Annotated in this window: 108 protein-coding genes and 1 tRNA gene (2 of these 109 running past the window's edge); 81 read left to right on the forward strand and 28 right to left on the reverse strand. The window is 59.5% G+C overall.

All coding sequences use genetic code 11. The annotated features are described in order from the left end of the window. Positions 1-1,020, forward strand: partial view of a cystathionine beta-lyase gene (locus tag PY649_RS06645; RefSeq protein ID WP_285867408.1) — the 3' portion only. The gene continues 171 nt to the left of window position 1, outside the view; the window shows 1,020 of its 1,191 coding nt (coding positions 172-1,191); its start codon lies beyond the left edge, outside the window; its stop codon occupies positions 1,018-1,020. On the opposite strand, the gene PY649_RS06650 is transcribed toward PY649_RS06645, so the two are convergent. Together PY649_RS06650 and PY649_RS06655 are read right to left on the reverse strand one after the other, a co-directional pair. Then, positions 1,021-2,184 carry an FAD-dependent monooxygenase gene (locus tag PY649_RS06650; protein WP_285867409.1) on the reverse strand — a complete coding sequence of 388 codons (1,164 nt, stop codon included), beginning with the start codon at positions 2,182-2,184 and terminating at the stop codon, positions 1,021-1,023. Positions 2,185-2,212: 28 nt separating this feature from the next. Then, positions 2,213-2,458 (reverse strand): zinc-finger domain-containing protein, encoded by a 246-nt coding sequence (locus tag PY649_RS06655; RefSeq protein WP_285867410.1) that lies wholly within the window; start codon positions 2,456-2,458, stop codon positions 2,213-2,215. Positions 2,459-2,658: 200 nt separating this feature from the next. Between PY649_RS06655 and PY649_RS06660 the strand changes: the two genes are divergently transcribed. Beyond that, complete coding sequence (locus PY649_RS06660; protein ID WP_285867411.1) at positions 2,659-3,444, forward strand: alpha/beta fold hydrolase; 786 nt, start codon at positions 2,659-2,661, stop codon at positions 3,442-3,444. Positions 3,445-3,450: 6 nt separating this feature from the next. On the opposite strand, the gene PY649_RS06665 is transcribed toward PY649_RS06660, so the two are convergent. Beyond that, a complete protein-coding gene (locus PY649_RS06665) occupies positions 3,451-4,251 on the reverse strand; it encodes an enoyl-CoA hydratase-related protein (RefSeq protein ID WP_285867412.1) in 801 nt (266 codons plus the stop codon). Between the two features lie 76 nt (positions 4,252-4,327). Here PY649_RS06665 and cysE point away from each other — a divergent pair, with 76 nt between their 5' ends. From cysE to clpA, 5 genes are all read left to right on the forward strand, one after another. Then, entirely contained in the window at positions 4,328-5,191 is an 864-nt protein-coding gene (gene cysE, locus PY649_RS06670; RefSeq protein ID WP_285867413.1) for a serine O-acetyltransferase, read from the forward strand. A 128-nt stretch (positions 5,192-5,319) separates the two neighbouring features. Continuing rightward, positions 5,320-5,523, forward strand: coding sequence for a DUF3126 family protein (locus PY649_RS06675; RefSeq protein ID WP_104822967.1), 204 nt, complete (start codon positions 5,320-5,322; stop codon positions 5,521-5,523). Positions 5,524-5,941: 418 nt separating this feature from the next. Further along, the gene (locus PY649_RS06680) at positions 5,942-6,310 is read left to right on the forward strand and encodes a phasin family protein (RefSeq protein ID WP_285867415.1); all 369 of its coding nucleotides are present in this window, start codon (positions 5,942-5,944) and stop codon (positions 6,308-6,310) included. Positions 6,311-6,597: 287 nt separating this feature from the next. Next, positions 6,598-6,951: an ATP-dependent Clp protease adapter ClpS gene (gene clpS, locus PY649_RS06685; protein ID WP_028755011.1), complete on the forward strand. Its 354-nt coding sequence runs from the start codon at positions 6,598-6,600 to the stop codon at positions 6,949-6,951. 10 nt (positions 6,952-6,961) lie between these two features. Further along, positions 6,962-9,487, forward strand: a complete 2,526-nt coding sequence (gene clpA, locus PY649_RS06690) for an ATP-dependent Clp protease ATP-binding subunit ClpA (RefSeq protein WP_285867416.1) — start codon at positions 6,962-6,964, stop codon at positions 9,485-9,487. A 122-nt stretch (positions 9,488-9,609) separates the two neighbouring features. Here clpA and PY649_RS06695 read toward each other — a convergent pair whose 3' ends face one another. The 4 genes from PY649_RS06695 to PY649_RS06710 all read right to left on the reverse strand — a co-directional run bounded on the left by PY649_RS06695 (position 9,610) and on the right by PY649_RS06710 (position 12,668). After that, a complete protein-coding gene (locus PY649_RS06695) occupies positions 9,610-10,038 on the reverse strand; it encodes an HIT family protein (protein WP_285867417.1) in 429 nt (142 codons plus the stop codon). 146 nt (positions 10,039-10,184) lie between these two features. After that, positions 10,185-11,372, reverse strand: coding sequence for a GNAT family N-acetyltransferase (locus PY649_RS06700; RefSeq protein ID WP_285867419.1), 1,188 nt, complete (start codon positions 11,370-11,372; stop codon positions 10,185-10,187). A 109-nt stretch (positions 11,373-11,481) separates the two neighbouring features. Continuing rightward, on the reverse strand, positions 11,482-12,201 hold the full coding sequence (locus tag PY649_RS06705) for a glycerophosphodiester phosphodiesterase (RefSeq protein ID WP_285867420.1): 720 nt from the start codon (positions 12,199-12,201) through the stop codon (positions 11,482-11,484). Further along, a complete protein-coding gene (locus PY649_RS06710) occupies positions 12,201-12,668 on the reverse strand; it encodes a RidA family protein (protein WP_285867421.1) in 468 nt (155 codons plus the stop codon). The genes PY649_RS06705 and PY649_RS06710 overlap by 1 nt, the downstream gene beginning before the upstream one ends. A gap of 138 nt (positions 12,669-12,806) precedes the next feature. Between PY649_RS06710 and PY649_RS06715 the strand changes: the two genes are divergently transcribed. From PY649_RS06715 to lpxB, 18 genes are all read left to right on the forward strand, one after another. Continuing rightward, the gene (locus PY649_RS06715; RefSeq protein ID WP_285867422.1) at positions 12,807-13,634 is read left to right on the forward strand and encodes a cell envelope integrity EipB family protein; all 828 of its coding nucleotides are present in this window, start codon (positions 12,807-12,809) and stop codon (positions 13,632-13,634) included. Positions 13,635-13,856: 222 nt separating this feature from the next. Continuing rightward, positions 13,857-14,936 carry a toxic anion resistance protein gene (locus tag PY649_RS06720; protein ID WP_285867423.1) on the forward strand — a complete coding sequence of 360 codons (1,080 nt, stop codon included), beginning with the start codon at positions 13,857-13,859 and terminating at the stop codon, positions 14,934-14,936. Between the two features lie 5 nt (positions 14,937-14,941). After that, the gene (locus PY649_RS06725) at positions 14,942-16,513 is read left to right on the forward strand and encodes a substrate-binding domain-containing protein (RefSeq protein WP_285867552.1); all 1,572 of its coding nucleotides are present in this window, start codon (positions 14,942-14,944) and stop codon (positions 16,511-16,513) included. Positions 16,514-16,520: 7 nt separating this feature from the next. After that, positions 16,521-17,138: a 5-bromo-4-chloroindolyl phosphate hydrolysis family protein gene (locus tag PY649_RS06730; RefSeq protein ID WP_285867424.1), complete on the forward strand. Its 618-nt coding sequence runs from the start codon at positions 16,521-16,523 to the stop codon at positions 17,136-17,138. Continuing rightward, the gene (locus tag PY649_RS06735) at positions 17,138-18,244 is read left to right on the forward strand and encodes a substrate-binding domain-containing protein (RefSeq protein ID WP_285867425.1); all 1,107 of its coding nucleotides are present in this window, start codon (positions 17,138-17,140) and stop codon (positions 18,242-18,244) included. Before PY649_RS06730 ends, PY649_RS06735 begins: the two co-directional genes overlap by 1 nt. Before the next feature lie 189 nt (positions 18,245-18,433). Then, the gene (gene rpsB, locus PY649_RS06740; RefSeq protein ID WP_285867427.1) at positions 18,434-19,201 is read left to right on the forward strand and encodes a 30S ribosomal protein S2; all 768 of its coding nucleotides are present in this window, start codon (positions 18,434-18,436) and stop codon (positions 19,199-19,201) included. Between the two features lie 273 nt (positions 19,202-19,474). Then, a complete protein-coding gene (gene tsf, locus PY649_RS06745) occupies positions 19,475-20,401 on the forward strand; it encodes a translation elongation factor Ts (protein ID WP_285867429.1) in 927 nt (308 codons plus the stop codon). A gap of 156 nt (positions 20,402-20,557) precedes the next feature. Further along, positions 20,558-21,277, forward strand: a complete 720-nt coding sequence (pyrH, locus tag PY649_RS06750) for a UMP kinase (protein WP_285867430.1) — start codon at positions 20,558-20,560, stop codon at positions 21,275-21,277. Between the two features lie 56 nt (positions 21,278-21,333). Continuing rightward, positions 21,334-21,894 (forward strand): ribosome recycling factor, encoded by a 561-nt coding sequence (gene frr / locus PY649_RS06755; protein WP_120704081.1) that lies wholly within the window; start codon positions 21,334-21,336, stop codon positions 21,892-21,894. A gap of 106 nt (positions 21,895-22,000) precedes the next feature. Next, positions 22,001-22,747, forward strand: coding sequence for an isoprenyl transferase (locus PY649_RS06760; protein WP_285867433.1), 747 nt, complete (start codon positions 22,001-22,003; stop codon positions 22,745-22,747). Further along, on the forward strand, positions 22,747-23,580 hold the full coding sequence (locus PY649_RS06765) for a phosphatidate cytidylyltransferase (protein WP_285867435.1): 834 nt from the start codon (positions 22,747-22,749) through the stop codon (positions 23,578-23,580). Before PY649_RS06760 ends, PY649_RS06765 begins: the two co-directional genes overlap by 1 nt. Before the next feature lie 24 nt (positions 23,581-23,604). Next, complete coding sequence (rseP, locus tag PY649_RS06770) at positions 23,605-25,278, forward strand: RIP metalloprotease RseP (RefSeq protein ID WP_285867437.1); 1,674 nt, start codon at positions 23,605-23,607, stop codon at positions 25,276-25,278. A 199-nt stretch (positions 25,279-25,477) separates the two neighbouring features. Next, positions 25,478-27,811, forward strand: coding sequence for an outer membrane protein assembly factor BamA (gene bamA / locus PY649_RS06775; RefSeq protein WP_285867439.1), 2,334 nt, complete (start codon positions 25,478-25,480; stop codon positions 27,809-27,811). Between the two features lie 50 nt (positions 27,812-27,861). Then, positions 27,862-28,929 carry a UDP-3-O-(3-hydroxymyristoyl)glucosamine N-acyltransferase gene (lpxD, locus tag PY649_RS06780; RefSeq protein WP_285867441.1) on the forward strand — a complete coding sequence of 356 codons (1,068 nt, stop codon included), beginning with the start codon at positions 27,862-27,864 and terminating at the stop codon, positions 28,927-28,929. Then, positions 28,922-29,395 (forward strand): 3-hydroxyacyl-ACP dehydratase FabZ, encoded by a 474-nt coding sequence (fabZ, locus tag PY649_RS06785; protein ID WP_285867442.1) that lies wholly within the window; start codon positions 28,922-28,924, stop codon positions 29,393-29,395. The genes lpxD and fabZ overlap by 8 nt, the downstream gene beginning before the upstream one ends. Beyond that, a complete protein-coding gene (gene lpxA, locus PY649_RS06790; protein ID WP_285867444.1) occupies positions 29,392-30,207 on the forward strand; it encodes an acyl-ACP--UDP-N-acetylglucosamine O-acyltransferase in 816 nt (271 codons plus the stop codon). Before fabZ ends, lpxA begins: the two co-directional genes overlap by 4 nt. A gap of 1 nt (position 30,208) precedes the next feature. Then, the gene (locus PY649_RS06795) at positions 30,209-31,090 is read left to right on the forward strand and encodes an LpxI family protein (protein WP_285867446.1); all 882 of its coding nucleotides are present in this window, start codon (positions 30,209-30,211) and stop codon (positions 31,088-31,090) included. Continuing rightward, complete coding sequence (lpxB, locus tag PY649_RS06800; RefSeq protein ID WP_285867448.1) at positions 31,087-32,268, forward strand: lipid-A-disaccharide synthase; 1,182 nt, start codon at positions 31,087-31,089, stop codon at positions 32,266-32,268. Before PY649_RS06795 ends, lpxB begins: the two co-directional genes overlap by 4 nt. Positions 32,269-32,297: 29 nt before the next feature. Here lpxB and gltA read toward each other — a convergent pair whose 3' ends face one another. Next, positions 32,298-33,587, reverse strand: a complete 1,290-nt coding sequence (gene gltA / locus PY649_RS06805; RefSeq protein ID WP_285867450.1) for a citrate synthase — start codon at positions 33,585-33,587, stop codon at positions 32,298-32,300. A 278-nt stretch (positions 33,588-33,865) separates the two neighbouring features. Here gltA and PY649_RS06810 point away from each other — a divergent pair, with 278 nt between their 5' ends. Next, the gene (locus PY649_RS06810; RefSeq protein ID WP_285867452.1) at positions 33,866-36,325 is read left to right on the forward strand and encodes a ComEC/Rec2 family competence protein; all 2,460 of its coding nucleotides are present in this window, start codon (positions 33,866-33,868) and stop codon (positions 36,323-36,325) included. On the opposite strand, the gene lexA is transcribed toward PY649_RS06810, so the two are convergent. The 3 genes from lexA to PY649_RS06825 form a co-directional block, all read right to left on the reverse strand. Continuing rightward, positions 36,306-37,028: a transcriptional repressor LexA gene (lexA, locus tag PY649_RS06815; RefSeq protein ID WP_285867454.1), complete on the reverse strand. Its 723-nt coding sequence runs from the start codon at positions 37,026-37,028 to the stop codon at positions 36,306-36,308. The two genes, PY649_RS06810 and lexA, sit on opposite strands and share 20 nt — an antisense overlap. Before the next feature lie 419 nt (positions 37,029-37,447). Then, positions 37,448-37,921, reverse strand: a complete 474-nt coding sequence (locus tag PY649_RS06820) for a DUF2721 domain-containing protein (RefSeq protein ID WP_285867455.1) — start codon at positions 37,919-37,921, stop codon at positions 37,448-37,450. Positions 37,922-37,971: 50 nt separating this feature from the next. Further along, positions 37,972-40,056: a mechanosensitive ion channel family protein gene (locus tag PY649_RS06825; RefSeq protein WP_285867553.1), complete on the reverse strand. Its 2,085-nt coding sequence runs from the start codon at positions 40,054-40,056 to the stop codon at positions 37,972-37,974. A gap of 397 nt (positions 40,057-40,453) precedes the next feature. Here PY649_RS06825 and PY649_RS06830 point away from each other — a divergent pair, with 397 nt between their 5' ends. The 15 genes from PY649_RS06830 to PY649_RS06900 all read left to right on the forward strand — a co-directional run bounded on the left by PY649_RS06830 (position 40,454) and on the right by PY649_RS06900 (position 53,806). Then, the gene (locus PY649_RS06830) at positions 40,454-41,341 is read left to right on the forward strand and encodes a VOC family protein (protein ID WP_285867456.1); all 888 of its coding nucleotides are present in this window, start codon (positions 40,454-40,456) and stop codon (positions 41,339-41,341) included. Further along, positions 41,338-42,177 carry a 3-deoxy-8-phosphooctulonate synthase gene (gene kdsA / locus PY649_RS06835; RefSeq protein ID WP_285867457.1) on the forward strand — a complete coding sequence of 280 codons (840 nt, stop codon included), beginning with the start codon at positions 41,338-41,340 and terminating at the stop codon, positions 42,175-42,177. Before PY649_RS06830 ends, kdsA begins: the two co-directional genes overlap by 4 nt. A gap of 148 nt (positions 42,178-42,325) precedes the next feature. Next, positions 42,326-43,600 (forward strand): phosphopyruvate hydratase, encoded by a 1,275-nt coding sequence (eno, locus tag PY649_RS06840; protein WP_285867458.1) that lies wholly within the window; start codon positions 42,326-42,328, stop codon positions 43,598-43,600. A gap of 285 nt (positions 43,601-43,885) precedes the next feature. Next, the gene (locus tag PY649_RS06845) at positions 43,886-44,197 is read left to right on the forward strand and encodes an FtsB family cell division protein (protein WP_285867459.1); all 312 of its coding nucleotides are present in this window, start codon (positions 43,886-43,888) and stop codon (positions 44,195-44,197) included. 157 nt (positions 44,198-44,354) lie between these two features. Further along, positions 44,355-45,398 (forward strand): pyruvate dehydrogenase (acetyl-transferring) E1 component subunit alpha, encoded by a 1,044-nt coding sequence (gene pdhA, locus PY649_RS06850; protein ID WP_285867460.1) that lies wholly within the window; start codon positions 44,355-44,357, stop codon positions 45,396-45,398. Between the two features lie 18 nt (positions 45,399-45,416). Next, positions 45,417-46,790, forward strand: a complete 1,374-nt coding sequence (locus PY649_RS06855; RefSeq protein ID WP_285867461.1) for a pyruvate dehydrogenase complex E1 component subunit beta — start codon at positions 45,417-45,419, stop codon at positions 46,788-46,790. Positions 46,791-46,805: 15 nt separating this feature from the next. Further along, entirely contained in the window at positions 46,806-48,173 is a 1,368-nt protein-coding gene (locus tag PY649_RS06860; protein ID WP_285867462.1) for a pyruvate dehydrogenase complex dihydrolipoamide acetyltransferase, read from the forward strand. Positions 48,174-48,198: 25 nt separating this feature from the next. Beyond that, entirely contained in the window at positions 48,199-48,840 is a 642-nt protein-coding gene (locus tag PY649_RS06865; RefSeq protein WP_285867463.1) for an SGNH/GDSL hydrolase family protein, read from the forward strand. Positions 48,841-48,970: 130 nt separating this feature from the next. Beyond that, positions 48,971-50,416 (forward strand): dihydrolipoyl dehydrogenase, encoded by a 1,446-nt coding sequence (gene lpdA / locus PY649_RS06870; RefSeq protein WP_285867464.1) that lies wholly within the window; start codon positions 48,971-48,973, stop codon positions 50,414-50,416. A 55-nt stretch (positions 50,417-50,471) separates the two neighbouring features. Next, positions 50,472-50,732: a GlsB/YeaQ/YmgE family stress response membrane protein gene (locus tag PY649_RS06875; RefSeq protein WP_285867465.1), complete on the forward strand. Its 261-nt coding sequence runs from the start codon at positions 50,472-50,474 to the stop codon at positions 50,730-50,732. 7 nt (positions 50,733-50,739) lie between these two features. Then, a complete protein-coding gene (locus PY649_RS06880) occupies positions 50,740-50,988 on the forward strand; it encodes a GlsB/YeaQ/YmgE family stress response membrane protein (protein WP_285867466.1) in 249 nt (82 codons plus the stop codon). Positions 50,989-51,024: 36 nt separating this feature from the next. Continuing rightward, the gene (gene lipA, locus PY649_RS06885; RefSeq protein WP_285867467.1) at positions 51,025-51,996 is read left to right on the forward strand and encodes a lipoyl synthase; all 972 of its coding nucleotides are present in this window, start codon (positions 51,025-51,027) and stop codon (positions 51,994-51,996) included. Positions 51,997-52,153: 157 nt separating this feature from the next. Then, the gene (locus PY649_RS06890) at positions 52,154-52,747 is read left to right on the forward strand and encodes a P-loop NTPase family protein (protein ID WP_285867468.1); all 594 of its coding nucleotides are present in this window, start codon (positions 52,154-52,156) and stop codon (positions 52,745-52,747) included. A 24-nt stretch (positions 52,748-52,771) separates the two neighbouring features. Then, entirely contained in the window at positions 52,772-53,350 is a 579-nt protein-coding gene (locus PY649_RS06895; protein WP_432761333.1) for a P-loop NTPase family protein, read from the forward strand. A gap of 9 nt (positions 53,351-53,359) precedes the next feature. Beyond that, complete coding sequence (locus PY649_RS06900) at positions 53,360-53,806, forward strand: type II toxin-antitoxin system RatA family toxin (RefSeq protein WP_285867470.1); 447 nt, start codon at positions 53,360-53,362, stop codon at positions 53,804-53,806. Between the two features lie 14 nt (positions 53,807-53,820). Here the strand turns inward: PY649_RS06900 and PY649_RS06905 are convergent, their stop codons facing one another. Beyond that, positions 53,821-54,318, reverse strand: coding sequence for a CinA family protein (locus tag PY649_RS06905; RefSeq protein ID WP_285867471.1), 498 nt, complete (start codon positions 54,316-54,318; stop codon positions 53,821-53,823). Continuing rightward, positions 54,315-55,535 (reverse strand): bifunctional 2-C-methyl-D-erythritol 4-phosphate cytidylyltransferase/2-C-methyl-D-erythritol 2,4-cyclodiphosphate synthase, encoded by a 1,221-nt coding sequence (locus tag PY649_RS06910; protein WP_285867472.1) that lies wholly within the window; start codon positions 55,533-55,535, stop codon positions 54,315-54,317. The genes PY649_RS06905 and PY649_RS06910 overlap by 4 nt, the downstream gene beginning before the upstream one ends. Before the next feature lie 219 nt (positions 55,536-55,754). Here PY649_RS06910 and dusB point away from each other — a divergent pair, with 219 nt between their 5' ends. The 8 genes from dusB to hflX all read left to right on the forward strand — a co-directional run bounded on the left by dusB (position 55,755) and on the right by hflX (position 65,997). Then, entirely contained in the window at positions 55,755-56,783 is a 1,029-nt protein-coding gene (dusB, locus tag PY649_RS06915; RefSeq protein ID WP_285867473.1) for a tRNA dihydrouridine synthase DusB, read from the forward strand. Continuing rightward, positions 56,780-57,934, forward strand: a complete 1,155-nt coding sequence (locus PY649_RS06920) for a two-component system sensor histidine kinase NtrB (RefSeq protein WP_285867475.1) — start codon at positions 56,780-56,782, stop codon at positions 57,932-57,934. The genes dusB and PY649_RS06920 overlap by 4 nt, the downstream gene beginning before the upstream one ends. Next, on the forward strand, positions 57,931-59,382 hold the full coding sequence (gene ntrC / locus PY649_RS06925) for a nitrogen regulation protein NR(I) (protein WP_285867476.1): 1,452 nt from the start codon (positions 57,931-57,933) through the stop codon (positions 59,380-59,382). The genes PY649_RS06920 and ntrC overlap by 4 nt, the downstream gene beginning before the upstream one ends. Positions 59,383-59,667: 285 nt before the next feature. Next, positions 59,668-61,941 carry a sensor histidine kinase NtrY-like gene (locus tag PY649_RS06930; protein ID WP_285867478.1) on the forward strand — a complete coding sequence of 758 codons (2,274 nt, stop codon included), beginning with the start codon at positions 59,668-59,670 and terminating at the stop codon, positions 61,939-61,941. Next, positions 61,931-63,295 (forward strand): nitrogen assimilation response regulator NtrX, encoded by a 1,365-nt coding sequence (gene ntrX / locus PY649_RS06935; RefSeq protein WP_285867479.1) that lies wholly within the window; start codon positions 61,931-61,933, stop codon positions 63,293-63,295. Before PY649_RS06930 ends, ntrX begins: the two co-directional genes overlap by 11 nt. Before the next feature lie 74 nt (positions 63,296-63,369). After that, positions 63,370-64,233, forward strand: a complete 864-nt coding sequence (locus PY649_RS06940) for a D-amino-acid transaminase (protein WP_285867480.1) — start codon at positions 63,370-63,372, stop codon at positions 64,231-64,233. Between the two features lie 108 nt (positions 64,234-64,341). Beyond that, on the forward strand, positions 64,342-64,584 hold the full coding sequence (gene hfq / locus PY649_RS06945; protein ID WP_007693481.1) for an RNA chaperone Hfq: 243 nt from the start codon (positions 64,342-64,344) through the stop codon (positions 64,582-64,584). Between the two features lie 60 nt (positions 64,585-64,644). Further along, positions 64,645-65,997: a GTPase HflX gene (gene hflX, locus PY649_RS06950; protein WP_285867554.1), complete on the forward strand. Its 1,353-nt coding sequence runs from the start codon at positions 64,645-64,647 to the stop codon at positions 65,995-65,997. A 5-nt stretch (positions 65,998-66,002) separates the two neighbouring features. On the opposite strand, the gene mazG is transcribed toward hflX, so the two are convergent. Together mazG and PY649_RS06960 are read right to left on the reverse strand one after the other, a co-directional pair. Further along, on the reverse strand, positions 66,003-66,839 hold the full coding sequence (gene mazG / locus PY649_RS06955) for a nucleoside triphosphate pyrophosphohydrolase (protein ID WP_285867482.1): 837 nt from the start codon (positions 66,837-66,839) through the stop codon (positions 66,003-66,005). 26 nt (positions 66,840-66,865) lie between these two features. Then, entirely contained in the window at positions 66,866-67,453 is a 588-nt protein-coding gene (locus tag PY649_RS06960) for a nucleoside deaminase (protein WP_285867483.1), read from the reverse strand. Between the two features lie 289 nt (positions 67,454-67,742). Here PY649_RS06960 and cysG point away from each other — a divergent pair, with 289 nt between their 5' ends. The 5 genes from cysG to PY649_RS06985 all read left to right on the forward strand — a co-directional run bounded on the left by cysG (position 67,743) and on the right by PY649_RS06985 (position 72,751). Then, entirely contained in the window at positions 67,743-69,185 is a 1,443-nt protein-coding gene (gene cysG, locus PY649_RS06965) for a siroheme synthase CysG (protein ID WP_285867484.1), read from the forward strand. Between the two features lie 3 nt (positions 69,186-69,188). Then, positions 69,189-69,503 (forward strand): DUF2849 domain-containing protein, encoded by a 315-nt coding sequence (locus tag PY649_RS06970; protein ID WP_285867485.1) that lies wholly within the window; start codon positions 69,189-69,191, stop codon positions 69,501-69,503. A 7-nt stretch (positions 69,504-69,510) separates the two neighbouring features. Next, positions 69,511-71,184, forward strand: a complete 1,674-nt coding sequence (locus PY649_RS06975; RefSeq protein WP_285867486.1) for a nitrite/sulfite reductase — start codon at positions 69,511-69,513, stop codon at positions 71,182-71,184. Between the two features lie 10 nt (positions 71,185-71,194). Further along, positions 71,195-71,707: a DUF934 domain-containing protein gene (locus PY649_RS06980; protein ID WP_285867487.1), complete on the forward strand. Its 513-nt coding sequence runs from the start codon at positions 71,195-71,197 to the stop codon at positions 71,705-71,707. Between the two features lie 231 nt (positions 71,708-71,938). Further along, entirely contained in the window at positions 71,939-72,751 is an 813-nt protein-coding gene (locus tag PY649_RS06985; protein WP_285867488.1) for a ferredoxin--NADP reductase, read from the forward strand. Between the two features lie 154 nt (positions 72,752-72,905). Here PY649_RS06985 and PY649_RS06990 read toward each other — a convergent pair whose 3' ends face one another. Then, entirely contained in the window at positions 72,906-73,520 is a 615-nt protein-coding gene (locus PY649_RS06990) for a GntR family transcriptional regulator (RefSeq protein ID WP_285867489.1), read from the reverse strand. A gap of 228 nt (positions 73,521-73,748) precedes the next feature. Here PY649_RS06990 and PY649_RS06995 point away from each other — a divergent pair, with 228 nt between their 5' ends. Continuing rightward, positions 73,749-74,060 carry a hypothetical protein gene (locus PY649_RS06995; protein ID WP_285867490.1) on the forward strand — a complete coding sequence of 104 codons (312 nt, stop codon included), beginning with the start codon at positions 73,749-73,751 and terminating at the stop codon, positions 74,058-74,060. A 132-nt stretch (positions 74,061-74,192) separates the two neighbouring features. Here PY649_RS06995 and PY649_RS07000 read toward each other — a convergent pair whose 3' ends face one another. From PY649_RS07000 to PY649_RS07015, 4 genes are all read right to left on the reverse strand, one after another. After that, on the reverse strand, positions 74,193-74,399 hold the full coding sequence (locus PY649_RS07000) for a hypothetical protein (protein WP_285867491.1): 207 nt from the start codon (positions 74,397-74,399) through the stop codon (positions 74,193-74,195). 172 nt (positions 74,400-74,571) lie between these two features. Then, positions 74,572-74,829: a GlsB/YeaQ/YmgE family stress response membrane protein gene (locus tag PY649_RS07005; RefSeq protein ID WP_120704125.1), complete on the reverse strand. Its 258-nt coding sequence runs from the start codon at positions 74,827-74,829 to the stop codon at positions 74,572-74,574. A 141-nt stretch (positions 74,830-74,970) separates the two neighbouring features. Continuing rightward, on the reverse strand, positions 74,971-75,171 hold the full coding sequence (locus tag PY649_RS07010; protein WP_285867493.1) for a hypothetical protein: 201 nt from the start codon (positions 75,169-75,171) through the stop codon (positions 74,971-74,973). 93 nt (positions 75,172-75,264) lie between these two features. Further along, positions 75,265-75,600: a hypothetical protein gene (locus tag PY649_RS07015; protein ID WP_285867494.1), complete on the reverse strand. Its 336-nt coding sequence runs from the start codon at positions 75,598-75,600 to the stop codon at positions 75,265-75,267. 46 nt (positions 75,601-75,646) lie between these two features. Here PY649_RS07015 and PY649_RS07020 point away from each other — a divergent pair. After that, a tRNA-Lys gene (locus tag PY649_RS07020) sits at positions 75,647-75,722 on the forward strand. Between the two features lie 67 nt (positions 75,723-75,789). On the opposite strand, the gene PY649_RS07025 is transcribed toward PY649_RS07020, so the two are convergent. After that, positions 75,790-76,023 (reverse strand): helix-turn-helix domain-containing protein, encoded by a 234-nt coding sequence (locus tag PY649_RS07025; RefSeq protein WP_285867496.1) that lies wholly within the window; start codon positions 76,021-76,023, stop codon positions 75,790-75,792. Between the two features lie 406 nt (positions 76,024-76,429). Between PY649_RS07025 and PY649_RS07030 the strand changes: the two genes are divergently transcribed. The 3 genes from PY649_RS07030 (at position 76,430) to PY649_RS07040 (ending at position 78,691) form a co-directional block, all read left to right on the forward strand. After that, on the forward strand, positions 76,430-76,729 hold the full coding sequence (locus PY649_RS07030) for a hypothetical protein (RefSeq protein ID WP_285867497.1): 300 nt from the start codon (positions 76,430-76,432) through the stop codon (positions 76,727-76,729). Between the two features lie 201 nt (positions 76,730-76,930). Continuing rightward, positions 76,931-77,683 (forward strand): cytochrome c biogenesis CcdA family protein, encoded by a 753-nt coding sequence (locus PY649_RS07035; protein ID WP_285867498.1) that lies wholly within the window; start codon positions 76,931-76,933, stop codon positions 77,681-77,683. Positions 77,684-77,728: 45 nt separating this feature from the next. Continuing rightward, the gene (locus PY649_RS07040) at positions 77,729-78,691 is read left to right on the forward strand and encodes an AEC family transporter (protein WP_285867500.1); all 963 of its coding nucleotides are present in this window, start codon (positions 77,729-77,731) and stop codon (positions 78,689-78,691) included. Here the strand turns inward: PY649_RS07040 and PY649_RS07045 are convergent. Continuing rightward, positions 78,668-79,870, reverse strand: coding sequence for a UbiH/UbiF family hydroxylase (locus PY649_RS07045; RefSeq protein WP_285867501.1), 1,203 nt, complete (start codon positions 79,868-79,870; stop codon positions 78,668-78,670). The two genes, PY649_RS07040 and PY649_RS07045, sit on opposite strands and share 24 nt — an antisense overlap. A gap of 214 nt (positions 79,871-80,084) precedes the next feature. On the opposite strand from PY649_RS07045, the gene pcsA reads away from it, so the two are divergent. The 15 genes from pcsA to PY649_RS07120 all read left to right on the forward strand — a co-directional run bounded on the left by pcsA (position 80,085) and on the right by PY649_RS07120 (position 98,238). Beyond that, positions 80,085-80,810, forward strand: a complete 726-nt coding sequence (pcsA, locus tag PY649_RS07050; protein WP_285867502.1) for a phosphatidylcholine synthase — start codon at positions 80,085-80,087, stop codon at positions 80,808-80,810. A 12-nt stretch (positions 80,811-80,822) separates the two neighbouring features. Beyond that, positions 80,823-81,803, forward strand: a complete 981-nt coding sequence (locus PY649_RS07055) for a quinone oxidoreductase family protein (protein ID WP_285867503.1) — start codon at positions 80,823-80,825, stop codon at positions 81,801-81,803. 39 nt (positions 81,804-81,842) lie between these two features. Continuing rightward, the gene (locus tag PY649_RS07060) at positions 81,843-83,417 is read left to right on the forward strand and encodes an ABC transporter ATP-binding protein (protein WP_285867504.1); all 1,575 of its coding nucleotides are present in this window, start codon (positions 81,843-81,845) and stop codon (positions 83,415-83,417) included. Next, positions 83,407-84,492, forward strand: coding sequence for an ABC transporter permease (locus tag PY649_RS07065; RefSeq protein ID WP_285867505.1), 1,086 nt, complete (start codon positions 83,407-83,409; stop codon positions 84,490-84,492). Before PY649_RS07060 ends, PY649_RS07065 begins: the two co-directional genes overlap by 11 nt. Then, a complete protein-coding gene (locus tag PY649_RS07070) occupies positions 84,489-85,409 on the forward strand; it encodes an ABC transporter permease (protein WP_285867506.1) in 921 nt (306 codons plus the stop codon). The genes PY649_RS07065 and PY649_RS07070 overlap by 4 nt, the downstream gene beginning before the upstream one ends. Before the next feature lie 52 nt (positions 85,410-85,461). Beyond that, positions 85,462-86,538, forward strand: coding sequence for a BMP family ABC transporter substrate-binding protein (locus tag PY649_RS07075; RefSeq protein WP_285867507.1), 1,077 nt, complete (start codon positions 85,462-85,464; stop codon positions 86,536-86,538). A 143-nt stretch (positions 86,539-86,681) separates the two neighbouring features. Further along, positions 86,682-87,644, forward strand: coding sequence for a galactofuranose ABC transporter, galactofuranose-binding protein YtfQ (gene ytfQ / locus PY649_RS07080; RefSeq protein ID WP_285867508.1), 963 nt, complete (start codon positions 86,682-86,684; stop codon positions 87,642-87,644). A gap of 201 nt (positions 87,645-87,845) precedes the next feature. Then, positions 87,846-89,369, forward strand: coding sequence for a galactofuranose ABC transporter, ATP-binding protein YtfR (ytfR, locus tag PY649_RS07085; protein WP_285867509.1), 1,524 nt, complete (start codon positions 87,846-87,848; stop codon positions 89,367-89,369). Beyond that, positions 89,366-90,394 carry an ABC transporter permease gene (locus tag PY649_RS07090; protein ID WP_285867510.1) on the forward strand — a complete coding sequence of 343 codons (1,029 nt, stop codon included), beginning with the start codon at positions 89,366-89,368 and terminating at the stop codon, positions 90,392-90,394. The genes ytfR and PY649_RS07090 overlap by 4 nt, the downstream gene beginning before the upstream one ends. Further along, positions 90,391-91,359 carry a galactofuranose ABC transporter, permease protein YjfF gene (gene yjfF / locus PY649_RS07095; protein ID WP_285867511.1) on the forward strand — a complete coding sequence of 323 codons (969 nt, stop codon included), beginning with the start codon at positions 90,391-90,393 and terminating at the stop codon, positions 91,357-91,359. The genes PY649_RS07090 and yjfF overlap by 4 nt, the downstream gene beginning before the upstream one ends. 16 nt (positions 91,360-91,375) lie before the next feature. Then, positions 91,376-92,122, forward strand: a complete 747-nt coding sequence (locus tag PY649_RS07100; protein ID WP_285867512.1) for a FadR/GntR family transcriptional regulator — start codon at positions 91,376-91,378, stop codon at positions 92,120-92,122. Positions 92,123-92,224: 102 nt separating this feature from the next. Next, on the forward strand, positions 92,225-93,586 hold the full coding sequence (glmU, locus tag PY649_RS07105) for a bifunctional UDP-N-acetylglucosamine diphosphorylase/glucosamine-1-phosphate N-acetyltransferase GlmU (protein WP_285867513.1): 1,362 nt from the start codon (positions 92,225-92,227) through the stop codon (positions 93,584-93,586). Positions 93,587-93,804: 218 nt separating this feature from the next. Beyond that, on the forward strand, positions 93,805-95,631 hold the full coding sequence (gene glmS, locus PY649_RS07110; protein WP_285867514.1) for a glutamine--fructose-6-phosphate transaminase (isomerizing): 1,827 nt from the start codon (positions 93,805-93,807) through the stop codon (positions 95,629-95,631). A gap of 178 nt (positions 95,632-95,809) precedes the next feature. Next, positions 95,810-96,511, forward strand: a complete 702-nt coding sequence (locus PY649_RS07115) for a DUF502 domain-containing protein (protein ID WP_285867515.1) — start codon at positions 95,810-95,812, stop codon at positions 96,509-96,511. A 248-nt stretch (positions 96,512-96,759) separates the two neighbouring features. Next, positions 96,760-98,238, forward strand: a complete 1,479-nt coding sequence (locus tag PY649_RS07120) for an esterase-like activity of phytase family protein (protein ID WP_285867555.1) — start codon at positions 96,760-96,762, stop codon at positions 98,236-98,238. A 42-nt stretch (positions 98,239-98,280) separates the two neighbouring features. On the opposite strand, the gene recG is transcribed toward PY649_RS07120, so the two are convergent. After that, complete coding sequence (recG, locus tag PY649_RS07125; protein WP_285867516.1) at positions 98,281-100,386, reverse strand: ATP-dependent DNA helicase RecG; 2,106 nt, start codon at positions 100,384-100,386, stop codon at positions 98,281-98,283. Positions 100,387-100,559: 173 nt separating this feature from the next. On the opposite strand from recG, the gene PY649_RS07130 reads away from it, so the two are divergent. The 5 genes from PY649_RS07130 (at position 100,560) to PY649_RS07150 (ending at position 107,327) form a co-directional block, all read left to right on the forward strand. Then, the gene (locus PY649_RS07130) at positions 100,560-100,874 is read left to right on the forward strand and encodes an FAD assembly factor SdhE (RefSeq protein ID WP_285867517.1); all 315 of its coding nucleotides are present in this window, start codon (positions 100,560-100,562) and stop codon (positions 100,872-100,874) included. Next, the gene (gene mfd, locus PY649_RS07135; protein WP_285867518.1) at positions 100,871-104,368 is read left to right on the forward strand and encodes a transcription-repair coupling factor; all 3,498 of its coding nucleotides are present in this window, start codon (positions 100,871-100,873) and stop codon (positions 104,366-104,368) included. Before PY649_RS07130 ends, mfd begins: the two co-directional genes overlap by 4 nt. Before the next feature lie 164 nt (positions 104,369-104,532). Further along, the gene (locus tag PY649_RS07140) at positions 104,533-104,937 is read left to right on the forward strand and encodes a YciI family protein (protein ID WP_285867519.1); all 405 of its coding nucleotides are present in this window, start codon (positions 104,533-104,535) and stop codon (positions 104,935-104,937) included. Then, positions 104,934-106,196: an RNA polymerase sigma factor gene (locus tag PY649_RS07145; protein WP_285867520.1), complete on the forward strand. Its 1,263-nt coding sequence runs from the start codon at positions 104,934-104,936 to the stop codon at positions 106,194-106,196. Before PY649_RS07140 ends, PY649_RS07145 begins: the two co-directional genes overlap by 4 nt. A gap of 150 nt (positions 106,197-106,346) precedes the next feature. Then, a complete protein-coding gene (locus PY649_RS07150; protein ID WP_285867521.1) occupies positions 106,347-107,327 on the forward strand; it encodes an SDR family oxidoreductase in 981 nt (326 codons plus the stop codon). 110 nt (positions 107,328-107,437) lie between these two features. Here the strand turns inward: PY649_RS07150 and PY649_RS07155 are convergent, their stop codons facing one another. Together PY649_RS07155 and PY649_RS07160 are read right to left on the reverse strand one after the other, a co-directional pair. After that, on the reverse strand, positions 107,438-108,109 hold the full coding sequence (locus PY649_RS07155; protein ID WP_285867522.1) for a DsbA family oxidoreductase: 672 nt from the start codon (positions 108,107-108,109) through the stop codon (positions 107,438-107,440). A gap of 110 nt (positions 108,110-108,219) precedes the next feature. Beyond that, entirely contained in the window at positions 108,220-110,031 is a 1,812-nt protein-coding gene (locus tag PY649_RS07160; RefSeq protein WP_285867523.1) for an extracellular solute-binding protein, read from the reverse strand. A 266-nt stretch (positions 110,032-110,297) separates the two neighbouring features. Here PY649_RS07160 and PY649_RS07165 point away from each other — a divergent pair, with 266 nt between their 5' ends. Further along, positions 110,298-110,957: an invasion associated locus B family protein gene (locus PY649_RS07165; protein WP_285867524.1), complete on the forward strand. Its 660-nt coding sequence runs from the start codon at positions 110,298-110,300 to the stop codon at positions 110,955-110,957. Between the two features lie 136 nt (positions 110,958-111,093). Here PY649_RS07165 and hspQ read toward each other — a convergent pair whose 3' ends face one another. The 3 genes from hspQ to PY649_RS07180 all read right to left on the reverse strand — a co-directional run bounded on the left by hspQ (position 111,094) and on the right by PY649_RS07180 (position 113,467). Beyond that, on the reverse strand, positions 111,094-111,423 hold the full coding sequence (gene hspQ / locus PY649_RS07170) for a heat shock protein HspQ (RefSeq protein WP_285867525.1): 330 nt from the start codon (positions 111,421-111,423) through the stop codon (positions 111,094-111,096). A gap of 233 nt (positions 111,424-111,656) precedes the next feature. Continuing rightward, positions 111,657-113,066, reverse strand: coding sequence for a type I glutamate--ammonia ligase (glnA, locus tag PY649_RS07175; RefSeq protein ID WP_120704160.1), 1,410 nt, complete (start codon positions 113,064-113,066; stop codon positions 111,657-111,659). Positions 113,067-113,128: 62 nt separating this feature from the next. Next, on the reverse strand, positions 113,129-113,467 hold the full coding sequence (locus PY649_RS07180) for a P-II family nitrogen regulator (RefSeq protein WP_003539626.1): 339 nt from the start codon (positions 113,465-113,467) through the stop codon (positions 113,129-113,131). A gap of 349 nt (positions 113,468-113,816) precedes the next feature. Here PY649_RS07180 and PY649_RS07185 point away from each other — a divergent pair, with 349 nt between their 5' ends. After that, a protein-coding gene (locus PY649_RS07185) for an NAD(P)H-hydrate dehydratase (protein ID WP_285867528.1) crosses the window boundary here: on the forward strand, positions 113,817-115,048 show its 5' portion. Its footprint extends 244 nt past the window's final position; the window shows 1,232 of its 1,476 coding nt (coding positions 1-1,232); its start codon is at positions 113,817-113,819; the stop codon falls past the right edge of the window.

A 115,048-nucleotide genomic window follows, 5' to 3' on the forward strand; every position in this document is an offset into this window, starting at 1 on the left:
TACGGCACGCGTGGTACGCCGACGACCGATGCGCTCTGCGAAGCCATCGACGCGCTGGAAGGATCGGCGGGAACGATCATCGTGCCATCGGGGCTTGCGGCGCTCACCGTGCCGTTCCTGGCCTTTCTGTCTGCCGGTGATCATGCGCTGATCGTCGATTCGGTCTATGGGCCGACGCGCATCTTCTGCGATACCATGCTACAGCGTCTCGGCGTTGAGATCGATTATTACGACCCGTTGATCGGCGCTGGCATCGAGCAACTGATCAAGCCGAACACCAAGCTGGTGCATACGGAAGCGCCAGGTTCCAACACCTTTGAAATGCAGGATATTTCCGCGATTTCGACGGCCGCTCACCGGCATGGCTGCGTGGTCACGATGGATAACACCTGGGCGACGCCGATTTATTTCAAGCCGTTGGATCATGGCGTCGACATCTCCATTCACGCGGCGACGAAATATCCGGCCGGTCATTCCGATATTCTGCTGGGAACGGTATCCGCCAACGCGGCCCATTGGGAGCAATTGAGGGACGCCAATCTCCAGCTCGGCATCTGCGGTGCGCCGGACGATGCCTATCAGGTGCTGCGGGGTTTGCGCACGATGGGAGTGCGTTTGGAGCGACACCAGGAAAGCGCGCTTGCCATCGCGCAATGGCTTGAGGGACGGGAAGATGTCGCACGCGTGCTGCATCCGGCGCTGCCGAGCTTTCCGAGCCACGAGCTTTGGAAGCGCGACTTCAAGGGCGCGAGCGGCATCTTCTCTTTCGTGCTGGCTGCCGGCAGCCCGGATAAATTCAAGGCCAAGGCGCATGCCTTCCTCGATGCGCTCCGGATTTTCGGCCTCGGCTATTCCTGGGGCGGCTTCGAGAGCCTTGCGGTGCATGTCTATCTCGGCGACCGGCGCATCGCCAAGGCGCCGACGGAAGGACCGGTCCTGCGCCTGCAGATCGGACTTGAGGACGTCGTCGATATCAAGGCCGATATCGAAAAGGGCCTCGCTGCGGCGAGGGAAGTCTGATCAGCCAGTGGCTTGGTAGCCGTAGACCCAATCCAGGTCCGCCGCGAGACTTTGCGGCGGACGCACGGATAGAACAAGATCGCGGGCCAGCCGCACCGGTCCGCGGGCATGATAGGCAAATTGATTGAAGGCAGCGCGCTGGCGCAGGCGCGCGATGCGCGGCATGCGGTGTTTTTCGAAGAGATCGAGCGCTTCGGCAAGGGGGCGTGACGCCACCATGCCGGCGAGTTCGAAGGCATCCTCGATCGCCATGGCAGCACCCTGCGCCGCAAACGGCATCATCGCATGGGCCGCATCGCCGATTAACATGACGTCCTTGCCATTGTGCCAACGGCCGGCGCTCACTTGATAGAGCGGCCAGAAGGTGGCTTCCTTCTGTTGTTCCAGCAGTCCCGTTATGGCACCGTTCCAGCCTGAGAAGCCCCGCAGGAGATGCTCGCGTTGGGCCCTGGTGCCGGCGGCGCTCCAATCATGGCTCGTACTGCTTCCGGAAATGATCGCCACGATATTGAAAGCGGCATTTTCCTTGATCGGATAGCTGATGAGATGTGCCGAAGGGCCGAGAAACGCGGTCACGCTTGTTCTGTCGAGGGTTCTCGGCGCCAGAGCCTCGGGAATGGTGAAGCGCCAGGCGATATTGCCGGAAAAATGCGGCGAAGGCCCGCTAGATACCAGCGTGCGCACCTTCGACCAGACGCCATCGGCACCGACGATCAGATCCGCACTCTCACCAATGGCCGCATCAAGCGCTTGTCGGTTCGTTGCGTCGATAGGCCGGCCGAGATGCAGGGTGCAGAGTGGGTCGACGATCACGGCATCGAGAAGCACTTTTTGCAGCGTCGCGCGATGAAGGGCGCCGTAGGGGGAGCCCCAACGTTCTCTGGCGAAGCTGCCGCAGGGCACCGATGCAATCACCCGCAAGGATGAACCGGAGACAAGGCGCACCTCTTCTGGCTCCAGCCATACAGGCCGAAGGGCGTCGAGCACGCCGAGCGTGTCGAGAATGCGGGATGCATTGGGCGAAATTTGCAGGCCGGCGCCGACCTCGGTCAGCGCTTCAACCTGTTCGAAAATAATGGCGCGAACGCCATGTCTCGCCAGCGCCAGCGCCGCCGTGAGGCCGGCTATTCCGGCGCCAATGATCGCGGCGGTTTTGATCGGCATTAGTTATGTCCGATCCGGTCTCAGGATATCAGGCAGCCTTGAAATGGAAGACGCAGCCGGGCGGATTGGTTTCGTCCGCCTTCAGCGACGGATTGTAGCGATAGAGCGTCGAGCAATAGGAGCAGACCTTCTCGCTTTCATCGCCCATATCGATGAAGATGTGCGGATGGTCGTAGGGGACGGAGGCGCCGGTGCACATGAATTCCTTGACGCCGATCTCGATCGCGCGATGTCCGCCGTCGTTCTGGAAATGGGGAATATTGTGGCCGGCCATGATGATCTCCGAATGCGTCTTGCCTTAGATGGCATGAATGTTGCGCCAGACTTGATAGCCCTCTTTATAATCCTTCGTACCGAATGTGTAGTGCGAAAGTCCGGCTTGGCGCACAGATTTTCACAAAGGCGGGGTTCACCTGATATTGCCGATAAAATAAGGTCCGCAACAAAAGAGACCATGTTCACGAAGATCCTGCCATGAATTTGAATAGTCCCACCTTTTCCTATTTCACCCACGACGGGCTGAAACTGGCCTATTTCGACGAGGGCGATCCGAACGGCGCGCCGGCGCTGCTGATTCATGGCTTTGCCTCGACCGCAGTTGCCAATTGGGTCAATCCGGGCTGGCTCAAGTCGCTGGGCGAGGCGGGGTATCGCGTCATCGCCATCGATAACAGGGGTCATGGCTTGAGCGACAAAGCCTATGACGCCGAAGCCTACCGTCCCTGGGTCATGGCCGAGGATGCGGTGGCTCTGCTCGATCATCTCGGCATCCCCGAAGCCCACATCATGGGATATTCCATGGGCGCGCGTATCTCGGCTTTCCTGGCGATCGCCCATCCCGATCGCGTCCGTTCACTGGTATTCGGCGGACTAGGCATCGGCATGGTCGACGGTGTTGGCGACTGGGATCCGATTGCCGATGCGTTGCTGGCGCCATCGGTCGACGACGTCACCCATATGCGCGGCCGGATGTTCCGCGCCTTCGCCGATCAAAACAAGAGCGACCGCATAGCGCTAGCTGCCTGCATCAGAGGCTCGCGCGATCTGGTCGCCAAGGAAGATGTGGCAAAGATCGAGGCACCGACCCTGATCGGCGTCGGCACAAAGGATGACATCGCCGGTTCGCCGCAGGAGCTCGCGGCGCTGATGCCGCATGCCGAAGCGCTGGATATACCGAACCGCGACCACATGCTCGCCGTCGGCGACAAGGTATTCAAACAGGCCGTCCTGGATTTCTACGAACGCCTTACCAATCGATAGGCTGGGTCACTTCCCGGTGAAATGCGGTTTGCGCCGCGCGGCGAAAGCTGCACGGCCTTCGGCATAATCGGCGCTGTCGAAGGTCTCGGTGCCGATTACCTCCGCCTCGCGCAACAGGTCGCTATCCTGTTCGATCACGGCGCGAACCGCCAGTTTCGAGGCATGCAGGGCGATCGGCGCATTGGCGGCAATCGCATGAGCAAGCGCTGAGACTTCGCCGTCGAACGCATCGGCTGCGATCTCTTCCAGCAGGAAGCCGGCCGCGACCATCTTGTCGACCGACATCGGTGCGCCGGTGAAAAGCGTGACCTTGGCCATTTGCGGCCCAAGCGCGTTGACGATGTCCTGCACCGCGTCGGCAGGGTAGGCTATGCCAAGGCGCACGGCCGGCACCGAGAAGCGCGCGCCTTCCTCGGCGACACGCAGATCGCAGGCAGCAGCAATACCGAATCCGCCGCCATAACAGATGCCGCGGATTGCCGCGATCGTCGGCACCCGACAATGGCGGATCGCGGTGAAAGCGTCGCTGTTCAGTGCCTCGTAAACCACAGCGGTTTCGGCATCCTTGCGCAGGCTGTCGAATTCGCTGATATCGGCGCCGGTTGAAAAATCCTGATCCGCACCGCGAATGACGATCACATGCGCATGTGCCTCGTCGGTCAAAACGCGGATGGCCTGCGGTATGGCGCGCCACATTGCCGCGGTAACGGCGTTCTTGCGGCCCGGATTATCGATGGTGAGCGTACCGATGGCGTCGCTACAGGTAGCGCGCAGGAAACCGTTAGCAAAATCATGCTCGAAACTCATGCGCGCCTGACCCATTTATGTTGTCGGACTTTTACTCTATATAATGTTTTACCGACAGGAAATCAGGAGACCGCCAATGGTCGCAGCAACGGACATTCGCCAGGTCGAGGGCTTAGGCTCGGTAAAGGTCGTCGATCCCATTTGGGACAGCGTGCGCGAAGAAGCCCGCGCAGCCGCCGACAGGGATCCGCTTTTGGCCGCCTTCCTCTATTCCACGATCATCAATCACCGGTCGCTGGAAGAATGCGTCATCTATCGCATTTGCGAGCGTCTCGACCATCCGGACATGCAGGGCATCCTGTTGCGCCAGACCTTCGAGGAGATGCTGTTCGATTGGCCGGAATGGGGTGCGATTCTGCGCGTCGACATCCAGGCGGTCTATGACCGCGACCCAGCCTGCCTGCGCTTCATGGAGCCAGTTCTCTATTTCAAGGGCTTCCATGCGCTGCAGACCCATCGTCTCGCGCATTGGCTTCTCAATCGCGGCCGCCGTGATTTCGCGCTCTATCTGCAGAGCCGCTCCTCCAGCGTTTTCCAGACTGATATCAACCCGGCCGCGCGCATCGGCAAGGGCATCTTCCTTGACCATGCGACTGGCCTCGTGGTCGGCGAAACGGCCGTCATCGGCGACAACGTCTCGATCTTGCACGGCGTCACTCTCGGGGGTACCGGCAAGGAAGGCAGCGACCGCCATCCGAAGATCGCCCATGGTGTGCTGATCGGTGCCGGCGCAAAAATTCTCGGCAACATACAGATCGGCCATTGCTCGCGCATAGCGGCCGGGTCGGTGGTGCTGAAGGAAGTGCCGCCGAAGACGACGGTGGCCGGAGTGCCGGCCAAGGTGGTCGGTGAGGCGGGCTGTTCGGAACCATCCCGTTCCATGGATCAGATCCTTGCTGAACAGGTGGTCGTCGACCAGATCATGGGCGCAGGAATCTAAGGAAAAAACCACCTGATTTTCAGGGTTTTGCGCTGATGGTAAGGGCTGAAGGCGCGCTTCCGGCCTTTACACCGCCGCTTTTCCTATGCAAGAAGCGGCCAAGCTGAGAATCCTCACGGAGATGAATTGTGAAGCCCGACGAAATCAAGAAGCTCGACACCTACTTCAAACGCACGTTCAACCCGCAGATGGTGGTCAAAGCCCGCCCGCGTAAGAACGATTCCGCGGAAGTCTACCTTGGCGAAGAGTTTCTGGGCGTCGTCTACATCGACGACGAAGACGGCGACCGTTCCTACAACTTTTCCATGGCCATTCTGGACGTCGATCTCTGATCGACGGCTCGGCCGCCGGGTCGGCGTTACGACCCCTGGTCGATCCTCGGTTTCCAATAAAACTCGTATCAAAGAGCCGCATTTCGCTGAAATGCGGCTCTTTCTTTGAGAAAACGCTCGGAAGTAAGCCAAATGCTCGTTATTTGCGATCGAATTTGGCCGATTTACTGCTGGATTGCGGATTTTTTTATCGAAATCGAATATTTCTCCCGTACCCTAAAGTTGTAGCCCGTTTGATATATTTTAGCAAAAACAGAAGGATGCCATAGCGCCTCCGCTGTGGTCATTCCGGTGTCATCGGAAATGCAATCATAAGAGGATATTGCGTCGCACAAGACTACTTGACTATTTGTGCGTCGCATTTAGATTTGCTCCGGGTAAACCGGCTATCGGCCAACAAGCAAAGGGACGGAGAAACATGTTCAATTTCGATGAAGCGAACAAGAAGGGCAAGGAAGCCATGGACACGGCGCTGAAGAGCTATTCCGATGTCACCAAGAGTTTCCAGGCGATTGCTGCCGAGGCCGCTGAATTTTCCAAAAAGTCGTTCCAGGACGGCGTTACACACTTCGAAACGCTGGCCGGCGTCAAGAGCTTCGAAGCCGCTTTTGAACTGCAGAGCAACTACGTGAAGTCGTCCTATGAAAACTTCGTCGCCGAAGCGACCAAGTTGAGCGAGATGTACGCTGATCTCGCCAAGACCGCTTACAAGCCCTACGAAGCCCCGGTTGTCGCTGCCACGAAGGCCGCCAGCAAGGCCGCTGCTTCCGTCGCACCTGCTGCATAAGCGCTTCGCTTCAGGACAGTGATTCCAGAGAGACCGGCTGCGCGACGCGCGGCCGGTCTCTTGCGTTTCCGATCGCCGATATCAGTCTGATCGCAGCCACGACTTTTTTGATGACAGTCCCCTTTGGCAACGAATTGTGATTGCAGTGTCTGGCAGGGGGCTTAAAATCGCACCAATATGAACTAAGTTAGGGGTTCGGATATCCGGCCCGACAGAGTCAGTACCCAATCCAGTTTGCCAAGTCGGAATGCGATAGCTTCTGCCGGATGATTTGAGGAATGAATGAAATGATCGCTGAGCCGATCCGGATGCAAAACGACAGCGAAAGGAACGGGGACAACGGAAATCGCGGGACCTCGGTGATCACGCGCACCAAGCCCAAAACCAAGAAACCCAACCTCTACCGCGTGCTACTATTGAACGACGACTACACGCCCATGGAATTTGTGATCCATATCCTGGAGCGTTTCTTCCAAAAGGATCGAGAAAGTGCCACTCGCATTATGCTTCACGTCCACAATCACGGCGTCGGCGAATGCGGGATATATACATATGAAGTAGCTGAAACGAAGGTGAGCCAGGTGATGGATTTTGCCCGGCAGCACCAGCATCCGCTGCAATGTGTTATGGAAAAGAAGTGAGGATCTGAACGTGCCAACATTTTCGCCTAGTCTTGAGAAGGCGCTGCATCAGGCACTGACCTACGCGAACGAGCGGCATCACGAATATGCCACGCTGGAACATCTGCTATTGGCTCTGGTGGACGACGCCGATGCCGCAGCTGTCATGGGCGCGTGCAATGTTGATCTCGACGCGCTCCGTAAGACGCTGACTGAATACGTCGATAATGAACTTTCAAATTTGATCACTGGTTATGACGAGGACTCGAAGCCCACATCCGGCTTCCAGCGCGTCATCCAGCGTGCCGTTATCCATGTCCAATCCTCAGGCCGCGAGGAAGTGACAGGTGCCAACGTTCTCGTCGCGATCTTTGCGGAACGGGAAAGCCATGCGGCCTTTTTCCTGCAAGAACAGGAAATGACCCGCTACGATGCGGTCAACTACATCTCTCACGGCATCGGCAAGCGCCCGGGTTCCTCCCAGACCCGCACGCCGCGCGGCGCCGAGGATAGTGAAGCTGAAAGCAAGCCCACCTCCCGCGGCGAGCAGGAAGAGGGCAACAACAAGAAGCAGCAGGATGCGCTGAAGGCCTACTGCGTCAACCTCAACGAGAAGGCCAAGAGCGGCAAGATCGATCCGTTGATCGGCCGCAATTCGGAGGTCAGCCGCACCATCCAAGTGCTGTGCCGCCGTTCGAAGAACAATCCGCTCTATGTCGGCGACCCTGGCGTCGGCAAGACCGCGATTGCTGAAGGTCTGGCCAAGCGCATCGTCGAGGGCAAGGTTCCCGAAGCTTTGGCCGACGCAACGATCTTTTCGCTCGACATGGGCACGCTGCTGGCCGGCACCCGTTATCGCGGCGATTTCGAAGAGCGCCTGAAGCAGGTCGTAAAGGAACTCGAAGAGTATCCGGGCGCCGTGTTGTTCATCGATGAGATCCATACAGTCATCGGCGCCGGCGCAACATCCGGCGGCGCGATGGATGCGTCGAACCTGCTGAAGCCGGCTCTTTCCTCGGGTGCGATCCGTTGCATCGGTTCGACCACCTATAAGGAATATCGTCAGTTCTTCGAGAAGGACCGGGCTCTGGTCCGCCGCTTCCAGAAGATCGACGTCAACGAGCCGAGCATCGAAGATGCCATCGAAATCATGAAGGGCCTGAAGCCCTATTTCGAAGAGTATCATCACCTGCGCTACTCGAACGACGCCATCAAGACGGCGGTCGAGCTGTCGGCTCGTTACATTTCCGACCGCAAGCTGCCGGACAAGGCGATCGACGTGATCGACGAAACGGGTGCCGCGCAAATGCTGCTGCCGCCGTCGAAGCGTCGTAAGCTGATCACCGAAAAGGAGATCGAGGCAACGATCGCCACGATGGCTCGTATTCCGCCGAAGACGGTGTCCAAGGACGACGAGATGGTTCTTGCCAATCTCGAGCAGGAGCTGCGTTCGGTGGTTTACGGCCAGGATACGGCCATCGAAGCTCTGTCGACTTCGATCAAGCTCGCCCGTGCGGGTCTGCGCGAACCGAACAAGCCGATCGGCTGCTACGTCTTCTCCGGCCCGACCGGCGTCGGCAAGACGGAAGTCGCCAAGCAGCTTGCTTCCTCGCTCGGCGTCGAGCTGCTGCGGTTCGATATGTCGGAATATATGGAGCGTCACACGGTTTCCCGTCTGCTCGGCGCACCTCCCGGCTATGTCGGCTTCGACCAGGGCGGCCTGCTGACCGACGGCGTCGACCAGCATCCGCATAGCGTCGTGCTGCTCGACGAAATCGAGAAGGCGCATCCGGATATCTTCAATATCCTGTTGCAGGTCATGGACCATGGTGCACTGACCGACCACAACGGCAAGAAGATCGACTTCCGCAACGTCATTCTGATCATGACGACCAATGCGGGCGCATCGGAAATGGTCAAGGCTGCTATCGGCTTCGGCTCGTCCAAGCGTACGGGCGAGGATGAAGAGGCTCTTAACCGGCTCTTCACTCCGGAATTCCGCAACCGTCTGGATGCGACCATTCCGTTTGCCGCGCTGCCGACGGCGGTTATCCACAAGGTCGTGCAGAAGTTCATCATGCAGCTTGAGGCCCAGCTTTCCGAACGGAACGTTACCTTCGACCTGCACGAGGACGCGATCGCTTGGCTGTCCGAGAAGGGTTACGACGAAAAGATGGGCGCCCGTCCGCTGGCGCGCGTCATTCAGGAAAACATCAAGAAGCCGCTGGCGAACGAAATCCTCTTCGGCAAGCTGAAGAAGGGCGGCGTCGTCAAGGTCACCGTCGGCAAGAAGGAAGACGGCACGACCGGCATCCTGCTCGACTCCATGGCCGATACCGCGCCGATCCGGCCGAAGCCGGAAGCAGAAGTGGTCGACGCCGTGGTTGAGGTGGACGAGGATGACGGTGATACCGTCAAGACCAGAAGCCGCGTCGGCAAGGCCGGCACCGCCTCCGACGCCCGCCGCTCGACGAAGACGCCGTCTGCCGGCAACGACGAGCAGGAAGGCAAGTCGCCGCGCAAGGGCAGCACGGTGCCGAAGGTGCCGCGCAAGTAACCGGCGACTGATCGCCTGAGAAAATAAAACGGCTGCATTGGCGACAATGCAGCCGTTTTCATATGTTTATGAGTTGTATCTCATAAAGAGAATTAGGAAGGTCGGCGCCTTCCCGGTTCGAATCAGCGCAGAAACTCGATGATCTTCTTGGCATTCTCGGCCAATATCGCGCCATCTTCCATCCTGCCTGCATGTGGCTTCAGAGCGATGCCCTCGTGGCGTGGGATGACATGGAAATGCAGGTGGAATATCGTCTGGCCCGCGGCCGGCTCGTTGAACTGGGCGATATAGACGCCGTCCGCATCGAAAGCCTCCTGAATCGCGACAGCGACTTTCTGGACGGCCGTGATCAGATGCGGCAGGACGCTCGGATCCGCATCGAGAATGTTGCGCGAAGGTAATTTCGGCAGCACCAGCGTATGGCCCGGCGCTTGCGGCATGACATCCATGATAGCGACGGTGTGCTCATCCTCGTAGACAGGATAGGACGGGATCTCGCCTTTCAGGATCTTCGCGAAAATATTGTTGGCGTCATAGGCGGGGCTGGTCATCCAGGGTCTCCTCGTCTTCCGATTATAGTTCTCCAGAGCAGCTAGAGCACCGTGCGTTCATTTGAACGCACAAAGGTGGCTCCAATCTTTGGAATCTAGAGCATCTTGTCCGCCTGCAGGGTGATTCCGCCTGAACGCGGGATGCTCTAGATATCTTGCCGCTCGCCTTTGCGGAAGGGGCTGTGCTCGGTCAGGATCTCGCTCATCTCCTCCACTTGCGCGCGCTCGTGCTTGAGGTAGTCGGCAACGGCGCGACGCAAACCCTGATGACCGATATAGTGCGCCGAATGCGTAATGACCGGCAGATAGCCGCGCGCAAGTTTATGTTCGCCTTGCGCGCCGGCTTCGACCCGCTTCAACCCCTTAGCCAGCGCGAAATCGATCGCCTGATGATAACAGACTTCGAAGTGCAGGAAGGGATGATCTTCGATACAGCCCCAATGCCTGCCATAGAGCGTTTCGCCGCCGATGAAGTTGATGGCGCCGGCGATGTAGCGGCCCTCGCGCTTCGCCATGACCAGCAGGACATCATCGGCCATCCGCTCGCCGATCAGCGAGTAGAATTTGCGGGTAAGGTAAGGCCGGCCCCATTTGCGGCTGCCGGTGTCCATATAGAAGGTGAAGAACTGATCCCAGACGCGCTCGGTGAGGTCGCCGCCGGTCAGCCAGTCGATGCTGATGCCGTTTTCGAGAGCGGCGCGGCGCTCCTTTTTCAGCGCCTTGCGCTTGCGCGACGCCAGCGTTTCCAGGAAGGCATCATGATCGGCATAGCCCTCGTTGATGAAGTGGAACTGCTGGTCGGTACGGTGCAGATAGCCGTCGCCTTCGAAGACACCAATCTCGTCATCCGGCAGAAAGGTGATGTGGGCAGACGAGACGCCAAGCTGCCGCGTCACTTCCTTCAGGCTTTCGGCCAGGGCCGGCTGAATCTTCTTGCGATCCCAGCCCTCGGCAACAAGCAAGCGCGGACCGGTCGCAGGCGTGAAGGGAATGGAACATTGCAGCTTCGGGTAATAGCGGCCGCCGGCGCGTTCGAAAGCATCTGCCCAGCCATGATCGAAGACATATTCGCCCTGGCTATGGTTCTTGAGATAGCCGGGAACTGCGCCGATCAATTCGCCGCTGTCGGTTTCGAGCAGCAGGTGATTGCCGAGCCAGCCGGTTTTGTCGGTGGCGGAGCCGGACTCCTCCAGCGACGACAGGAAGGCATGCGAGACGAAGGGGTTGTAAGGCCGCACCGTACCCGCCCTCGACGCCCCGGCGAGCTTGGACCAGCTCTCCGGGGCGATGTTCTTGAAGGAACGTTCTACGCGAATGGATAATTCGTCTGTCATGAAATGAGGGAAGGGCTCTCACTACTGCGTCGTGCGTCCAATTGGAAGCGCAAAGAGCGCAGAAGAATTTTAAGTTTGCGCATAAGCCTCTCCTTAAATCGACCCCGATTTAAGGGGTTATGCGCGGATCAAAACCTTCGAAGGTCATCTGGTCAGCGTTGGCAAATGTTTGTTTGCGGGCCGCTTCGTCGCGCACGGTCCAGGTGATGACCGGTATACCGCGCTGGCGTTGCGCCGTGATGAACGGGTTTGGCAGGTGGCCATAGAAATACGAAATGAAGTCTAGCCCAAGCTGCATGGCTTCGTCATGCTGAAAAAATGTCTCAGGCTCATTTCCGTCTGCTGTCAGGCCGACCGGGTAGGGTGCGTCAAGTGCCTTCAGGTCCTTGAGCAGCCAGTGATCGAAGCTCATCAGCGCCACGTGACCCTTATAGCCTTCCAGCACTTCGAGCACGGATTCCGCAAAGCCCTCATCGTCGCCCTCGCGTCCCTTGAGCTCCAGCACCAGCGGCACCTTGCCGTCGCAGAGCTTGAGGAGCTGTTTCAGCGTCGGTATCTTGTCCTTGGTGCCGCCGACCGAGAGCAGGCCGAGCTCGGCCGAAGTGCGGTCGCGAAGCTCGCCGGGAAGATTGCAGACGCGTTGCAGATCGTCGTCATGAAAGACGACCGGAACGCCGTCGGCGGCATAATGCAGATCGCATTCGATGGAAAAGCCCGCTTCGATTGCGCGCCCAAAGGCCGACAGCGTGTTTTCCCAAACCTGCTTGTTCATGTCGTGATAGCCGCGATGCGCGACAGGACGTTCGGTAAGCCAGTCAATCTTGCTCATTATGCAATTTCCATGATGGCATCGACCTCGACGGCGGCATTCAGCGGCAGCGCTGCCATGCCGACAGCGGCGCGCGCATGCTTGCCAGCGTCGCCGAGTACATTTGCCAGAAGATTGGAGGCGCCGTTAATCACAAGATGTTGTTCGACGAATTCGGGCATGGAAGCGACGAAGCCGTTCAGCTTTACGAGGCGCTTGATGCGGCCGAGATCCCCGCCCAAGGCGGCCTTTGCTTGAGCGAGGATATTGATGGCGCAAAGTTCGGCAGCACGTTGGCCGCCGGCGACGTCGACATCCTTGCCGAGATGGCCGGTGACGGCGATCCTGCCATTTTCCATGGGCAACTGCCCGGACAGATAAAGAAGATTGCCGCTGATGACATAGGGTACATAGTTGGCGGCCGGCGCGGCGGCCTGAGGCAGGACGATGCCAAGCTCTTTCAGACGGCCTTCGATAGCGTCGGACATTTTCATCTCCCGTTTTGTTGTAAAATCTTTAAAAATCCGGCATCAAGGCCAAATTCCCGTGATTGGGGGGTCGGCAGCCTCGTTTTTAGCCGAATGCGTTCTTATAACATCACGTGCGAGTCCAACAGGAGATAATGAATGTTCCGCTCGAGTCTTGCCGCCGTTGTTGTTTCGAGTTTGGGCGTCGCGTCTCTGGGCGCATCCGCTGCCCAAGCGGCCGGTCCGAGTGGGTTGATTGCCCATCGCGCCGTCTACGATCTCGAACTGAAGGACGCCTCGGATCGTTCCGGCATTGCCGGCATGTTCGGCCGCATGGTCTACGAGTTTGATGGCTCGGATTGCACCGGCTTCACCACCAATTTCCGTTTCGTCACGCGGATCGATACTGGCGATTCAACGCGTGTCAGCGACCAGCAGACGACCACGTTCGAAGATCTCGCCAAGCGGGTTTTCCGCTTCGAAACCAAGTCCTACACCGACGATCAGCTCGACAAGGATGTGCGTGGTGCGGCGGCGGACGATCAGAAGGGCATCAAGGTCAATCTGAGCCAGCCGCGAGCCAAGCAGGTCGAACTCATCCAGAGCCGCTTTCCGACGGAGCACATGCTCGACATCATCCATAACGCCAAGCTGGGCAAGAATTTCTTCGAGGCCGAGGTTTTCGACGGCTCCGACGATGGCGACAAGTCGTTGATCGCAACGACCGTCGTCGGCAAACAGGCGACGCCCACCACCGACGATCCCGATGCGGACAAGGCCGGCGCCTTCGCCAAGACGCCCTACTGGCCGGTGACCGTCGCCTATTTCAACGACAAGTCCAAGGGCGACGCCATTCCGGTCTACCGCATGTCGTTCAAGCTCTATGAAAACGGCATTACCCGCGACCTCACCATGGACTACGGTGATTTCGTGCTGACCGGCAAGCTCTCCAAGCTTGAAGTGCTCGACACCAAGGCCTGCCAATAGCCTTTGTGTGGGCTGAACCCACAAAGCAAATTCTCCGTCATAAAACCGTGTCCGAAGTTTCACTATTCTGTGAAGCATTCGGCACGCGATGAATGAGTCTCATATCCCGCTGTGCCCATCTGGAATTGTAGCGGGCCGTGCGGGCCGCGTCGTTTGTCATCGGAATAATCGGCAGGCGTTCCGCAGACAGGTCCTGTGTTGATAGACGAGAAAGCACGACCTATGGCCAATACTGATCTCGCTCCTACCTCCAACGCTGCTTTGCCGGTTGTCACCGCCGATCCGGCAGAAATCGCCCGGATCGGCGACACCATCGATCTGACCGATCGTGCCGGCATTTCCGTCTATGGCGACCGCGCCCAGCAGTCTGTCTCGGACTATTCTGACAGGATTCTCCGCGAGGTCCGCAATCGGGATCTCGGCGAAGTCGGCAAGTTGCTGACCGACATCATCATTAAGTCGAAGAAGCTCGACCCGGCATCGCTGAAGGATGAGGGCTTTCTTTCCAAGATGTTCTCGTCGTTCAAGGCGAGGCTGGAACGCTTCAAGGAGGAGTTCGAGGATGTGGCCAGTCAGATCGACCGCATCGGCCTCGAGCTCGACCGGCATAAGGATACGCTACGCCGCGACATCGCTCTTCTCGACGATCTCCATGAGGAGACGAAGCAGTCCATCCTGCAGCTCGACGCTTATGTCCAGGCGGGCAAAACCTTCGCCGAGCATTATCGCAGCGTCGAACTTCCGAAACTGAAAAGTGCCGCCGACGCCGCCGCGGCCAATCCCGGCGGTGGCATGCTGGAGGCGCAGACCTATCAGGACAGCGTGCAAGCCCTCGACCGGCTCGAGAAGCGGGTGTTCTACCTGCAGCAGGCGCGCCAGCTCGGCATTCAGCAATTGCCACAGATCCGCATCGTGCAGTCAGGCGACGAGACGCTGATCGAGAACCTGCAGGCGACGTCGGCACTGACCGTACCGGCGTGGAAGCAGAAGATGGTGATTCTGCTGGGGCTGTCCCGGCAGAAATCGGCGCTTGAGCTGCAGAAGACCGTCACCGACGCTACCAATGACATGATCCGCCAGGCATCCGAGATGATGAAGGATCAGGCGATCGCCATCGAACAGCAGTCGCAACGCGGCATCGTCGATATCGATACGCTCGCTGCCGCCAACCGTGACCTAATCGATACGATCAACGGTGTCCTCAAGGTGCAGGAGGAGGGCCGCAGGAAGCGGGCTGAAGCCGAGCAGCAAATGGAGAAAATGACCGTCGAACTCAAGAAGGCGATGATCGAGGCACGATGAGCGGCATGATGATCCGCACATTTCTCACCAGCCTGGCGCTGACGGCGGCTCTTGCCCTCACAGGCTGCAATTCTGGCGCGGGACCGAAGTTTTCGATCGTCTCCGGCTCGGAAAATACCGTTATCCAGCCGATCGTCGAAGAGTTCTGCAAACAGAAAGGCGCGACCTGCAGCTTCACCTATGAAGGTACGCTGGATATCGGGCTGGCGTTGCAGAGCGACAAAGGTATCGAGCAGGACGCCGTCTGGCCGGCATCGAGCGTCTGGGTCGATATGTTCGATACCAAACGGCGCGTGAAGTCGCTGACATCGATCGCGCAGATGCCGGTCATTCTCGGCGTGCGCAAGTCCAAGGCCGAGGCGCTCGGCTGGGTCGGCAAGCCGGTCTATATGAAAGACATATTGGCAGCGGTGAAGAGCGGCTCGCTGAGGTTTCTCATGACCTCGGCAACCCAGTCCAATTCAGGTGCCAGCGCCTATCTCGCCATGCTTTCAAGCGCGCTCGGTAACAAGCCTGTCGTCGAGCCGGGTGATCTCGACAAGCCTGACGTCCAGGGCACCGTCAAGGCATTGCTTGCCGGCGTCGAACGTTCGTCGGGTTCCTCCGGCTGGCTTGCGGATCTCTACACGGATTCCGCCAGCAAGGGCACGCTGTACGACGCCATGTGGAATTACGAGGCGGTGCTGAAGGAAACCAATGACAAGCTCATCGGCATGGGCAAGGAGCCGCTTTACGCGATCTATCCGGCCGACGGCGTGGCGATTGCGGATTCGCCGATCGGCTTTGTCGATCACGGACGCGGGCCAGAGGTCGAGACCTTTTTCAACGAGCTCGTCGCCTATCTGCGTTCCGCACCCGTGCAGAAGGGCATCGCCGATACCGGCCGGCGCATTCCGTTGGGAGGTGTAGCGGCCAAAGCCGATCTGAATTGGAATTTCGATCCGACCCAGCTGGTGACAGCGATCCGCATGCCCGAGCCGGCCGTGATTCGCCAGGCACTCGATCTCTATCAGAGCGCGTTGCGTAAGCCGTCGCTGACCGCCCTCTGCCTCGATTTTTCCGGCTCGATGGAGGGCAAGGGCGAAACGCAATTGCAGGCGGCCATGCAGTTTCTGTTCAACCCGGATGAAACCGGCAGGGTATTGGCGCAATGGACGCCGGCGGATCGCATCATGGTCGTTCCTTTCGACAGCCGCGTGCGAACGACCCTTCTGGCAACGGGCGACCCGGCGCAACAGAAGAGCCTTGTGGACAAGGTGTCGCTGCAGCATGCCGGCGGCGGCACCGATATGTATGCCTGCGCAAGCAGGGCGCTTGGCCGCATGAAGGATACCCCAAACCTGCCATCCTATTTGCCCGCGATCGTCATCATGACAGACGGAAAATCCGAGGATGCGAGCCGCGAATTCCTTGACGAGTGGAGGGCTACCAATCCGCATGTGCCGGTTTTCGGCATCACCTTTGGCGATGCCGACAAGACACAACTCGATGCCCTGGCCAAAGCGACATCGGCGCGCGTATTCGATGGCAGGGATGATCTCGTCAGCGCGTTCCGCGCGGTGCGTGGTTATAACTAGGACAGCAATGCGAAACCGGTTCGGCAATGACTGGAATTGGATCGCGGCGGGGCTCGCCGCCGCGATCGTGGTTCCCGTCTTGAGCTTCTTTGCCGGGATGCCGTTGTGGATCGCGGCCGTCATCGGCCTGCTCGTCTTTGCGGGCCTTGTCTTCGCCCTGTCGCCGCGCCGGCTTTTCGAAGGCCTGGACGCCAAAGCGATTGGCAGGGGACGTCTAGATTTCGCGCGCGATCTTTTGACGGCGGCCAAGCCGGCGGCACAGAGGCTGGAAGCCGCGGCGGATCACATCGCCAATAAGGAGACCGCAAAGCGGGTGCGGCATCTCGCCGAAATCGCCGCCGACGTCTTCGCCAAGGTGGAGGCGAGCCCGGAAAGTGCCGGGACGGTGCGGCGATTCCTCAGCTATTACCTGCCGCGCGCGACCGAAGTCGCCGAGGGTTTCGCCACCCTCGAGGCCAAGCGCGTGCCCGACCAGAAACGGCTGCAGGAAGTCGATCTCGTCCTCTCCAAGCTCGAGGATGCCTTCGTGCACTATTCGGATAGCCTCGTCGACGACAGGCTCGACACGCTAGACACCGAGCTGCGCCTCATACAGGCCTCGCTCAAAGAGGATATCGGACGCTGATGGCCATCTCTCGCCGCGCCTTTGGGGTAGGACTACTTGCTGCCGGCGTCGCCGGCACCGGCGGTTATGTCGCCTTAAAAGACAGGCCGGAGCTCCAGGGACTGCTCGGTAACCGCACGAAGCTCTTCGGCTTCATCGGCGGTGAGAAGGAGGCGTTTCTGGCTGACAATGATGTCGCCGGCGCTCTGCACGGCTATGGGCTGGATGTAAACAGCCGCGTGGCCGGCTCCGTCGAGATGGTCCGCGAGCAGGCGCTTCTGTCGCAGGCTCCCGCTTTCCTCTGGCCGTCGTCCTCGATCATGGTCGATATCGCCCGGCAGAGCGGCGTCAAGATCCGCAACGACCGTGTAGTGCTGAACACGCCTGTTGTCGTCTATACCTGGCAGCCGGTGGTCGATGGGTTGATGAAAGCCGGGCTGGTCACAGTCACATCCACCGGACAGCATCAGCTTGATCTCAAGGCATTGCTCGACGCCGTTCTTGCGGGAACGAGCTGGTCCAAGCTAGGCGTCGACGCGCTCTACGGGCAGGCGCGCATCGTCTCGACCGATCCGAACCGCTCCAATTCCGGTTTCATGTTTGCGGGATTGGTCCTGAGTCTGTTTGCGGGCAACGTCGCAACTGCTTCCGGTCTCGCCCAATTCGGCGACAAAGCGCAGACTATCTTCCGCAATATGGGCTTCAAGTCGCCGTCTTCCGGCAAGCTTTTCGATCAGTATCTGGCCGGCGGCCTCGGCGGCGAACCGATGATCGTCGGCTACGAGAATCAGCTGGTCGAATGGATCATCGCCGATCCCGAACGATGGAAGCGTGTTCAATCGAGCTCCACCGCCAAGCCGGTCGTGCTCTACCCGCATCCGACTGTCTATTCCTCCCATCCCCTCATCGTCGTCGATGAGACCGCCAACCGGCTGATGGATGCGCTGACAAGCCCGAAGCTGCAGGAACTGGCCTGGACCAAGCACGGCTTCCGTGGGCCGCTGGGCACGGCGACCGGCAATGCCGATGGCGCCATTGCGGGCCTCCTGCCGGCCGAGATCGACGCCGTGCTACCGATACCAGACGCCAACGTTATGCTGGCGCTGCTCGACAAGCTGGCGGCATGAGGGCAGGGGCCTGGCGTATTTTTTCCGCCTAAGCCTTGCATTCTCGATAAATCGAATGTATGGGCAGCCGCATTCCACACGTAAGGCATGGGATTGTCCGGGAGAAATCCGGATCGTTCCGCCCGGTGGCATCTTCGAAGAGGATGCTGTTCGCCTTGCGGAGGTTCAACCGGAAAAGGAGTCAAAGGCATGGCATTGCCTGATTTTTCTATGCGCCAGCTTCTCGAAGCAGGCGTTCACTTCGGCCACCAGACGCATCGCTGGAACCCGAAGATGAAGCCGTACATCTTCGGCGATCGTAATAACATCCACATCATCGACCTCGCTCAAACCGTTCCGATGCTGAGCCGCGCTCTGCAGGTTGTCAGCGACACCGTTGCCCGTGGCGGCCGCGTTCTGTTCGTCGGCACCAAGCGCCAGGCGTCCGAACTGATCGCCGACAGCGCAAAGCGTTCGGCTCAGTACTACGTCAACGCCCGCTGGCTCGGCGGCATGATGACCAACTGGAAGACGATTTCGAATTCCATCCAGCGTCTGCGCAAGCTCGACGAGATCCTCAACGGCGACGCCCAGGGCTTCACCAAGAAGGAACGTCTGAACCTTGAGCGCGAGCGCGAAAAGCTGGACAAGGCTCTCGGCGGTATCCGCGATATGGGCGGCACCCCTGACCTGATGTTCATCATCGACACCAACAAGGAAAAGATCGCGATCGACGAAGCCAAGCGCCTCGGCATCCCGGTCGTCGCCATCATCGACTCGAACTGCGATCCGGACCTGATCGATTACCCGATCCCGGGCAACGACGACGCCTCGCGCGCCATCGCCCTCTACTGCGACCTGATCTCGCGCGCCGCCATCGACGGCATCGCTCGCCAGCAGAGCGCATCCGGCCGCGACCTCGGCGCTTCCATCGAAGCTCCGATCGAGGAGACTCTGGCGGACGGCACCGAAGCCTGATCGCGCCCCGCGGCGGACAGACCTTTGTCCGCCCGAGCGTAATGAAATCCGGGATAAGGCCGTTTGCGACCTCAACGAGTTCGAGCGGCCTTATCGCGTTTTACATAACGCCTTGCCTGGGCGGTAAATCCAGGCATGTTCCAATCAAGAATTCCACAGTATGACGCAGCTTCATAACGCTGTCATACTTACGGGTACATTTCGTCCCTCAAATCGGTGCCGCTTCGGCTCAAAACCGCATGCCGCACCGTATGAACCGACAAGAGGAAGCTTATGACCGAGATTACGGCTGCACTGGTGAAGGAACTGCGCGAAAAGTCTGGCGCAGGCATGATGGACTGCAAGAAGGCGCTGACCGAAACCAACGGCGATATCGAAGCCGCGATCGACTGGCTGCGCGCTAAGGGCATCTCCAAGGCCGACAAGAAGTCCGGCCGCACCGCCGCTGAAGGCTTGGTCGCCATTGCCGGCGCCGGTCACAAGGCCGTTGTCGTCGAGCTCAACTCCGAAACCGACTTTGTTGCCCGTAACGATGCCTTCCAGGACCTCGCTCGCGGCATTGCCGAAGTTGCGTTGTCCACCGATGGCACGGTCGAAGCCATTTCGGCTGCGACCTATCCCGCATCCGGCAAGCCGGTCGCTGACACCATCAAGGACGCGATCGCAACCATCGGCGAGAACATGACGCTTCGTCGTGCGGCCAAGCTGGAAGTCGAGCACGGCGTCGTGGCGACCTACATCCACAACGCTGCCGGCGACGGTATCGGCAAGCTTGGCGTTCTGGTCGCCCTGAAGTCGGTCGGTGACAAGGCCGTTCTGACGTCGATCGGTCGCCAGGTTGCCATGCACATTGCTGCTACCAACCCGCTGGCTATCCGCGCCGAAGAAGTCGATGCCGCAGTCGCCGAGCGCGAACGCAACGTCTTCATCGAGCAGTCCCGCGAATCCGGCAAGCCGGAAGCCATCATCGAAAAGATGGTGGAAGGCCGCATGCGCAAGTTCTTCGAGGAAGTCGCTCTTCTCTCGCAGGCGTTCGTCATCAACCCGGACCTGACGGTCGCTGCTGCCATCAAGGAAGCTGAAAAGACCGCCGGCGCGCCGATCGAAATCACCGGCATGGCCCGTCTGCTCCTCGGCGAAGGCATCGAGAAGGAAGAGACTGACTTCGCTGCCGAAGTTGCTGCCGTCGCCAAGGGCTGATCGGCGAAATCATTTCGCCTGTTGACGAAACGAATCCATATCCCAGATAGGTGAAACCATATCAGGGGAAACCCGTGGGCATCGCGTGACAACGCGGTGCCCTTCGTGTATCCGGCATTCACAATTAATCCCCCGCGATCACTTCAAGGAGCCACGATGTCCCAGCCGATCTACAAGCGCGTTTTGCTCAAGGCCTCCGGCGAAGCTCTGATGGGCAGCCAAGGGTTCGGTATCGACGTTACCGTCGCTGACCGGATTGCATCCGATATTGCTGAAGCGCGCGAAATGGGTGTCGAGGTCGGCGTCGTCGTCGGCGGCGGCAATATCTTCCGCGGCGTCGCCGTGGCCTCCAAGGGTGGAGACCGCGTGACCGGCGACCATATGGGCATGCTCGGGACCATCATCAACGCGCTGGCACTCGCCACGTCGCTGCGCAAGCTGGACATCGATACGGTGGTGCTCTCGGCCATTTCCATGCCGGAAATTTGCGAGAGCTTTTCGCAGCGCGCCACGCTTTACCACCTCTCGCTTGGCCGTGTGGTGATCTTCGCCGGCGGCACCGGCAATCCCTTCTTCACCACCGATTCCGCGGCAGCGCTGCGCGCCGCCGAAATGGGCGCCGAGGCAATCTTCAAGGGCACGCAGGTCGATGGCATCTATTCCGCCGACCCGAAGAAGTTCCCCGACGCCGAGCGTTTCGAACATCTGACCCATAGCCAGGTGCTGGAAAAGGGATTGGCCGTCATGGATGTGGCCGCTGTGGCACTCGCGCGGGAAAATTCAATTCCAATCATCGTCTTTTCAATTCATGAAAAAGGCGGCTTCGCGGAAATCTTGACCGGCGGCGGCCGTAAGACCATCGTATCAGACAACTGACGTTCCGGTGGCACCGGCTCCGCCCGGCGCCGCCTACTACATGGGAGTATAAGCACATGAGTGAAGGCACCGACCTCAAGGAACTGAAGCGCCGCATGGACGGCGCCATTGCGGCATTCAAGAGCGACATCGCCTCGCTGCGTACAGGACGAGCATCCGCCAACATTCTCGATCCGGTAACGGTTGAAGCCTATGGCTCGCGTATGCCGCTGAACCAGGTCGCCAACATCACCGTGCCCGAGCCGCGCATGCTGACGGTCTCCGTCTGGGACAAGGCGATGGTCGGGGCCGTGGAGCGGTCGATCCGCGAATCCAATCTCGGCCTCAATCCGATCGTCGATGGTCAAAATCTGCGCATCCCGTTGCCGGAACTCAACGAAGAGCGCCGGCGTTCGCTGGTCAAGGTCGCTCATGAATATGCCGAGAAGGCGAAGGTGGCGATTCGCCATGTCCGCCGTGATGGCATGGACGGTCTCAAAAAGGCCGAAAAGGACGGTGTAATCGGTCAGGACGAAAGCCGTGCCCAGTCCGAGCGTGTACAGAAGATGACGGACGACACGATTTCCGACATCGACCGCTTGCTTGCCGAGAAAGAAAAGGAAATCATGCAGGTCTGATTGCACGCTAGAGCATCCCGCTTTCGATCAGGAAGCATTGAAAGCGGCGAGGGTGCGCTAGATTTATAAGCCTAGAGCATTTCCTGCCGAACGAAACCGGATCCATATGTCAGCTCCCACCTTCTCTGCGATACCCGATCACGTTGCCATCATCATGGATGGCAACGGGCGCTGGGCCAATGCGCGCGGCCTGCCGCGCACCATGGGTCACCGCAAGGGCGTAGAGGCTGTACGCGAGACGGTGAGGGCCGCCGGTGATGTCGGCGTAAAATACTTGACGCTCTTCGCTTTCTCCTCGGAGAACTGGCGCCGTCCCGAAACGGAGGTAAGCGACCTTCTTGGTCTGCTGAAAGCCTTCATCCGGCGAGACCTTGCGGAATTGCATCGCCAGAACGTCCGTATTCGGGTAATCGGCGATCGCTACAATCTACGCAGCGACATCCTGCCGTTGTTGATCGAGGCCGAAGAGACCACCAGGAACAATACCGCCCTGACGCTCGTTATCGCCTTCAATTACGGCTCGCGCGACGAGATCGCCCGCGCCGTCGTCAGTCTCGCCAAGGATGTCGAAGCCGGGCGACTGCGCGCGCAGGATATCCGTCCCGAATTGATCGATGCTCGGCTCGACACCGCCGGAATACCCGATCCTGATCTCATCATCAGGACCAGCGGTGAGGAGCGGCTGTCGAACTTTCTGCTTTGGCAGGCCGCCTACTCGGAATTCATGTTCATGCCGGAATATTGGCCGGACTTCAGCCGCGATCTTTTCTTCTCCGCGCTGGAGAAATATGCCGCGCGCGACCGGCGCTTTGGCGGTCTTTCCGCCAAGCAGGCCGCTGCCGTGGGGTCCTGATGAGCCGTGAACTCAGGCTGCGCATTATTTCCGGCATCATTCTTGCCGGGGTTGTTCTGGCTGCCACGTGGTATGGCGGCCTGAGTTTTCGCATCCTGGCGGCGGCGATCGGTCTGCTTGTCTATTACGAATGGTCGACGATAACCGATCTGCACGGCCGCGATCCGCAGGGCAATGCGCTCGGCTGGCTCGCCCTGGTTCTGATAGCCGGCGCGACTCTGATGGGAGAATCGGTCTATTCCCTCGAGGTATTGATCATCTTCGTTGCAATCGCGGCCGTCATGGTTGCCATGCGACACAAAAGTTGGTGGCTGCCTGGCGGAATATTCTATGCTGGATTGACGGCCATAGCCCTTGCCGAGATTCGTGACGACGATTTGCGCGGCTTCGTGCTGATGCTGTTCATCTTCGCCACGGTTTGGGCGACGGATATTTTCGCCTATTTCGTCGGCCGCGCCATCGGAGGACCGAAGCTTGCGCCGCGCATATCACCCGGCAAGACCTGGTCGGGTGCGATCGGTGGCGCTGTCGCCGCCGTTATCGCCGGGACGGCGGTCGTCTGGAGTTTTTTTTCCGCGGATGGTTTATGGATTCCTGTGCTCGCGCTTGTGCTGTCAATCTGCAGCCAGATCGGCGATTTATTCGAGTCTTTCATCAAACGCAGTTTCGGAGTTAAAGACTCCAGTCACCTGATTCCCGGTCATGGCGGCGTCATGGATCGGGTCGATGGACTAATTTTTGCTTGTTTTGCGGCGTTTTTGTTGGCTATCGTAATATCGCTGACAATGAGCGGCGAGACCATGTCATTGGGCGGCGTGCTGCTCGGTGTCTGAAATCAACGCGAACAGGATCGTTGTATGGGTAGCGCGGCAGGCATCATCGGCTTCTTGACGAACAACGTCATCACGTTTGTTTTCGTGCTGTCATTGCTCGTCTTTGTACATGAGATGGGCCATTATCTGGTCGGGCGTTGGTCCGGCATCCGTATCATGGCCTTTTCGCTCGGATTCGGTCCGGAAATCGCCGGCTTTACCGATCGCCATGGCACCCGCTGGAAACTGTCGATCATTCCCCTTGGCGGTTATGTCCGTTTCTTTGGCGATGAGGACGCATCGAGCAAGACCGATGTCGATCAACTCTCCGCTATGACGGAGGAGGAGCGCGCCCGGTCCTTCGCCGGTGCCAAGCTCTGGAAGCGGGCCGCGACCGTCGCGGCCGGTCCGATCGCCAATTTCATTCTCGCCATCGCAATCTTTGCCGTGCTCTTCAGCGTCTATGGCCGCACGGTCGCCGATCCGGTTGTCGCCATGGTCACGCGCGACGGCGCAGCCGCTGAAGCGGGGATTGAACCCGGTGACCGACTCGTCGCCATCGACGGCACGAAAGTGACGACTTTCGACGAAGTGCAGCGCTATGTCGGTCTGCGGCCCGGCCGCAATATCGTGCTGACCGTCGAACGCGACGGTCAGAAGCGCGATTTCGGTATTGTGCCGAAACTCGTGGAAGACACCGATCAGTTCGGCAACAAAATGGAGATGGGCCGCATTGGTATCGCGCTCGTCGACCCGTTGGTGACGGCGGTCGCGCCGAGTGGACCGGCTGCCCAGGCGGGCGTGCAGGCCGGCGACCGTCTGATTGCCGTCGACGGCAATAATGTCGCGACCTACTACGACATCGCCCGCTATATCGCCGATCGCCCCGGCAAGAGCCTTGTCTTGACCGTCGAGCGCAACGGCCAGTCGCGCGATATCCCGATCGTGCCGGAAACCCGGGCAGCAACGGACGCTTCCGGAAACAAAAAGGATGTCGGTAGCATCGGCATTTCGCCGGTGGACCCGCTAGTCGCTTCGATCGCGCCGGGCAGCCCGGCCGAAGAAGCGGGTATCATGATTGGCGACCGCATTCTGTCCGTGGATGGGCGGGCGATCGAGGCCATCGGTGAGGTGCAGCGTTATGTCGCGTCCCGTACGGACAAGGCCGTGACGCTGTCCGTCGAGCGCGGCGGCAAGACGCTCGACGTCCAGGTGGTGCCGAGGAAGGCGGAAGAACCCGATGCCTTCGGCAAGCAGATGGAGATCAGCAGCATCGGTATCACCGACGGCCAGAAGCCGATCAAACTCCGTTATGAGACATACGGTCCGCTCCAGGCGCTGGGCGAAGGCGTCAAGCAGACCGGCAGTATTGTTTCCGGCACCTTCGAATACCTTGGCAACGTCATCGGCGGCTATATGAAAGCGGATCAGCTTGGAGGCCCTATCCGGGTCGCACAGCTTTCCGGGCAGATGGCAACCTTGGGTTTTTCGGCGGTGCTGCAGTTCGCCGCCATACTTTCTGTTTCCATTGGGTTATTAAATTTGATGCCGGTGCCGGTACTTGATGGCGGGCACTTGATGTTCTATGCGATTGAAGCCGTAAGGGGAAAACCGCTGGGTGCGCGGGCACAGGATATCGCCTTCCGAATTGGTTTTGCGATGGTGCTGTCACTCATGGTGTTTGCGACATGGAACGACATCAGCTCCAGGATAGGCTGATGGGGCATTGAAGAGGAAATTACGATTTATTTACGATGTTTCAAAGCTGTAGTGGCGAATGAGCCACGGTTTGAAATGAAGTAAACAGAAATTAACGTGCTCCCTTGCTTGTATGTCAAAAGCGGGTAAAACGACACACGTGGCCGGAATCGGGTTCGCCCGGGGCTGGGGACGACTGATAAAAAGGTAAGAAGTTAAGATGAAGGCTGGTTCAAGATTTTTGAACGCAGTATCGGCGGTAGCGCTGTCTGCTGGTGTTGTTGCGTCGGGCGCTGGTGTTATCACCCTTGCTTCTGCATCAGTCGCAGAAGCCGCTGTCATACAGAAGATCGATGTCAGGGGAGCTGAGCGCGTTGGTGCGGAAGCTGTCCGTGACAATATCACGATCAAGCCTGGCAAGAGCTTCTCGCCCTCCGATATCGATAGTTCGGTAAAGCAGCTCTATGCCACGGGATACTTCTCCGATGTGCATGTGACCGTCTCTGGCAGCACGCTGGTCATTTCGGTCAAGGAAAACCTGCTGATCAACGCGGTGGTCTTCAACGGCAACCACAAGATCAAGGACGACAAGCTGCAGGGCATCGTCCAGACGCGTGCCGCTGGCCCTTATAGCGAAAGCCAGATCCAGGCCGATATCAAGACCATCAAGGACGCTTACGCCGCGATCGGTCGTAACGAAGTCCAGGTGACGACGCAGACCGTTCCGGTCGCTGAGGGGCGCATCAACGTGGCCTTCGTCATCAACGAAGGTGATCGCACCAAGATCGACAAGATCAATTTCACGGGCAATCAGGCTTACAGCAGCGGTCGTCTGGCTTCGGTGATCAGCACCAAGAAGACGAACTTCATGTCGTTCCTGACCCGTAAGGACGTCTACAGCCCTGAGCGCCAGCAAGCCGACCAGGATGCGCTGCGTCAGTTCTATTACAATCACGGTTATGCCGATTTCCGCATCGTCAGCGCTGATGCGACGTTGAACGAGCAGACCAACGAATACACGCTGAACTTCAACGTCGATGAAGGTCCGCGCTACACCTATGGCGACATCAACGTCGTTTCGACGGTTGAGGGCATCAATGCGGATGACCTGAAGAGCCTGGTCATCACGCACAAGGGTGATGTCTACAGCGCCAAGGACATCCAGGCCTCGATCGAAAACATTTCGAAGCGCGTTGCGTCTGCCGGCTATCCGTTTGCCCACATCACGCCGCGCGGCAACCGTGACCTGGCAGGCCACACGATCGGGATCGAATATCTGGTTGACCAGGGTGAACGCGCCTATGTCGAGCGCATCGAGATCCGTGGCAACACCCGCACGCGTGATTACGTCATTCGCCGCGAGTTCGACCTCAATGAAGGCGACGCCTTCAACCAGGAAATGATTACCCGCGCCAAGCGCCGTCTCGACGCGCTCGGCTACTTCACGAAGGTCGATATCACCACGGCCCCGGGCAGCGCTCCGGACCGCGTTGTCGTTATCGTCAACGTCGAAGATCAGCCGACCGGTTCGTTTGGTATCGGTGCCGGTTACGCTGTCGGCAACAATGGCGGTCTGCTGCTGGAAGCTTCGGTTGAAGAAAAGAACTTCCTCGGTCGTGGCCAGTACATCCGTATCGCCGCGGGTGCCGGTACACAGGGTAGCCGTACCTATAACATCTCGTTCACCGAGCCCTATTTCCTCGGCTATCGTCTGGCTGCCGGCTTCGACATCTTCAAGAACCAGACCTCGAGCGACGATTTCTACGATTATTCGGAAGAAGGCTTCTCGCTGCGCGTCACCGCGCCGATCACCGAGAACCTCGCGACGACGCTGCGCTACAACTATAAGCGCCTTTCGTACGACGGCACCGGCGATTGGCAGAATAATCTGTCTGCTCCCTATATCAATCTGGTGGAGAATAGCCCCTGGGTTCAGTCGACGGTTTCGCAGACCTTCACCTACAATACTCTGGACGACCAGAACCTGCCGCGTGAAGGTATCATCGCCAAGTTCACGCATGAATATGCTGGTCTGGGCGGCGACTCCGACTTCTACAAGCTGAGCGGCAAGGCTCGTTACTATAAGATGATTAGTGACGAAGCCGACATCATCGGCTCGCTGACGGTCGGTGCTGGTTACGTATTGCCGACGAACGGCAAGCTGAATGTCTTCGATCAGTTCACGATCGGCGGTCGCGAAATCCGCGGCTTCGAGAATGCTGGTATCGGTCCGCGTTCATCGCATGGCGACCCGCTCGGCGGTACGACCTACTTCACCGCGTCGGCAGAAGCGAGCATGCCGATGCCGGGCGTTCCGCAGGACATTGGTCTGCGTCTCGCAGCCTTTGCCGATGCAGGTACGCTCTATGGCAACAAAGCCGATCTCTTCGGTGACGTATTGCACGATAGCAGCGCGATCCGTGCCTCGCTGGGCGCGGGCGTGATCTGGGCGTCGCCCTTCGGCGTCATCCGTGTTGACTATGCTGTGCCGGTTCTCAAGCAAGACTTCGACAAGACTGAGAATTTCCGGTTTGGCATTGCCAACCAGTTCTGATATCGGCAGCCCAGAACTACACGCTTAACACCGTTCTGGAGCTGGTGCTTATGGAACATACTGGTTTTTTCCCGCCCCATGATGGCGTCAGCCTCCGTGCGCTGGCCGAGCATCTTGGGGCGGAGCTTGTTGATGAGGCCTTTGCGGGCGTCGTCATCAAGTCTATCGCTCCCGTGTACAGGGCTGGCGAAGGCGATGTTTGCTATATCCTTTCTCGGAAGAATCGGGCGGAACTGGAGACCTGTCGGGCTTCGGCGATCATTTGTCTGCCGGCGCTGAAATCTTTCGTTCCCGCGCATATACCGGTTCTCCTTTCCAAAAAGCCACATACGGATTTCGCGCTGGCCGGAGCCTTGCTGCATCCGCAAGCCATGCGCCCGCTAGCGCTCACGTCGACCCCGTCGCTGATTTCGCCGGCGGCCTTCATCGATCCGACCGCCAAGCTTGAAGCGGATGTCGGCGTCGAGCCTTGCGCAGTCATCGGAGCCGGTGTTGAGATCGGCGAGGGAACACGCATCGGAGCCGGCGCCATGATCGGACCGGGTGTCAAGATCGGGCGCAACTGCACGATCAGCGGTGGCGCCAGCGTGCTTTGCTCCTATCTCGGTAATGGCGTCATTATCCACAATGGCGCGCGTATCGGCCAGGACGGTTTTGGCTACGCGCCGGGGCCGCGGGGCATGGTGAAGATCGTGCAGATCGGCCGCGTCATCATTCAGGATAACGTCGAGATCGGCGCCAATACCACGATCGATCGCGGCACTATGGATGATACGGTCATCGGTGAAGGTACCAAGATCGACAATCAGGTGCAGATCGGACATAACGTCCGTATCGGCCGCCATTGCGCCATCGTCAGCCAGGTCGGCATAGCCGGCAGCACGGTGATCGGCGACGGTGTGCAGATCGGCGGCCAGGCTGGCCTGAATGGTCATATCCATATCGGCGACGGTGTGCAGATCGGCGCCAAAAGCGGCGTGATGAACAGCATTCCGGCGGGTGAGCGTTATGCGGGCCTTCCGGCACGGCCGTTGTGGGATTTTTTGAGAGAGTCGGCAGAGATCGCAAAACGGTCAGGAGCCAGGGATAAGAAGGACGGGAGTGCGGAGCATGACTGAAGAAGCCAAGACGTCGATGTCGACGGCCGACGTCATCGAAATCATGAAGCTTTTGCCGCATCGCTATCCTCTCCTGATGGTCGATAGGATCATCGAGATCGACAGCGATAATTCCGCGATCGGTATCAAGAACGTCACCGCGAACGAGCCGCAGTTTACCGGCCACTTCCCGGGATCGCCGATCATGCCGGGCGTTCTGCTGATCGAAGGCATGGCGCAGACGGCAGGCGCAATCTGCGCCCGCAAGGACGGAATCGGCGGCAATCTCGTCTACTTCATGACGATCGACAATGCCCGTTTCCGCAAGCCGGTCGTACCTGGCGACCGTGTTGAATTTCACGTCGCCAAGCTCAAGCAGCGCGGCACGATCTGGAAGTTCCACTGTGACGCGAAGGTCGATGGTTCGTTGGTTGCCGAGGCCGATATCGGCGCGATGATCGTACGGAAGGACCAAGAGCAGGCATGAGCAGCATCGCAAAAAGCGCGCGCATTCATAAGCTCGCGGTCGTCGAGGACGGAGCGGTCATCGGCGAGAACGTTGTCGTTGGCCCGTTCTGCCATGTCGGTCCAAAGGTCGTGTTGCATGATGCTGTCGAACTGCTGACGCATGCGGTCGTGGCTGGCCGGACAACGATCGGCAAGGGCACGAAGATATTCCCGATGGCGGTCGTCGGCGGCGATCCGCAGAGCGTGCATCACGGCGGCGAAGAGACAACGCTGGACGTCGGCGAGAATTGCACGATCCGCGAAGGAGTGACGATCAATACCGGCACGGCCGATTATGGCGGCAAGACCATCGTCGGCAACAACAATCTGTTCCTTGCAAATTCGCACGTTGCCCATGACTGCCGCGTCGGCAACAATGTCATCATGTCGAACAATGTCATGCTCGCGGGGCATGTCACCGTCGAAGACCGCGCCATCCTCGGCGGCGGCTGTGCGGTGCATCAATTCACACGCATCGGCCGGCAGGCTTTCATCGGCGGTCTCTCGGCTGCGAGCTATGATGTGATTCCCTACGGCATGCTGAACGGAAATCCGGGCGTGCTCTCGGGTCTCAACATTGTCGGTATGAGCCGCGCAGGAATTGAGCGCTCAGTCATCCATACGGTTCGCCGCGCCTACAAAAGCATCTTTGAAGGCGAAGGCTCGATCCGCGACAATGCGGCAGCGATCCGCGATGAATATGCCGATTGCAAGGAAGTGATGGAGATCCTCGATTTCATCGCCGCCGACAGCGATCGCGCGTTGTCGTCGCCCAATCGTGGCAAGAGCTGAGGTGGCCGCGAGCGGCCAAGACCACAAGGGCAGGCTGGCGATCATCGCGGGCAGTGGCTTCTTGCCCGCCTATGTTGCAGACGCCGCGCGCCAAGCAGGCGAAAATCCCGTTGTTATCGCACTGACGGATGAAGCGGATCGGGACTGGTCCGCATTCGATCATGCCAATCTCGGTGTCGGAAATTTTGCCGGCCTGGAGGCCATGTTTCGCCGCTATGGCGTCGACCGGGTCGTGATGTCTGGCGGCGTCGCGCGCCGCCCGGCCTGGCGCGATGTGCGCCCGACCTGGCGCGTGATCGGGGAGTTGCCATCCACCATCCGCACGCTTCTTTCCGGTGGCGACAATGCCGTGCTGCAGATGGTGATTCGCCTGATCGAGGCTGGCGGCGTCCGGGTCGTGGGCGCACATGAGATTGCACCGGATCTTCTGGCGACCACCGGACCACTTGGCCGTTTCTCACCATCGGAAGAGGATCTGCGCGATATCGCGCAAGGCGCAAAAGCCGCCGATGCCCTGGGGCTTCTTGATGTTGGGCAGGGCGCCGTCAGCGTCGGTGGCCGTGTCGTAGCGCTAGAGGGCGCCGAGGGCACCGACAAGATGATCGAGCGTGTCGCGAGTTTGCGAGCCGAGGGGCGCATATCGAAACGTCGCCGCGGCGTATTGGTGAAGCTCTGCAAGCCGCAGCAAGATGTACGCGCCGACCTGCCATCGATCGGAGTTTCCACTGTGCTCAACGCCAAGAAGGCTGGCCTTGCCGGCGTCGCCGTCGAGGCGGGCAGGGCGCTGGTGCTCGACCGCGAGGCGGTGATCGCTGCTGCCGACGAGACGGGACTTTTCGTCTGCGGCATCGACCGTGGCCTCCGTGCGGAGGGCTTCATGTGAGCGGCGCACTATTGAAACTCGCTGTTGTCGCCGGCGAGGTCTCCGGCGATTTGCTCGGCGGCGATCTCGTCGCCGCATTGAAGCAACGTTACGAAGGCCCCGTGGAACTGATCGGAGTCGGCGGCGATGCTCTGGAGGCGCAGGGCTTGCGCTCGCTTTTCGATTATTCCGAACTGTCGATCATGGGGTTTGCGCAGGTCATCAAACGGCTGCCGAAACTGCTCGCGCGCATTCGCCAGACGGCGGACGCGATCATCGCGGCCAAGCCCGATGTGCTTCTGATCATCGATAGCCCGGATTTCACCCATCGCGTCGCCAAGAAGGTGCGGGCGGCGCTACCGGATGTGCCGATCGTTGACTATGTCTGCCCGAGCGTCTGGGCGTGGAAAGAATATCGCGCGCAGAAAATGCTCGCCTATGTCGATCACGTGCTGGCAATTCTGCCCTTCGAGCCGGCGGCGATGCAGCGGCTGGAAGGACCGGCTACGACCTATGTCGGCCATCGCTTGAGTGTGGATCCGAACCTGGTCGAGACCCGCCGTCGGCGCGCGCTTCGGGCCCTGAGTGGCCCCGATGGCGAGAAGACGATCCTGCTGTTGCCCGGCTCGCGCTCCTCGGAAATCCGCCAGCTTCTGCCGGTTTTCCAGCAGGCGGTACAGGAATTTAGCCGGCGAAACGATCGCGTTCGTTACCTGCTGCCGACCGTTCCGCGACAGGAGGCGTTGGTGCATTCCCTCCTTGAAAATTGGAGCGTCAAGCCGGAAGTCTTCGTAGGCCAGGATGCCAAGTGGAACTCTTTTGCAGAGGCGGATGCGGCGATGGCGGCTTCCGGCACGGTGGTCCTCGAATTAGGGCTTGCCGGTGTTCCCGTCGTCTCGACCTATAAGACTGAGTGGCTCGCCCGATTTGTGATGTCGCGCATCAAGACCTGGACAGCGGCTTTGCCGAACCTGATTGCCGACTATGCGGTCGTACCCGAGCTAATCAACGATGTGCTGCGACCCGGCCTGCTGGCGCGCTACATGGAGCGCCTGTCCAACGATACGACGGAGCGGAAAGCCATGCTTCAAGGCTATGATCTGCTCTGGCAGCGAATGCAGACCGAAGAACCGCCGGGCGAAAAGGCGGCGGCGATCGTTCTCGATGTCTTGTCAAAGAAAAAACCCGGCCATTTCTGACCGGGTTTTTTGTTGGCTTGCTTTTCGGTTTAACGCTTGGAAACCGGAACGTATTCGCGCTGTCCTGCGCCGATGTAGAGCTGGCGCGGGCGACCGATACGCTGATCCGGGTCTTCGATCATTTCGTTCCACTGAGCGATCCAGCCAACCGTGCGAGCAAGAGCGAACAGCACCGTGAACATGGTGGTGGGGAAGCCCAGAGCCTTCAGCGTAATGCCGGAATAGAAATCGACGTTCGGGTAAAGCTTCTTTTCGATGAAATAATCATCGGTCAATGCGATACGCTCGAGTTCGATCGCGATGTCGAGCAACGGATCGTCCTTGATGCCGAGTTCGCCGAGGACTTCGTGCGCCGTCTTCTGCATGATCTTGGCGCGCGGATCGTAGTTCTTGTAGACGCGGTGGCCAAAGCCCATCAGGCGGAACGGATCGTTCTTGTCCTTGGCGCGGGCGATATATTCAGGAATGCGATCGACAGTGCCGATTTCCGTCAGCATGTTCAGCGCAGCTTCGTTCGCGCCGCCATGGGCTGGGCCCCAGAGGCAGGCGATGCCGGCAGCGATGCAAGCGAACGGGTTGGCGCCGGAAGAGCCGGCGAGGCGAACCGTCGAGGTCGACGCGTTCTGTTCGTGATCGGCGTGCAGGATGAAAATGCGGTCCATGGCGCGTGCGAGCACCGGGTTGACCACATATTCCTCGCAGGGCACGGCGAAGCACATGCGCAGGAAGTTCGACGCGTAGTCGAGATCGTTCTTCGGGTAAACGAAAGGCTGGCCGATATGGTACTTGTAGGCCATGGCGGCCAGCGTCGGCATCTTGGCGATCATGCGCAGGCTGGCAACCATGCGCTGGTGCGGATCGGTGATGTCGGTCGAGTCGTGATAGAAAGCCGACAGAGCGCCGACGCAGCCGCACATAACAGCCATCGGATGCGCATCGCGGCGGAATCCGGTAAAGAAGCGGGACATCTGCTCATGCACCATCGTGTGGTGCACGACGCGATAGTCGAAGTCCTTCTTCTGGGCCGCAGTCGGCAATTCGCCGTAGAGCAGCAGGTAGCAGACTTCAAGGAAATCGCCGTGTTCGGCAAGCTGTTCGATCGGATAACCGCGATGCAGCAAAACGCCTTCGTCGCCATCAATAAAGGTGATGCTGGATTCGCACGACGCGGTCGAGGTGAAGCCAGGATCGTAAGTGAAAGTGGAGGTGTTCTTATAAAGGGCACCAATATCAATGACACTCGGGCCGATGGTTCCGGTTTTCACCGGCAACTCCACCGTCTTTTCACCCCAAGTTAGTTTCGCGCTTTGTTCCGTCATGCTGATCCTCCAAGATTTGGCGGGATTGACGCCTTAAAAAGCGCCAAAAGGTTAAGCGACTACCGATTAGCTATATGATCCAGAGCCTAATGCCAAGTTATCCTTACGCCTATTTGTGCAATGCAGTATCAACTTTTGGGCACTGCGATAGGCAGGTCTGCCCAGTTCATCCGCAGATTGCCGTCATTTCTTGACGTTTAGGCCGATTTCGGTTGAATTCACCTGATGGTGACGGCAAAAATCTCGTTATAGCTGTAGTTTTGCGTGGGTGCGGGCGAATGCCTAATTTAGAGGCACGGGATCAGCCGGCGGATAGCCGGGGTTTTGCTGCGGTGGCCGTGCGTGACCGTGGTAAGACGACCGTTATTTTTCGCATCAAGGCGACCCAACCGGAGCGGACGCAGGATCACGCGCCGCTTACTGCGCGTCTCCGTCTCGCGGCGAACAGCATCCGACTCACCCTTTACCATTTGGCCGAAGAAGAGGCAGCGCATGGCCGCGCAGTGCTCTTTGCTCCCGTCTATATCGGCGCCGGCGCGATTTTTTGGTTCACGGCTGGTGCCGATCCGCCGCCGCAGACTGTCTTTGCCGCTCTCCTGATTTTCGCGGTCAGTTTCTTCCTCAAGCAGGAGGCGGGCCGGGTGCTGCGGCACTTGCTGCTTGCCGGCATGCTGCTGAGCGCCGGCATGGCTTTGGCGCAATGCGAAACGTGGCGCGCATCGACCGTAATGCTCGATTCCGCGGTGACCACCACTATCACCGGGCGGATTGAGCGGCGCGAAGCCGACGACAAGGGGCGTTGGCGCTACGTCGTCGCCATCGAGGCAACGGAAAAGCCGGCTATTCGGCGGCCGCCAGAGCGGGTCACCATTTTTGTGCGCAAGCAGCCGCAGCCATTCGAACTTGGCGATCGCATCCAGGGTAGGGCGCGGTTGACTCCGCCAGCCGGACCGGCCTTGCCGGGTCTCAACGATTTTGCCTTCAGCGCCTATTTCGACGGTATCGGTGCAAACGGCTTTGCTTATGGAATGCCGACATTGTTGTCACCAGCCAGTGATGTTGCTGAGGGATCTGTTCTCGACAAGGCGGATATCTGGCTTGCTGGCTTGCGCAGCAGCATCGGCGACAGAATCAGAACGCTGCTGCCTGGCGACACCGGCGCTTTTGCGGCCTCGCTTGTCACCGATGAGAGACGAGCGATCTCGGAGGATACGACGGAGGCGCTGCGCACCTCGGGCCTTGCGCATATCATCGCCATCTCCGGCCTGAACATGGCTCTTTCCGCGGGCATCTTCTATGTCGGCCTGCGCTATGGCCTCAGCCTGTTTTTCGGTGTGGCACAGGCCTGGCCAACAAAAAAGATCGCCGCCTTCGGCGCGCTGATCACGGTGACTGCCTATTACCTCATTTCCGGTTTCGGTGTATCGGCCGAACGCGCTTTCATCATGATGGCGATCATGCTGGTCGCCGTGCTTTTCGACCGCCCATCCATCAGCCTTCGCAACGTGGCGCTGTCGGCGATCGTCATCCTCATTCTGTCGCCGTCGCAGGCGCTCGGTCCAAGTTTCCAGATGTCCTACTCAGCGACCCTGGCATTAGTGTCAGGCTATTCGCTCTGGACGAGGAGACGCCATCGGGAAAGTGTACACTCCCGGTTCCAGCTCATGCGTCCGCTGCTCTTCATCTCACGTTTCTTCGGAGGCATATTGTCGACCTCCTTTATCGGCGGCGCGTCGACGGCAATTTTCTCGATAGAACATTTTCACCGGTTGGCGACATATGGTCTCGTTGCCAATTTGGCGGCCATGCCGGTCGTCTCCTTTGTCGTCATGCCGTTTGGCATGGCGGCGACGCTGCTAATGCCATTCGGGATCGATGCTCCCTTTTGGCAAGTCACCGGTGCGGGACTCGACGTCGTCATCATCATTGCCAAAACGGTTGCCGCTTGGGGCGGCAATATTCCCTTCGGGCGACTGCCGGTCTGGCTGTTCCCGACAATTATCGCCGGTTTCCTGTTGATGACCCTGTTGAGGACGTGGCTGCGGCATACAGGTGCGCTTCTGATCATCGCTTCGGTCGCAATCGTGGCGCTCAGCCCCGATGCGCGAAAGTCCGACCTGATAATTTCCGAAGACGGCACTTTGGTCGCCCTGCTACGAAATGGTGCGTTCACGACCAACCGCGAAAAGCCGCCCGATTTCATCTTCGAGCAATGGCAACGAGCGCTGGCGATCACCGAGCAGCACCCGCCGCTTCTACTTCCGCCTGACAATCAGTTACCCAAGATCAACAAATCGGACACCCATCGCCGCCTCAGTTCCGACGAACAGACTGCGGTGCGAAAGGCGATGGATGCGGCACTGGACAATGCGGGTGACGGTGGCTTTGCGTGCCAGAAGCGGGAATGGTGCGTGGCAATACTGGATAATGGCGACATGCTTGTCACTATCGAAAACGCTGCCTATCTTGCCCCGGCCTGTGACACCGCCAATATCGTCGTCACTCCCATCCGGCTGCGTCTCGATCGCTGCCGCTCCGGCGCGAGGCTTTTCACGGGCGCAACGCTACGCAGGACCGGCTCCATCGAGATGGACCTCAGCGCCGACAAACCGACAACAACAACTGCGTTTCAAGCTTTGGTTCGGCCATGGAACATGCACCGCGCCTATGATTGGCGATCGGGCACGTTCGGAGCGCCGATCGCACCGGTGTCGCCGGTTAGTGATAACGGCGAATAAGGCCGACGAGCTTGCCCTGCACTTTGACGCGATCCGGTCCGAAGATGCGGGTTTCATAAGCCGGGTTCGCCGCTTCAAGCGCGATCGAGGCACCCTTGCGGCGGAAGCGCTTCAACGTTGCCTCTTCATCGTCGACAAGAGCGACAACGATATCGCCGGGATTAGCTGTCGTGGCATTGCGGATAATAACCGTGTCGCCGTCAAAGATGCCGGCATCGATCATCGAATCGCCCTTGACCTCGAGCGCGTAATGTTCGCCCGAACCGAGCATGTCGGCCGGAACGGTGATGTCATGGGTATTGTTCTGGATCGCGGAGATCGGCACGCCGGCGGCAATGCGGCCCATGACCGGCACGGAGACGGAACTGTTGTTTTCCTCATTCGCCGGCCTGGCAGGCGCGGGTGGCGGTACCAGCTGTGGTTTGCCAAGGCTGCCCTCAATGACGCTCGGCGAAAAGCCGCGGCGTGGCTGAAGACTTGGACTATAGGCTTCGGGCAGTTTGATGACCTCCAGCGCGCGGGCCCGGTTCGGCAGGCGGCGGATGAAGCCACGCTCTTCCAAAGCGGTGATGAGGCGGTGAATGCCGGATTTGGACGCGAGGTCCAACGCATCCTTCATCTCATCGAAGGATGGCGGGACACCGGACTCCTTCATTCGTTCGTGAATGAAGAGAAGCAGTTCCTGCTGCTTGCGTGTCAACATCGTCTTCGGACCCCAGAATTGAGAAAAGCGTGGTGAAACAAATCCAGAACGGACACTATATGTTCCATATGTGTTCCGCAAGCCCTTAAATTTTGGTGAAGGTTTTGTAAGCGCATCAAATAAATAAGAACATAACAGGTCCCAGGCGGACGGTTTTTCGCGATACGCATGCGTTAACAAACGGAAATATAAGCAGAATCTGACGCAGAGAAATTTTTTCGCTGGAAACCCGAATGTCTCCAAACCGATGAAAAACCGATGCCAATTGCGCAATAAGCTCTTTGGAGGACGATATTCTCCGAAGGACGGAGGGCAAGCTGGGAGAGCCGAATCTAAGTAAAAGCGCGAGCGTGGGAGATCGGGCGACCCCCAACAAGATCTGGCGCGAATTCAAGAGGTTGGGTGGATTTTGAAATTTGTCATAACCGCTCGCGCCGGTGCTCGATCAAGGCGCGGTCATTGGCGATCTGCTTCAGCATGCTGCGACCGGCCAGGAACATCTCAAAGAGAAAGGCCGCAAAGGCGCCCATGAGGGCGACAACGGCAAGACCGAAAAACCAGAGCAGCAGCTGCTCGCGAAACTGCTGACGAATCGCTCCGCTCATGAGGCCGAGCGTGGCCAGACATGTGAATACGCCCGATACCGTGCCGAGGAGGACGGCAATCTCCAGTGCCAAAGTTCGCCGGCGCAGATAATAGAGTTGCAGCAGCTTTGCTTCATCCGAATTGTCTGAGATCACCCGCTCAAAAAGGCTGTTCACCCGATCCGAGACGCGAGCGAGTCTGGTCGAGAAGACATTGAGGCACCCGGCTGTACCAGCAAGCAGAAAGACTGGCGTCAATGCTACCTGGATAACGTGTGCAGCATCGGGTGTTAGCTGGTCGCTCAGCACGTTCTGTCTCCTTCCGATCCAATGTCATCCGCCGAAATGACGCACACGTTTCACGTTCGCGGTGATGGCGATCTCGCCATTTGTTCACCCCACTTCTTCTGCAGTGTCAGAGCGGTGGCGTCGGATCTCTCCTCCCCAGCCACCTGAGCGCCCGGCTGAGCGAATTCGATGCCATTTTCGATAAAGGCGTCGCGGATCATGGTATAGGCCTGCCGCCGAATGTAGGTCTGCCGGCCGGGGAGGGCGGTGAAGGCAAAGCTGAGTTCGACACCGAAATCGCCGATCTGCTCGACGCCCTTCATTTCTAGCGTCTCAAGGATCTGCGGGCCGATTTCCGGGTCCTCCTTCAATTGCTCTCCGATTTGCTTGATGATCCTTTTTGCCTTGGCCACATCGGTGTTGAAGGGAAATCGAAGGAGGAATTTGTCGGTCACCCAGTCGCGGCTCATATTTTGGACCGCGCCGAGTTCACCGAACGGAACCGTGAACACCGGACCGCGATGATGCCGGAGCCTGACGGAGCGAAGGCTGAAGGATTCCACCGTTCCCATATAATTCCCGCTTTGAATGTATTCTCCGACGCGGAAGGCATCGTCCATCAGGTAGAAAATGCCGCTGACAATATCCTTAACGAGCGTTTGCGAGCCGAAGCCTACGGCCACACCGAAAATTCCGGCTCCCGCTATCAGCGGTCCGATCTGCACGCCCATTTCAGCCAGTACGGTAAGGACGGCAGCGGCGATGACGACGGCTGCAAGCGCGTTGCGGAAGATTGGCAGCAACGTGCGTAGACGGGTTGCACGCGCAGCTTCCGCGGATGGCGACGATGCGGCGCTGTCGACATCACCCATTTTTGCATCAATGTATGCCTTCGATAGTTGCCAGCAAAGATCGGCTAAAATCAGAATGATGATGCTCTTCAGCGCACCGCGGACCGCGGCGTCGATCGTCGGATTTTCTCTTGCGAGAATATTGGGATTGTAGTGCCAGATGAATATGACCCAGGCCGAGGCCGCGACGATGACAATTGCCCGCGAGCCCCGAATGGCCAGCACCATACGCGCGCTGTTCTTGTCGTCGTTGGGCCAGTGTCCTTTTGCGAATGCCTCGGCCGTTCGACCGACGGCAGTGAGCAGCCTGGGAAGAACAATGAGATAGATTCCCGCCCAGAAGAGGCCGAGGAAGTTGATCGCCCAGAAAAACCAGAGGCAGATCATGTAAATCGAATAGAGGACGCTCACAACGGTTCGCTGTTCGGCAACAGTTGCATTTGCCGGTCGTCTCCAGACCGCCTCGATAGCAATTAGCAATAGGAGGATGGAGAAACCGTAGGAGATGATGGTTTCGACATCTCTGTCGACGGAGAGCGGTCTGGCCACCGAGGTGGTGGCGCCGGCGACCGCCAGAACGGCAATAAAGACACGAATCCTGCGCGTGCCGAAAGCCGACAGAGCGCCAGCGTCCGTCAACGGCTTACAGACGGCAAACGCCAGGCGGGCGATGATGAACGCCAGCAAATAAAACAGAATCACCACGTGTAGAAGCGGTGGCCAGTCGATCGCAAGGAAGACGGCGGAGCTGACAAGCGTGAAGGTGACCCACGGTCCGAATTCCCCTACCGCATATGCGACAAGAGGATTCTGAAATCGCGCCTTGACGACGGTTTTCTTGAAAAACCATTCTGCCGTGAAGCCGACACAGACCAATGCCGTGAACATCACAATGGCGGGCGCAAAGCCGCTATTCCTCGCTTGTTCCCGCACCCTGCTTGCTGCGGCAGCAATCTGCGCCGGTACGGTTGGAATGGCTGATCGCAGCGCCTGATATCGGGTGCGAGCCCGGGCCTCTCCGGTTTCGATCATGGTCTCGGCGATTGCGGGTCTCTGCTGCTCGGCTGCCTGCCGCTTTTCCAGCCATTGGCGCAGTTCCGGATCGTTCATCAGGTGAAGCAGTTCCGACACCTTCGCAGGCAGGGGCGCGGGAGGCGTTTCCGGCGACTGTGCGTGGCAGGGCTGTTGCGTGATCGCCATGAAAAGAAAGGCAAATATGAAAGGGATCAAGCCATGGGAGAAGGCAAGAAAGAGACGAGCCGACAGAGACAAGATCGCGCGTGTGGGCGCCCCCTCGACGAGCATCAAGCGCATGTCTCCCCGCAAGCACCCGATAAACCAAATTAAAGTACTGCCGCGAAATAGAAGCAGCGGCAGATCGCTCTTTTGTCTTTCCGAACTCGGATGGTGAACGGCGCTAGCTCTGGACAATCCGAAACGGAAGAATGCGCATTTTTGTCTTGCCGTCGGGAAAGAGGCTTTCGGCGCTATCATCACCAGCATCAATTACCTGCGACTGCACTCCGGCTCATTTTGTTGCAGCACGGTATGGATAGTGATCGAATTATTGTGCTTCGACAAGGGAGAGTTTCATGCCGGGGCATATGTAATTCGGCTAGTTTGCCAGGGTCTGTCGCAGCGCTTTCATCTTGAATTGAATGGCAGATGAGCGCAAACCTGCGGACGTGTGAAGGAAGAGACCATGACCTCATCGCCCCATCCGCTGGATCACCTCGTTTTGCCGACCGTCAATATCGCGGTGGTGCGGGAACGGCTAGGCAAGCTCGGTTTTACCGTCGCCGCCGAGGCGCGACATCCCTTCGGTACCGAGAACGCCTGTGTTTTCCTGTCCGACAAGACCTATCTGGAGCCCTTGGGTATCGCGTCACGCGAGCAGTACGAGACGAGTGTGGGGGAGGGCAATGTTTTCGTCGCCCGCGACCAGGCCTATCGTTTTCGCGTCGATGAAGAAGGATTTTCGGCCATCGTTTTCGGTACGGACGACGCGGTCGCCGATGACGAGCGGTTCCGGGCCAACGCCATGTCGGCCGGAAACATGCTGGATTTTGCCCGGCCGATGCGTATGCCCGATGGGTCGGAAATGACGGCCGGTTTTCGCCTTGCTTTTGCGGCCGATCTGCGTTCGCCGGACTTCTTCACCTTCTGCTGCCAGCGCATCAATCCATTGCCGGCCGATCGCAGTTCCTTGGAGCGACATGCCAATGGCGTTACGGGTGTCGCACGGGTTGCCATGTCGACGCCGAAGCCCGCAGCCTATCGCGGCTTTTTCGAACAGGTCGCCGATGGACCGAAGATATCGACGCATTCCTTCGGCATCACGGTCGAGACAGCCAATGCCAAGATCGACGTCCTGACCCCGGAAGGCATGGAAGCGTTTTACGATCTAACCGTGCCTGAGGACGATCCCGGCCTTCGGGCGCGGGCAATCCTTTTCAAGACCCGCGATCTTTCCGTGACATCGGCGCATTTGGCTGCTAACGGCGTCACATACACGCGTAAGAACAATCGTATTCTGGCTAAACCCGCCCCAGGACAGGGGGCACTGTTTGCCTTCGAGGAGATAGCATGAGCACCAATTCCGAAGTGATCGTCGGCGAGGGCGCATCCAAGGTTCTGTTTTCCAATACCGCCGGACTGTCGCTGATCGCTGGCCCCTGCCAGATGGAAAGCCGCGATCATGCCTTCATGATCGCCGGCGTGTTGAGGGAGTTGTGCGGCAAGCTCGGCATCGGCCTTGTCTATAAGTCGTCCTTCGACAAGGCGAACCGCACGTCGCTCTCCGGCAAGCGCGGCATGGGGCTGGAAAAATCCATGGAAGTCTTTGCCGATCTGAAGAAGGAGTTCGGTTTTCCGGTTCTGACCGACATCCATACAGAGGAACAGTGCGCCATCGTCGCCGAGACGGTCGATATTCTGCAGATCCCCGCTTTTCTGTCCCGACAGACCGACCTTCTTGTCGCCGCCGCCAAGACCGGCCGCGTCATCAACGTCAAGAAGGGTCAGTTCCTCGCGCCCTGGGACATGAAGAACGTGCTGGCAAAGCTGAACGGCAGCGGCAACCCCAATGTGCTTCTGTGCGAGCGTGGTGCTTCCTTCGGTTACAACACGTTGGTCTCCGACATGCGCTCGCTGCCAATCATGGCGGCGATGGGCGCGCCGGTGATTTTCGATGCGACTCATTCGGTGCAGCAGCCGGGTGGTCAGGGTGGTTCCACCGGTGGTGAACGTCGTTTCGTGGAGACCCTGGCACGTGCAGCGGTCGCCGTCGGCGTCGCGGGCGTCTTCGTCGAGACGCATGAAGATCCGGACAATGCCCCGTCTGATGGCCCGAATATGGTCTACCTGAAGGACATGCCGCAGCTTTTGGAAAAGCTGCTTGCCTTCGACGCGATCGCCAAGGCCTGAGAAATAAGAGGCATTCAACAGGCTGACATTAAAATGCGCTACGCGGCCTGTAGCAGTGCCAAATCGCGGCGCGGATCGACATTGTAATTTCCGCGCCTTCGGTTAAGACCATTTAAATCGATTTATAACCAGCGAGCAGGAAGCTATCATGACCGCAATCACCGACATTATCGCCCGCGAGATTCTCGACAGCCGTGGTAATCCCACCGTCGAAGTCGATGTCTACCTCGAAGATGGCAGCATGGGCCGCGCAGCGGTTCCGTCGGGCGCGTCCACGGGCGCGCATGAAGCCGTTGAAGTTCGCGACGGCGGCAAGCGTTATCATGGCAAGGGTGTCGAGAAGGCCGTCGAAGCCGTCAATACCGAGATCTTCGACGCGATCGGCGGCATCGACGCCGAGAACCAGATCCAGATCGACAACATCATGATCGAGCTTGACGGCACGCCGAACAAGTCGCGCCTCGGCGCCAACGCCATCCTCGGCGTATCGCTCGCCGTCGCCAAGGCTGCCGCCCAGAGCGCCAACCTGCCGCTCTATCGCTATGTCGGCGGTGCTCATGCCCGCCTGCTGCCGGTTCCGATGATGAACATCATTAACGGCGGCGCCCATGCCGACAATCCAATCGACTTCCAGGAATTCATGATCCTGCCGGTCGGCGCAGATACCCTCCGCGATGCCGTGCGCATGGGCTCTGAAGTTTTCCACGTCCTCAAGAAGGAACTGCACGCCGGCGGCCACAATACCAATGTTGGCGATGAAGGCGGTTTCGCTCCGAATCTCAAGAGCGCGCCGGAAGCGCTCGACTTCATCATGAAGTCGATCGAGAAGGCTGGCTACAAGCCGGGCGAAGACATCTATCTCGGCCTCGACTGCGCCTCGACGGAATTCTTCAAGGACGGCAAATACGTCATGGAGGGCGAAGGCCGCACTCTGGAATCGGGCGCGATGGCCGAATATCTCGCCGAACTCGCCGCCAAATACCCGATTGCCTCGATCGAAGACGGCATGGCTGAAGACGATTGGGAAGGCTGGAAGACTCTGACCGATCTGATCGGCAAGAAGACGCAGCTCGTCGGCGATGATCTTTTCGTCACCAATTCCGGCCGCCTGCGCGACGGCATCCGCATGGGTGTCGCCAACTCGATCCTCGTCAAGGTCAACCAGATCGGCTCGCTGACCGAAACCCTCGACGCCGTCGAAACCGCCCATAAGGCAGCCTACACCGCCGTCATGTCGCATCGTTCCGGCGAAACCGAAGACTACACCATCGCCGATCTCGCGGTTGCCACCAACTGCGGTCAGATCAAGACGGGTTCTCTGTCGCGTTCCGACCGCATGGCCAAGTACAACCAGCTCATCCGCATCGAAGAAGCGCTCGGCCCCCAGGCACAATATGCCGGTCGCTCCATCATTCGCGGCTGATAGTTCATGCCCCTGAAAATCCGCAGGGTTTTCAGAAAGGCTTGTTCGCATCGGATAACGATCCGAGTCGCCTTATAAGCCAATATTTTCCTGATCTTGAACCGCGCCTCCGGGCGCGGTTTTTTGTTGGAAAAATGGCAGAGTCAACGGATGGTTAATCTCTCACGGCTAGTGTCTTCATGGATGTTTGATTTAGCGTGATCTTATCCGGAACCGCTTCGCATTTCCGCCGCGCGGACCTGAGGTTCGGGATCATTCTCGGTAGAGCGTTTTGAGCAAGCGAGTATGTGGACAAAATATCATAAGAAGCGAAAGTTCGGCCGTTTCATTCTTCCCGCCATCACGATCGCCTTCGTGAGCTATTTCGGCTATCACTGCATTCATGGCGACTACGGTCTGAAGGCAACCGAGGTCTTCGAGCAGCAGCGCATCGATCGCAGCAAGGAGCTCGCCGATCTCGTTGCCAAGCGCGAACACCTTGAAAAGGAAGTAGCTTTGCTCAGCGATGGCTCGCTGGACAAGGATATGCTCGATCAATATGCGCGCTATCAATTGACCTATTCCAAAGCCGACGAAATCGTTATCTTCAACAAATAGTCACAATTAACCGAATTTCAGTTAACAGCCTTTTTCATAAGCATATCAACCGCTTGTGAAGAATATGAGCCATGCAATTATAGCATTGCTGTGGCGAACAATCTTCCCTATGTTACGCGACACTACAACACGAGGCTACTCACATAGGGAGGGTTGAATGGCGCCGCGAAAATCCGCGTCCGTTTCCAGCCGCAAGACAACATCCAAGCCTGTCAAAGACACCAACGGTGGTGCAATCGCGGAATTCGACCGCGATGCGGAGCTCAAGGCCTATCGTGAGATGCTGCTGATCCGCCGCTTTGAAGAGAAAGCCGGCCAGCTTTACGGCATGGGCTTCATCGGCGGCTTCTGTCACCTTTATATCGGCCAGGAGGCCGTCGTCGTCGGCATGCAGTTGGCGCTGAAGGACGGCGACCAGGTCATCACAGGCTATCGTGACCACGGCCACATGCTGGCGACCGGCATGAGCGCCCGCGGCGTCATGGCCGAGCTCACCGGACGTCGGGGCGGCTATTCCCGAGGGAAGGGCGGCTCCATGCACATGTTCTCCAAGGAAAAGAACTTCTACGGCGGCCACGGCATCGTCGGTGCGCAGGTCTCGCTCGGTACCGGCCTCGGTTTCGCCAATTGGTATCGCGGCAATGACAATGTCAGTGTCGCCTATTTCGGCGACGGCGCTGCCAACCAGGGCCAGGTCTACGAAAGCTTCAACATGGCGCAGCTCTGGAAGCTGCCGGTGATCTACGTGATCGAGAACAACCGCTACGCCATGGGCACATCGACGGCGCGCGCAACCGCGCAGGCCGACTTCTCCAAGCGCGGCTCCTCGTTCGGCATTCCCGGTATCCAGGTCGACGGCATGGATGTTCGCGCCGTGAAGGCGGCCGCCGATGAAGCGGTCGAGTATTGCCGTTCCGGCAAGGGCCCGATCATTCTGGAAATGCTGACCTATCGCTATCGTGGCCATTCCATGTCGGACCCGGCTAAGTATCGCTCCAAGGACGAAGTGCAGAAGATGCGCTCCGAGCATGACCCGATCGAGCAGGTTCGTGCCCGTCTCTTGGAAAAGGGTTGGGCGTCGGAAGACGAGCTGAAGGCCATCGACAAGGATGTTCGCGATATCGTCGCCGACAGCGCCGATTTCGCCCAGGCCGATCCGGAGCCGGATGCTTCCGAGCTCTACACCGACATTCTGCTCTAATTCGGGGAGGGACGATCCATGCCCATCGATATTCTCATGCCCGCCCTTTCTCCGACGATGGAAGAGGGCACCCTTTCGAAATGGCTCAAGCAGGAAGGTGACAAGGTCGCCTCTGGTGACGTCATCGCCGAAATCGAGACCGACAAGGCCACCATGGAAGTGGAAGCTGTCGACGAAGGCACGATCGGCAAGCTGCTGATCGAAGCCGGCACCGAAGGCGTCAAGGTCAACACCAAGATCGCGATCCTGTTGCAGGACGGCGAGTCCGCTTCGGACATCTCGACCGCCAAGGCCGCTCCGGTCGCCGAGCCGGTCAAGGCCGAAGCTCCGGCACCCGCCGCTGCTCCAGCACCCGTTGCGGCGCAGCCGAAAGCGGCTCCCGCCGATCCGGAAATTCCGGCCGGCACGGAAATGGTGTCGATGACGGTGCGTGAAGCGCTGCGCGACGCCATGGCCGAAGAAATGCGCGCCAACCCGGACGTCTTCGTCATGGGCGAAGAAGTCGCCGAATACCAGGGCGCCTATAAGGTTACCCAAGGCCTGCTGCAGGAATTCGGTCCACGCCGCGTGATTGACACCCCGATCACCGAGCACGGTTTTGCCGGCGTCGGCGTCGGTGCCGCCATGGCTGGCCTTCGCCCGATCGTCGAGTTCATGACTTTCAACTTCGCCATGCAGGCGATCGACCAGATCATCAACTCCGCCGCCAAGACGCTCTATATGTCCGGCGGCCAGATGGGTGCCCCGATGGTCTTTCGCGGCCCCAACGGCGCGGCAGCGCGCGTAGCGGCTCAGCACAGCCAGGATTATGCGGCCTGGTACAGCCACATTCCAGGCCTCAAGGTGGTCGTGCCCTACACGGCAGCCGACGCCAAGGGCCTGCTGAAAGCGGCGATCCGCGATCCGAACCCAGTCATCTTCCTTGAAAACGAAATCCTTTACGGCCAGCACTTCGATGTGCCGAAGCTCGATGATTTCGTTGTGCCGATCGGCAAGGCCCGCATCCATCGTTCCGGCAAGGACGCAACGGTCGTCTCCTTCGGTATCGGCATGACCTATGCCACGAAGGCGGTCGCCGAGCTCGAAGCCCAGGGCATCGATGTCGAGCTGATCGACCTTCGCACCATCCGTCCGATGGACCTGCCGACGATCATCGAATCCGTCAAGAAGACCGGTCGCCTGGTGACCGTCGAGGAAGGCTATCCGCAGTCGTCCGTCGGCACTGAAATCGCCACCCGCGTCATGCAGCAGGCCTTCGATTATCTCGACGCGCCGATCCTGACGATCGCGGGCAAGGATGTGCCCATGCCCTACGCCGCCAACCTCGAGAAGTTGGCGCTTCCGAGCGTCGGCGAAGTGGTCGATGCGGTGAAAGCCGTTTGCTACAAATAAGGGGAGGGCTCTTCGATGCCTATCAACATCACCATGCCTGCCCTCTCGCCGACCATGGAAGAGGGCAACCTCGCCAAGTGGCTGGTCAAGGAAGGCGATAAGATCAAGTCAGGCGACGTTATCGCCGAGATCGAGACAGACAAGGCAACGATGGAAGTCGAAGCCGTCGATGAAGGCACCGTCGCCAAGATCGTCGTTCCCGCGGGCACCGAAGGCGTCAAGGTCAATGCGCTGATCGCGGTCCTGGCTGGCGAAGGCGAGGACGTTTCCGCGGCTGCCTCCGGCGCCGCTGCTGCGCCGGCCGCTCAGACCGCTGCGCCTGCCGCAGCGGCACCAGCGCCGAAGGCGGAGGCGGCTCCGGCCCAATCCGCGCCGGCCGCGCAGCCTGCGCCAGTCGTGCCTGCTGCCCTTTCAACGGATGGTCATCGCACTTTCGCCTCGCCGCTCGCGCGCCGCCTTGCCAAGGAATCCGACATCGATCTGACTGCGCTCGTCGGCTCCGGCCCGCATGGCCGCGTGATCAAGAAGGACATCGAAGCCGCTGTTGCCAGCGGTGGCGTTGCAAAGGCTGCTCCGGCGGCCGCTCCCGCTGCCCAGCCGGCCGCGGCCGCTCAGGCTCCGGCCGCAGCAGCGCCGAAAGGCATGTCGGAAGACGCCGTTCTGAAGTTGTTCGAACCCGGTTCCTACGAACTCGTGCCACACGACGGCATGCGCAAGACCATTGCCAAGCGCCTGCAGGAATCCAAGCAGACCGTTCCGCATTTCTACGTCACCGTCGATTGCGAGTTGGATGCACTGTTGGCGCTGCGTTCGCAGCTCAACGATGCTGCTCCGAAGTCGAAGGATGGCGTTCCGGCCTACAAGCTCTCCGTCAACGACATGGTCATCAAGGCCCTGGCGCTGGCGCTGCGCGATGTACCGGAAGCCAACGTCTCCTGGACCGACAACAACATGGTCAAGCACAAGCACGCCGATGTCGGTGTTGCCGTGTCCATCCCGGGCGGTCTGATCACGCCGATCATCCGCAGCGCCGAGCTGAAGACGCTGTCTGCCATCTCCAATGAGATGAAGGACTACGGCAAGCGCGCCAAGGAGCGCAAGCTAAAGCCCGAGGAATACCAGGGCGGCACGACCGCTGTGTCCAATATGGGCATGATGGGCGTTAAGAACTTCTCGGCTGTCATCAATCCGCCGCATGCGACCATTCTGGCCGTTGGCGCGGGCGAGCAGCGTGTGATCGTCAAGAAGGGTGAAATGGCCATCGCCACCATGATGAGCGTCACCTTATCGACCGACCACCGTTGTGTCGACGGTGCGCTTGGCGCGGAACTTTTGGCAGCCTTCAAGGGCTATATCGAAAACCCGATGGGTATGCTCGTCTGAGCCTTGTCGTCAAACGGAGGCATGAATGACCAAGACCGTTCTGTGTTATGGCGACTCGCTGACATGGGGCTATAACGCCGAGACGATCGATCGTCATGCCTTCGAAGATCGATGGCCGAGCGTGCTGCAGAAGGCGCTCGGCGATCAGGCCCGGATGATTCCGGAAGGGCTGAACGGCCGCACCACGGCTTTCGACGACCATCTCGCCGATTGCGACCGCAATGGTGTGAAGGTCTTGCCGACGATCCTGCAGACGCACGCGCCGCTCGATCTCGTCATTATCATGCTGGGCACCAACGACATGAAGCCGGTGATCGCCGGTTCGGCCTTTGCGGCCTTGCAGGGCGTCAGCCGGTTGATTCAGCTGGTGCGCAGTCATACATGGGGTTTTGAATACGATGTCCCCGACATTCTGATTGTGGCTCCCCCACCCATCAGTGAGACCGCCAATGCTGCCTTCGCCGCTCATTTCCTCGGCGCGGTCAAGGAGTCGGCGAAGCTTGCTACGCTTTATCGCGACCTGGCCGACGAGCTGGGCTGCGGCTTTTTCGATGCAGGCACAGTCGCCGTCACCACGCCGCTCGACGGCGTGCATCTCGATGCGGAAAACACGCGGGCGCTCGGCCGTGGCCTCGAACCGATCGTTCGGATGATGCTCGGGCTTTAACCATTTGATTGAGTGCGATCTTACTCGAAAGCCGCTCCATATCCTTGCGGTGCTTCGGTTCGCTATCGGGCTCCGGGAAAATTAAGGCAGGCTGAGCTTCGACTGGCCGCCAACCAAAGGCAGGAAACATATGGCTGAGAATTACGACGTCATCATCATCGGCTCTGGCCCTGGCGGCTATGTTGCCGCCGTGCGCGCCGGCCAGCTTGGCCTGAAGACGGCGATCGTCGAACGAGAGCACCTGGGCGGTATCTGCCTGAACTGGGGCTGCATTCCGACCAAGGCGCTGTTGCGCTCGGCCGAAATCCTCGATCATTCCAATCATCTGAAAGACTACGGCCTTGTTCTGGAAGGCAAGGTTACGCCCGATGTGAAGGCGGTCGTCGCCCGTTCGCGCGGCGTTTCCCTTCGCCTCAACATGGGCGTCGGCTTCCTGATGAAAAAGAACAAGGTCGACGTGATCTGGGGCGAGGCCAAGATCACCAAGCCCGGCGAAATCGTCGTGGGCAAATCGACCAAGCCTGTCGTCGAGCCGCAGCATCCGCTGCCGAAGAACGTCAAGGGCGAGGGCACGTACACCGCCAAGCACATCATCGTCGCCACCGGCGCCCGCCCGCGTGCCCTGCCGGGCATCGAGCCGGATGGCAAGCTGATCTGGACCTATTTCGAAGCGCTCAAGCCGGATTTCCTGCCGAAGTCGCTGGTGGTCATGGGTTCCGGCGCGATCGGCATCGAATTTGCGAGTTTCTATCGTTCGCTCGGCGTCGATGTCACCGTCGTCGAAATCATGCCAACCATCATGCCGGTCGAAGACGCCGAAATTTCCGGCATCGCCCGTAAGCAGTTGGAAAAGCGTGGCCTGAAGATCTTCACCAAGACGAAGGTCACCAAGGTCGACAAGGGTGCGAACAGCATCACCGCCCATATCGAGACTGAAGACGGCAAGGTGCAGCAGATCACGGCTGACCGCATGATCTCCGCCGTCGGCGTGCAGGGCAACATCGAGAATCTCGGCCTGGAAGCGCTCGGCGTGAAGACGGATCGCGGTTGTGTCGTTATAGACGGCTACGGCAAGACCAGCGTGCCGGGCATCTATGCGATCGGCGACGTCGCCGGCCCGCCAATGCTGGCGCACAAGGCCGAGCATGAAGGGGTAGTCTGCATCGAGAAGATCGCCGGCTTGCCGAACGTGCATCCGACCGACAAGAGCAAGGTGCCGGGCTGCACCTATTGCCAGCCGCAGGTTGCCTCGGTCGGTCTGACGGAAGCCAAGGCAAAGGAACTCGGCCGTGACATCCGGGTCGGCCGCTTCCCGTTCACCGCCAACGGCAAGGCGATTGCGCTCGGCGAGGACCAGGGGCTTTGCAAGGTCATCTTCGACAAGAAGACAGGCGAACTGCTCGGTGCGCACATGGTCGGCGCCGAAGTTACCGAACTGATCCAGGGCTTTGTCGTCGCTATGAACCTTGAGACGACGGAAGAGGAATTGATGCACACGATCTTCCCGCATCCGACTGTTTCGGAAACGATGAAGGAAGCCGTGTTGGACGCCTACGGCCGGGTGCTGAACGCTTGATAATTTCCTGGTTCGCCCTCTATCCAGAGGGTGGAAATTTACAAAGGAAATCATCATGTCTATCGGTACTGAGGCTTGGATCGTCTTTCTGCTGATCGGTCTGGTGGCGGGATTTCTCGCCAGCCTGGTTGTTGGCGGTGGCGGCCTGATCAGTTGTTTGTTGAGTGGCGTGATTGGTGCTTTCGTGGGCGGGTTCCTGTTTAATTGGTTTGGAATTTCGCTGGGCATACAAAATGCGCTCGTGGTTGAAATCATTCATGCAACGGTCGGCGCGATCATTGTGGTACTTCTTGCAAGGGCGATAGCGTGGGGGTAAAGGCGCGATGGAAGGCGTAGGCTGGCTTGGTCTGATCATCATCGGCGGGCTTGCGGGTTGGCTCGCGGGCAAGCTGATGGAGGTGCGCTACGGCATCATCCTCAACATCGTTCTTGGCATTGCCGGCTCGGTCATTGCCGCGGGCATTCTGGTGCAATTGCATGTCGGTGTGCCCGGCGGCCGGCTTGGTTTTTTCGTCACCGGTTTCATCGGTGCATGCATTCTGATATTTCTCGCCAAACTCGTCCGGCGATGAAAGTGCCGCGAGTAAGCGGCGGAAAGTAGACGTTTCATGGTCACGATTCTCGACACTGTCAATCCAGACGCAAAGCGCATCAGGCACCCGGAAAAGGCGCATCGGCCGGATACGGAAGTCCTGCGCAAGCCGGATTGGATCCGTGTCAAGGCGCCGACATCCAAGGGCTATGCCGAGACCCGCTCGATCGTGAAGGAACACAAGCTCGTTACCGTCTGCGAAGAGGCCGGCTGCCCGAATATCGGCGAGTGTTGGGACAAGAAGCACGCCACCTTCATGATCATGGGCGAGATTTGCACGCGCGCCTGTGCTTTCTGCAATGTCTCGACCGGCAAGCCGAATGCGCTCGATATGGCCGAGCCCGAAAACGTCGCCAAGGCCGTCAAGGAAATGGGCCTCAGCCACGTTGTCATCACGTCCGTTGACCGTGACGACCTGGAAGACGGTGGTGCCGAGCACTTCGAAAAGGTGATCTGGGCGATCCGTGCCGCTTCGCCGGCAACGACGATCGAGATCCTGACGCCGGACTTCCTGCGCAAGCCAGGCGCTCTGGAACGCGTCGTTGCCGCCAAGCCTGATGTCTTCAATCACAATCTGGAAACGGTACCGTCCAAGTATCTGACGGTGCGCCCTGGCGCCCGCTATTTCCACTCGATCCGTCTGCTGCAGCGCGTCAAGGAACTCGATCCGACTATGTTCACCAAGTCTGGCATCATGGTCGGCCTTGGCGAAGAGCGCAACGAAGTGCTGCAGTTGATGGACGACCTTAGGACTGCTGACGTCGACTTCCTGACCATCGGCCAGTATCTGCAGCCGACCCGAAAGCATCATCAGGTCATGAGCTTCGTCACCCCGGACGAATTCAAGTCCTATGAGACGGTTGCCTATACCAAAGGCTTCCTGATGGTCGCCTCCAGCCCGCTCACTCGCTCTTCCCACCACGCCGGCGATGATTTCGCCCGGCTGCGCGCTGCCCGCGAGAAAAAGGTTCTGCTGGCCGCTGAGTAAGCCTAACAAGATTAAATCTTGCGTTTCGAACAAACCGCGGCGATTGTGCCGCGGTTTTTGTTCGCGTCGCCATCTCTTTGTCATCAAGGCGGCCTACGGAACACGCCGCCGTTTGTTACCGGTTTCGGCGCTTTAGAATCGACTATGGAGCTGGACCGTGGAGCAGGCCGTCGCGCCGCAAGCGCTGCCTTATGCCGTCGACATAGACCACGCGGCTCACATCGTCGAGAAGGCGGATCGAATCCTCGTCATTGGCTGCTCCGGCACCGGCAAAAGCACGCTGGCGCAGGCGATCGCGCGATTGCGCGGGCTGACCTACGTATCAATGGACCGTGATATCTTCTGGCTGCCCGGTTGGAAGCATCGGCCACGTCCGGAGGCGATCGCGCTGATCGAGCAAGCAGTCGCCGGACCGCGTTGGGTCATGGACGGCAACAGCCCCGGAACCTTGCCGTTGAGGCTGCCGCGCACCGATATCGTCATATGGCGAAGACCGCCGCGGCATGTTGCCTTGAGGGGCGTGATTTCACGTTGGCTACGCTACCGGGGCCGGTCGCGGCCCGAGATGGCTGCCGGCTGCCCCGAGCGGTTGGATTGGAAATTCCTGCAATACATTTGGACGTTCGAGCGTAACGAAGCGCCGCAGTTTCAGGAGATGTTGGTGCAACACGGCGGCAATATGCCAGTGGTGACGCTGAGATCCTACCGCGACGGCGAGGAGCTGCTTTCGCGTCTCCGAAACGAGATCTGAGAGGTGGTCATGGATCAAGTGACGATGCCTGTATTGCGTGCCGAAGTGGACGATCTCGCCGAAGCGGCTGATCATATCCGCCGGGCGAATCGAATTCTCGTCATGGGCTGTTCCGGCGGCGGAAAATCGACCCTGTCGCAGAAGATCGCCACCGACTTCGGCCTTACCTATGTCTCGATCGACCGCGACGTCTTGTGGCTGCCGGGCTGGGTTCAGCGCGGACGGGACGAGCAGCGGGCCATCATCGTCTCCCAGGTGCAAGGCGAGCGCTGGATCATGGATGGCACCAATCCCTCGACTTTTGATGTGCGCCTGCCGCGCACCGACTTCGTCATCTGGGTGCGGATGCCTCGGCTGCTGTGCATCTGGGGCGCGGTCTCCCGCTGGATCAAATGGATGGGCCGCACGCGCCCCGAAATGGCACCAGGCTGCATCGAGAAAGTCGATTGGGAATTCCTGCGATTCATCTGGACGTTCGAGGAGAAATTCGCACCGCGCGTTGTCGCGGGCCTCGCCGAACACGGCCCCGATGTGCCGGTTCTGCAGCTAAAATCCCGCCGCGAAATGCGCCAGCTTCTTGATCTTCTGAGCCGTCCTGCTTAATTGCCGGTCATGCCTCAGTTTGAAACGCACCGCCCCGTTCCGCACTCGCCTGACCAGATGTTCGACCTCGTCGCCGACGTCGAGCGTTATCCGGAATTCCTGCCTCTTTGCGAGGCGCTGACTGTCCGCAATCGCAAGGAACGTGACGGCAAGATATTGTTGGTTGCCGACATGACCGTCGGCTACAAGGCGATCCGCGAAACCTTTACGACGCAGGTGCTGCTCAACAAGCTGGAGCGGGCCATCGATGTGAAGTATATCGACGGGCCATTCAAATATCTCGACAATCGTTGGCGCTTCACGCCGTCGGAAAACGGCGGCTGCAGCATTGATTTCTTCATCGACTACGAATTCAAGAGTCGCATCCTCGGCGCCCTGATGGGGTCGATGTTCGATCGTGCTTTCCGTATGTTCACGGACGCCTTCGAGACACGCGCGAAGAAGATCTACGCCTGAAGCGGGAGTAGGCGTTACTCGCCGAGAGTGATCAGCATTTCCAATGCAGTCTTCAAAGTGGCGAGCCGAACCTTGTCGCGGCCAATATCGCCATAGCGCATTTCATGATGGATGAGTGCGCCACTACGCGCCTTGGCGGCGAGGTGGACCAGCCCGACGGGCTTTTCCGCAGAGCCGCCACCGGGTCCGGCAACACCGGTGACTGCAACGGCAAAGTCGGCCCGGGAGCGGAAAAGGGCGCCGTGCACCATCTGCAGTGCCGTCTCTTTCGAAACGGCACCGAACTGCACGAGCGTCTGCTCCTGAACACCCAGCATCTCCATCTTCGCCGTATTCGTATAGGTGACGAAGCCGCGGTCGACCACCGCCGATGAGCCGGGAATTTCCGTCAAGGCGCCCACGATCAGTCCCCCGGTGCAGGATTCCGCCGTGGCGACCATCCAGCCCTTCGCTGTGAAATCGGTGATAATGCCGCGGGCGAGAGCCAGAATATCGTCGGGGAAATGGGTCATGCCTTGCCTCCACGATAAACGACCGTGGCCGTGGCGATGGCCGCAATGCCCTCGCGGCGTCCGACGAAGCCGATCTTTTCGTTGGTGGTCGCCTTCACCGAGCAGCGCTCGAGGCTGATTCCCAGGAACTCCGAGAGTTTGGCGCGCATCGCCTCGCGGTGCGGCCCGACCTTCGGAGCTTCGGCGATCAGCGAGACATCGGCATTCATGATCGTGCCGCCGTGATCGCGGACGATCTTCGCCGCATGTTCGATGAAGATGCGGGAGGGTGCGCCCTTCCATTGCGGATCGGAGGGCGGAAAGTGGTCGCCTATATCGCCGGCGCCGCAGGTGGCGAGCAGGGCGTCCGTCAGCGCATGCAGGGCGACATCGGCGTCGGAATGGCCCTTCAGCTTCTGGTCATGCGGGATGAAGACGCCGCACAGCGTCACGCCATCGCCCGGTTCGAGCTGGTGGACATCATAGCCGTTGCCAGTGCGAACGTCCGGCAGGAGGCCGGCGGAAAGCTTTTCATCGGCCATGGCGATATCCCTTTTGACCGTCAATTTAACATTGTCCGAGCTGCCGGCAACCAGCGTCACCGGCAGGCTGCGCCATTCGGCGATCGCCGCATCGTCGGTGAAATCCGTCTTATTCTCGGCTGCGGCTTTTTCATGCGCCGCCAGGATATCGGCGAATCGGAAGGATTGCGGTGTCTGCGCGGCGTAGAGCCCGGCACGGGATACGGTTTCCGTCACCTGTGCATCAGCACCCGCCCGTTTCAGCGTATCCGTCACCGGCATGGCGGGCAGCACAGCAGGTGCGCCGGCGGCCAGAGCTGCGGCGACGCGATCGAGCAGTGCATGGTCGCAGAAGGGGCGCACGGCATCATGGATCATGACATGCGTGACGCCGGAATTTTCCAGTTGCCGCAGCCCGGCAAGCACCGATTGCTGGCGGGAAGCACCGCCGAAGGCAATTCCGACCTCAGGTGATTCGGCAAGCTGTTGCAGCGCGGCCTGGAGCAGAGTTTCGTCGTCGCGGTGGATGACGATCACGATCTTTGCCGCCTGCGGCCATGTCACGAATTTTTCAAGCGTATGCGCAATAACCGACCGGCCGCCGATCGGGCGATACTGCTTCGGGCCTTCCTCGGGCGATCCCGCCCGCTCGCCACGCCCGGCAGCAACGATCACGATTCCGACCGACATCGGTTGCATTGAGTGCATTTGCGTCATAAACCCCCAGGGATGAAAGGCTTTCGCTGAAGCATGACCTCCAAAAGTGTAGAACAGGTTTTGGACCGGATCATGCCAAGCAGATCGCCACGCGGGATCTCGCTCCAGCAGGGTCTATCGCCTCGAATGGGCATTTTCCAGCATTTGCCCGAAAAATATCGGTATTCTCCGAAACCTCTTGGCAAGCCTCGCAAGACTGTCTAAAAATAGTGCAGATATATGGTGTGCCTGAAAGATAATCATTTGTTTTTGTCCGAGCTTGCAGCCCCATTTTCCATCGGCCCAGTGCCTATCCGCAATCGCGTGATCCTCGCGCCGATGTCTGGCGTCACTGATTTGCCCTTCCGGCAGCTCGCCCTGCGCTATGGGGCTGGCCTGGTCGTAACCGAAATGGTCGCCAGCCGCGAATTGGTGCAGGACACGGTCGAATCCTGGGCGCGGCTGAGAAGCGCCGGGCTGAAGCCGCATATGGTGCAACTGGCCGGTCGCGAGGCGCACTGGATGGCCGAGGCGGCGAAGATCGCCGCTGATAATGGCGCTGATATCATCGACATCAATATGGGTTGCCCGGCCAAGAAGGTCATCGGCGGCTATTCCGGTTCGGCGCTGATGCGCGATCCGGATCATGCGCTGAGCCTGATCGAGGCGACGGTCAAGGCGGTCGATATTCCGGTAACGCTGAAGATGCGGCTCGGCTGGGACGAAAATTCCATCAACGCGCCGCACATCGCCCGCCGCGCCGAGGAAGGCGGGATTCAGCTCGTGACCATCCACGGCCGCACGCGCATGCAATTCTACGAGGGCAGGGCGGATTGGGACGCGATCCGCGCCGTTCGTGATGTCGTCTCCATTCCGCTGGTCGCCAATGGCGATGTCGATACGCCCGAGGACGCGCGGGAGATACTCCGCCGTTCCGGCGCCGATGCCGTCATGGTCGGTCGCGGCTGCCAGGGGTGGCCATGGCATGCCGGCGTGCTTGCCGGCCACAGCGAACCGGATCGCAGTGAGGTAGCCGATATCGCCCTTGAGCATTATCAGATGATGCTGGCGTTCTACGGCGAAGCCGTTGGCATTCGCCATGCCCGCAAACATCTCGGCTGGTATCTGGACCGTTACGCTCCCACCATAACAGGCGCGGAAAAGGCAGGGATCATGATTTCGAAAGACAGCCGCGACGTGGCGGCATTGTTCCATGCGGCCCTGCGGACCGGGTCCGATCTCGCCCAAGGCGCCCAGGAGGCCGCATGAGTTCCAAATCCGATTCCGGAGCGGCGGATAACATGGGCAGCGTGGCCATGGCCGTTCTCAACGCGATCCAGAACCCGGTCGTCATGGTCGACGAGGCAGGCCTGATCGCTTTTGCCAACTGGGAGGCCGAAGCCTTCTTCGGCGCCAGCGCCTCGCATCTGGCGCGCCATGAAATTTCCACCTTCATTCCCTTCGGCAGTCCGTTGCTGGCGCTAATCGACCAGGTGCGCGAACGCCGCGGCCCGGTCAACGAATACCGTGTCGATCTCAGCTCGCCGCGCCTCGGCCAGGATAAGCTGGTGGATATCTACGTCGCGCCTGTTTCGAGCGAGCCCGGCTCTGTGGTGATCGTTTTCCAGGAACGGTCCATGGCCGACAAGATCGATCGGCAATTGACGCATCGCGCCGCCGCCCGCTCGGTGACCGGCCTTGCTTCGATGCTGGCGCATGAGATCAAGAATCCGCTTTCCGGCATCCGCGGTGCAGCCCAATTGCTCGAACAATCGGTTGGGGATGACGATCGCGGGCTGACGCGCCTCATCTGCGACGAGACCGACCGCATCGTCTCGTTGGTCGACCGCATGGAGGTCTTTTCCGACGAGCGTCCGATCGACCGTGTGCCGGTCAATATCCATTCCGTCCTCGATCATGTGAAGGCGGTCGCCAAGGCGGGTTTTGCACGCAATATCAAGGTCACCGAGAACTACGACCCGTCGCTGCCGGCGGTATATGCGAACAGAGACCAGCTCGTGCAGATTTTCCTTAATCTGGTAAAGAACGCTGCCGAAGCCATCGGTGATCGGTCGGATGGCGAGATCATGCTGACGACCGCCTATCGCCCGGGTATCCGCCTTTCCGTCGCCGGTACGCGCGAGAAGATCTCGTTGCCGCTTGAGTTCTGTGTGATCGACAACGGTCCGGGCGTGCCCGCCGACCTCTTGCCGCATCTTTTCGACCCGTTCATCACCACGAAGACGAACGGTACCGGTCTCGGTCTGGCGCTGGTCGCCAAGATCATCGGTGACCATGGTGGCATCGTCGAATGCGACAGCCAGAACCATCGCACCACTTTCCGCGTCCTGATGCCTGCCTCCAAAGGCACCACACTTGAAGACGCTCCTCTTCCGAACTCTACAGGGACTACTCGATGACAGCTACGATCCTTGTCGCAGACGACGATGCGGCCATCCGTACCGTGCTCAATCAGGCTTTGAGCCGCGCGGGCTACGATGTGCGCATCACGTCCAACGCCGCCACGCTCTGGCGTTGGGTTTCTGCGGGCGAAGGCGACCTCGTTGTAACCGACGTCGTTATGCCTGACGAAAACGCCTTCGACCTGCTGCCGCGGATCAAGAAGGCAAGACCCGAACTGCCCGTTCTGGTCATGAGTGCGCAAAACACGTTCATGACCGCGATCAAGGCCTCGGAAAAGGGCGCCTATGATTATCTGCCGAAGCCTTTCGATCTGACGGAACTGATCGCCATTATCGGCAGGGCCTTGTCCGAACCGAAGCGCAAGCCGGCCAAGCTCGATGACGACATGCAGGACGGTATGCCGCTGGTCGGTCGTTCGGCCGCCATGCAGGAAATCTACCGCGTGCTGGCGCGCCTGATGCAGACCGACCTGACGCTGATGATCACGGGCGAGTCCGGCACCGGCAAGGAGCTGGTGGCTCGCGCGCTGCATGACTACGGCAAGCGCCGCAATGGTCCTTTCGTCGCGATCAACATGGCCGCCATTCCGCGCGACCTGATCGAATCCGAATTGTTCGGCCATGAGAAGGGCGCCTTCACCGGCGCGCAGACGCGCTCGACAGGTCGTTTCGAGCAGGCCGAGGGCGGCACACTGTTTCTCGACGAAATCGGCGACATGCCGATGGATGCTCAGACCCGCCTTCTTCGCGTCCTGCAGCAGGGCGAATATACCACCGTCGGCGGCCGTACGCCGATCCGCACGGATGTCCGTATCGTTGCCGCCACCAACAAGGATTTGAAGCAGGCGATCAACCAAGGCCTCTTCCGCGAGGATCTCTACTATCGCCTCAACGTGGTGCCGCTGCGCCTGCCGCCGCTGCGCGACCGCGCCGAGGATATTCCCGATCTCGTGCGCCACTTCATTCAGCAGGCGGAAAAGGAAGGGCTCGGCTCGAAGCGGTTCGATCACGAAGCGCTGGAACTGATGAAGGCCTATCCCTGGCCGGGAAACGTGCGCGAGCTGGAAAACCTGATCCGCCGCCTGATGGCGCTCTATCCGCAGGACGTGATCACCAAGGAGATCATCGATGCCGAGCTGCGCGCCGATGTGCCCGACAGCCCGATCGAAAAAGGCCCGGTTCGCACCGGTTCCATGACCATTGCTCAGGCGGTCGAGGAGAATATGCGCACTTATTTCGCCGGCTTCGGCGACAATCTGCCGCCGCCGGGGCTCTATGATCGCGTCCTTACCGAAATGGAATATCCGCTGATCCTTGCCGCACTGACCGCGACCCGCGGCAATCAGATCAAAGCCGCCGATCTGCTTGGTCTCAACCGCAATACGCTGCGCAAAAAGATCAGAGAACTGGGTGTTTCCGTCTACCGAAGCTCGCGCACGGCTTGACAATGTGATCGGATGCGTTGCATTTTCGCCACAATGCGTTGCTTAAAGGTCACGCAGCCGGTTCACGGTTTTTGCGGTGGCGATTCGTCGAGTGCGTTACTGCGCAAGGGGAAATTGTTCAAAAATTTCAGATCATTGCTCAAGTGATTTGAAGCGTAGGTTTTGCGTCCGCGCGAAGCCGGATGACGGTTCCAGCCTTTGCCAGTCGCTCGTGCCGCCGCCAAAACAGTGCTGATGCAATTTGGCCAAGGCGCCGACCGTCGCCTGTGCCCGGAGAGATTGGGAATGAAGCAGGACGCGGTGTCGCCAGCGGCGAGCGACGAGGCGGTTGTCAAGGTGACGGACCGCCGTGCATCCTTCGCCCTTCCCGGCCTGATCTTGGCCGGCGGCGCGCTGCTGTGCGCGATTGCTACGCTTCTCCTGCTGCTGGGGTTGACGCCGATTGCCCCTACGTCATCCGTCGTCTTCACCTCGGTCGTGATCAACAGTCTGTTCGTTCTAGGGCTGATTGCCCTGATCGCGCGTGAAGTTGCGCGGCTTCTGAAAGCGCGCAGCCGTGGCCGCGCGGCGGCGCGCCTGCATATCCGCATCGTCGTTCTCTTTTCCATCGTCGCGATCACGCCCGCGATCCTCGTGGCGATCGTCGCGAGTTTGACGCTGAATGTCGGCCTTGATCGCTGGTTTGCGCTGCGCACGCAGCAGATCATCAGTTCCTCGCAGAATGTGGCGCAAGCCTATCTGATGGAGAACGCCAGCTATCTGCAGGGCCAGACCGTTTCCATGGCGAACGACCTGGAGCGTAACCGCACGCTCTACAGTCTCGATCGCACCGGTTTTGCCGATCTGATGACCCGGCAGGCCAAGGGCCGCGGTTTGCTTGGCGCTTTCCTGGTGCGCCCTGACGGCACTGCGATTATTCAGGCCGACATCAAGACCGAGCGTCCCTTGCCGGCCATACCAAAGGACGCGCTCGCCGCCTCGGCCGATGGCCAGCCGACGCTGATACCGCCTGGCGTCACCAACCTCGTCGGTGCGGTCATCAAGCTGGACGAGATTCCCGGCGCTTTTCTCTACACGGTCCGAGCCGTCGATCCGCGCGTCATGAATGCCATGCGCATGGTCGAAGACAACACGGCTGAATACAAGGCGATGGAAGAGGGGCGCATGTCCCTGCAGATTGCCTTTGCCGTGCTTTACATCGGCTTTGCGCTGATCGTGCTTCTTGCAGCGATCTGGACGGCGATCGCAGTTGCCGATCGCATCGTTCGGCCGATCCGGCTTTTGATCAGCGCCGCCGACAATGTCGCATCGGGCAACATGAATGTGCTGGTGCCGGTGCGCGCCGCCGATGGTGACGTTGGCAGCCTGTCGCGCACCTTCAACAAGATGATCTCCGAGATACGCACGCAGCGCGACGAGATCCTCGAAGCCAAGGACGAGGTGGATGATCGCCGCCGCTTCATCGAAGCAGTGCTTGCCGGCGTGACCGCAGCCGTGATCGGCGTTGAACATGACCGGCGGATCACCATCGCCAACACATCTGCCGAAGAGCTGTTGACCCTGAAGAGCGACGAGCTTGTCGGCAAGAACCTGGCTGACATCGCGCCTGAGGTCGATCAGGTCGTTACCGAAGCGACGACACGGCATCGCAGCGATTTCCGCAAGCAGATCAGCCTGGTGCGTGGCGGCACCGTGCGCACGCTGAGTGTCCAGGTGACGCGAGAAGAATCGCGCGACTCGAACGAATCCTACGTCATCACGCTCGACGACATTACCGATCTGGTCATCGCTCAGCGCTCGACTGCCTGGGCCGACGTCGCTCGACGCATCGCGCATGAGATCAAGAACCCGCTGACGCCGATCCAGCTTTCCGCCGAGCGTATTCGCCGTCGATTCGGCAAGAATATCGCCGAAGCCGACCGCCCCGTCTTTGATCAGTGCACCGACACGATCATCCGCCAGGTCGGCGATATTGGCCGCATGGTCGATGAGTTCTCCTCCTTTGCCCGCATGCCGAAGCCGACAATGGAACCGAGCGACCTGCGCGATATCCTGCGTGATGCGGTGTTCCTGCGGGAAATGGGCAACAACCACGTCAAGTTCGAGCGCGAACTCGGCGATGAACCGCTGGAGGGCATGTTTGACACACGTATGCTCGGCCAGGCCTTCGGCAATCTCATCAAGAATGCTGTCGAGGCGATCGAGGGCGTGCCGAGCGGCGAGACCCGTGAGGAGCCGAAAGTCCTTGTCCGCTCGTTCCTCGACGCCGAACGCGACCGCTTTACGGTTGATGTCATCGACAACGGCCGCGGCCTGCCGGTCGAGAACCGGCACAGCATTCTCGAACCCTACATGACGATGCGCGAGAAGGGCACCGGCCTCGGACTCGCGATCGTCAAGAAGATCATTGAAGACCATGGGGGGCAGCTTGAGCTGCATGATGCCCCCGCCGATTTCGACCAGGGCAGGGGTGCCATGATCCGTGTGCATTTGCCGCGCCGTGAGCAGGCCGCCGTCGCCCAGCCAGCAAGTGACAAGGAAAGCGTATATGGCATCTGATATTCTCGTGGTGGATGACGAGGAAGACATTCGCGAAATCGTTTCGGGAATTCTTTCGGATGAGGGGCATGAGACTCGTACCGCGTTTGACAGCGATAGCGCTCTGGCAGCGATCTCCGATCGAGCGCCGCGGCTGATCTTCCTGGATATCTGGATGCAGGGCAGCAAGCTCGACGGCCTGTCGCTGCTGGACGAGATCAAGGCGCGCCACCCGGAATTGCCTGTCGTGATGATCTCCGGTCACGGCAATATCGAAACCGCGGTCTCCGCCATCAAACGCGGCGCGTTCGATTTCATCGAGAAACCGTTCAAGGCTGATCGGCTGATCCTGATCGCCGAACGCGCGTTGGAAAATTCCAAGCTGAAGCGCGAGGTTTCGGAGCTTAAGCGCCGCACGGGCGATGCCGTCGAACTGATCGGCACGTCGGTCGCCGTCTCGCAGCTTCGCCAGACCATCGACAAGGTCTCGCCCACCAACAGTCGCGTGATGATCTTTGGCCCGTCCGGCTCCGGCAAGGAGCTCGTGGCCCGCATGATCCACAAGAAGTCGACACGGGCCAACGGTCCATTCGTCGCGCTGAACGCCGCGACGATCACGCCCGAACGGATGGAAATTGCCCTATTCGGCACCGAGGGATCGCCAGGTCAGGCACGCAAGATCGGCGCGCTGGAAGAGGCGCATCGCGGCATTCTCTATCTCGATGAAGTCGGTGAAATGCCGCGCGAGACGCAGAACAAGATCCTGCGCGTGCTGGTCGATCAGCAGTTCGAGCGCGTCGGCGGCTCGAAGCGGGTGAAGGTCGATGTGCGGATCATATCGTCCACGGCATACAATCTGGAAAGCCGGATTGCTGAAAGCCTGTTCCGCGAGGATCTCTACCACCGTCTTGCCGTGGTGCCTGTACGCGTGCCGGCTCTTGCTGAACGGCGCGAGGATATCCCTTTTCTCGTAGACCAACTGATGCGGCAGATTTCCGAGCAGGCCGGCATCCGCTCGCGACGGATCGGCGACGACGCCATGGCCGTGCTGCAGGCGCATGATTGGCCGGGCAATATCCGCCAGCTTCGCAACAATATCGAGCGTGTGATGATCCTGGCGCGTACGGATGGCCCGGAGACGCCGATCACGGCGGAGATGCTGCCGACTGACCTCGGCGACATGCTGCCGAAGGTTTCAGCCAAGAACGACTATCACATCATGACCTTGCCGCTGCGCGAAGCCCGCGAGATGTTCGAGCGCGACTATCTGATCGCGCAGATCAACCGCTTCGGCGGGAATATTTCGCGTACGGCCGAGTTCGTCGGCATGGAGCGCTCGGCGCTGCACCGCAAGCTGAAATCGCTCGGCGTCTGAAGCCAGTTGCGTGGCAGATCAGAACTGCCACGCAACTCTCTCATATTCTTATAAAATTCTGATCAGGATTTGCCATGCCGAGAATAGCTTATGTGAATGGTCGTTATGTCAACCACAGCGACGCAATGGTTCATGTGGAGGATCGCGGCTACCAGTTCGCTGATGGTGTCTACGAAGTCTGCGAGGTTCGTCACGGCTTGATCGTTGATCTCACCCGCCATCTCGACCGTCTCAACCGCTCGCTCGGAGAGCTGCGCATTGCCTGGCCGATGAGCCGCGCGGCGCTCATCCACGTGATTCGCGAAACCCTGCGCCGCAATCATGTCCGCAATGGACTGTTCTATCTGCAGGTGACCCGCGGCGTCGCGCGCCGTGATCATGTCTTCCCGCCGGCGGGAACGCCATCCTCGATCGTCGTCACCGCCAAGAGCACCGATCAGTCTGTCATCGCCAAGAAAAATGCCAATGGCATCAAGGCCATTACCGTGCGCGACAATCGCTGGGATCGGGTCGATATCAAGTCGGTCGGGCTTTTGTCGAACGCCCTGGTTCGCCAGCAGGCCAAGGAAGCCGGCGCACAGGAGGCGATCTATATCGACCATAACGGCATGGTGAAGGAAGGCGCCGCGACCAACGTCTGGATCGTCGATTCTGATGGCAACCTCGTCACGCGACCGGCCGAGCATGGCATTCTGCGCGGCATCACGCGGACGACGCTGATCGACGTTGCCGCGAAATTAGAGCTTCCCATCGTCGAGCGCTTCTTCTCCGTCGAGGAGATGATGGCCGCGCGCGAAGTGTTCATCACGGCAGCCACAAGTATTTGTTTTCCTGTGGTTGCCATCGATGGTGAGGCAATCGCCAATGGCCATCCTGGAAGCGTTTCGCAGAAAATTCGTGAAGCCTTTTTCGACGTTGCGGAAAAGACTGCGATTTGATACCTACAATCGCTGGGGAGGAGAGAGTGAGGATATCTCCTATCCGGGGTCTCAGTATATCTTGATATTTCACCGGCTTAGGCTGGCAAAAAAGAAAGAAGCGGCGCGATGGCGGAACGTTCTCAGAACTTGCAGGACCTATTTCTCAATACAGTTCGCAAACAAAAGATTTCACTCACGATCTTTTTGATTAACGGCGTAAAGCTTACGGGCGTTGTTACGTCCTTCGACAATTTCTGCGTCCTGCTGCGCCGAGACGGCCATTCGCAGCTCGTCTACAAGCATGCGATCTCGACGATCATGCCTGGTCAGCCGATGCAGATGTTCGAGAGCGAAGAAGTCGCATCCTAACTAGGATTTGCCGCTATCACGACACGCGATACCAAAAATGATTCCATCATCCCGGAAGCAATAAAGCATCGGGATGACACGCATGCCGTTGTTGTTGTTCCCGTTCTGAAGCAGGCGCGCTCGGCGCGTTCAGCGCAGGCGGATAGCGCGATAATAACCTCACGTTCCCCTGAGAGCCGGCTCGAAGAAGCCAAGGGTCTCGCACTGGCCATTGACCTCAATGTGGTCAACGGCTCGATCGTGCCCATCAACGACCCCCGTCCCGCGACGCTACTCGGCACTGGCAAGATCGAAGAAATTCGCGCACTGCTTGATGAATTCAACGCCGGGCTGGTGATCGTCGATCATCCGCTCACGCCGGTGCAGCAGCGCAATCTTGAGAAGGAATGGAACGCCAAGGTCATCGACCGCACGGGTCTCATCCTCGAAATCTTCGGCCGCCGCGCCTCCACCAAGGAAGGTACGCTACAGGTCGAACTTGCGCATCTGAACTATCAGAAGGGCCGATTGGTCCGGAGCTGGACCCACCTTGAGCGTCAGCGGGGCGGTGCGGGTTTCATGGGCGGCCCTGGCGAAACCCAGATCGAAGCCGACCGGCGCTTGCTTCAGGAGCGCATCATCCGGCTCGAGCGCGAGCTGGAGCAGGTTGTGCGCACCCGTCAGCTTCATCGCGCCAAGCGCCGGAAGGTGCCGCATCCGATCGTGGCGCTGGTCGGCTACACCAATGCCGGCAAATCGACGCTGTTCAACCGGATCACCGGCGCCGGGGTCTTGGCCGAGGACATGTTGTTTGCGACGCTCGATCCGACGCTACGGCGCATGAAGCTGCCGCATGGCCGCACCGTCATCTTGTCCGATACCGTCGGCTTCATTTCCGATCTGCCGACCCACCTCGTGGCCGCTTTTCGCGCTACGCTGGAAGAAGTCTTGGAAGCCGACCTGATCCTGCATGTCCGCGATCTTTCTGATGACGACAATCAGGCGCAGAGCGCCGATGTCATGCGAATCCTCGGTGATCTCGGCATCGGCGAGGCGGAGGGGGCGGAGCGCATCCTCGAAGTCTGGAACAAGATCGACCGCCTGGAACCGGAGATCCACGACGCCATCGTCCAAAAGGCATCGACGGCCGAAAACGTCATCGCGGTATCGGCAAGAAGCGGCGAGGGCGTCGATCGCCTGATGGACGAAATCAGCCGCCGGCTCTCCGGTGTCCTGACCGAGACGACGATCACGCTGCCCGTCGACAGGCTGGCATTGTTGCCGTGGCTCTACAATCACGCCATCGTCGATGCTCGCGAAGACAACGAAGACGGCACGGTCACGCTGGATGTGCGCCTCACCGAGACGGAAGCGGCGGAGCTGGAGCGGCGCATGGGCAACGGTCCGAAGCCGCAGCGTGAAGACTGGGAATAGGCGTCCTATTCCGCGAGCTGGCGCTCGATCACCTTCGCCGCCTGCCAAATATCTTCCATCCGCTCAAGAGAAGCGCCGTCCAGGGTTTCTCCTTCGGCGGCGAGCGTCGTTTCGATATGATTGAAACGACGGCGGAACTTCGTGTTCGTGCCGCGCAATGCCTGCTCCGGATCTGCGTTCACATGCCGACCGATGTTGACGACAGCGAAGATCAGGTCGCCCAGCTCGTCGCTGACCTTGGCCTTGTCGCCGCTCGCAAGTGCCACCCGCAATTCGTCTATCTCCTCCTCGATCTTGTCGAGGATCGGCTCGGGCGCTGACCAGTCGAAGCCGACATTGGCGGCGCGTTCCTGCAATTTCAGCGCCTCGGTTAAGGCCGGGAATGAGCGCTGCACCGAACCGAGGAAACCGGTTTTGAAATCCTCGGAAATACCTCGCCGCGCCCGGCGCTCGGCTCGTTCGCGCTTCTCGTCAGCCTTGATCTCTTCCCATTGTACTTTCACTGCATCAGGGGTATCGGCGCTGGAGACGGCGAAGACATGCGGGTGCCGGCGGATCATCTTGCGGGTAATGGCTTCCACCACGTCACCGAAGGAGAATTCGCCTGCCTCCTCGGCCATGCGGGCGTGGTAAACGACCTGCAGCAGGAGATCCCCGAGCTCCTCGCAGAGATCGTCCATATCCTTGCGTTCGATCGCGTCCGAAACCTCATAAGCTTCCTCGATCGTGTAGGGCTTGATGGTTTCGAAGCTCTGGACGATGTCCCAGGGGCAACCGGTTTCGGGATTACGCAGCGCCGCCATGACTTCGATCAGGCGGGATATGTCTCGCGATGCTTCCATCGGGGCCTCTATCAATCTTGTCTTGGTCAGTTCAGTGGAATGTCGTTTTCGCTCTTGGACGCCTGATAGCTCTCAGAGAGCGCGGCATAGGCGGCCTTGATGCGCGCCGTCTGTTCCTTGAGTGCCGTCTTTAGCGGGTCCGCCTCGGTTTCGATGAGATCGGCGACAGCAAAGCTGTTCCAGAACGCGTTTTGCCGGCGGTATCCACCCGGTTCCAGCCCGAACACCTCTTTCAGGATCTTCAGGTCATGCGGGATTGCGAAAGCGTCGCGGGAATCCTCGTGGCTGAAGAAATAGTAGAAATTATCGAAACCTGCCCAGGTGATTGCCGACATGCACATGGTGCAGGGCTCATGGGTGGAGAGGAAAATCAGGTCCTTGGTCACGGGCTTTTGGCCAAGTTCGTGGAAGCGCTTCAAAGCATGCACTTCGCCATGCCAAAGTGGATTTTCGAGCTCGTTGTTCGTTTCGGCGATGACCAGCGACAGGTCGGATTTGCGCAGGATCGCGGCGCCGAACACCTTGTTCCCGGCGGCAACGCCCCTTTGCGTCATCGGCATGATATCGTGTTCCATCACATCAAGGAGGCGAGGGGCGATGGTGTTGGCGGACAAGCGGCATACTCCGAAACATTTTTCCTCATCTTAACGGTATCGCTGGCTCGGCGGAATGCGCAAATGACGTATGGACTCTGTTTGCCACAGGCAATAGGACTGTCTTTGACGGCAAGAAGTCTTAAAAGTCTATGGATTTCCTGTATTTATCTTATTTTGGGCGTCTGGTGAGTTTTGCTCAAATCGGAGAGATGTCGAGCAAAAGAATACGGACTCGCCGGCCCATTAGAATTTCTGTTTCTTCATTCTCTTGGCTGCTAGGGTGATATTCGGGCAATCTCGAAGTGGAATGATAATGCCTCCCAAGACTGACCAGCTCTCGGTGTTTCCTGCCTTCTTTCGTGTGGAAGGGAAGACGGCGGCTGTCTTCGGCAATGGTGATGAAGCCTTTGCCAAGACGCGGTTGCTGATGAACACGCAGGCGCAGATCGTCGCCTATACGCAGACGCCGGAAGCCGACTATCATTCCTTCCTGATCGCCAACCGTATTGAGACCGTGCGTACAGCCTTTTCGCCGGATCAGGTCAAAGGCGCCGCTCTGGTATTCGCCGCCACCGGCGATGCCGTAGCCGACCGCGCAATTGTCGACGCCGCCCGCGCTGAAAGAATTCCGGCGAACGCCGTCGATCAGCCGGACTATTGCGATTTCTACACCCCGGCGCTGGTCAATCGTGCCCCTGTGGCCGTTGCGATCGGTACGGAAGGCGCCGGCCCCGTGCTGGCGCAGATGATCCGCGCGCAGATCGATCAGATACTCTCGCCCTCGCTCGGCAAGCTCGCGGAGCTGGCGACGAGCTATCGCAAGTCTGTCGATCGCCTCGTGCCGCGTGGGGTCGCCCGCCGCGTTTTCTGGCGTCGCTTCTTTTCCGGTCCTGTCGCCGACGCGGTAAGCGCCGGCCATCTGCCGCAAGCCGAACGGGCCGCCGACAGTCTGCTGCACGCGATGCACAAGGTCGAAGGTCATGTGTGGCTGGTCGGCGCCGGCCCTGGCGCGGAAGATTTGCTGACGCTGCGCGCTCAGCGGGTGATGATGGAAGCAGATGTCATCGTCTATGACGCCCTTGTACCGCAGGCGATCGTCGATATGGGCCGCCGTGATGCCGAACGTCTTTCCGTCGGCAAGCGCAAGGGCTGCCACACCAAATCGCAGGAAGAGATCAACGATCTGCTGGTGCAGCTTGGCCGCGACGGCAAGCGTGTCGTGCGACTGAAGTCCGGCGACCCCCTGGTCTATGGCAGGGCAGGCGAGGAAATGGCTGCGCTTCGTGCCGCCGGCGTGACTTATGAGATCGTTCCGGGCATCACCTCGGCCTTTGCCGCTGCGGCCGATTTCGAGCTGCCGTTGACGCTGCGTGGCGTCGCATCATCGCTGGTCTTCACTACCGGTCACGACCTGACCGGCAACGTCCTGCCGGACTGGGCGAGCCTTGCCGTATCCGGTGCGACCATCGCCGTCTATATGGGCCGCACGGTCGCCGCTTCCGTTGCCGGCCGCCTGATGGAAGCCGGACTTCCGCCCGAGACCACCGTTGCGGTCATCGAGAACGCCAGCCGCCGCGACCGCCGTCTCATGCACGGCACATTGAAAGATCTGCCTGACCTGGAGCATCGCGAAGAGCTGAGCGGCCCGGTCATGGTCATCATTGGCGATGCTGTCGCCGGCGCTAATTTCGAACAGTCCGAGCCGCTGGTCCGTCAGGAGACCGCCGCTCAAGAATTTGCAAGGAGCTGATCCATGGTCGACAAGGTTCTGACCGCAAACCGGCTGACCGACGGAATTGCCGTCTGGTTGAATGCCAACGGTGAGTGGGCGACCTCGCTGCAGGGGGCGCTGGTCGCCCGTGATGCCGAGGCGGAAACCTCGCTCGAGACGATCGGCAAGAAGGCCTATGCCGACAACAAGGTTGTCGATGTCGCTCTGATCGAGATTCAGGAAACCGGCGGCAAGCTCTGGCCGCTGCGCCTGCGTGAGCGCATCCGTGCCGAAGGTCCCACCATGGAATACGCGCCCGGTTATGCCGCGGCCGATCCGGAATTCATTGCAGTCTGAGGAAATCATGTATCGCTACGACGAATTTGACCACGCCTTTGTCGCGGAACGGGTTGCGCAGTTCCGTGATCAGGTGGAGCGGCGCCTTTCGGGGGAACTCTCGGAAGATGCGTTCAAGCCGCTGCGCCTGATGAATGGCGTCTATCTGCAGCTCCATGCTTACATGCTGCGCATCGCTATTCCTTATGGCACGCTGAGCTCACGCCAGGTGCGCATGCTCGCCCATATTGCGCGCACCTATGACCGCGGTTATGGCCATTTCACCACCCGCCAGAATCTGCAGTTCAACTGGCCGAAGCTGTCCGATATACCCGCCGTACTTGCCGAGCTTGCTTCGGTCGAGATGCACGCCATTCAGACGTCGGGCAATTGCATTCGCAACGTCACGGCCGACCATTTTGCCGGTGCCGCCGCCGACGAAGTCGCCGACCCGCGTCCTTATGCGGAAATCCTGCGGCAGTGGTCCTCCGTTCACCCGGAATTCTCCTTCCTGCCGCGCAAGTTCAAGATCGCCGTCACCGGTGCCGAGCGTGACCGTGCCGCCATTCAGGTGCACGACATCGGCCTGCATTTGAAGAAGAACGACAAGGGCGAGATCGGTTTTGCCGTCTATGTCGGAGGCGGGCAGGGCCGTACGCCAATGGTCGCCAAGCTGATCCGCGACTTCCTCCCGGAAGAAGACCTGCTGTCCTACACGACCGCCATCGTGCGCGTGTACAATCTGCACGGTCGCCGCGACAACAAATATAAGGCGCGCATCAAAATCCTCGTGCATGAAACCGGCGCCGAGGAATTGGCTCGCCAGGTCGAGGTCGAGTTTGCCAAGCTGAAGGACACGGAACTGAGACTTCCCGAGGCGGACGTTCAGGCGATCGCCAACTATTTCGCACCGCCGGCACTGCCCGAGCGCGCCGAAGGTTGGGAAAACCTCGCCCGTTGGAAGAAGGCCGATCCGGATTTTGCCCGTTGGGTGCAGCAGAATGTGCAGCCGCACAAGAACCCCGATTATGGCATGGTGACGATCTCGCTGAAGCCGATTGGCGGTATTCCGGGCGATGCTACCGACGCGCAGATGGAAGTGGTTGCCGATATCGCCGAAGAATATGCCTTCGACGAAATCCGAGTCAGCCATGAGCAGAATCTGATCCTGCCGCATGTGGCCCTCGCCGATCTCGAAGCGGTGTATCGCGGCCTGGCTGCCGCCGGCCTGGCGACCGCCAATGCCGGTCTGATCACAGACATTATCGCCTGTCCCGGTCTCGACTATTGCGCTCTTGCCAATGCCCGTTCGATCCCGGTTGCGCAGGAAATCTCCAAGCGCTTCGGTTCAGCCGAGCGTCAAGCCGAAATCGGTGAGCTGAAAATCAAGATTTCGGGCTGCATTAATGCCTGCGGCCATCACCATGTCGGCCATATTGGCCTGCTTGGCGTCGAGAAGAAGGGTGCAGAACTCTATCAGATCACGCTCGGCGGTTCCGGCGACGAGCATACATCGATCGGTGAAATCATCGGCCGCGGCTTTGAGCCGGACAAGGTGACCGACGCGATCGAGACGATCGTCGACACTTATCTCGGCCTGCGCCTGGAACACTCCGAAACCTTCCTCGCCGCCTATCGCCGCGTCGGGCCGCAGCCCTTCAAGGATGCGCTCTACGGCTCTGCCGCGGCCGAAGCGGCGTAAGGGGATGGCCATGACGAAGATTTGGCGGGAAACCGGTTTTGTCGCAAACGATCCCTGGGTCATCGAGACCGATGAGGTGAAGGCGACCGAAGAGCAGAAGCCGCTGCTCGGCCTCGACGCATTGATTGCCAGGGCTGAGGAGAGCAACGATGTCGGCCTCGGCGTGGTGATCAAGCCCGCCGATGACGTGACCAGGCTGGAGCCCTATCTCTACCGCTTGGAGATTGTCGCCGTCGTTTTCCCGGCTTTCAACGATGGCCGCGCCTTCAGCCACGCTTCGCTACTGCGCCAGCGTCTCGGCTACACCAACGAGCTGCGGGCGGTGGGCGATGTGTTGATCGATCAAATTCCGTTGATGCTGCGTGTCGGCATCGACAGTTTCGCGGTCACCAACGAAACGGCGCTCAAGCGGCTTTCGGAAAATCGCTTGCCGGGTATTCCGCACCACTATCAACCGGCTGTCAGGCATGCAGAAGGCGGCCAGGCCTTTAGCTGGCGGCGGGTATCGGCCAAATCGGTCTGATCTTACGAAGGTGGCAATTCGCGGCAATTTGACCGGGTCGGATTGCCATCATCCTGCCGATCACCATATGTATTCTGGGGTCGGTTTAATCTTGACCAGAATACGCATATTTCATCTCCGCACCGCGGGATGGAATAGAATGCCTTTAAAAGCGGGCTGTATTATAATATCAGCCCGCAACGAGCAGACAGCAAGATCGACATAGACGACGAATACGGGATCCGATACCGAATGAACGCCCCTGCCAAGACCGAAGAATTTGTTTCCGCAGTGCCCGCCGGCGTTTTCGCCGAGAAGGTGCTAAGCGTGACGCATTATACCGACCGGCTCTTTCGTTTCACGATGACCCGGCCGCAGGGCTTCCGTTTCCGCTCGGGCGAATTTGCGATGATCGGTCTCATGGTCGACGGCAAGCCGCTTTACCGCGCCTATTCGATCGCCAGCCCCGCCTGGGCCGACGAGCTCGAATTCTTCTCGATCAAGGTGCCGGACGGTCCGCTGACGTCGCATCTGCAGAATATCAAGCCGGGCGACGAAGTACTGATGCGCAAGAAGCCGACCGGCACGTTGGTGCTCGACGCGCTGACGCCGGGCAAGCGGCTCTATATGTTCTCGACGGGGACCGGCATTGCGCCTTTCGCCAGCCTGATCCGCGATCCCGAAACCTATGAGAAGTTCGAGGAAGTGATCCTCACCCACACCACCCGCGATGTAGCGGAGCTGAAATACGGCTTCGATCTCGTCGAGGAAATCCGCAACGATGAAATCCTGAGTGAAGTCGTCGGCGACAAGCTGCGCCACTATGCGACCGTCACCCGCGAAGAGTTCCCCTTCAAGGGCCGCATCACCGATCTCATCGAAAGCGGCAAGCTCTTCGCCGATCTCGGCGTTCCCGCGTTGGATTCTGCTATCGACCGCGGCATGATCTGCGGCTCCTCGGCCATGCTGAAGGACACGAAGGACCTGCTTGAAAAGGCAGGGCTGAATGAAGGCGCCAACAGCAAGCCGGCCGAATTCGTTATCGAACGTGCTTTCGTCGGCTAAAGCAATTCCAGGAAAAGTGCGAAGCGGTTTTCCGTTCGGGATTGCGAAAACAAAAAGATGGAGCGGTTCAGCGTTTTTGTGAAAAGCAGAACCGCTGACAATTTTCAAATTCCGGAATAGAGAAGGGTGGTCTCGGCAGCGAGGCCGCCGTTTTTCATTTTTCGCTAAGATAATCGATCAGCGTCGCCATCGCCTTGCGGGCGTTATCAGGACTGCCCTGATGGATCGCCCTGATGACCCGTACATGCAGCGCGATCGACCGGTCCATGCCGCCGGGCGTCGCGGTCGAATACCAGAGCCGCCGCGAATGGGTCTGCACCGGCCCGAGCGCGGCCGTCATGAAGCCGTTCGGGCAGGCCTCCTCGAGTATTTCATCGAATGTCTTGTCGGCGGCGAAGAAGCCCGCAAGATCGCCTGTGGCGGCGCAATCGGTCATCAACCTGGCACAGTCGAGCAGTTGCTCCCGCTGTTCCTGCGTCGCGTGGCTGGCGACCAGCGATGCTGCGATCGGCTCGAGTTCGCGCCTGACCTGCATGACATGCATATGGTCTTCCGGCCGAATTTCCGCGATCTGCAACCCGACGCGGGGCCGCACATGGATCAGCCCCTGCCATGCCAGCTTCTGAATCGCCTCGCGCACCGGCGTGCGCCCATGGCCTGCCAACTCGATCAGCTGCTTCTCCGTTACCAGCGCACCAGGTTTCAGCGCCAGCGTAACGATCAGGTGCTCGAGGGCGAGATAGGCGAGGTGGCTTTGCGAATTCTGCATTCTCGGCTAATCCCGATCGGTACTGATATATCACATCGTGCCATGTCGCTTTCGCGATAGCAAGTTGACGAGTCTCGACTGTCATAGGTGAGGACGCGACCCGGTCGCGGATTATTCCCGATTTTTGAATTCTTTCGACAACGCCGATCCCGTCTACCGATTTGCAACCTCAGTCAATCTGAATGATGCGCTTCTGGATTGCGTTGTCTGATATAGAGCTAAGAAGAGTTGAGGCTTCTGCTCCTGACCGGTGATCTGCAAACCGGCTATAGGCGAACAGAAATCAGCTACACAGACGCTGAGGTCAAAAACCAAGAGGTATTGGCTCGCGCTCTGAACGATCGCCCCACAGAAGTGTCGTATGACGAGCTTGCCGTTGTGGGAAAGCGGCTGTCGCACGACTTTCTTCTGGCACCGAAGAACCTTCGCGGCGCCACCGGCCAAGAATTCGGTATCGAGTTCACCTCGGTCAGCTACACACAGCACGCTGTGCCAAATCGTGTGCTGGCGACAACGGATAACGTATCCGTGTGGCGTTAAAGTTCGAAACTCGCCGCAAAATCGTTGCCGTCATCAAGCGCCGCAGCGAGCCGTCCGGAACTGCCGAAGTTCTGATCTTGGTATAGTCGGAGGGCTCGGCGAGAGTTCGATTGAGATCGCCGCGATATTGGATCAACAGCCGATTGCGGAGGAAAGGCTTGGCGGTTTCCGCTTGGCAGCCATCAGCAAATCCAGTTCCGTCGAAGATGGGCCGAATTTGTCGTACAGCCGCTTGGCCTCCTTGTCGTCGAGGCGATATTTCCGCGCAAATTCAGCGATGCTGTACGGGCGACCGCGTATCACTTTCCGGCCCGGCGTCTGATTGGCGCTTTCCGTCATGCTTCCTACCTCCTCTTCCATCCTACCAACGAAGCTAGGGCCGCAGGCGAGGTTGAAAAGGGTCCCGATGGTCGTGATGTCACACAAACGCAATAAAAAGGGGAAGACGAACTAACTCGTCTTCCCCTTGATTATCTCTGTTCCGAAGGGTTTTCACCCGTAGGGCGCGCGTTTATCGTCTGATCAACCGGCCGACGAAAATTAGGATGCAAGCACCGATAAAGCCGGTGATCAAATAGTTGATCCACGCATTGAACGGCAATGCGATGTGCAGGATTCCCAGGAGCCAGCTAGCAACAATTGCCCCGACAATGCCGAGGATGATGTTCATGATGAGGCCCATGTTGCTTTCCATGAGCTTTTCGGCGAGCCAGCCAGCGAGGCCGCCGATGATGATTGCTGCGATCCAACCGACATGTGCGTCTTCCATGAAGAACCTCCCAAGAGAAATCCGCGGGTTGTTAACAAATGGTGATATACACCAAAAGCGATTCGCCCCGCAAAACAAATGCGTGCGGCTCGCGATCGGGCTGCTCGTTGCAATCGTGATTATTGAGGGAGAATGTTACGGTTATTCCGGCGCACCGAGGCAAGCTCTGAGATCGGCAAGCTGTTTGCTTAGCTCTTCAGTGATTTCATCAGTCGTGTCGATGAAGCGGTTGTTTTCAACGGCATGCACCCGGATACGGCCTTGTTTCAGACAACGCAAATGAAAACGCAGAAACTGTTCCTGTGCTTCGCACCATTTATAAAGCTCGGCTTTCTGCTTCATGGCGCCCCCCCGATCCCCCAGTGCCGGACCAAACCTGATACCGAACAGATGACCTAGGAATGCAGCAACAAGCTCCAACAATGCCGTATTCGTTCAAATCATCCCATCAAAACTGTGGTAACATTCTGAAGTAACCCTCGCCGAGTCATTCGTTTGAATGAGAAAGGCGTAGTTGGCACGCAAAAATTGTGCGGCAAGCTCCCAAAAAGGCAAGAATAAACTATAGGCTAGTCTTAAAATTAGGGGATTGCTTCGTGACTTATCATCAGAACGACTGATCGCCACATCTTGTAACGAAAGACTCGGCAGTCCGCTGATCTTCCCGATTCCGCCGTGGAGACGGACAGGTTTCGCCACTCCGGCATGCAGAATAGCATTTTGCGTGAGTGCAACGACGATTTTGGGTTGACCGCGATAGGGTGTCTGCATATGTTCCGCGCACTTCCAGCCGGGGTGCAAATCACCCGCGGACGGGGAGAGCGTAGCTCAGCCGGTAGAGCAACTGACTTTTAATCAGTAGGTCATGGGTTCGAATCCCATCGCTCTCACCAAAAATTCGCGAAAATCAGCGACTTGCGGTGGGTTCGCATTGGTGGGACAAGCGCTTTTGCGTGGCCGCTATCCGGCAGACGCTCTTTCCACATAGCGCATGATTCTGGTCACAGTCGATCGGCTGACGCCTGCCTCGCGGGCGATGCAATCCATCGACTTTCCTTCGGCCTTGAGCCTCAACACGTTCTCGGATTTGTGCCTCATCGCATCGGCCGACGAATCATGCGCGGGAATAATGCCAAGAGGGTTGCCGTTTTCGACCCTCAAGGCTTCGAAATGCTCTGTCTCGACAGACGCCATAACACGCTCCTTGCAGTCATTGGACGATTAGAAACAATGGTGCCCATGTTGAACCAGGTAAATTCGGATATTAGCGGTATGTGAAAAGGCCCCCAATTGGTAAGCTGCTTCCGCCATCCGTATACGCCGCTATACGGTGCCATAGCCCAGAATGCTGGGAGGCGGTCTGACAGGCAATTCCACGCGGGCCGATGCCGCTTCTCCATCTTGCATGGCCATCAAACTCTTCGCTCATCGGGATACGTGTTTTTGAAACACCGCTATTGAGCATAAGGCGCCTGAGTTATATTCGGTTGGTCTCGCAACGTAGTTTGCGGGCGTGGTTTTATGCAATTGGGGATTGCAGGTAATATAGGTGACCGACATCGGGGGTAGGGGTCGAATAAGTTTTTAAAGGAATTACCCGATGATAGGACGACATCGATTGAGTTGGCTGACCGCGACTATCGCGGCGGCGCTTGCCACAGCCGCCGAGGCAGCCCCTCCCGCCAGCAATCCCGACACCGCCAATCCCGCCTCCAGCTTCCAATACAGGCGTGCGGACCTCGGCAGTGGATATGCGACCGTCAACATATTGAAGATGCCGGACCGGTCGTCATATTTCATCACCTGTAACTGTGACGATCGCACACTTCAGGACATGGTTTGCCCGACCCGGGCATATGCCTGCACATGCGTGCCGAGCGCTTATCTGGTGTGCCAGTAACAAGGCTGCGAAAGCCAGCATTCACCGGCCGACTTTCGGCGAGACGAGAGAGCCCGCTTCGGCGGGTTCCCCTCGTGCCTCAAGGATTTTTATTCGATGACCAACGTCGCGGCGTCGCCCGCGCCACCCGCGAAAAGGTGATTGGCCTTCCGGCCGTCGTAACGCTAGTAAGACGATGGAATGACATAGCCGGAGTCTATCGTGTCGCTTGCTGATATCTCGCTTCTGAGCGCTTTGTTCGCCGGAGCGCTGTCCTTTCTTTCGCCCTGCGTATTGCCGCTGGTGCCGCCTTATCTCTGTTATATGGCCGGCATTTCCGTCGAGCAATTCCGCGGCGGCGGCGCGGCTGTTGCAACAGGGCCAAGCGTTCGCGGCAATGTCTTGTTTTCGGCGCTGTTCTTCACGCTCGGCTTTGCGACCGTGTTCATTGCGCTCGGTGCCGGCGCATCCTCGATCGGCATTCTGCTGCGCCAGCATCTCGATATCCTGGCGAAAATCGGCGGCCTGATCATCGTTATCATGGGCCTGAATTTCCTCGGCGTTTTTCGGCTTGGCATTCTCGCTCGCGAGGCGCGTTTTCAAGGCGGCGGCAAGCCGGCGACGCTGACGGGCGCCTATATCATGGGCCTTGCCTTTGCGTTCGGCTGGACGCCATGCATCGGTCCGGTGCTCGGGGCGATCCTCGGCGTTGCGGCTTCGCGTGAGACGATCGGCGCCGGCGCCGGGCTGCTCGCCATCTATTCGCTCGGCCTTGCCGTACCCTTCTGGATCGCCGCCGGTTTTTCCGGTGCCTTCATGAGCTTTCTCGTGCGCTTCCGCCGCCATCTCGGGACTGTCGAGAAGGTCATGGGCGGGCTGCTCGTATTGACCGGCCTGGCATTCATATTCGGCTATGTCAGCGACATGGCGATATGGTTCCAGCAGACCTTTCCAGTTCTGATGCAAATCGGTTAAGCATCTCCCGCCCTCCTTTCCAATCATCCAAAGTGGATATGCCCGATGGCTGACATTGTCGGTCTGTTGCTGCCGTTCTTCGGCCTGATCGTGATCGGTTACATCGCCGCGCGCATTACGAAACAGCCGGCCGAGGCGCTCGGCTGGCTCAATACCTTCATTATCTATGCCGCGCTGCCCGCCCTGTTCTTCAAGCTCGTCTCGCAAACGCCGATCGAGCAGTTGACGCGCGTCGATTTCATCGCGACCGATCTTGCCGCGACCTATCTGATCTTCCTGTTGCTGTTCCTGATCGGGTGCTTCCTGCGCCGCAATTCGCTGGCGGATAGCACGATCCAGGCCTTTGCCGGTGCTTACGGCAATATCGGCTACATGGGTCCCGGTCTGGCGCTGCTGGCGCTCGGCGAGAGGGCCGCCGTTCCCGTCGCCTTGATCGTCTGCTTCGAAAACGCGCTGCATTTCATCGTCGCGCCCGGGCTGATGGCAGTCGAGCGCGGCGATAAGCGTTCGCCCTGGCGACTTGCCGCCGACATTGTCAGGAAGGTGCTGCTGCATCCCTTCATTTTATCGACGGCCCTCGGCTTTACCGCCGCCGCCTTTTCGATCGGCCAGCCGATCGCCTTCCAACGTTTCGTCGATTATCTCGCGCAGGCCGCCGCGCCCTGCGCGTTGTTTGCCATGGGTGTGACATTGGCGCTGAGGCCGCTGAAACGCATCCCGACGGAGATCGGCTATATCGTGCCGGTCAAGCTTATCCTGCATCCACTGGTCGTTTATGTCGTGCTGCAGGCTGTCGGCGGCTTCGATCCGATCTGGATCGAATCGGCGGTGCTGCTCGCAGCCTTGCCAACGGCGACGAATGTATTCGTCATCGGCCAACAATATGGCGTCTGGCAGGAGCGGGCCTCCGCCACGATCCTGATCACCACCGCCTGTTCGGTGGTGACGGTGTCGCTGGTGCTTTACCTGATCAAATCCGGTGCCTTACCGGTGCAACTTTTCCTTTAGCATCGAGGGAAAGCCGCGCAGGCTGCCGCCCGGTTCGATGCCCTCGCGCATAACGAGGTTGCGCAGCGGCGGAATGGCCGAAAGGATGTGCAGTCCCGCGGCCCGAAGCATCTGCACGGGCAGGAAATCCGTAAGCAGCGAGCGATTCAGCAGATCGACGCTAGCCGTGCGGCTGATGATATCGAGCCGGCGGCGGCGGTCGAAGCGGTCGCCGGCGGATGCTGAAATCGGCTGGCCCGTGGGGCTTGCCAGAATTTCGACGAGCGTCAGTATATCGCGCAGGCTGAGGTTCAGCCCCTGAGCACCGATCGGCGGAAAGACGTGGGCGGCTTCGCCGATCAACGCGACCCGTCTCTTGCCGAAGCTGTAGGCCGTCATGCCGGAGAGCGGCCAGACTTGGACATTGTCTTCGACCGTGACTTTGCCGAGCATCGACTGCATGCGGTCCTCGATCGCGCGGCCGAGCTCTTCCAGCGACTTCTCGGCGTTGAGGGCGGCGTCCGCCGGCTTCTGCACCCAGACGAGGCTGGAGCGATTGCCGGGCAGGGGGACCTGGGTGAATGGCCCGCTTTCGGTGTGGAATTCGGTTGAAATATTCTGATGAGGCAGTGAATGTGTGAAGTTCAGCACCATGGCCGATTGCGGATAGGACCAGCGCTTTACCTTGATCCCGACTGTTTCCCGCACCATCGAATTGCGCCCGTCCGCGCCGACGACAAAAGCCGCTTCGACCGTCTCGCCATCCTCCAGCGTAACAGTAACGCCATCGTCGCGGATGGCGATCCCCGCCGCGCTGGTCTCGATAAGCTTGATATTGCCTTCCGCCTTTACGGCTTCACCGAGGGTGTCGAGTAGCGAGTCGTTCGGGATATTGTAGCCGAAGGCATCGAGGCCGATCTCCGAGGCTCGAAAGGCGACGGTCGGCGCACGCAATAGTCGCGTCGTCCCGTCGATGATCTGCATGGTCGTCAACGCGGCGGTGGAAGGCACGATCTTGTCCCACAGCGCCAGCCGCTCCAGGAAGCGAATCGATTGATCCATCAGTGCCGTCGTCCGCCGGTCGGCCTTGTGATGCGCCGCGGCCACGAGGGCAACGGCTCGCCCACCCCGCGCCAATGCGATCGCCGCAATCATGCCCGCCAGACCGCCGCCGATAACGGCTATTTCAACCTGCTTCATATCGATGCCTCATTGTCTTTGGTTCTGAAAATAAACGCTTAGCCTGTTGAAATCCATGGGATGAAACATCGCAACGGGTGAAAATGACAGGAACTCGCGCTAGCCTGTGGTGGCACAGACGTTTTTGCGCTGGCAGTGCCGTGCAAAGGGTGCATATTAGCAAGAAAAAATCGCCTGCCGGGGCAGGTAGATAAGCAGGCGAGTGACGGGGAGCATGAAAATCTTCAACTACAAGCGGGTGCCTTACGCGGAGATCCGTGCATTTTCCGTGCATATATTGACGGCATCCGGCTCTTTTCTTGCCTTCCTCGGCGTTGTCGCGGCGGCAGAACATCGCTTCGTCGATATGTTCTGGTGGCTCGGTCTGGCTTTGCTTGTCGATGGCATCGATGGACCGATCGCCCGCAAGGTCAGCGTCAAGGAAGTTTTGCCGAATTGGTCCGGCGATACGCTCGATAACATCATCGACTATGTGACCTATGTGCTTCTACCGGCCTTCGCGCTTTATGAAAGCGGCATGATCGGTGAACCCTGGTCCTTCGTCGCCGCGGGGATGATCGTCGTATCCAGCGCCATCTACTATGCTGACACGGGCATGAAGACGGATGAATATTTTTTCTCCGGATTCCCGGTCGTCTGGAACATGGTGATCTTCACACTCTTCGTCATCGGCGCTAGCGCGACGATCGCCTTGGTTCTTGTCGGCGTTTCGGTGGTTTTGACGTTCCTGCCGATCAATTTTCTGCATCCTGTGCGGGTCAAGCGGTTGCGGCCGCTCAATCTCGGAATATTCCTGTTTTGGTCCGCGCTCGGCATGTATTCCTTGCTGATGCACTTCGTCATGCCGCAATGGGCCGTTGTCTTGTTTGTGGTCAGCGGGCTCTATCTCTATTGCATCGGCGCCGTGTTGCAGTTTTTCCCGTCCCTTGGGCGCCATTAGGATTTGCAGGCAATGAAGAAGACCCAGGCCATTCGCATCCATCAAAACGGCGGTCCGGAAGTCATGAAGCTGGAGGAGGTCGATCTGCCTTCGCCAGGCGCTGGCGAGGTGCAGATCCGCCATGCCGCCATCGGATTGAATTTCGTGGATATCTACTTCCGCTCTGGCCTCTACAAGGCGCCTTATTTCCCGCTGCCGCTTGGCAAGGAAGCGGCTGGCACGATATCAGCCGTTGGACCGGGCGTGAGCGATTTTTCTGTCGGCGATCGTGTTGCATATGTCGGCGGTGATGGTGCCTATAGCGTCGAACGCAACATCGAAGCGCGTTTCGTCGTCAAGGTGCCGGATGATATCGAGCTCGAGACCGCAGCGTCGATGATGCTGAAGGGGATGACGGCTGAATATCTCCTCAATCGCACCTTTAAGGTCGGACCCGAAACGGTGCTGCTGTTTCATGCCGCGGCCGGCGGCGTCGGGTTGATCGCCGGCCAATGGGCAAAGGCGCTCGGCGCCACGGTGATCGGAACGGCCGGTTCGCCGGACAAGGTCAAACTGGCGCTGGCGCATGGTTATGACCATGTCATCGATTACAGCAGCGAAAGTTTCCTGGACCGCGTCCGGGAGATCACAGGCGGCAAGGGTGTCGATGTTGTCTACGATTCGGTCGGCCGTGACACCTTTCCACAATCTCTCGATTGCCTGAAGCCGCGCGGCATGTGGGTGACCTTTGGTCAATCCTCTGGCCCGATTAAGAATTTTGACCTTGCGATCCTCAATCAGAAGGGTTCGCTTTTTGCCACACGGCCGAGTATTTTCGCATATATCGCAACCCCCGAGGAGCTGAGAGCTAGCGCAAAGGCATTATTTGCTGTTGTGCAAGGCAGCAAAGTGCGTATCAATATCAACCAGACTTATCCGCTGAGCGATGCGGGGCGCGCGCACACGGATCTGGAAACAAGAAAAACGAGTGGAACTACGCTGCTGATCCCATAGATCCAAAAGGGCGGGATGTGGGAAAGAAATGAGGGGATCGTGTCGTCATCCGATGTGCCGGCAACCGGTGCGTTACTGTCGGTTTGCAAGCTGACGAAGATGTTCGGTAGCTTTGCTGCCTGCAATGGAATTGATCTGGAAATTCAACCGGGCGAGATTCATGCTCTGCTCGGCGAAAACGGTGCAGGCAAATCCACTCTGGTCAAGATGCTGTTCGGCGTTTTGGAGCCGACTGAAGGCGAGATTGCCTGGGAGGGCCGGCCCATTTCGATTGGCTCGCCGAGTGAAGCGCGCAAGCTCGGCATCGGCATGGTGTTTCAGCATTTCTCGTTGTTCGAGGCGCTGACGGTCGCCGAAAATATCGCCCTTTCCCTCGACGACAGAATCCCGATCGGCAGGATCGCCGAGGAGGCTGCGACGCTGTCGCGTGCCTATGGCCTGCCGCTGGACCCCGGTGCGCATGTCGCCGACCTTTCCGTTGGCGAGCGCCAGCGCATCGAAATCGTCCGGGCGCTGCTGCAAAACCCGAAGCTGATCATCCTCGACGAGCCGACTTCGGTGCTGACGCCGCAGGAGGCCGACCGCCTGTTCGAAACGCTGTTTCAGCTTCGCGACGAAGGTCGCTCGGTCCTCTATATCAGCCATCGTCTGGAGGAGGTGCAGCGGATCTGCTCCCGCGCCACCGTGCTGCGTCACGGCCGAGTGACCGGTTTCTGCGATCCGCGGCGGGAAACGCCCGCTTCGCTCGCACGCATGATGGTCGGCAGCGATGTTCCGAGCGTGCGGCATGAAGGCATCCAGAAAAAGGGTGACATTCAGCTCGAGGTCACCGGTCTTTCGGTGCCCGCGCGCACGCCTTTTGCAATGTCGCTCAAGGACGTTTCGCTGCGTGTCCGCGCCGGTGAAATTCTCGCGATCGCGGGCGTTGCGGGCAATGGGCAGGGGGAGCTGTTCGACGTCGTTTCCGGTGAGCATACCGTAGCCTCCGACGAATTGATCTCGGTACGCGGCCAGGCGGTTGGCACCAAGGGCATCAACGCGCGCCGCCTGCTCGGTGCCGGCTTCGTGCCCGAGGAGCGGCATGGTCATGCCGCCGTTACCAGCCTCAAGCTTTCAGACAATCTCATACTGGCGCGTGGCCAGTCCGACCGAAGGACATTCCTCGGCGGCGGCTTCCTGAAAGTCATCAAGCACCGTGCCGTCAAACAGGCGGCCAGGCGCATCTCAGAAGCCATGGACGTACGCAAGAGCGGCGACGACCCGACGGCCGGATCGCTGTCGGGCGGCAATCTGCAGAAGTTTATTGTCGGACGTGAACTCGACCGGCAGCCCGCGGTCCTTGTCGTCAACCAGCCGACCTGGGGCGTCGATGCCGGCGCGGCGAGCCGCATCCGCCAGGCGCTCGTCGATCTTGCCAGCGCCGGATCGGCCGTTCTGGTCATCAGCCAGGATCTCGATGAGATATTCGAGGTGGCCACCGACGTCGCCGTGATCTCGGAAGGGCGGCTGTCGCCTTCCTACCCTGTCGGCGAACTGACGCGCGAGAAGATCGGCCTGCTGATGGGTGGCCTGCATGAATCCAAGACCCATTCGGAGCCTTCGCATGCGCATTGAACTCGAAAGGCGCCTGCAGGTCTCGAAACTGTTCGGCTTCCTGTCGCCGCTCCTTGCCCTCGCACTCGCGCTGATCGCCGGCACCATCATGTTCGCCGTGCTCGGCAAGGATCCTGTGGAGGCACTGGACGCTTTCTTCGTTGAGCCTCTGCTCGAAGTCTGGTCGCTGCACGAACTGGCAATCAAGGCCGGACCGCTGATCCTCATCGCCGTCGGCCTTTGCGTCTGCTACCGCTCCAACAATTGGAACATCGGCGCGGAAGGCCAGTTCACCATTGGCGCGGTCGCCGGCTCCTACATACCGATCGTTTTCACCGATTGGCATTCGCCGATGGTCTTGCCGCTGATGCTGATCGCGGGCGCCGTGGGCGGCGCGCTCTATGCCGCCATTCCGGCGTTGTTGAAGGCGCATTTCAATACCAATGAGATCCTGACCAGCCTGATGCTCGTCTACATAGCGCAGCTCTATCTGGATTGGCTCTCACGCGGGCCGTGGCGCGATCCGCAGGGCCATAATTTCCCGCAAAGCATCGATTTTCCACCAGAAGCGACGCTGCCGGCCATCTGGGCGGATTCCGGCCGTGCTCATTGGGGGATCGTCTTTGCCGTCGTCGCGGCGATCCTTGCCTGGTTCATGATGAAATACACGCTGAAGGGTTTTGAGATAACCGTTCTCGGCCAATCTGCAAGGGCAGGGCGCTTTGCCGGCTTCTCCTCGCGGAAAATGGTCTGGTTCGGCTTCCTGTTCTCCGGCGCGCTCGCGGGCCTTGCCGGCATTTCCGAGGTTTCCGGCTCGATCGGTCATCTGCAGCCGGCGATTTCGCCGGGCTACGGCTTCACCGCCATCATCGTGGCTTTCCTGGCGCGTCTCAATCCGCTCGGCGCAATCCTCTCCGGCTTCGTGCTGGCGCTTACCTATCTCGGCGGCGAGGCGGCGCAATTGTCGCCCGGTATTTCCGCCAAGGCGGCCAGCGTCTTCCAGGGACTGCTGCTGTTCTTCGTGCTCTCTTGCGATACGTTGATCTACTACAAGATACGGCTGACTTGGTCGCGGGTTCGAGGAGGTGCGGCATGAGCGTCTTTGAAGCCATCCTCCTCACGATCATCACGGCCTCGACTCCGCTCGTCATCGCCGGTCTCGGCGAGCTGGTGGTGGAGCGCTCCGGTGTGCTCAATCTCGGCGTCGAAGGCATGATGATCATGGGCGCGGTCGCCGCCTTCGTCGGCGCGCAGATGAGCGGATCGCCTTATGTGGGCCTTATAACAGGCATCGTCGCCGGCGCGCTGTTTTCGCTGCTTTTCGCGTTCCTGACGCTGACGTTGGTGACCAATCAGGTGGCTACGGGTTTGGCGCTCACGATCCTCGGTCTCGGCCTCTCCGGCATGATCGGCGAAGGCTATGTGAGCGTACCCGGGGTACAGCTGCGCCCAATTGTTTTCCCGGTGCTGTCAGACATCCCGATCGTCGGGTCGGTGCTCTTCAAGCAGGACCTCACGTTCTATCTCTCGATCGTACTGCTCATCGGCGTCAGCTGGTTCCTCTTCCGCAGCCGCGCCGGCCTGAAGCTGCGCGCGGTCGGGGACAGTCACGACTCCGCGCATGCCCTCGGCGTCGACGTCATCCGCACGCGCTATCTCGCCGTCATGTTCGGTGGCGCCTGTGCGGGGCTAGCCGGCGCGCAGTTGTCGCTGGTCTACACGCCGCAATGGGTCGAGAACATGTCGGCCGGCCGCGGCTGGGTAACGCTCGCGCTTGTCGTCTTCGCGTCCTGGCGGCCGATGCGCGTCCTGGCGGGCGGCTACCTCTTTGGCGCGGTTACGATCCTGCAGTTTCATGCGCAGGGCTTCGGCGTCGGCATACCCTCACAATTTCTGTCGATGTTGCCCTATGCGTCGACTATTGTGGTTCTCGTCATCATCTCTCAAAATCGCCGCGCGACCTTGATCAACACGCCAGCGTCGCTCGGCAAGGCCTTCGTTCCGGAGCGCTAAGAAGAACAAACCGGACGGAATTCGTAAATATGTCAAACCAGCAGGGGTAACCATGAGAAAACTAGCACTCGCACTCGCCACCACGGCTGCTGCCATTATCGGCTTTGCCGCCGCGGCAGAAGCGGCGCCGACCAAGATCTGCTTTGTCTATGTCGGCTCGCACACGGACGGCGGTTATTCGCAGGCGCACGATCTCGGCCGCCAGCAGATCCAGAAGGAGTTCGGCGACAAGATCGATACGCCGTATCTCGAAAACGTTCCGGAAGGTCCCGACGCCGAGCGCGCCATCGAGCGTCTCGCGCGCTCCGGCTGCGCGCTGATCTTCTCCACTTCGTTCGGCTTCATGGATGCGACCGCCAAGGTCGCCGCAAAGTTCCCGAACGTGAAGTTCGAGCACGCAACCGGTTTCAAGAGCGGCCCGAACATGGCGACCTACAATTCGCGCTTCTACGAAGGCCGCTACATCCTGGGTCAGATCGCCGCCAAGATGTCGAAGAATCACGGCGCGGCATACATCGCCTCCTTCCCGATTCCGGAAGTGGTGATGGGCATCAACGCCTTCGCGCAGGGCGCGCGCTCGGTCGATCCGAACTTCAAGCTCAAGGTCATCTGGGTGAACACCTGGTTTGACCCGGGCAAGGAAGCTGACGCCGCCAAGGCCATGATCGACCAGGGTGTCGATATTCTGACCCAGCACACCGACACCACCGCGCCGATGCAGGTGGCAGAGGAACGCGGCATCCATGCCTTCGGCCAGGCTTCCGATATGATCGCTGCTGGCCCGCATGCGCAGTTGACCGCCGTCGTCGACACCTGGGGTAACTACTACTCCAAACGCGTCCATGCGCTGCTTGATGGCACCTGGAAGGCCGAGCAGAACTGGGACGGTCTGAAGGACGGCATCCTGAAGATGTCGCCCTACACCAACATGCCCGACGACGTGAAAAAGATGGCGGAAGAGACCGAAGCCAAGATCAAGTCCGGCGAGCTCGCACCGTTCACGGGCCCGATCAACAAGCAGGATGGTACGCCCTGGCTGAAGGCCGGTGAAAAGGCCGATGACGCCACTTTGCTCGGCATGAACTTCTATATCGAAGGCGTCGACGACAAGTTGCCCGCAGCCAAATAAGCGGACTGACATCGCGAAGGTTGAGAAAGGGCGCCCGAGGCGCCCTTTTTTGTTGCACCGCATCACAGAATGTCGATTTACAAAAGTATTACTATATGATTTTTTCCCATTGGCCGTAGGAGACGGCCAATTGGGAGGACATCATGAAATTGAAGACTGCACTGGTGAGTGCCACGATTCTTGCTGCTTGCATGTTTACGTCTGCGTCGGCAAAGGACTTGGTCGTCGGCTTTTCGCAAATCGGCTCGGAATCCGGCTGGCGCGCGGCGGAAACGACGGTTACCAAGCAGCAAGCTGAGAAGCGCGGCATCGATCTCAAATTCGCCGATGCCCAACAGAAGCAGGAAAATCAGATCAAGGCGATTCGCTCCTTCATCGCACAGGGTGTTGACGCGATTCTGCTGGCTCCCGTCGTCGAAACGGGATGGGATTCTGTTCTGAAGGAAGCAAAGGAAGCCAAGATCCCGGTCATCCTGCTTGATCGCACGATCAACGCGCCGAAGGATCTCTATCTGACTGCCGTCACCTCCGACCAGATTCACGAAGGCAAGGTTGCTGGCGACTGGCTTGTGAAGACCGTTGGCGACAAGAAGTGCAACATCGTCGAGCTTCAGGGCACCACTGGCTCCTCGCCGGCGATCGCGCGCAAGAAGGGCTTCGAAGAAGCGATCAAGGGCCATGACAATTTGAAGATCATCCGCAGCCAGACGGGCGATTTCACCCGCGCCAAGGGCAAGGAAGTCATGGAAAGCTTCCTGAAGGCCGAAAATGGCGGCAAGGACATCTGCGCGCTCTACGCGCATAACGACGACATGGCCGTCGGCGCTATCCAGGCGATCAAGGAAGCGGGTCTGAAGCCGGGCAAGGATATCCTGACCGTATCCATCGATTCGGTTCCGGACCTCTTCAAGGCTATGGCAGCCGGCGAAGCAAACGCAACGGTCGAGCTGACGCCGAACATGGCTGGCCCGGCCTTTGACGCCCTCGACGCCTATCTGAAGACCAAGAAGGAGCCGCCGAAGTGGATCCAGACCGAGTCCAAGCTGTATACGCAGGCTGACGACCCGCAGAAGGTCTACGAGGAGAAGAAGGGCCAGGGCTACTGATGTAAAAAGGGCGAACCACGTCGGCCGGCAAATGGCCGATGTGGATTCCTAAGCGTGGAACTGCCGAAGCGGACAGGGTGCTCTAGATATAAAAAGTTTAGAGCGGCCTTTGTGAGTTCACATGAACGCACGACGCTTTAAGCGAGCGGCAGGTTCCGCGCGCTTTTACATGCCAGCTCAATCCAAGGAAATTCATGCTCCATGGCTCACGATGTCGAGCGCCTGCTGACCGCTACCGGTTTCTGCAAATATTTTCCCGGTTCCACCGCCCTTGATCATGTCGATTTCACATTGCTGCGGGGGGAGGTCCATGCGCTTCTCGGCGAAAATGGCGCCGGAAAATCGACGCTGATCAAGTGCATGACTGGCGCCTATCGCCGCGATGCTGGCAGCCTCGTTCTCGATGGTGCCGAGATCGACCCGCACGATACGCTGGCGGCGCAGAAACTCGGCATCGGAACGGTCTATCAGGAGGTGAACCTCCTTGCGAACTTGAGTGTGGCCGAAAATCTGTTTCTCGGCCGTCAGCCGCGGCGCTTCGGCATGGTCAGCAGCCGCGTGATGAACAGCATGGCGAAAGACCTGTTGTCGCAATACGGCATAGATATCGATGTCAGCCGGCAGCTCGATCGCTTCTCCGTTGCCATTCAGCAGGTGATTGCGATCGCGCGCGCTGTCGATCTCTCCGGAAAGGTCCTAATCCTCGACGAGCCGACGGCCAGCCTAGACACGCAGGAAGTCGCCATGCTTTTCGGTATTATCCGGGATCTGAAGCAGCGCGGACTGGGAATTGTTTTCATTACGCATTTTCTCGAACAAGTCTATCAGATCTGCGATCGCATAACCGTCCTTCGTAACGGACGCCTTGTCGGTACGCGCGATGCGGAGGGCCTTTCGCGCCTGACCCTGATCGCGATGATGCTTGGCCGCGAACTTGCGCAGGCCGAAGCAACCGCGAAAGAGGCCGTCAGCGAAAGCGGGCCGGTAAAATACCGGTTCAGCGGTTTCGGCAAGCGCGGCAAGATCAAACCCTTCGATCTGGAGGTTCGCGTCGGTGAAGTGGTCGGCGTTGCCGGTCTGCTAGGCTCCGGGCGCACGGAAACGGCGGAGGTGCTTTTCGGCATCGAGCGTGCCGACAGCGGCGAGGCAAAGATCGAAGAAAGAGCGGTCACCCTCTCGGGGCCGCGTGCCGCCATCAAGAACGGCTTCGGCTTTTGCCCGGAGGACCGAAAGACGGACGGCATCATCGGCGATCTGTCCATCCGCGAAAACATCGTCATGGCGCTCCAGGCCCGCCGCGGCTGGGCGCGCCCGCTGCCGCGCGGCGAGCAGAACGCAATCGCCGACCGCTATATCAGGGCGTTGGATATTCGCACCACCGATCGCGAAAAGCCGATCAAGCTGCTCTCCGGCGGCAATCAGCAGAAGGCGATCCTGGCGCGCTGGCTGGCGACCAATCCAAATTTCCTGATCCTGGACGAACCGACGCGCGGCATCGATGTCGGTGCGCACGCCGAGATCATCCGCCTGATCGAAGATCTGTGCCGGCAGGGAATGTCCCTTGTCGTGATTTCCTCGGAATTGGAAGAATTAGTGGCCTATAGTTCCCGCGTCATCGTGCTGCGCGACCGCGAGCATATTGCAGAGCTCGCCGGCAACGAGATCACCGCCGACCATATCGTCGATGCCATAGCAACGGCTCAGAGCAAGCGGGAGGACGCATGAGTTCCCAGATCAAGGCCGCCTTGCTTCGATTGGCTCCGCAGCTCATTGCGCTGGCGGCCATTCTTCTTTTGAATTTCATTATGTTCCCGCAGTTCTTTCATCTGGAGCTGCAGAATGGCAGATTGTACGGCAGCATCATCGATGTCCTCAATCGTGGTGCGCCCGTGGCGCTGCTGTCCATCGGCATGACGCTGGTCATCGCCACCAAGGGCATCGATCTCTCCGTCGGTGCGGTGATCGCGATTTGCGGTGCGGTCGCGGCATCCGCCATCGTCGCCGGAAATTCGCTCGCCTACACGCTGATATTGACCCTCGCAGTCGGGCTCGCATGCGGGCTCTGGAATGGATTCCTGGTCGCGGTCCTCGATATCCAGCCGATCATCGCCACGCTGGTGCTGATGGTCGCGGGCCGCGGTATCGCCCAGTTGATCACCGAAGGCGTGATCCTCACCTTCAACAATGATGGGCTCATCTTCTTGGGAAGCGGGTCCTTCGCCACTCTGCCGATGCCTGTAGTCATCTGGCTGCTAGTGGCCGCGGCGGTTATTCTGCTGGTGAGGCGCACGGCGCTCGGCATGCTGGTCGAGGCGATCGGCATCAACCGGCGCGCCAGCACGCTGTCGGGCATTCAGACGCCGGTGTTGCTGATCGCCGTCTATGCACTGAGCGGCCTGTGTGCTTCGATCGCCGGTATCATCGTCTCCGCCGATATCAAGGGCGCTGACGCGAACAATGCTGGCCTCTGGCTCGAACTTGACGCGATCCTGGCCGTTGTCGTGGGTGGCAATTCCCTTCTTGGCGGCCGCTTCAGCATTGTCGGCTCGCTGATCGGCGCGATGATCATTCAGTCGGTCAATACGGGCATTCTGCTGTCCGGCTTCCCGCCGGAGTTCAATCTGGTGATCAAGGCTGTCATCGTCATCATCATCCTGGTCATCCAGTCTCCGGCCCTCCAATCCATCACGGCGTTTTTCTGGCGCCGCCGGAGTGCAGCGCAGATGATCCATGAGGAGCAGGCAAAGTGAATTCGAAATATCTTCCTCTGCTTGTGACGATCGTCATCTTCCTGCTGGCCTATACGGGCTGCGTGCTGCAGTTTCCGACAATGCTGTCGACGCGCGTCCTCGGCAATCTGCTGACGGATAACGCCTTTCTCGGCATAGCCGCGGTCGGCATGACTTTCGTTATCCTCTCTGGCGGCATCGATCTGTCGATTGGTTCGGTCATCGCGTTTACCGGCGTCTTCCTGGCGATCGTTCTGCGGGATACATCGATCCATCCGCTTGTCGCCTTCGCGCTTGTCTTGGTCATCACGACAATCTTCGGCGCAGGCATGGGCGCCATCATCCACTATCTCAGCATGCCGCCCTTCATCGTCACGCTGGCGGGCATGTTCCTTGCGCGCGGTATCGCTTTCGTCCTGTCGATCGACAGCATCCCGATCGAACATGATTTCTATTCACAACTGAGCGATCTCTATCTGCTGCTGCCGGGCGGCGGCCGTCTGACGTTGGTCGGCGGTATCATGCTCATCGTCTTTGCCGGCGGCATCGTGCTCGCGCATCGCACCCGCTTTGGAGCCAACGTCTATGCGCTGGGCGGCGGGGTGCAGACGGCTCAGTTGATGGGCGTTCCGGTCGGCCGCACGACGATCCACATCTACGCGCTGTCCGGCTTTCTTGCCGGTCTATCCGGAATCGTTTTTTCGCTCTATACGTCGGCGGGATATTCGCTGGCTACGGTTGGCGTCGAGCTCGACGCCATTGCCGCCGTGGTTATAGGCGGGACATTGCTGACGGGGGGAGCAGGGTTCGTAGGAGGAACTCTCATCGGAATTCTCATACAGGGCTTGATCCAGACTTATATCACCTTTGACGGAACGCTCTCCAGCTGGTGGACTAAGATCTTGATTGGGCTGCTGCTCTTTGCGTTTATTCTGATGCAGAAGGGTCTTCTGCTGCTTTCCCGCTTCAATCGACGTTACGCCTAAGGGAAGGACAGAGTGATTGCGCAGTAGATTGCTTGAAACCAGGAAAACCGAAGGAAAATCACGAACGAGCCATGCTCAGGTCGTGGATGATCTTGGAAAAGCAATCGTGTCGGGCGCCTTTCCCATCGGCAGCATCCTTCCTGGCGACAGCGAACTTCTACAGCGGTTCAAGGTGTCGCGAACGGTTTTGCGCGAGAGCATGAAGACCCTGGCCGCAAAAGGCTTGGTCGTTCCGCGCGCCCGGGTCGGAACCCGCGTTACCGAAAAGATCCATTGGAACATGTTCGACACTGCAGTGCTGACTTGGCACTTCGAAAGTGGCGTCGATGAGGAGTTCCTCCTCCACCTCTATGACATTCGTCTGGCCTTCGAGCCCTTTGCCGCCAGTCTCGTGGCGGAGCGCGCCAGCGCTGAGGAAGTCGAGTTGCTGCGGCAGCTCGCGATGGCCATGGCCGCGCCGGAACACACTTCCGACAGTCTCGCCATCGCCGATCTTCATTTTCACCTGGCGATCACGGAAGCCTCGCACAATCCCTTCATGCGTTCGCTCGGCGGCCTGATCGAGGCGGCTCTCGTGGGGATGTTCCGTATGAGCGCGCCTCCCGCCAGCAATGGCTTCAGCAATATTGCCGATACGCACATGGCTATCGTGGACGCCATTGCGGCCGGCGATGGGCTGGCTGCGCACAAGGCGATGGAATTCGTCATATTCGACGGCCGCCAGCATGTCCAGGAAGCTTTCGCGGCGCTTGCAGACGCTTAGTGCCTACGTCTAATTTCGCCGTAGTTCACCGCTCTACTAGTTGCTATGAGAACACGACGCCTATTCATGGGCCTTGTCGGACCATATCTTTCGGAGCTTGAAATGGAACGCACCTGCCTCGCCATCATCCTCGCCGCCGGTGACAGCACTCGTATGAAGTCGTCGATCTCCAAGGTCCTGCACCCGATCGCCGGTCGTCCGATGATCGGGCATGTGATGGAAGCGATTGCCAAGACCGACATTTCCACTGCCGCACTCGTCGTCGGCCGCGATGCCGAGGAGGTGACGGCCGCAGCCGCCATCGGTGGCGTCAAGGTGGAAGCTTATCTGCAGAAGGAGCGCCTCGGCACCGGCCATGCGGTGCTTGCGGCACGCGAGGCGATCGCCAAGGGCTACGACGATATTCTGGTCGCTTACGGCGATGTGCCGCTGCTGACCGATGCGCCGCTTCGCTCCGCGCGCGAGGGGCTCGCGGCGGGCAATGACATCGTCGTCATCGGTTTTCACACCGAAAATCCGAACGCTTACGGCCGGCTGCTCGTCAAGGACGGCGAGCTGATCGCCATCCGCGAGGCGAAGGATGCAACCGATGCCGAACTTGCGGTGACTTGGTGCAATAGCGGCCTGATGGCGATCAACGGCCGCAAGGCGCTCGACCTGCTCGACCGCATCGGCAACGACAATGCCAAGCGCGAATATTATCTGACCGATCTCGTCGAGATCGCTCGCTCGCTGGGCGGCCGCGCGGTCGCCGTCGACGCGCCCGAAGTGGAGATGACCGGCTGCAACAACCGCGCCGAACTCGCCGCTATCGAACGCCTGTGGCAGGAGCGGCGCCGTCATGAGCTGATGCTTTCGGGCGTCACCATGATCGCGCCGGAAACGGTGTTTCTTGCCTATGACACGGTGATCGGCCAGGACGCGCTGATCGAGCCGAACGTCGTCTTCGGTCCCGGCGCCGTCATCGATGGCGGCGCGGTTATTCATGCCTTCTCGCATATCGAAGGCGCGCACGTCAGCGCCGGCGCCACCGTAGGTCCTTTCGCGCGGCTGCGTCCGGGCGCGGACCTTGCCGGCGGTTCGAAGGTCGGCAATTTCTGCGAGGTGAAGAACGGCAAGATCGGCGAGGGCGCGAAGGTCAACCATCTGACCTATATCGGCGACGCGACGGTCGGGGCTGGCAGTAATATCGGCGCCGGCACGATTACCTGCAACTATGATGGGGTCAACAAGCACGAGACCCACATCGGTGCAAACAGCTTCATTGGCTCGAATTCCTCGCTGGTTGCGCCTGTGCGCATCGGCGACAACGCCTATGTCGCCTCGGGCAGCGTCATCACCGAGGATGTCCCCGCGGAGGCACTTGCCTTCGGACGCGCCCGCCAGGAGGTAAAACCTGGCCGTGCCAAGGTCATTCGCGAGCGGGCTCTTGCCATAAAGGCGGCGAAGAAGGGCGGCCACTAAGCCGAAAGTCCAGCGTATGGCCCCTTAAATCGGAATCGATTTAAGGAAAGGAATATGCGCTACTCTAAAGTGGTACTGCGTCCTTTGCGCGTCCTTTGGACGCGCGGCGCAGTAGGGTCGCGTAACGGTCGGAAACCGAAAGTGACCGTCGCGGCAATTGAGAAAACTGATAGAATCATTAGGACTTGCTCCAATTTTTGGGCCAGACGGAGAAGTGCATGTGCGGCATTGTGGGGATTGTCGGAACGAAGCCTGTGGCGGGACGATTGGTGGATGCCTTGCGGCGTCTCGAATATCGCGGCTATGATTCGGCTGGCGTTGCGACCATCCACAACGGCGTCATGGACCGCCGCCGCGCCGAAGGAAAGCTCTTCAATCTCGAAAAGCGACTAGATGTCGAACCGCTGCCGGGCGTCACTGGCATTGCTCACACCCGTTGGGCGACCCATGGTGTGCCTAATGAGACCAACGCCCATCCGCATTTCGTCGAAGGCGTCGCCGTCGTCCACAACGGTATCATCGAGAATTTCTCTGAATTGCGCGAGGAATTGAAGGCCGAAGGCAAGGTGTTCGCAACGCAGACGGACACGGAAGTCGTCGCGCATCTCCTCGCGGAATATATCCGCCAGGGCCTCGATCCACGTGCAGCCATGCTGAAGATGCTGAACAGGGTCACCGGTGCCTATGCACTGGTCGTCATGTTTCAGAACGATCCCGATACCCTGATGGCAGCCCGCTCAGGGCCACCGCTCGCTATCGGTTTCGGCGAGGGCGAGATGTTCCTCGGCTCCGACGCCATCGCGCTGGCGCCCTTCACCAATGAGATCACCTATCTCGTCGATGGTGACTGTGCGATCATCACGCGCGGCAGTGCCACTGTCGTCGATTTCGACGGCCAGGAGGTTAGCCGCCCTCGGCAGATATCACAGGCGACTGCCTACGTCGTCGACAAGGGCAATCATCGCCATTTCATGGAAAAGGAAATCTATGAGCAGCCGGAGGTAATCTCCCATGCGCTCAGCCAATATGTCGATTTCGGCAGTCATCGGGTGCGCCCGAATGCCTCGTCGATCGATTTCAACGCCGTGTCCGGCCTGGCGATTTCAGCCTGCGGCACGGCCTATCTTGCCGGCTTGATCGGCAAATATTGGTTCGAGCGTTATGCTCGCCTGCCGGTCGAGATCGACGTGGCTTCCGAATTCCGCTATCGCGAAATGCCGCTATCGCCCTCGCAGGCCGCACTGTTCATCTCGCAATCCGGCGAGACGGCCGACACGCTTGCGTCGCTCCGCTACTGCAGGGATCACGGCCTGAAGATCGGCGCCGTCGTCAATGTCAAGGAATCGACCATCGCGCGCGAATCCGACGCGGTGTTTCCGATCATGGCCGGCCCCGAAATCGGCGTGGCCTCCACCAAGGCCTTCACCTGCCAGCTCGCCGTCCTGGCGTCGTTGGCGATCGGCGCTGGCAAGGCGCGCGGCACGGTCAGCGCCGAGGACGAACAGGCGATGGTGGGGCATCTGGTCGAAATGCCGCGCATCATGGCTAGGGTGCTGAACATCATCCAGCCGCAGATGGAAAGCCTTTCCCGTGAGATCTCCAAATTCAGCGACGTGCTTTATCTGGGCCGCGGCACCAGTTTCCCGCTCGCCATGGAAGGCGCGCTGAAGCTCAAGGAGATCTCCTATATCCACGCCGAAGGCTATGCCGCCGGCGAGCTGAAACATGGTCCGATCGCGCTGATCGACGAGAACATGCCAGTTATCGTCATTGCGCCCTACGACCGCTTTTTCGATAAGACCGTCTCGAATATGCAGGAGGTGGCGGCGCGTGGCGGCCGTATCATCTTCATCACCGATGAGGCGGGGGCCGCCGCGTCAACCTTGCCGACTATGGCGACGATCACGCTGCCTGTCGTCGATGAAATCATCGCGCCGATGATCTTCTCGCTGCCGATCCAACTGCTCGCCTATCACACCGCCGTCTTCATGGGCACGGACGTCGATCAGCCGCGCAATCTCGCCAAATCGGTGACCGTGGAATAGGCCGCATTCCCAACCGTTTATCCTTGGATAACGTCGTCGTGAACCCGGCTCTGATCCGCGCCGTCGGCATGACTGCCGGGTTGTGCGATGCGCCGATTTCTGGCACCTTTCACATGGGAGTTGGTGGGGAGAATTTGCCGGTTAGCGGTAGCGACGGAACGGAGTTTTCGAACGGCGAATGACTGAGATGCCCATCAAAATGTCTGTGGCAACGCGGATTAGAAACAATTTCCTGGCGGGCCTGATTATTTGCGCGCCGATCGCTATTACGCTCTGGCTCACCTGGTCGGTGGTCCACTGGGCGGACAGCTGGGTCAGGCCTTATATTCCGGCGCGCTACGATCCCGAGAGCTATCTGAATTTCGCCGTTCCGGGCACCGGTCTGGTGATCGCGATGATTTTCATCACGGTCGTCGGTTTCCTCGCCAAAAACCTGATCGGCCAGAGCATCGTCCGCTTCGGCGAGTCGATCGTGCATCGCGTGCCGCTGGTACGGACCATCTACAAGAGCGTGAAGCAGATTTTCGAGACCGTGCTGAAGGAGCAGGGCACGTCTTTCAAGAAGGTCGGGCTGATCGAATATCCGAGCCCCGGCCTCTGGTCGATGGTGTTCATCTCGACCGACGCCAAGGGCGAAATCGCCTCGAAGTTCAATGCCATGGGGCATGACATGGTGGCCGTCTTCCTGCCGCCGACGCCGGTGCCGACGGCCGGATTCCTGGTTTTCGTTCCGCGCGAAAAAATCACGATCCTGGACATGAGTCCGGAAGACGGCGCCAAGCTGCTGATCTCCGGCGGCCTGGTGTCGCCCGAATATCGGGAAAAACTGATCGGTAAGGAGCTGCCGCCGGTACCTATCCCCGTAAAAACGTTGACCTGAGCCGCACTTTTTCTTCGCGCGTCCCCATGCTTCCGTCCACGCGTATCGGGCGAGTTGTCATGTGTCTATCATGTTGCCGTCTTAGACCGTTTGCGGGAAGGGCAGTCGGGCGCATCTACTGAATATCTGCAATCGACAGACGCCAATAATGGTTGTTCAAAGCCGGCCAATGGTCGGCCTTGAGGTGAGCGCCGTTCCAAAAAAGAGCTTTTCATCAGGAGGATATTGCCGTGAAAGACTTGCGTTCAATGACTTTGCCGCTGTTGTCGGCGGCGCTCGCCACGTTCGTTTTCGCTGCGCCGGTTGCAGCCCTCGCAGACAATTCCGTCACCGTCGGCGGCGTCACGCTGGTCAACAAGGGCCGTGTTGCCATTGGCCGCATCCCCGCCAATCAGCGCGACAAGTTCGGTGAGACCTTCGGCTCCGGCTCGGGCATGTCGATCGACACTAAAAGCTGGGCGCGCAATGCAGATGGTTCCTACAAGGGTTCGCTGTGGCTGCTGCCGGATCGCGGCTATAACGCTGTCGGCACCACCGACTATCGTCCGCGTCTCAACACCATCGATATCGAGCTGACGCCGGTTGCTCCGGGCGCAACGCCGCCGGCTGGCAAGGAACAGTCTGGTGTCGTCGCAATGCTTGCCGACACCATGCTGCTGACTGACAACAAGGGCGCTGACACGACCGGCCTCGACCCCGCTAACGGCACCCGTCAGCCGGAAGGCGACATGCCGCTGCTGCCGGAAGCGCCGAACGGCAAGATCGCGCTCGACGACGAAGCCATCGTCCGTCTGTCCGATGGCACGATGTTCATCAGTGACGAATACGGCCCCTATATCTACCGCTTCTCGGCTGATGGACACATGATGTCGGCCACGCAGCCGCCCGCCGCCTTGCTGCCGATGCGCCACGGTGCGGTGAACTTCGCTTCGAACAATCCGGGTCCCGGCGAAACGGCTCCCGATCCGAAGGATCCGACCAGCGGCCGCCAGAACAACCAGGGTCTCGAAGGCATGTCGATGACCCCGGACGGCAAGTTCCTGATCGCCGTGCTGCAATCGGCGGCTCGCCAGGATGGCGGCGATTCCGGGTCGACCCGACAGAACACCCGCGCGATGGTTTATGACGCCGCCGATCTGGCGCACCTGAAGCTTGTGCATGAATATGTCGTGCCGTTGCCGGTCTTCAAGGACGACAAGGGGAAGACAGTCGTTGCCGCCCAGAGCGAAATCGTGGCGCTGTCCCCGACGAACTTCCTGATGCTCGCTCGCGACAGCGGCAATGGTTACGGCCAGAAGGGCGAAAAGTCGCTCTACCGCAGCATCGACATCGTCGATGTCTCGGCCGCCACCGACATTCACGGCACCGCGTTCGACGCCGATAAACCGGTTGCTCCGAAGGGTGTCGTCGATTCCTCGGTAAAGCCCGCGGCGGTGAGCCAGTTCATCGACATCAACGACAGCGCTGATCTGGCTCGCTTCGGTCTCCACAATGGTGCGCCGAACGATCGCAACAACCTCTCCGAAAAGTGGGAGGCCATGTCGCTCGCCAGCGTCCAGGATCCGAAGCTGCCGGATGATTATTTCCTGTTCGTCGCCAATGACAACGACTTCCTGACCCAGGACGGTTTCCAGGTCGGTGCGGCCTATAAGGGCGATGGCGGAGCCGATGTCGATACCATGTTCCAGGTATTCCAGGTCACGATCCCCGGCCTTTCGGCCAAGTAACGGCCTCTGACACGGATGGACGCGATCGCCGCGTCCATCCAACTATCCCGCTCTCAAGAAGCGGATCGCCTCGTCGCGGCGGAAGAGATAGAGCAGGGTCCGCACCGCCATGCCGCGTTCACCCGTCAGCTCCGGATCGCGTTCGATCAGGTAGGCGGCGTCCTTGCGGGCGATTTCCAGCAGATCGGCATGGGCTTCCAGGCTTGCGATGCGGAAGCCAGGCGTTCCGGATTGGCGCGTACCAAGCAACTCGCCTTCACCGCGCAGCTTCAGATCTTCCTCGGCGATACGGAAACCATCCTCGGTGTCGCGCATAATGGAGAGCCGCGCATGCCCGGTTTCGCCGAGTGGCCCTTTATAGAGCAGAATGCAGGTGGACGCCTCGTCGCCGCGTCCGACACGCCCACGCAACTGGTGCAGCTGCGCGAGCCCGAAACGCTCGGCATGCTCGATGACCATGATTGTCGCGTCCGGCACATCGACACCGACCTCGACCACCGTCGTGGCGACCAGCAGACGGGTTTCGCCGTTCTTGAAGGCCATCATTACGGCGTCCTTCTCCGGTCCGCTCATGCGGCCGTGAATGAGCCCGATCCCGGGACCGAGAGCCTTGGTCAAGGTCGCATGCCGCTCCTCGACCGACATTAAATCGGATTCTTCGGATTCTTCCACAAGAGGACAAATCCAATAGGCTTTTTTACCTTCTCCTAACGCGCTCTTCAGTCGGGCTACGATGTCACCGGTTCGCTCAGTCGGGATGGTGATTGTCTGGATCGGTTTGCGACCGGCTGGCTTCTCCGTGAGCTTGGAAACGTCCATGTCGCCGAAGGCGGCGAGTACCAGCGTGCGCGGGATCGGGGTTGCCGTCATGACCAGCATATGCGGCGAGATGCCCTTTGCGGTCAGCCGCAGCCTCTGGTGCACGCCGAAGCGATGCTGCTCATCGACGACCGCCAGCATGAGATTGGCGTAGTTCACGCTGTCCTGAAACAGCGCATGCGTGCCGATGACGATCTGCGCCTCGCCCGAGGCGATGCGGTCGAGGATGGCGTCGCGCTCGCGGCCCTTGGTGCGCCCGGTCAGGACCTCGACTGAAAGATTGGCGCTCGCGGCGAATTTCGAGATGGTCGCATGATGTTGCCGCGCCAGGATTTCCGTCGGCGCCATCAGCACCGCTTGGCCGCCGCTTTCGATGACGGCGGCAATCGCCATCAGGGCCACCAGCGTCTTGCCGGCGCCAACATCGCCTTGCAGCAGCCGCAGCATGCGCTCCGTACCGGCCATATCCTTCAGGATATCGGCGATGGCTTCCCTCTGGCTGTTTGTCATCGAGAAGGGAAGGGATTCCAATATGTTCCGGCTGATTGCTCCCGTGGGATGCACGGGCTGGCCGGCGACCTTGCGCAGGCGCTGACGCACCAGCGACAGCGACAGTTGCCCGGCCAGGAATTCGTCATAGGCAAGCCTGCGGCGGGCCGGCGTCTGCGGGTCGATATCGGCAGCATCGCGCGGCGCATGCAGCATGTGAAAGCTGTCGGAAATCGAGGGAAATCCCTGCTTCTGCGTCAGCGCCGCATCGTCCCATTCCGGCAGTTCCGGCATGCGCGTCATCGCCGCTTCTATGGTCTTGCGCAGGAATTTTGGCGAGAGCCCGGCGGTCAAGGGATAGACCGGCTCGACCAGCGGCAGGTTTTCCGCCTCGCTTTCGCGCATGATATAGTCCGGATGCACCATCGATGGACGGCCATTGAACCAGTCTACCTTGCCGCTGACGGTTACCACCTCGTCGATCGGCAGTTGCTTTTCCAGCCATTGCGCCTTGCCGCGAAAGAACACCAGGCCGAGTTCGCCGGTTTCGTCATGCAGGAAGACGCGATAGGGCACATTGCTGCGCGGATTCGGCGGTGGCTGGTGGCGGTCGACGCGGCCGGTGATGGTAACGATCGCGCCTTGCGGTGCCCGAGCGATGCCCGGCTGCTCGCGCCGGTCGATGATGGAATGCGGTGCATGAAAGAGCAGATCGATGACGCGGCAATCGTCGATGCTCTCCCGATCGAGCAGCTTGACCAACAGCTCGGCAATCTTCGGCCCGACTCCGGGCAGCGAAGAGATGGAGGCAAACAGCGGATCGAGGATGGCGGGACGCATGGCCGGCAAAATGCGACGGGGAGGGTAGGCTTGGCAAGGCCCGACGGTCGCGGAGGCTTTCACAAGGTGCACACTCCCCGGAAAATTGCACGCCAGGTGCTTTTTTCCGAAAAACCGGTTCCCACCTTTCAAGCCTGGTTTTATAGAGACGCATCAACATAAAGGTTTTTTTGATGACTGGGCTGACCCTCAGCAGTGCTGACCTTGATCCTCGCCGCCGGCGCATCCTGTTTCGCTGCTGGCATCGCGGCATCCGCGAGATGGATCTTGTCTTCGGCCAGTTCGCCGACAATGAATTGCCGGGACTTACCGAGGCCGAACTCGATGAATTCGAGCGTATCATGGCCGAGGAGGACAACGATCTTCTCAGGTGGATCCTCGGTAGCCAGCCGACGCCGCCGCATCTGCAGACTCCGCTTTTTGAACGCTTGGCTTCCTATAAGCCCGATTTCGAAGAGATCGCCGAAAGGTTCGGACTAACCAAATGATTCCCGGTTTCGATGCGAAGAAGCTGATCGCGGCAAGCGAGCCGCTGACGGTTGGCCATGTGCCCGCCGGCCTGGAGCCTTTCCTGCTGGCTGAGTTGGCGAGGACGGGCCAACCGGTTGCCTATGTCATGTCCGAAGGCCAGCACATGGTTGACGTCGAACAGATGCTCGGCTTCATCGCGCCCGACATTCCGGTATTGACGCTGCCGGCCTGGGACTGCCTTCCCTATGACCGTGTTTCGCCGAGTTCCGATACGTCGGCCCGCCGTCTGGCGGCGCTCTCCGGCCTGATAGCCCACCATCGCAAGCCGCATGCGGCGATCGTCCTGGTAACGGTCAATGCCATGCTGCAGAAGGTGGCGCCGCAGGATGTGATCGAGAGCCTGACCTTCTCGGCCCGGCCTGGCAATCAGGTGCGCATGGACGACATCGCCAGCCGCCTGGAGCGCAATGGTTTCGATCGCGTCGCCACCGTGCGCGAAGTCGGCGAATATGCCGTGCGCGGCGGCATTCTCGATGTCTTCGTGCCCGGCACGGAAGAGCCCGTGCGTCTCGATTTCTTCGGCGATACGCTGGAAAGCATTCGCAGCTTCGATCCCGCCAGCCAGCGCACCACCGGCCAGATCCGCTCCCTCGACCTCAACCCGATGAGCGAGGTGACGCTGACGCCGGATACGATCAGCCGTTTTCGCAAGAACTATCTTTCCGCCTTCGGCGCGGCGACGCGTGATGATGCGCTCTATGTCGCCGTCTCGGAAGGCCGTCGCTATGCCGGTATGGAACACTGGCTGCCGCTGTTCTACGAAAAGCTGGAGACGGTTTTCGACTATCTCCGGGGCTTCCGGCTGGTCACCGACCATACGGTGCGCGAAGCTGCCGAGGAGCGCTCCAAACTCGTTTTCGACTACTACGATGCCCGTCTGAATTCCGGGCAGGCCAAGGGGCAGATGGCGCAGGGCACGCCCTACAAGCCGATAACGCCCGGCCAGCTCTATCTCGATGGCAGCACCTTCGCCAAGGCGCTTGACGCCTTCAATGCCATCCGTATCTCGCCCTTCAACGAGCATGAAGGCGAGGCCCGCCGCGTCGTCAGCGTCGATGCCCGCCAGGGGCCGCGCTGGGCCCGGTCATCGACCGATGGCGTTGACAACGAGCGTGTCAACGTCTTCGACGCTGTCGTCAAACATATCGCCGATCGCCGCGCTGCCGGCGGCAAGGTCTTGATATCCGCCTGGACGGAAGGCTCGCTCGATCGCCTGTTGCAGGTGCTGGCCGAACACGGGCTTGCCCGCGTCAAGACGATCGAGGCTTTCAAGGACCTCGACACCTTGGCAAAGGGCGAAGCGGCTGCAGCCGTGCTGAGCCTGGAGGCAGGTTTTGAGGCCGGCGATCTCATCATTATCGGCGAGCAGGACATTCTTGGCGACCGCATGGTGCGCCGCTCCAAGCGTCGCAAGCGCGCCGCCGATTTCATTTCCGAGGTGGCCGGTCTCGACGAAGGCTCTATCGTCGTTCACGCCGAACACGGCATAGGTCGTTTCGTTGGTCTTAAAACCATTGAAGCCGCCGGTGCGCCGCATGCCTGTCTCGAGCTGCGCTATGCCGATGACGCCAAGCTGTTCCTGCCGGTCGAAAACATCGATCTGCTGTCGCGCTATGGCGGCGAGGGTACTGAGGCGCAGCTCGACAAGCTCGGCGGCGGCGCCTGGCAGATGCGCAAGGCCAAGCTCAAGAAGCGTCTGCTGGATATGGCCGGTGCGCTGATCCGCGTTGCAGCCGAACGCCTGACGCGTCATGCGCCTGTCCTGACCTCGCCGGAAGGGCTCTATGACGAGTTCGCCGCTCGCTTCCCCTATGACGAGACCGAAGACCAGATGAACGCCATCGATGCGGTGCGCGACGATCTTGGCGCCGGCCGTCCGATGGATCGCCTCGTCTGCGGCGACGTTGGCTTCGGCAAGACGGAAGTGGCGCTGCGTGCCGCCTTCGTTGCCGCCATGAACGGTGTGCAGGTCGCCGTCGTCGTGCCGACGACGCTGCTTTCTCGCCAGCATTTCAAGACTTTCTCCGAGCGTTTCCGTGGCTTGCCGATTCGCATTCAGCAGGCATCGCGCCTTGTCGGCTCCAAGGACTTGGCGCTGACCAAGAAGGAAGTGGCGGACGGCAAGACCGATATCGTCGTCGGCACCCATGCGCTCCTCGGTAGCGGCATCAAATTCGCCAATCTCGGCCTGCTTGTCATCGACGAAGAACAGCATTTCGGCGTCAAGCACAAGGAGCGCTTGAAGGAGCTGAAGAGCGACGTGCATGTGCTGACGCTGTCGGCGACGCCGATCCCGCGCACGCTGCAGCTCGCCATGACCGGCGTGCGCGAGCTGTCGCTGATCACCACGCCGCCGGTCGACCGTATGGCGGTGCGCACCTTCATCTCGCCTTTCGATTCGCTCGTCATCCGCGAAACGCTGATGCGCGAGCATTATCGCGGCGGCCAAAGCTTCTACGTCTGCCCGCGTCTCGCCGATCTTGCCGATATCCACGCCTTCCTGCAGTCCGATGTGCCGGAGCTGAAAGTGGCCGTCGCCCATGGCCAGATGCCGGCCGGCGAGCTGGAAGACATCATGAACGCCTTCTATGAGGGCCGCTACGACGTGCTGCTCTCGACAACCATCGTCGAATCCGGCCTCGACGTGCCGACGGCCAATACGCTGATTGTCCATCGCGCCGACATGTTCGGCCTGGCGCAGCTCTATCAGCTCCGTGGCCGCGTTGGTCGCTCGAAGGTCCGCGCTTTCGCCCTGTTCACCCTGCCGGTCAACAAGGTGCTGACGACGACCGCCGAGCGCCGCCTGAAGGTGCTGCAGTCGCTCGATACGCTCGGCGCCGGCTTCCAGCTTGCAAGCCACGATCTCGATATTCGAGGCGCCGGCAATCTGCTGGGCGAAGAACAGTCCGGCCATATCAAGGAAGTTGGCTTCGAGCTTTACCAGCAGATGCTGGAAGAGGCGGTTGCCGAGGTCAAGGGCGTCGACGAGATTCAGGATACCGGCTGGTCGCCGCAGATTTCCGTCGGCACCCCGGTCATGATCCCCGACGACTACGTGCCGGACCTGCATCTGCGAATGGCCCTCTATCGCCGTCTCGGCGAGATCACCGAGATCAAGGAGATCGACAGCTTCGGCGCCGAAATGATCGACCGATTCGGCCCGATGCCCACCGAAGTGCAGCATCTCCTCAAGATCGTCTACATCAAGTCGCTCTGCCGCATCGCTAATGTCGAGAAGCTGGATGCCGGCCCGAAGGGCGTGGTGGTACAATTCCGCAACAAGGAATTCCCGAACCCGGCCAATCTCGTCGGCTATATCGCTAAGCAAGGCACGATGGCCAAGATCCGCCCCGATCAAAGCGTGTTCCTGACCCGCGATCTTCCGACACCGGAAAAGCGGCTGCAGGGAGCGGCTGTGGTCATGACGCAGTTGGCGGAATTGGCGAAGTAGGAATACGCGGTATCATGTGGCTGGTGTCACTGCAGACAGTTCGTGGCGGCCCTTCGCACTTCTATCTTGAATGAGCGAATTGAATTTTTTCCGCGCTTCTGTCGATTCTGAGGTTCCTCATTCGTCGTGTGGGTCGGATCAACCCCAACCAAGGAGAAAGACCAATGCGCTTTATGATGCTTATGATCCCCGGCGGATACGCATCCGCAGCACCCGATGCCATGCCGAGCGCCGACGCGGTGAAGGCGATGATGAAATACAATGAGGAGCTGAAGAAGGCCGGCGTGCTGTTGGCGCTGGACGGCCTGCATCCGCCAGCTTCAGGAGCCAGAGTTAGCTTCAAGGGTGGCAAGCCGACCGTGGTCGACGGTCCTTTCGCCGAGGTCAAGGAAGTGCTGGGCGGCTATTGGATGATCGACGTGCGCTCGCGCGACGAGGCGATCGAATGGGCACGCCGCTGCCCGGCTTCGGAAAATGACGTGATCGAGATTCGTCAAGTCCATGAGATAAGCGAATTTCCCGAGGACGTCCAAAAAGCGGCTGAAGGCTTCAGTGAGCTGAAGGGGTGAGCGCCACCGGCGCCATTGAAGCGGTCTGGCGGATTGAGCAGCCGAAGCTCGCCGCCAGGCTGACGCGCATGCTCCGCGATGTAGGCTTGGCCGAAGAGATCACGCAAGATGCCTTCGTATTGGCCCTGGAACGCTGGCCTCGCGATGGCATCCCGCATAACCCGGCGGCCTGGCTGACCCAAGTCGCCAAGAACCGGGCACTCGACCGGCTGCGTCGCACCACGCTGATTGACGGCAAGCACCGCGAACTGAAGATTGACCTGAGCGAACTGGAACGCCAGACACCCGATATTGAGGCCACTCTCGATGAGGATATCGACGACGACCTGCTGCGGCTGATTTTCAGCGCCTGCCATCCGGTGCTGCCAGCCGAGCAACGCGCCGCCCTCGCTTTGCGCCTGCTCGGCAGTCTATCGACATCCGAGATCGCTCGCGCCTTCCTAATGCCTGAAGCCACTATCGCCCAGCGCATCGTGCGCGCCAAACGGACTTTGCGTGATGCCGCCATTTCGTTCGAGACTCCGCGCGGTGACGAGCGGCGGGAACGCCTCGGCGCCGTTCTGGAAGTGGTCTATCTGATCTTTAATGAGGGTTATGTGGCAACGGACGGGCCGAACTGGCTGCGCACCGATCTCTGCGACGAGGCTTTGCGCCTGGGGCGCTCGCTGACAGCGTTGATGCCGGAGGAGCCCGAGGTGCGGGGACTGATGGCGCTGATGGAGTTGCACGCCTCGCGCTTTGCCGCCCGCACCGATAAGGCAGGCAACCCGATCCTGCTGCTCGATCAGGATCGCAGCCGATGGAACTGGTTGCTGATACGAAGCGGTCTCGACAGCTTGAGCCGTGCGATGGCCCTCGAGCCGACGCCCGGCCCTTACCTGTTGCAGGCAATGATCGCGGCCGGCCATGCCCGCGCGGTGACTGCTGCCGACACCGATTGGATTGCCATCGCCGCCTATTACCAGGCGCTGTCTTTCGCGGCGCCTTCGCCGGTCGTCGAGGTCAACCGGGCGGTAGCTGTTGGTATGGCGTTTGGGCCCGTCCGGGGCCTCGCTATCGCCGACGCGTTGAGGGACGAGCCGCGCTTGAATGGGTCCCATCTGCTCGCCACGGTGCGCGGCGATCTATTAGAGAAGTTGGGACGAACTGAGGAAGCTCGCGCCGAGTTCCTCCGTGCCGCCGAATTGACAGGCAACGACAGAGAGCGAGCTTTGTTGCTCGGTCGCGCCCACGCCGCCAGCCTCCAGCGTGGTCCTTGAACACATCCGGACGAGTCCCTCAGACGACCGGTCATACCCATGTTCACGATGTAGTCATGAGCACGCGAGATTTTGCGGGAGACCCTCAAGTTCTTTCGCGTTATGAAGAGTGATCACAGATATTTCCCTCCAGACACTGAGGTCCCACATATGGCCCTGAAAGTCCTTTTCGTTGGCGGCACAGGCCAAATCTCATATCCATGTGTCGAGCGCGCCGTCTCCCAGGGCCATCGTGTCAGTGTCTACAACCGCGGTCTGAGAGGCGATCCGTTGCCGGCGGGGGTGACCTCGATCGTCGGTGAGCTTGGAGCGGCGACCTATGCGGATCTCGCCAAGGCCAATTATGACGTCGTATGCCAGTTCATCGCCTTCACCCCTGATCAGGTCGCGCGTGACATCGAGGTGTTTGCTGGCCACTGCGGCCAATACATATTCATCTCCTCGGCCTCGGTCTATGAAAAGCCGGCGCGCCATTATGTGATTACCGAACAGACACCGGCGATTAACCCTTACTGGCCCTATAGCCAGGCCAAGATTGCCTGCGAGGAGTTGCTTAGGAAGTCCAGGAACCTGGCCTGGACAATCGTACGCCCGAGCCACACCGTTCGCACCGGCCTACCCATTATGATGGGCGACAGCGACGTTATGGCGAGGCGCATGCTGGACGGCGAGCCCACCATCGTGGCGGGCGACGGCCGCACGCCCTGGACACTGACCCGATCTGCTGACTTCGCGGTACCTTTCGTCGGGCTTTTCGGCAAGCAGGCGGCGCTTAGCGAGATTTTCCACATCACCTCCGATCGCGCGCACATCTGGGACGATATTCAGAAGACCATCGCCAGGATGCTGGGCGTGGAGGCCAAGATCGTCCACGTACCGACCGACACCCTGATCAAATACAATCCGGACTGGGTTGGTCCTCTAGTAGGCGACAAGGCCTGGACTGCGATCTTCGACAATTCGAAGGTAAAGAGCGCGGCGGGCGACTTTGCGTGCGCCGAGAGCCTGGATGAAATCCTGGCGGAGCCGATCATGCACCTCAAACAGCGTTTGGCCAAAAGCCGTCCGCCAAGGGGCGAACTCGATGCTTTGGTCGATAGGATCTGCGCCGCGCAGAGCGCTCTCGGCTAAGCAGGTGACCTGGGGATCGGCGTCGGCACTGAGCGACGCCGATCGGTCTCAGAGTCCGTCAAGAAATGATCTGTGATATTGGCTGCACAGCGGCGGGAATAAGCCGGCGCTCAGTTCATCCCAGCCCGCGCCTCGGCCTTCATCTTGGCGATATCCCGCAGTGCCCCGGCCAATACATCCGGCGTCTGCGCGCCGCTGACGGCATATTGCTGGTCGAAGATGAAGAAAGGAACGCCGGTGACGCCGATCTTCTGGGCGGCGTCGATTTCGCCGATGATGAGATCGCGGTCGGCATTTGAGGAGAGTAGGGTGGCGATGACGGAGCGGTCGAGTCCGGCCTTTTCGGCGATATCCAGCAGCACGGTATGGTCGCCGACATTCCGGCCTTCCTCGAAATTGGCCTTGAACAGGGCGGTGACAACCTTCTCCTGCTTCTCGCGGTCCTCAGTCCCCGCCCACTGGATGAGGCGATGGGCGTCGAGCGTGTTCGGGCCGATCTTGATGGCGTCGAAATCGAAGTTTATGCCCACTTCGCGGCCGAGATCGGTCAGCATCTTGTGTCCCTGCGCCACGCGCTCCGCGCCGCCAAGCTTCTGCTCAAGTGCTTTCTTCTGGTCGACGCCTTCAGGCGGATAGTCGGCGTTGAGGCGATAGGGCCGCCAGTTGATGTCGACGCCCACTTCGTCCTGTACTTCGGCGACCGCCAGCTCCAGCCGGGCCTTACCGAGATAGCACCACGGACAAACGACGTCCGAGACGATATCGATCGTGATGCGTTCCATGGCTCAATCCTTCCGCATTATTGGCTTTCAAGGTCCCATCTAGGCCGTTGGGCTGGCAGCTTCAACCGGTTACCGAAAAGGAACCGGTAACATTTGACGGCGGAGGCGCCTCATTGCACCGATACGTCCCACCAGACGGGCAACTGGTAGCCATAGAGCGGAAGGACATCGGGATGGGCGACACGGCTGCGCCGCGCCACCCATTGCTGGTCGATATGGTAGAGGGGCACGAGGTAATAGCCCGAAATCAGAATGCGATCGAAGGAGCGGACGGCGTCGCGGAAATCCTCGGCTGAGTGGGCCGTCAGGAAATGCGACATCAGCGTATCGACATCCGGGTCGGCGACGCCTGCGAAATTGAAGCTGCCTTCCGTCTTTGCTGCGGTCGAGCTCCAGCGCCCGAGCTGTTCGGTCCCCGGCGATAGCGACGAAGGATAGGACTTGATGATCATGTCATAGTCGTAGCTGATCGTCCGGCGCTGATATTGCGAATCATCGACCGTGCGAATCGTCACCGCAATGCCAAGCAGCGCAAGTGACCGGCGAAAGGCGATGGCGATTCGCTCCTGGTCGGGACTCTGCGTCATGATCTCGAAGGTCAGCTGCCGCCCAGCGCTGTCGACCATCTTTTCGCCCTTGATCGTGTAGCCGCCTTCCTTGAGCAGATCGACAGCCTTGCGCAAGATGGCACGGTCGCGGCCGGAACCATCGCTGACTGGCAGCTTGTAGGTGCCGTCAAGCACATCGCGATCGATACGATCCTTGAGCGGGCCGAGCATCGCGAGCTCATGCGCGTCCGCGGGGACGCCGAACGACGACAGGTCGGAGTTCTGCCAGTAACTCTCCGTGCGCGTATAGGCATCCGACGAGAGGTTCCGGTTCAGCCATTCGAAATCGAAGGCCATCGCCAGACCTTGCCGTACCTTCTTGTCGGCGAAGATCGGCCGGCGCGTATTGAACACGAAACCGAGCATGCCGCTCGGCAATTTCGGCGTGAAGACGTCCTTGATGACGGCGCCGGAGGTCACGGCCGGGAAATCATAGGCCTGTTGCCAATGACCCGGGCTGGCATCCGAATAGATATCGATATCGCCTTTCTTGAAGGCTTCGAACAATGTGGTGTCCTGTAGGAAATAGTTGACGGCGATCTCGTCGTAATTGTCGACGCCGACCTTCGACGGAATATCCTTGCCCCAATAGTCAGGATTGCGCTCGAAAACGATTCGTTGGCCGGGATCGATGCTCTTGACTCTATAGGGGCCGGAACCGATCGGGATGCTGAGCGTGGTCCGATCGAAATTGTCGGGGTCGATCGCGTGTTTCGGCAGGATCGGCAGCGACGAGGCGATGATCAGCGGTGTTTCGCGATTCGCTTTGTCGTTGAAGCGGATCAGGACGCTGTGGTCTCCGACTTTTTCGATTTTGTCGACCGCGTCGAGCCAGGACGAAAACGGTACGCGACCCTTGTCGTGCAGCAATTGGAAGGTGAAAATGACATCATCTGACGTTACCGGCTGTCCGTCCGACCATTTGGCGTTCGGATTGAGGTTGAACTGGATATAGCTGCGGCTCTCGTCCCATTCGACCGTCTGCGCCAGCAATCCGTATAGCGTGAAGGGCTCGTCACGCGAGCGCTGCATCAGCGGTTCGTAGACCAGATTGCCGTATTCCGGATCCCACATGCCACGAGCGGTCGTGCGCATGCTTTTCAGAATGAAGGGATTGAGATTGTCGAAGGTGCCGACGACGCCATAGCTGATATGGCCGCCCTTTTTGACGTTGGGATTGACGTAGGGAAAATGCGCAAAATCTGCCGGCAATGCAGGATCTCCATGCATTGCGATACCATAGAGCGGCTGGGCGGCCGCTGCGCTGCAGAATGCTGAGAAGAACAGGAAAATAGCGATCTGGAGCGCTCGCATGGCATCCTTTCCGGTAGGGTGCATGATTCTGGGGGAACTTATCACGACAGTGCCGAATCCAACACGCGACTGGGGTAATTCTTAGGTCTCGACAGAAAAGACCAAAGAAAAGCTGGATATCCTCGCCTGTGCGATGTAACAGGGGTGCCGGGTTTCTCGGGTCATGCATTTGCCTTAATCTTTCGACAGGTGGACGGCGGTTTGACCCGATTGGCATGGGGCGGCAGGCTGTCGTCCCGCATCGGATTTCAGGAGGCGCTTTCGCTATGATGTTCAAGACTGACAACAAAATGCGGGCAGGACTCTCTGCTCTGGCTCTTATGATCGGTGCAGCGCTTCCGGCTGCTGCTTTCGCTCAGGATGCCTCAGATGCAGCTCCCGCCGACGGTGGCGCCAACGCTAACCAACCGCGCCTCGGCTGGTACAAGACCTGCACCAAGCAGGACGACGCCGATATCTGCATCGTTCAGAACCTGATCATGGCCAATAACGGCCAGTTGGTGACCGCAGTCGGCCTCATCTCCATCGACGGCAAGGTCAACCGCAAGATCCTGCAGATTTCCGTTCCGACCGCACGTCTGATCGCTCCGGGCATCACCATGCAGGTCGACGGCGGCAAGGGCCAGAAGATCGATTACGCCGTCTGCCTGCCGGACAAGTGCACTGCTGAAGTGCCGCTGACCGACGCGATGATCGCGTCCTTGAAGAAGGGCACCGACGTCACCTTCACCTCGATCAACTTCCGTCGCGCTCCGAACCCGATCAAGATCTCGCTCGATGGTTTCGGCGCCGCCTACGATGGCGCAGCGATTTCCGATTCGAAGCTGGCCGAGAGCCAGAAGAGCCTGCAGGACAGCATGCAGAAGAAGGCTGAAGAAGCCCGCAAGAAGCTGGAAGACGCTCAGAAGGCCGCCAAGCAGCAGTAAGCTGCGACGCTTTCGAGATTTCATGAAAAAGCCCGGCCTTGCGCCGGGCTTTTTCATTGTTGCCTTATCTCCAGAAACACGAAAGGGAAGACGTTGGGAGCGTCTTCCCTCCGAAAAACCTACATGAAATTTGCGCCTAGTGGGCGAAGCTCATCTTGGGCTTGAACTCGCCTGTGGGGGCCTTGTCGAAGATCTGAGCGATCTGCGGGTTGCGAAGCGGGACGCCGCTCTCGTCGCTGATCAGATTCTGCTCGGACACGTATGCGACGTATTCAGTCTCGTCGTTTTCGGCGAGAAGGTGATAGAACGGCTGGTCCTTGCTGGGCCGCACTTCCACCGGGATGGAATTCCACCATTCTTCGGTATTGGCGAATTCCGGGTCGACGTCGAAGATGACACCACGGAAGGGAAACATCCGGTGCCGCACTACGTCGCCGATATTGAATTTTGCAGTTCGTTGTTTCATGGCGACTTCCTTTCAAGCAATCATGTGGTGGGTTTCACCACCGATATCAAGGATTTTGCCCCGATTCCTTCATCTAACCGTCACATTCGATCAACGCCGCGCGCCCTGTTTTGTTCGATTCCGCGACACACGAATTGTGACGTCCAGCAAGGCAGCCGTGACCGAAAATGCGGCTGCCTCACGCTTGCCAGTAAGCAAAAGCCCCGGCGAAACCGGGGCTTTCACCTCGGTTCTTATGCCGAGTAGTACATATCGTATTCGACCGGATGCGGGGTCATTTCGAAGCGCATGACTTCCTGCATCTTCAGCTCGATGAAAGCATCGATCTGGTCGTCGTCAAAGACGCCGCCGGCGGTCAGGAACTTGCGATCCTTGTCCAGGCTTTCGAGCGCTTCGCGCAGCGAGCCGCAAACCGTCGGGATTTTCTTCAGCTCCTTCGGCGGCAGGTCGTACAGGTCCTTGTCCATGGCCTTGCCCGGATGGATCTTGTTCTTGATGCCGTCGAGGCCGGCCATCAGCATGGCGGCGAAGGCGAGATAGGGGTTGGCGACCGGGTCCGGGAAGCGAACTTCGACGCGCTTTGCCTTCGGGTTAGAGCCGAACGGTATGCGGCAGGAGGCGGAGCGGTTGCGAGCCGAGTAGGCGAGCAGGACCGGAGCTTCATAGCCCGGGACGAGACGCTTGTAGGAGTTCGTCGACGGGTTGGTGAAGGCGTTGATCGCCTTGGCATGCTTGATGATGCCGCCGATGTAGTAGAGGCAGCTCTCGGAGAGGCCGGCATATTCGTCGCCCGCGAAGGTCGGCTTGCCACCCTTCCAGATCGACTGATGAACGTGCATGCCCGAACCGTTGTCGCCGAAAATCGGCTTCGGCATGAAGGTTGCCGTCTTGCCGTAGGCATTGGCGACCTGATGAACGACGTACTTGTAGATCTGCATCTTGTCGGCGTTGCGCACCAGCGTATCGAACTTGATGCCGAGTTCGTGCTGAGCGGCGGCCACCTCGTGGTGATGTTTTTCGACGACAACGCCCATTTCGGCGAGAACCGTCAGCATTTCCGAACGCATGTCCTGGGCGCTGTCGACCGGCGGAACCGGGAAGTAGCCGCCCTTGATGCGCGGACGGTGGCCGAGGTTGCCGGTTTCATAGTCAGTGTCGTCGTTGGACGGCAATTCGCTGGAGTCGAGCTTGAAGCCGGTGTTGTAGGGATCGGCCTTGTACTTGACGTCGTCGAAGACGAAGAATTCAGCTTCCGGACCGAAGAAGGCGGTGTCGCCGATGCCGGATGCCTTGAGATAGGCTTCTGCCTTCTTGGCGGTACCGCGCGGGTCGCGGTTGTAGGCTTCGCCGGAGACCGGGTCGAGGATGTCACAGAGGATGACCATGGTGGACTGCGCGAAGAACGGATCCATGTGAACCGTATCGGTGTCGGGCATAAGCACCATGTCGGATTCGTTGATGGCCTTCCAACCCGCAATCGAGGAGCCGTCGAACATGACGCCATCTGCGAACATGTCTTCGTCGACGCAGACGATATCCATCGTGACATGCTGCAGCTTGCCCTTGGGATCGGTGAACCGCAGGTCAACGAACTTGACGTCGTTATCCTTGATTTGTTTGAGAATTTCACTTGCGGTCGTCATTAAAATTTCTTCCCTTGACTTAGATGACGATTACGGGCCGTGGCCGGAAAAGGCCGGGCCGATTAAATGGCGTCTATACCTGTTTCCCCAGTGCGGATTCGGATAACCTCTTCCACATTGGAGACGAAAATCTTTCCGTCGCCGATACGGCCCGTCTGCGCGGCCTTGCGGATAGCGTCGATCACCGCTTCCGCATTTTCGTCGGCCAATACGACTTCGACCTTAACCTTGGGCAGGAAGTCAACGACGTATTCCGCGCCACGGTAGAGCTCCGTGTGGCCCTTCTGACGACCGAAGCCCTTCGCTTCGGTGACAGTGATGCCCTGCAGGCCGACTTCCTGAAGGGCTTCCTTCACTTCGTCGAGCTTGAAAGGCTTAATGATCGCTTCGATCTTTTTCATGAGAAAATGTCTCTCCGCTTCTCCCGTTACAGCAGGACTACTCCCGCTTGGCCAACGTGATGCACGTATCATGCCAGTTCACAGAGGCCTGCCGTAAAAAATCTCAGCGAATTGGCGCTGAGAACTCGGATTGATGAGGATTTTTCGAGAAAATGGAAGCGATTTCGCACGGAGATGGCTGAGATAAGCGAAATTTTGGGAAAAAAGTGCTGTATTCCTCACAGTCATGGCTCTACAGGATTTTAAATCTTTGTGGGCTATTGTTGTGCAGATGCATAAAATTTAGTCAAAATCTGCCACGGAATTATGGTTGTTTTTCAGGCAGGTTTCGCATTCAATAATGTCCGTCATGATGCCACCACTCGCTGATCTGCTTCTTTCGCCCGATGATATGGCTGCCGTCGATCGAGCTGCGGCGGCGTCAACTATCGATTCCTATGGTCTTATGGAAAAGGCAGGCCAGGCGGTGGCTGCGAGCGCCCTTCGGCATTTCCCTGAAGCCTTGCGATACGTCGTCCTCTGCGGTCCCGGCAACAATGGCGGCGATGGTTATGTCGCGGCACGTGCCCTCCAGCAAAGCGGAGCGGAGGTCGAGCTCTTTCATCTCGGCGATCCCAAAAAGCTGAAAGGCGATGCAGCCCGCGCCTTTGCGGATTGTCCCGTGGTTGGCGAAACAATGGTGCGCTATTTGCCGCGCCGTGGGGATATTGTCATCGACGCGATTTTCGGCGCGGGCCTTTCTCGTTCCGTCCCCGATGAGGTTGCAACGATTGTCGCGGAGATTGCCGGGGCCCGTCTTCCCGTCATCGCTGTCGACTTGCCCTCCGGCCTTGACGGCCGCAGTGGCCAGATACTCGGTGCCGCTTTCCGCGCTGTACGCACGGTCACGTTCATGACCCGAAAGCCCGGTCATCTGCTGATGCCGGGACGGGACCTTTGCGGTGTGTTGGAGGTTTTCGATATTGGTATTCCCGCGCGCATTGTCCGCGCGCAGGCGAACGGCATGATCGCGGAAAACACGCCGGCGCAATGGCAGGCGGACCTGCCTGCTGCTGACACGGACACCCACAAATACAAACGTGGCCATCTGGTGGTGTTTTCCGGTGGCGCGACCGCGACGGGCGCGGCGCGCATGTCGGCGATGGCGGGACTGAAGGCGGGGGCAGGGCTCGTCACCATTGCCTCGTCGGAGCAGGCGCTGGCCGTCAATGCCGGGCTGCTGACGGCGATCATGTTGCATGCGGTCGATGACGAAACCGCCCTGCGCGCCTGGCTCGCCGATCAGCGGCTCTCGACTTTCGTCCTTGGCCCCGGCTTTGGCGCCGGCGAGAAGGCTCGCAAATTTGTGCTGGCCCTCAGCGAACGCCATCTGGTCCTTGACGCTGACGGCATCACGTCTTTTCGCGATGATCCGCAAGGCTTGTTCGATGCTTTCGCGGATGGTCCCACACGCCTTGTGTTGACACCGCATGAGGGCGAGTTCGCCCGTCTTTTCCCCGATATCGCTGCGGACAATACGTTGAGTAAGGTCGAGAAGGCGAGGGCGGCGGCAGCGAGGGCTCATGCCGCCATTATTTATAA

The organism is Rhizobium mayense (assembly GCF_030272705.1).
Taxonomy (GTDB): Bacteria; Pseudomonadota; Alphaproteobacteria; order Rhizobiales; family Rhizobiaceae; genus Rhizobium; species Rhizobium mayense.

Coding starts and splice junctions, on each gene's coding strand:
- PY649_RS06650 (WP_285867409.1), bottom strand. CDS start 2,184: ATGCCGATCAAAACCGCCGCGATCATTGGCGCCGGAATAGCCGGCCTC.
- PY649_RS06720 (WP_285867423.1), top strand. CDS start 13,857: ATGGCCAATACTGATCTCGCTCCTACCTCCAACGCTGCTTTGCCGGTT.
- PY649_RS07160 (WP_285867523.1), bottom strand. CDS start 110,031: ATGCGAGCGCTCCAGATCGCTATTTTCCTGTTCTTCTCAGCATTCTGC.
- PY649_RS06910 (WP_285867472.1), bottom strand. CDS start 55,535: ATGACGCAAATGCACTCAATGCAACCGATGTCGGTCGGAATCGTGATC.
- PY649_RS06680 (WP_285867415.1), top strand. CDS start 5,942: ATGTTCAATTTCGATGAAGCGAACAAGAAGGGCAAGGAAGCCATGGAC.
- PY649_RS07120 (WP_285867555.1), top strand. CDS start 96,760: ATGACTTTGCCGCTGTTGTCGGCGGCGCTCGCCACGTTCGTTTTCGCT.
- PY649_RS06695 (WP_285867417.1), bottom strand. CDS start 10,038: ATGACCAGCCCCGCCTATGACGCCAACAATATTTTCGCGAAGATCCTG.
- PY649_RS07045 (WP_285867501.1), bottom strand. CDS start 79,870: ATGAAGCAGGTTGAAATAGCCGTTATCGGCGGCGGTCTGGCGGGCATG.
- hspQ (WP_285867525.1), bottom strand. CDS start 111,423: ATGAAACAACGAACTGCAAAATTCAATATCGGCGACGTAGTGCGGCAC.
- PY649_RS06930 (WP_285867478.1), top strand. CDS start 59,668: ATGAAGCAGGACGCGGTGTCGCCAGCGGCGAGCGACGAGGCGGTTGTC.
- PY649_RS06860 (WP_285867462.1), top strand. CDS start 46,806: ATGCCTATCAACATCACCATGCCTGCCCTCTCGCCGACCATGGAAGAG.
- PY649_RS06845 (WP_285867459.1), top strand. CDS start 43,886: ATGTGGACAAAATATCATAAGAAGCGAAAGTTCGGCCGTTTCATTCTT.
- PY649_RS06895 (WP_432761333.1), top strand. CDS start 52,772: ATGCCTGTATTGCGTGCCGAAGTGGACGATCTCGCCGAAGCGGCTGAT.
- PY649_RS07010 (WP_285867493.1), bottom strand. CDS start 75,171: ATGAAGCAGAAAGCCGAGCTTTATAAATGGTGCGAAGCACAGGAACAG.
- PY649_RS07015 (WP_285867494.1), bottom strand. CDS start 75,600: ATGCAGACACCCTATCGCGGTCAACCCAAAATCGTCGTTGCACTCACG.
- glmU (WP_285867513.1), top strand. CDS start 92,225: ATGGAACGCACCTGCCTCGCCATCATCCTCGCCGCCGGTGACAGCACT.
- PY649_RS06765 (WP_285867435.1), top strand. CDS start 22,747: ATGAGCCGTGAACTCAGGCTGCGCATTATTTCCGGCATCATTCTTGCC.
- PY649_RS06905 (WP_285867471.1), bottom strand. CDS start 54,318: ATGACCCATTTCCCCGACGATATTCTGGCTCTCGCCCGCGGCATTATC.
- PY649_RS07055 (WP_285867503.1), top strand. CDS start 80,823: ATGAAGAAGACCCAGGCCATTCGCATCCATCAAAACGGCGGTCCGGAA.
- PY649_RS07090 (WP_285867510.1), top strand. CDS start 89,366: ATGAGTTCCCAGATCAAGGCCGCCTTGCTTCGATTGGCTCCGCAGCTC.
- PY649_RS06760 (WP_285867433.1), top strand. CDS start 22,001: ATGTCAGCTCCCACCTTCTCTGCGATACCCGATCACGTTGCCATCATC.
- PY649_RS07065 (WP_285867505.1), top strand. CDS start 83,407: ATGCGCATTGAACTCGAAAGGCGCCTGCAGGTCTCGAAACTGTTCGGC.
- PY649_RS06970 (WP_285867485.1), top strand. CDS start 69,189: ATGGTCGACAAGGTTCTGACCGCAAACCGGCTGACCGACGGAATTGCC.
- ntrX (WP_285867479.1), top strand. CDS start 61,931: ATGGCATCTGATATTCTCGTGGTGGATGACGAGGAAGACATTCGCGAA.
- PY649_RS06705 (WP_285867420.1), bottom strand. CDS start 12,201: ATGAGCAAGATTGACTGGCTTACCGAACGTCCTGTCGCGCATCGCGGC.
- PY649_RS06920 (WP_285867475.1), top strand. CDS start 56,780: ATGAGTTCCAAATCCGATTCCGGAGCGGCGGATAACATGGGCAGCGTG.
- PY649_RS06940 (WP_285867480.1), top strand. CDS start 63,370: ATGCCGAGAATAGCTTATGTGAATGGTCGTTATGTCAACCACAGCGAC.
- PY649_RS06990 (WP_285867489.1), bottom strand. CDS start 73,520: ATGCAGAATTCGCAAAGCCACCTCGCCTATCTCGCCCTCGAGCACCTG.
- fabZ (WP_285867442.1), top strand. CDS start 28,922: ATGACTGAAGAAGCCAAGACGTCGATGTCGACGGCCGACGTCATCGAA.
- PY649_RS07140 (WP_285867519.1), top strand. CDS start 104,533: ATGCGCTTTATGATGCTTATGATCCCCGGCGGATACGCATCCGCAGCA.
- pyrH (WP_285867430.1), top strand. CDS start 20,558: ATGTCCCAGCCGATCTACAAGCGCGTTTTGCTCAAGGCCTCCGGCGAA.
- PY649_RS07150 (WP_285867521.1), top strand. CDS start 106,347: ATGGCCCTGAAAGTCCTTTTCGTTGGCGGCACAGGCCAAATCTCATAT.
- PY649_RS07180 (WP_003539626.1), bottom strand. CDS start 113,467: ATGAAAAAGATCGAAGCGATCATTAAGCCTTTCAAGCTCGACGAAGTG.
- eno (WP_285867458.1), top strand. CDS start 42,326: ATGACCGCAATCACCGACATTATCGCCCGCGAGATTCTCGACAGCCGT.
- frr (WP_120704081.1), top strand. CDS start 21,334: ATGAGTGAAGGCACCGACCTCAAGGAACTGAAGCGCCGCATGGACGGC.
- rpsB (WP_285867427.1), top strand. CDS start 18,434: ATGGCATTGCCTGATTTTTCTATGCGCCAGCTTCTCGAAGCAGGCGTT.
- ntrC (WP_285867476.1), top strand. CDS start 57,931: ATGACAGCTACGATCCTTGTCGCAGACGACGATGCGGCCATCCGTACC.
- lpxD (WP_285867441.1), top strand. CDS start 27,862: ATGGAACATACTGGTTTTTTCCCGCCCCATGATGGCGTCAGCCTCCGT.
- PY649_RS07075 (WP_285867507.1), top strand. CDS start 85,462: ATGAGAAAACTAGCACTCGCACTCGCCACCACGGCTGCTGCCATTATC.
- lpxA (WP_285867444.1), top strand. CDS start 29,392: ATGAGCAGCATCGCAAAAAGCGCGCGCATTCATAAGCTCGCGGTCGTC.
- cysE (WP_285867413.1), top strand. CDS start 4,328: ATGGTCGCAGCAACGGACATTCGCCAGGTCGAGGGCTTAGGCTCGGTA.
- clpS (WP_028755011.1), top strand. CDS start 6,598: ATGATCGCTGAGCCGATCCGGATGCAAAACGACAGCGAAAGGAACGGG.
- mfd (WP_285867518.1), top strand. CDS start 100,871: ATGATTCCCGGTTTCGATGCGAAGAAGCTGATCGCGGCAAGCGAGCCG.
- PY649_RS06710 (WP_285867421.1), bottom strand. CDS start 12,668: ATGTCCGACGCTATCGAAGGCCGTCTGAAAGAGCTTGGCATCGTCCTG.
- ytfR (WP_285867509.1), top strand. CDS start 87,846: ATGGCTCACGATGTCGAGCGCCTGCTGACCGCTACCGGTTTCTGCAAA.
- dusB (WP_285867473.1), top strand. CDS start 55,755: ATGGTGTGCCTGAAAGATAATCATTTGTTTTTGTCCGAGCTTGCAGCC.
- cysG (WP_285867484.1), top strand. CDS start 67,743: ATGATAATGCCTCCCAAGACTGACCAGCTCTCGGTGTTTCCTGCCTTC.
- PY649_RS07040 (WP_285867500.1), top strand. CDS start 77,729: ATGGCTGACATTGTCGGTCTGTTGCTGCCGTTCTTCGGCCTGATCGTG.
- PY649_RS07000 (WP_285867491.1), bottom strand. CDS start 74,399: ATGACGGAAAGCGCCAATCAGACGCCGGGCCGGAAAGTGATACGCGGT.
- PY649_RS06735 (WP_285867425.1), top strand. CDS start 17,138: ATGGCCATCTCTCGCCGCGCCTTTGGGGTAGGACTACTTGCTGCCGGC.
- PY649_RS06655 (WP_285867410.1), bottom strand. CDS start 2,458: ATGGCCGGCCACAATATTCCCCATTTCCAGAACGACGGCGGACATCGC.
- PY649_RS06875 (WP_285867465.1), top strand. CDS start 50,472: ATGTCTATCGGTACTGAGGCTTGGATCGTCTTTCTGCTGATCGGTCTG.
- ytfQ (WP_285867508.1), top strand. CDS start 86,682: ATGAAATTGAAGACTGCACTGGTGAGTGCCACGATTCTTGCTGCTTGC.
- PY649_RS06700 (WP_285867419.1), bottom strand. CDS start 11,372: ATGACAGACGAATTATCCATTCGCGTAGAACGTTCCTTCAAGAACATC.
- PY649_RS06830 (WP_285867456.1), top strand. CDS start 40,454: ATGACCTCATCGCCCCATCCGCTGGATCACCTCGTTTTGCCGACCGTC.
- PY649_RS06980 (WP_285867487.1), top strand. CDS start 71,195: ATGACGAAGATTTGGCGGGAAACCGGTTTTGTCGCAAACGATCCCTGG.
- lexA (WP_285867454.1), bottom strand. CDS start 37,028: ATGTTGACACGCAAGCAGCAGGAACTGCTTCTCTTCATTCACGAACGA.
- PY649_RS06810 (WP_285867452.1), top strand. CDS start 33,866: ATGCCTAATTTAGAGGCACGGGATCAGCCGGCGGATAGCCGGGGTTTT.
- recG (WP_285867516.1), bottom strand. CDS start 100,386: ATGCGTCCCGCCATCCTCGATCCGCTGTTTGCCTCCATCTCTTCGCTG.
- lipA (WP_285867467.1), top strand. CDS start 51,025: ATGGTCACGATTCTCGACACTGTCAATCCAGACGCAAAGCGCATCAGG.
- PY649_RS07115 (WP_285867515.1), top strand. CDS start 95,810: ATGACTGAGATGCCCATCAAAATGTCTGTGGCAACGCGGATTAGAAAC.
- glmS (WP_285867514.1), top strand. CDS start 93,805: ATGTGCGGCATTGTGGGGATTGTCGGAACGAAGCCTGTGGCGGGACGA.
- glnA (WP_120704160.1), bottom strand. CDS start 113,066: ATGACGACCGCAAGTGAAATTCTCAAACAAATCAAGGATAACGACGTC.
- hfq (WP_007693481.1), top strand. CDS start 64,342: ATGGCGGAACGTTCTCAGAACTTGCAGGACCTATTTCTCAATACAGTT.
- gltA (WP_285867450.1), bottom strand. CDS start 33,587: ATGACGGAACAAAGCGCGAAACTAACTTGGGGTGAAAAGACGGTGGAG.
- PY649_RS06730 (WP_285867424.1), top strand. CDS start 16,521: ATGCGAAACCGGTTCGGCAATGACTGGAATTGGATCGCGGCGGGGCTC.
- PY649_RS06660 (WP_285867411.1), top strand. CDS start 2,659: ATGAATTTGAATAGTCCCACCTTTTCCTATTTCACCCACGACGGGCTG.
- rseP (WP_285867437.1), top strand. CDS start 23,605: ATGGGTAGCGCGGCAGGCATCATCGGCTTCTTGACGAACAACGTCATC.
- PY649_RS06865 (WP_285867463.1), top strand. CDS start 48,199: ATGACCAAGACCGTTCTGTGTTATGGCGACTCGCTGACATGGGGCTAT.
- lpdA (WP_285867464.1), top strand. CDS start 48,971: ATGGCTGAGAATTACGACGTCATCATCATCGGCTCTGGCCCTGGCGGC.
- PY649_RS07130 (WP_285867517.1), top strand. CDS start 100,560: ATGACTGGGCTGACCCTCAGCAGTGCTGACCTTGATCCTCGCCGCCGG.
- PY649_RS07165 (WP_285867524.1), top strand. CDS start 110,298: ATGATGTTCAAGACTGACAACAAAATGCGGGCAGGACTCTCTGCTCTG.
- PY649_RS06880 (WP_285867466.1), top strand. CDS start 50,740: ATGGAAGGCGTAGGCTGGCTTGGTCTGATCATCATCGGCGGGCTTGCG.
- PY649_RS06855 (WP_285867461.1), top strand. CDS start 45,417: ATGCCCATCGATATTCTCATGCCCGCCCTTTCTCCGACGATGGAAGAG.
- bamA (WP_285867439.1), top strand. CDS start 25,478: ATGAAGGCTGGTTCAAGATTTTTGAACGCAGTATCGGCGGTAGCGCTG.
- PY649_RS06825 (WP_285867553.1), bottom strand. CDS start 40,056: ATGCTCGTCGAGGGGGCGCCCACACGCGCGATCTTGTCTCTGTCGGCT.
- pcsA (WP_285867502.1), top strand. CDS start 80,085: ATGAAAATCTTCAACTACAAGCGGGTGCCTTACGCGGAGATCCGTGCA.
- PY649_RS06975 (WP_285867486.1), top strand. CDS start 69,511: ATGTATCGCTACGACGAATTTGACCACGCCTTTGTCGCGGAACGGGTT.
- PY649_RS07070 (WP_285867506.1), top strand. CDS start 84,489: ATGAGCGTCTTTGAAGCCATCCTCCTCACGATCATCACGGCCTCGACT.
- mazG (WP_285867482.1), bottom strand. CDS start 66,839: ATGGAAGCATCGCGAGACATATCCCGCCTGATCGAAGTCATGGCGGCG.
- kdsA (WP_285867457.1), top strand. CDS start 41,338: ATGAGCACCAATTCCGAAGTGATCGTCGGCGAGGGCGCATCCAAGGTT.
- PY649_RS07005 (WP_120704125.1), bottom strand. CDS start 74,829: ATGGAAGACGCACATGTCGGTTGGATCGCAGCAATCATCATCGGCGGC.
- tsf (WP_285867429.1), top strand. CDS start 19,475: ATGACCGAGATTACGGCTGCACTGGTGAAGGAACTGCGCGAAAAGTCT.
- PY649_RS07025 (WP_285867496.1), bottom strand. CDS start 76,023: ATGGCGTCTGTCGAGACAGAGCATTTCGAAGCCTTGAGGGTCGAAAAC.
- PY649_RS06900 (WP_285867470.1), top strand. CDS start 53,360: ATGCCTCAGTTTGAAACGCACCGCCCCGTTCCGCACTCGCCTGACCAG.
- PY649_RS06715 (WP_285867422.1), top strand. CDS start 12,807: ATGTTCCGCTCGAGTCTTGCCGCCGTTGTTGTTTCGAGTTTGGGCGTC.
- pdhA (WP_285867460.1), top strand. CDS start 44,355: ATGGCGCCGCGAAAATCCGCGTCCGTTTCCAGCCGCAAGACAACATCC.
- PY649_RS06665 (WP_285867412.1), bottom strand. CDS start 4,251: ATGAGTTTCGAGCATGATTTTGCTAACGGTTTCCTGCGCGCTACCTGT.
- PY649_RS06985 (WP_285867488.1), top strand. CDS start 71,939: ATGAACGCCCCTGCCAAGACCGAAGAATTTGTTTCCGCAGTGCCCGCC.
- PY649_RS07030 (WP_285867497.1), top strand. CDS start 76,430: ATGATAGGACGACATCGATTGAGTTGGCTGACCGCGACTATCGCGGCG.
- PY649_RS07155 (WP_285867522.1), bottom strand. CDS start 108,109: ATGGAACGCATCACGATCGATATCGTCTCGGACGTCGTTTGTCCGTGG.
- PY649_RS06725 (WP_285867552.1), top strand. CDS start 14,942: ATGATGATCCGCACATTTCTCACCAGCCTGGCGCTGACGGCGGCTCTT.